At 30.6% G+C, this 115,343-nt stretch carries 106 protein-coding genes, 4 pseudogenes and 1 riboswitch (2 of these 111 only partly in view); of the genes and pseudogenes, 82 read left to right on the top strand and 28 right to left on the bottom strand.

All coding sequences use genetic code 11. From position 1 onward, the window contains the following. The 9 genes and pseudogenes from gabT to BEE63_RS02075 all read left to right on the top strand — a co-directional run. Window positions 1-393, top strand: the final stretch of a protein-coding gene (gene gabT, locus BEE63_RS02115) for a 4-aminobutyrate--2-oxoglutarate transaminase (RefSeq protein ID WP_066019814.1). Its footprint begins 945 nt before the window's first position; only the last 393 of its 1,338 coding nucleotides appear in the window; its start codon lies beyond the left edge, outside the window; the stop codon is at window positions 391-393. A gap of 381 nt (window positions 394-774) precedes the next feature. Continuing rightward, window positions 775-2,250: an aldehyde dehydrogenase family protein gene (locus BEE63_RS02110; protein ID WP_066019813.1), complete on the top strand. Its 1,476-nt coding sequence runs from the start codon at window positions 775-777 to the stop codon at window positions 2,248-2,250. Window positions 2,251-2,283: 33 nt separating this feature from the next. Then, entirely contained in the window at window positions 2,284-3,357 is a 1,074-nt protein-coding gene (locus BEE63_RS02105; RefSeq protein WP_066019812.1) for a polyamine ABC transporter substrate-binding protein, read from the top strand. Between the two features lie 17 nt (window positions 3,358-3,374). Next, entirely contained in the window at window positions 3,375-4,460 is a 1,086-nt protein-coding gene (locus tag BEE63_RS02100) for an ABC transporter ATP-binding protein (protein WP_066019811.1), read from the top strand. Next, window positions 4,460-5,359, top strand: coding sequence for an ABC transporter permease (locus tag BEE63_RS02095; protein WP_066019810.1), 900 nt, complete (start codon window positions 4,460-4,462; stop codon window positions 5,357-5,359). The genes BEE63_RS02100 and BEE63_RS02095 overlap by 1 nt, the downstream gene beginning before the upstream one ends. Window positions 5,360-5,365: 6 nt before the next feature. Then, window positions 5,366-6,148, top strand: a pseudogene (locus BEE63_RS02090) (ABC transporter permease); the annotation flags it as partial. A gap of 28 nt (window positions 6,149-6,176) precedes the next feature. After that, window positions 6,177-7,598 carry a putrescine aminotransferase gene (locus BEE63_RS02085; RefSeq protein WP_066019808.1) on the top strand — a complete coding sequence of 474 codons (1,422 nt, stop codon included), beginning with the start codon at window positions 6,177-6,179 and terminating at the stop codon, window positions 7,596-7,598. 1,015 nt (window positions 7,599-8,613) lie between these two features. Further along, window positions 8,614-9,882 (top strand): deoxyguanosinetriphosphate triphosphohydrolase family protein, encoded by a 1,269-nt coding sequence (locus BEE63_RS02080; RefSeq protein WP_207646928.1) that lies wholly within the window; start codon window positions 8,614-8,616, stop codon window positions 9,880-9,882. A 51-nt stretch (window positions 9,883-9,933) separates the two neighbouring features. After that, window positions 9,934-10,197, top strand: coding sequence for a hypothetical protein (locus BEE63_RS02075; RefSeq protein ID WP_066019806.1), 264 nt, complete (start codon window positions 9,934-9,936; stop codon window positions 10,195-10,197). A gap of 576 nt (window positions 10,198-10,773) precedes the next feature. Here the strand turns inward: BEE63_RS02075 and galE are convergent. Next, window positions 10,774-11,760 (bottom strand): UDP-glucose 4-epimerase GalE, encoded by a 987-nt coding sequence (gene galE, locus BEE63_RS02070; RefSeq protein ID WP_066019805.1) that lies wholly within the window; start codon window positions 11,758-11,760, stop codon window positions 10,774-10,776. 195 nt (window positions 11,761-11,955) lie between these two features. On the opposite strand from galE, the gene BEE63_RS02065 reads away from it, so the two are divergent. Together BEE63_RS02065 and BEE63_RS02060 are read left to right on the top strand one after the other, a co-directional pair. Continuing rightward, on the top strand, window positions 11,956-12,597 hold the full coding sequence (locus BEE63_RS02065; RefSeq protein WP_066019804.1) for an undecaprenyl diphosphate synthase family protein: 642 nt from the start codon (window positions 11,956-11,958) through the stop codon (window positions 12,595-12,597). 351 nt (window positions 12,598-12,948) lie between these two features. Further along, window positions 12,949-13,689, top strand: coding sequence for an HAD hydrolase family protein (locus BEE63_RS02060; protein WP_066019803.1), 741 nt, complete (start codon window positions 12,949-12,951; stop codon window positions 13,687-13,689). Between the two features lie 63 nt (window positions 13,690-13,752). Here BEE63_RS02060 and BEE63_RS02055 read toward each other — a convergent pair whose 3' ends face one another. Next, window positions 13,753-15,666, bottom strand: coding sequence for an LTA synthase family protein (locus BEE63_RS02055; protein ID WP_066019802.1), 1,914 nt, complete (start codon window positions 15,664-15,666; stop codon window positions 13,753-13,755). 192 nt (window positions 15,667-15,858) lie between these two features. Between BEE63_RS02055 and rlmD the strand changes: the two genes are divergently transcribed. Together rlmD and BEE63_RS02045 are read left to right on the top strand one after the other, a co-directional pair. Next, complete coding sequence (rlmD, locus tag BEE63_RS02050) at window positions 15,859-17,220, top strand: 23S rRNA (uracil(1939)-C(5))-methyltransferase RlmD (protein WP_066019801.1); 1,362 nt, start codon at window positions 15,859-15,861, stop codon at window positions 17,218-17,220. Window positions 17,221-17,227: 7 nt separating this feature from the next. Beyond that, window positions 17,228-17,419, top strand: coding sequence for a YwbE family protein (locus BEE63_RS02045; RefSeq protein ID WP_066019800.1), 192 nt, complete (start codon window positions 17,228-17,230; stop codon window positions 17,417-17,419). A 419-nt stretch (window positions 17,420-17,838) separates the two neighbouring features. On the opposite strand, the gene BEE63_RS02040 is transcribed toward BEE63_RS02045, so the two are convergent. Beyond that, window positions 17,839-18,720 carry a LysR family transcriptional regulator gene (locus BEE63_RS02040; RefSeq protein WP_066019799.1) on the bottom strand — a complete coding sequence of 294 codons (882 nt, stop codon included), beginning with the start codon at window positions 18,718-18,720 and terminating at the stop codon, window positions 17,839-17,841. 354 nt (window positions 18,721-19,074) lie between these two features. On the opposite strand from BEE63_RS02040, the gene BEE63_RS02035 reads away from it, so the two are divergent. Further along, the gene (locus tag BEE63_RS02035) at window positions 19,075-20,001 is read left to right on the top strand and encodes an AEC family transporter (RefSeq protein ID WP_066019798.1); all 927 of its coding nucleotides are present in this window, start codon (window positions 19,075-19,077) and stop codon (window positions 19,999-20,001) included. 215 nt (window positions 20,002-20,216) lie between these two features. Here the strand turns inward: BEE63_RS02035 and BEE63_RS02030 are convergent, their stop codons facing one another. Then, window positions 20,217-20,465 carry a hypothetical protein gene (locus BEE63_RS02030; protein ID WP_066019797.1) on the bottom strand — a complete coding sequence of 83 codons (249 nt, stop codon included), beginning with the start codon at window positions 20,463-20,465 and terminating at the stop codon, window positions 20,217-20,219. Window positions 20,466-20,568: 103 nt separating this feature from the next. On the opposite strand from BEE63_RS02030, the pseudogene BEE63_RS21120 reads away from it, so the two are divergent. Further along, window positions 20,569-20,703 (top strand): annotated as a pseudogene (locus tag BEE63_RS21120) (ketopantoate reductase C-terminal domain-containing protein); the annotation flags it as partial. A gap of 51 nt (window positions 20,704-20,754) precedes the next feature. Here BEE63_RS21120 and BEE63_RS02025 read toward each other — a convergent pair. Continuing rightward, a complete protein-coding gene (locus BEE63_RS02025) occupies window positions 20,755-21,498 on the bottom strand; it encodes an IclR family transcriptional regulator (protein ID WP_066019796.1) in 744 nt (247 codons plus the stop codon). A 430-nt stretch (window positions 21,499-21,928) separates the two neighbouring features. Here BEE63_RS02025 and BEE63_RS22420 point away from each other — a divergent pair, with 430 nt between their 5' ends. From BEE63_RS22420 to BEE63_RS01985, 11 genes and pseudogenes are all read left to right on the top strand, one after another. Continuing rightward, a complete protein-coding gene (locus BEE63_RS22420) occupies window positions 21,929-22,087 on the top strand; it encodes a hypothetical protein (protein ID WP_347463709.1) in 159 nt (52 codons plus the stop codon). Beyond that, the gene (locus tag BEE63_RS22415; protein ID WP_347463708.1) at window positions 22,081-22,467 is read left to right on the top strand and encodes a hypothetical protein; all 387 of its coding nucleotides are present in this window, start codon (window positions 22,081-22,083) and stop codon (window positions 22,465-22,467) included. The genes BEE63_RS22420 and BEE63_RS22415 overlap by 7 nt, the downstream gene beginning before the upstream one ends. Window positions 22,468-22,508: 41 nt before the next feature. After that, window positions 22,509-22,700 (top strand): YwbE family protein, encoded by a 192-nt coding sequence (locus tag BEE63_RS02015; protein WP_066019795.1) that lies wholly within the window; start codon window positions 22,509-22,511, stop codon window positions 22,698-22,700. Window positions 22,701-23,203: 503 nt separating this feature from the next. Next, the gene (locus BEE63_RS02010; protein ID WP_066019794.1) at window positions 23,204-24,067 is read left to right on the top strand and encodes a MurR/RpiR family transcriptional regulator; all 864 of its coding nucleotides are present in this window, start codon (window positions 23,204-23,206) and stop codon (window positions 24,065-24,067) included. A 184-nt stretch (window positions 24,068-24,251) separates the two neighbouring features. Then, a complete protein-coding gene (locus tag BEE63_RS02005; protein WP_066019793.1) occupies window positions 24,252-25,640 on the top strand; it encodes a 6-phospho-beta-glucosidase in 1,389 nt (462 codons plus the stop codon). 86 nt (window positions 25,641-25,726) lie between these two features. Next, on the top strand, window positions 25,727-25,876 hold the full coding sequence (locus BEE63_RS21520) for a hypothetical protein (RefSeq protein ID WP_157797087.1): 150 nt from the start codon (window positions 25,727-25,729) through the stop codon (window positions 25,874-25,876). A 16-nt stretch (window positions 25,877-25,892) separates the two neighbouring features. After that, a complete protein-coding gene (locus tag BEE63_RS02000) occupies window positions 25,893-27,065 on the top strand; it encodes a mandelate racemase/muconate lactonizing enzyme family protein (protein WP_066019792.1) in 1,173 nt (390 codons plus the stop codon). A gap of 245 nt (window positions 27,066-27,310) precedes the next feature. Beyond that, window positions 27,311-27,532 (top strand): annotated as a pseudogene (gene tnpA / locus BEE63_RS21115) (IS200/IS605 family transposase); the annotation flags it as partial. 791 nt (window positions 27,533-28,323) lie between these two features. Continuing rightward, window positions 28,324-29,013: a Crp/Fnr family transcriptional regulator gene (locus BEE63_RS01995; protein ID WP_066019791.1), complete on the top strand. Its 690-nt coding sequence runs from the start codon at window positions 28,324-28,326 to the stop codon at window positions 29,011-29,013. A gap of 79 nt (window positions 29,014-29,092) precedes the next feature. After that, window positions 29,093-30,067, top strand: coding sequence for an amidohydrolase family protein (locus BEE63_RS01990; protein ID WP_066019790.1), 975 nt, complete (start codon window positions 29,093-29,095; stop codon window positions 30,065-30,067). A gap of 214 nt (window positions 30,068-30,281) precedes the next feature. Then, the gene (locus BEE63_RS01985) at window positions 30,282-31,277 is read left to right on the top strand and encodes a YdcF family protein (protein WP_066019789.1); all 996 of its coding nucleotides are present in this window, start codon (window positions 30,282-30,284) and stop codon (window positions 31,275-31,277) included. Window positions 31,278-31,314: 37 nt separating this feature from the next. Here the strand turns inward: BEE63_RS01985 and BEE63_RS01980 are convergent, their stop codons facing one another. Next, window positions 31,315-31,863: a nitroreductase family protein gene (locus BEE63_RS01980; protein ID WP_066019788.1), complete on the bottom strand. Its 549-nt coding sequence runs from the start codon at window positions 31,861-31,863 to the stop codon at window positions 31,315-31,317. 125 nt (window positions 31,864-31,988) lie between these two features. Here BEE63_RS01980 and BEE63_RS01975 point away from each other — a divergent pair, with 125 nt between their 5' ends. The 4 genes from BEE63_RS01975 to BEE63_RS01960 all read left to right on the top strand — a co-directional run bounded on the left by BEE63_RS01975 (window position 31,989) and on the right by BEE63_RS01960 (window position 34,930). Beyond that, window positions 31,989-32,303 (top strand): winged helix-turn-helix transcriptional regulator, encoded by a 315-nt coding sequence (locus BEE63_RS01975; RefSeq protein ID WP_066019787.1) that lies wholly within the window; start codon window positions 31,989-31,991, stop codon window positions 32,301-32,303. Window positions 32,304-32,703: 400 nt separating this feature from the next. Further along, window positions 32,704-33,978 (top strand): hypothetical protein, encoded by a 1,275-nt coding sequence (locus BEE63_RS01970; RefSeq protein WP_066019786.1) that lies wholly within the window; start codon window positions 32,704-32,706, stop codon window positions 33,976-33,978. Between the two features lie 84 nt (window positions 33,979-34,062). Further along, a complete protein-coding gene (locus BEE63_RS01965; protein ID WP_066019785.1) occupies window positions 34,063-34,488 on the top strand; it encodes a hypothetical protein in 426 nt (141 codons plus the stop codon). 178 nt (window positions 34,489-34,666) lie between these two features. Continuing rightward, window positions 34,667-34,930 (top strand): PD-(D/E)XK nuclease family protein, encoded by a 264-nt coding sequence (locus BEE63_RS01960; protein WP_066019784.1) that lies wholly within the window; start codon window positions 34,667-34,669, stop codon window positions 34,928-34,930. Here BEE63_RS01960 and BEE63_RS01955 read toward each other — a convergent pair. Genes BEE63_RS01955 through mdcA form a run of 6 tightly spaced genes read right to left on the bottom strand, consistent with a single transcriptional unit; the run spans window position 34,904 to window position 40,890 of the window. Next, window positions 34,904-35,821: an ACP S-malonyltransferase gene (locus BEE63_RS01955; RefSeq protein ID WP_066019783.1), complete on the bottom strand. Its 918-nt coding sequence runs from the start codon at window positions 35,819-35,821 to the stop codon at window positions 34,904-34,906. The two genes, BEE63_RS01960 and BEE63_RS01955, sit on opposite strands and share 27 nt — an antisense overlap. After that, window positions 35,818-36,459, bottom strand: coding sequence for a malonate decarboxylase holo-ACP synthase (locus BEE63_RS01950; protein ID WP_066019782.1), 642 nt, complete (start codon window positions 36,457-36,459; stop codon window positions 35,818-35,820). The genes BEE63_RS01955 and BEE63_RS01950 overlap by 4 nt, the downstream gene beginning before the upstream one ends. Then, complete coding sequence (mdcD, locus tag BEE63_RS01945) at window positions 36,450-38,135, bottom strand: biotin-independent malonate decarboxylase subunit beta (RefSeq protein WP_066019781.1); 1,686 nt, start codon at window positions 38,133-38,135, stop codon at window positions 36,450-36,452. Before mdcD ends, BEE63_RS01950 begins: the two co-directional genes overlap by 10 nt. Continuing rightward, window positions 38,128-38,424: a malonate decarboxylase subunit delta gene (locus BEE63_RS01940; protein ID WP_066019780.1), complete on the bottom strand. Its 297-nt coding sequence runs from the start codon at window positions 38,422-38,424 to the stop codon at window positions 38,128-38,130. The genes mdcD and BEE63_RS01940 overlap by 8 nt, the downstream gene beginning before the upstream one ends. 5 nt (window positions 38,425-38,429) lie before the next feature. Continuing rightward, window positions 38,430-39,254, bottom strand: coding sequence for a triphosphoribosyl-dephospho-CoA synthase (locus BEE63_RS01935; protein ID WP_066019779.1), 825 nt, complete (start codon window positions 39,252-39,254; stop codon window positions 38,430-38,432). 1 nt (window position 39,255) lies between these two features. Beyond that, window positions 39,256-40,890 (bottom strand): malonate decarboxylase subunit alpha, encoded by a 1,635-nt coding sequence (gene mdcA, locus BEE63_RS01930; RefSeq protein ID WP_066019778.1) that lies wholly within the window; start codon window positions 40,888-40,890, stop codon window positions 39,256-39,258. Between the two features lie 148 nt (window positions 40,891-41,038). Here mdcA and BEE63_RS01925 point away from each other — a divergent pair, with 148 nt between their 5' ends. Continuing rightward, complete coding sequence (locus tag BEE63_RS01925) at window positions 41,039-41,923, top strand: LysR family transcriptional regulator (protein WP_066019777.1); 885 nt, start codon at window positions 41,039-41,041, stop codon at window positions 41,921-41,923. 124 nt (window positions 41,924-42,047) lie between these two features. Here the strand turns inward: BEE63_RS01925 and BEE63_RS01920 are convergent, their stop codons facing one another. After that, a complete protein-coding gene (locus BEE63_RS01920) occupies window positions 42,048-42,737 on the bottom strand; it encodes a hypothetical protein (protein WP_066019776.1) in 690 nt (229 codons plus the stop codon). Between the two features lie 185 nt (window positions 42,738-42,922). Between BEE63_RS01920 and BEE63_RS01915 the strand changes: the two genes are divergently transcribed. From BEE63_RS01915 to asrC, 4 genes are all read left to right on the top strand, one after another. Then, complete coding sequence (locus BEE63_RS01915; protein WP_242874647.1) at window positions 42,923-43,612, top strand: Crp/Fnr family transcriptional regulator; 690 nt, start codon at window positions 42,923-42,925, stop codon at window positions 43,610-43,612. A 69-nt stretch (window positions 43,613-43,681) separates the two neighbouring features. Next, entirely contained in the window at window positions 43,682-44,704 is a 1,023-nt protein-coding gene (gene asrA, locus BEE63_RS01910) for an anaerobic sulfite reductase subunit AsrA (RefSeq protein WP_066019775.1), read from the top strand. Further along, window positions 44,691-45,485: an anaerobic sulfite reductase subunit AsrB gene (gene asrB / locus BEE63_RS01905; RefSeq protein ID WP_066019774.1), complete on the top strand. Its 795-nt coding sequence runs from the start codon at window positions 44,691-44,693 to the stop codon at window positions 45,483-45,485. The genes asrA and asrB overlap by 14 nt, the downstream gene beginning before the upstream one ends. Window positions 45,486-45,502: 17 nt before the next feature. Then, the gene (gene asrC / locus BEE63_RS01900; protein WP_066019773.1) at window positions 45,503-46,465 is read left to right on the top strand and encodes a sulfite reductase subunit C; all 963 of its coding nucleotides are present in this window, start codon (window positions 45,503-45,505) and stop codon (window positions 46,463-46,465) included. Between the two features lie 75 nt (window positions 46,466-46,540). Here asrC and BEE63_RS01895 read toward each other — a convergent pair whose 3' ends face one another. Next, complete coding sequence (locus BEE63_RS01895) at window positions 46,541-47,167, bottom strand: class I SAM-dependent methyltransferase (protein ID WP_066019772.1); 627 nt, start codon at window positions 47,165-47,167, stop codon at window positions 46,541-46,543. A 324-nt stretch (window positions 47,168-47,491) separates the two neighbouring features. On the opposite strand from BEE63_RS01895, the gene BEE63_RS01890 reads away from it, so the two are divergent. Continuing rightward, complete coding sequence (locus BEE63_RS01890) at window positions 47,492-48,268, top strand: alpha/beta fold hydrolase (RefSeq protein ID WP_066019771.1); 777 nt, start codon at window positions 47,492-47,494, stop codon at window positions 48,266-48,268. 265 nt (window positions 48,269-48,533) lie between these two features. Here the strand turns inward: BEE63_RS01890 and BEE63_RS01885 are convergent, their stop codons facing one another. Beyond that, complete coding sequence (locus tag BEE63_RS01885; RefSeq protein ID WP_066019770.1) at window positions 48,534-49,163, bottom strand: class I SAM-dependent methyltransferase; 630 nt, start codon at window positions 49,161-49,163, stop codon at window positions 48,534-48,536. Window positions 49,164-49,382: 219 nt separating this feature from the next. On the opposite strand from BEE63_RS01885, the gene BEE63_RS01880 reads away from it, so the two are divergent. Both BEE63_RS01880 and BEE63_RS01875 read left to right on the top strand, forming a co-directional pair. Beyond that, window positions 49,383-50,507: a radical SAM protein gene (locus tag BEE63_RS01880; protein ID WP_066023122.1), complete on the top strand. Its 1,125-nt coding sequence runs from the start codon at window positions 49,383-49,385 to the stop codon at window positions 50,505-50,507. A gap of 239 nt (window positions 50,508-50,746) precedes the next feature. Next, window positions 50,747-51,355, top strand: coding sequence for a hypothetical protein (locus BEE63_RS01875; RefSeq protein WP_066019769.1), 609 nt, complete (start codon window positions 50,747-50,749; stop codon window positions 51,353-51,355). A gap of 101 nt (window positions 51,356-51,456) precedes the next feature. Here BEE63_RS01875 and srtB read toward each other — a convergent pair whose 3' ends face one another. From srtB to BEE63_RS01855, 4 genes are all read right to left on the bottom strand, one after another. Beyond that, the gene (gene srtB, locus BEE63_RS01870; protein ID WP_066019768.1) at window positions 51,457-52,371 is read right to left on the bottom strand and encodes a class B sortase; all 915 of its coding nucleotides are present in this window, start codon (window positions 52,369-52,371) and stop codon (window positions 51,457-51,459) included. A gap of 64 nt (window positions 52,372-52,435) precedes the next feature. Next, on the bottom strand, window positions 52,436-53,674 hold the full coding sequence (locus BEE63_RS01865) for a YibE/F family protein (RefSeq protein WP_081312438.1): 1,239 nt from the start codon (window positions 53,672-53,674) through the stop codon (window positions 52,436-52,438). 309 nt (window positions 53,675-53,983) lie between these two features. After that, window positions 53,984-55,621: a fibronectin type III domain-containing protein gene (locus BEE63_RS01860; protein WP_066019767.1), complete on the bottom strand. Its 1,638-nt coding sequence runs from the start codon at window positions 55,619-55,621 to the stop codon at window positions 53,984-53,986. Window positions 55,622-55,790: 169 nt separating this feature from the next. Next, a complete protein-coding gene (locus tag BEE63_RS01855) occupies window positions 55,791-56,555 on the bottom strand; it encodes a carbohydrate-binding protein (RefSeq protein WP_066019766.1) in 765 nt (254 codons plus the stop codon). A 349-nt stretch (window positions 56,556-56,904) separates the two neighbouring features. Between BEE63_RS01855 and BEE63_RS01850 the strand changes: the two genes are divergently transcribed. The 14 genes from BEE63_RS01850 (at window position 56,905) to BEE63_RS01790 (ending at window position 71,925) form a co-directional block, all read left to right on the top strand. Continuing rightward, entirely contained in the window at window positions 56,905-57,207 is a 303-nt protein-coding gene (locus BEE63_RS01850) for an MTH1187 family thiamine-binding protein (RefSeq protein ID WP_066019765.1), read from the top strand. A gap of 132 nt (window positions 57,208-57,339) precedes the next feature. Continuing rightward, window positions 57,340-59,343 carry a methyl-accepting chemotaxis protein gene (locus BEE63_RS01845; protein WP_347463707.1) on the top strand — a complete coding sequence of 668 codons (2,004 nt, stop codon included), beginning with the start codon at window positions 57,340-57,342 and terminating at the stop codon, window positions 59,341-59,343. A 57-nt stretch (window positions 59,344-59,400) separates the two neighbouring features. Next, a riboswitch (TPP riboswitch) is annotated at window positions 59,401-59,509 on the top strand. A gap of 118 nt (window positions 59,510-59,627) precedes the next feature. Then, window positions 59,628-60,449 carry a hydroxyethylthiazole kinase gene (thiM, locus tag BEE63_RS01840; protein WP_066019764.1) on the top strand — a complete coding sequence of 274 codons (822 nt, stop codon included), beginning with the start codon at window positions 59,628-59,630 and terminating at the stop codon, window positions 60,447-60,449. Continuing rightward, window positions 60,436-61,095, top strand: a complete 660-nt coding sequence (gene thiE / locus BEE63_RS01835) for a thiamine phosphate synthase (RefSeq protein WP_066019763.1) — start codon at window positions 60,436-60,438, stop codon at window positions 61,093-61,095. Before thiM ends, thiE begins: the two co-directional genes overlap by 14 nt. Window positions 61,096-61,689: 594 nt before the next feature. After that, window positions 61,690-62,505: a bifunctional hydroxymethylpyrimidine kinase/phosphomethylpyrimidine kinase gene (gene thiD / locus BEE63_RS01830; protein WP_066019762.1), complete on the top strand. Its 816-nt coding sequence runs from the start codon at window positions 61,690-61,692 to the stop codon at window positions 62,503-62,505. Next, window positions 62,495-63,670 carry a putative hydroxymethylpyrimidine transporter CytX gene (cytX, locus tag BEE63_RS01825; RefSeq protein ID WP_066019761.1) on the top strand — a complete coding sequence of 392 codons (1,176 nt, stop codon included), beginning with the start codon at window positions 62,495-62,497 and terminating at the stop codon, window positions 63,668-63,670. Before thiD ends, cytX begins: the two co-directional genes overlap by 11 nt. Before the next feature lie 318 nt (window positions 63,671-63,988). Then, a complete protein-coding gene (locus tag BEE63_RS01820) occupies window positions 63,989-65,287 on the top strand; it encodes a DUF4145 domain-containing protein (RefSeq protein ID WP_066019760.1) in 1,299 nt (432 codons plus the stop codon). Continuing rightward, a complete protein-coding gene (locus BEE63_RS01815) occupies window positions 65,280-66,143 on the top strand; it encodes a serine/threonine-protein kinase (RefSeq protein WP_066019759.1) in 864 nt (287 codons plus the stop codon). The genes BEE63_RS01820 and BEE63_RS01815 overlap by 8 nt, the downstream gene beginning before the upstream one ends. After that, window positions 66,140-66,274, top strand: coding sequence for a hypothetical protein (locus BEE63_RS22255; protein ID WP_278286400.1), 135 nt, complete (start codon window positions 66,140-66,142; stop codon window positions 66,272-66,274). The genes BEE63_RS01815 and BEE63_RS22255 overlap by 4 nt, the downstream gene beginning before the upstream one ends. Next, window positions 66,258-69,356: an AAA domain-containing protein gene (locus tag BEE63_RS01810; protein ID WP_066019758.1), complete on the top strand. Its 3,099-nt coding sequence runs from the start codon at window positions 66,258-66,260 to the stop codon at window positions 69,354-69,356. The genes BEE63_RS22255 and BEE63_RS01810 overlap by 17 nt, the downstream gene beginning before the upstream one ends. A gap of 15 nt (window positions 69,357-69,371) precedes the next feature. Continuing rightward, complete coding sequence (locus BEE63_RS01805) at window positions 69,372-70,319, top strand: hypothetical protein (RefSeq protein ID WP_066019757.1); 948 nt, start codon at window positions 69,372-69,374, stop codon at window positions 70,317-70,319. Window positions 70,320-70,332: 13 nt separating this feature from the next. Further along, a complete protein-coding gene (locus BEE63_RS01800; protein WP_066019756.1) occupies window positions 70,333-70,812 on the top strand; it encodes a hypothetical protein in 480 nt (159 codons plus the stop codon). Continuing rightward, window positions 70,803-71,219 (top strand): hypothetical protein, encoded by a 417-nt coding sequence (locus tag BEE63_RS01795; RefSeq protein ID WP_066019755.1) that lies wholly within the window; start codon window positions 70,803-70,805, stop codon window positions 71,217-71,219. Before BEE63_RS01800 ends, BEE63_RS01795 begins: the two co-directional genes overlap by 10 nt. 145 nt (window positions 71,220-71,364) lie before the next feature. Further along, window positions 71,365-71,925 carry a DNA-3-methyladenine glycosylase I gene (locus BEE63_RS01790; protein WP_066019754.1) on the top strand — a complete coding sequence of 187 codons (561 nt, stop codon included), beginning with the start codon at window positions 71,365-71,367 and terminating at the stop codon, window positions 71,923-71,925. Window positions 71,926-72,263: 338 nt separating this feature from the next. Here BEE63_RS01790 and BEE63_RS01785 read toward each other — a convergent pair whose 3' ends face one another. Next, window positions 72,264-72,902: a TetR/AcrR family transcriptional regulator gene (locus tag BEE63_RS01785; RefSeq protein WP_347463706.1), complete on the bottom strand. Its 639-nt coding sequence runs from the start codon at window positions 72,900-72,902 to the stop codon at window positions 72,264-72,266. Window positions 72,903-73,077: 175 nt separating this feature from the next. Here BEE63_RS01785 and BEE63_RS01780 point away from each other — a divergent pair, with 175 nt between their 5' ends. Both BEE63_RS01780 and BEE63_RS01775 read left to right on the top strand, forming a co-directional pair. Next, window positions 73,078-74,748, top strand: coding sequence for a DHA2 family efflux MFS transporter permease subunit (locus BEE63_RS01780; RefSeq protein ID WP_066019752.1), 1,671 nt, complete (start codon window positions 73,078-73,080; stop codon window positions 74,746-74,748). A 544-nt stretch (window positions 74,749-75,292) separates the two neighbouring features. Beyond that, window positions 75,293-75,907 (top strand): class I SAM-dependent methyltransferase, encoded by a 615-nt coding sequence (locus tag BEE63_RS01775; RefSeq protein ID WP_066019751.1) that lies wholly within the window; start codon window positions 75,293-75,295, stop codon window positions 75,905-75,907. A 91-nt stretch (window positions 75,908-75,998) separates the two neighbouring features. Here the strand turns inward: BEE63_RS01775 and BEE63_RS01770 are convergent, their stop codons facing one another. The 5 genes from BEE63_RS01770 to BEE63_RS01750 form a co-directional block, all read right to left on the bottom strand. Next, window positions 75,999-77,783, bottom strand: coding sequence for an ABC transporter ATP-binding protein (locus BEE63_RS01770; RefSeq protein WP_066019750.1), 1,785 nt, complete (start codon window positions 77,781-77,783; stop codon window positions 75,999-76,001). After that, window positions 77,734-79,476 (bottom strand): ABC transporter ATP-binding protein, encoded by a 1,743-nt coding sequence (locus BEE63_RS01765; protein WP_066019749.1) that lies wholly within the window; start codon window positions 79,474-79,476, stop codon window positions 77,734-77,736. The genes BEE63_RS01770 and BEE63_RS01765 overlap by 50 nt, the downstream gene beginning before the upstream one ends. Next, window positions 79,473-80,477 carry a LacI family DNA-binding transcriptional regulator gene (locus tag BEE63_RS01760; RefSeq protein WP_066019748.1) on the bottom strand — a complete coding sequence of 335 codons (1,005 nt, stop codon included), beginning with the start codon at window positions 80,475-80,477 and terminating at the stop codon, window positions 79,473-79,475. Before BEE63_RS01760 ends, BEE63_RS01765 begins: the two co-directional genes overlap by 4 nt. Window positions 80,478-80,611: 134 nt before the next feature. After that, window positions 80,612-81,283: a methyltransferase family protein gene (locus BEE63_RS01755; RefSeq protein ID WP_066019747.1), complete on the bottom strand. Its 672-nt coding sequence runs from the start codon at window positions 81,281-81,283 to the stop codon at window positions 80,612-80,614. Beyond that, window positions 81,273-82,106, bottom strand: coding sequence for a MerR family transcriptional regulator (locus BEE63_RS01750; protein WP_066019746.1), 834 nt, complete (start codon window positions 82,104-82,106; stop codon window positions 81,273-81,275). Before BEE63_RS01750 ends, BEE63_RS01755 begins: the two co-directional genes overlap by 11 nt. A 371-nt stretch (window positions 82,107-82,477) precedes the next feature. Between BEE63_RS01750 and dcm the strand changes: the two genes are divergently transcribed. The 11 genes and pseudogenes from dcm to BEE63_RS01710 all read left to right on the top strand — a co-directional run bounded on the left by dcm (window position 82,478) and on the right by BEE63_RS01710 (window position 95,718). Then, a complete protein-coding gene (dcm, locus tag BEE63_RS01745) occupies window positions 82,478-83,836 on the top strand; it encodes a DNA (cytosine-5-)-methyltransferase (protein ID WP_242874645.1) in 1,359 nt (452 codons plus the stop codon). Between the two features lie 226 nt (window positions 83,837-84,062). Then, a complete protein-coding gene (locus BEE63_RS01740; RefSeq protein WP_066019744.1) occupies window positions 84,063-86,747 on the top strand; it encodes a DrmE family protein in 2,685 nt (894 codons plus the stop codon). Window positions 86,748-86,758: 11 nt separating this feature from the next. Further along, on the top strand, window positions 86,759-90,439 hold the full coding sequence (locus BEE63_RS01735) for a helicase-related protein (protein ID WP_066019743.1): 3,681 nt from the start codon (window positions 86,759-86,761) through the stop codon (window positions 90,437-90,439). After that, window positions 90,432-92,282 carry a DUF1998 domain-containing protein gene (gene drmB, locus BEE63_RS01730; RefSeq protein WP_066019742.1) on the top strand — a complete coding sequence of 617 codons (1,851 nt, stop codon included), beginning with the start codon at window positions 90,432-90,434 and terminating at the stop codon, window positions 92,280-92,282. Before BEE63_RS01735 ends, drmB begins: the two co-directional genes overlap by 8 nt. Before the next feature lie 101 nt (window positions 92,283-92,383). Continuing rightward, window positions 92,384-92,476, top strand: a complete 93-nt coding sequence (locus tag BEE63_RS21110; protein ID WP_347463705.1) for a cold shock domain-containing protein — start codon at window positions 92,384-92,386, stop codon at window positions 92,474-92,476. Continuing rightward, window positions 92,460-92,651: a hypothetical protein gene (locus tag BEE63_RS01725; protein ID WP_066019741.1), complete on the top strand. Its 192-nt coding sequence runs from the start codon at window positions 92,460-92,462 to the stop codon at window positions 92,649-92,651. Before BEE63_RS21110 ends, BEE63_RS01725 begins: the two co-directional genes overlap by 17 nt. An 89-nt stretch (window positions 92,652-92,740) precedes the next feature. Further along, the gene (locus tag BEE63_RS22250; RefSeq protein WP_278286399.1) at window positions 92,741-92,863 is read left to right on the top strand and encodes a hypothetical protein; all 123 of its coding nucleotides are present in this window, start codon (window positions 92,741-92,743) and stop codon (window positions 92,861-92,863) included. Window positions 92,864-92,942: 79 nt separating this feature from the next. Next, the gene (locus tag BEE63_RS01720) at window positions 92,943-93,773 is read left to right on the top strand and encodes a PmeII family type II restriction endonuclease (RefSeq protein ID WP_081312435.1); all 831 of its coding nucleotides are present in this window, start codon (window positions 92,943-92,945) and stop codon (window positions 93,771-93,773) included. 8 nt (window positions 93,774-93,781) lie between these two features. Next, window positions 93,782-94,060, top strand: a pseudogene (locus BEE63_RS22020) (hypothetical protein); the annotation flags it as partial. 38 nt (window positions 94,061-94,098) lie between these two features. Further along, the gene (locus tag BEE63_RS01715; RefSeq protein ID WP_066023119.1) at window positions 94,099-94,680 is read left to right on the top strand and encodes an RQC domain-containing protein; all 582 of its coding nucleotides are present in this window, start codon (window positions 94,099-94,101) and stop codon (window positions 94,678-94,680) included. A gap of 666 nt (window positions 94,681-95,346) precedes the next feature. Next, window positions 95,347-95,718, top strand: coding sequence for a VOC family protein (locus tag BEE63_RS01710; RefSeq protein ID WP_066019739.1), 372 nt, complete (start codon window positions 95,347-95,349; stop codon window positions 95,716-95,718). Between the two features lie 14 nt (window positions 95,719-95,732). Here the strand turns inward: BEE63_RS01710 and BEE63_RS21515 are convergent, their stop codons facing one another. After that, the gene (locus BEE63_RS21515; protein ID WP_157797086.1) at window positions 95,733-95,906 is read right to left on the bottom strand and encodes a hypothetical protein; all 174 of its coding nucleotides are present in this window, start codon (window positions 95,904-95,906) and stop codon (window positions 95,733-95,735) included. Window positions 95,907-96,074: 168 nt separating this feature from the next. Between BEE63_RS21515 and BEE63_RS01705 the strand changes: the two genes are divergently transcribed. The 17 genes from BEE63_RS01705 (at window position 96,075) to BEE63_RS01625 (ending at window position 113,779) form a co-directional block, all read left to right on the top strand. After that, on the top strand, window positions 96,075-97,001 hold the full coding sequence (locus BEE63_RS01705) for an AEC family transporter (RefSeq protein ID WP_066019738.1): 927 nt from the start codon (window positions 96,075-96,077) through the stop codon (window positions 96,999-97,001). A 93-nt stretch (window positions 97,002-97,094) separates the two neighbouring features. Beyond that, on the top strand, window positions 97,095-97,322 hold the full coding sequence (tlp, locus tag BEE63_RS01700; RefSeq protein ID WP_066019737.1) for a small acid-soluble spore protein Tlp: 228 nt from the start codon (window positions 97,095-97,097) through the stop codon (window positions 97,320-97,322). A 28-nt stretch (window positions 97,323-97,350) separates the two neighbouring features. Beyond that, entirely contained in the window at window positions 97,351-97,617 is a 267-nt protein-coding gene (locus BEE63_RS01695) for a YkuS family protein (protein ID WP_066019736.1), read from the top strand. 182 nt (window positions 97,618-97,799) lie between these two features. After that, the gene (locus tag BEE63_RS01690; RefSeq protein ID WP_066019735.1) at window positions 97,800-98,993 is read left to right on the top strand and encodes an MFS transporter; all 1,194 of its coding nucleotides are present in this window, start codon (window positions 97,800-97,802) and stop codon (window positions 98,991-98,993) included. A 263-nt stretch (window positions 98,994-99,256) separates the two neighbouring features. Further along, window positions 99,257-101,164 carry an acyl-CoA dehydrogenase family protein gene (locus tag BEE63_RS21095; protein WP_081312434.1) on the top strand — a complete coding sequence of 636 codons (1,908 nt, stop codon included), beginning with the start codon at window positions 99,257-99,259 and terminating at the stop codon, window positions 101,162-101,164. 32 nt (window positions 101,165-101,196) lie between these two features. Further along, window positions 101,197-102,399, top strand: coding sequence for an FprA family A-type flavoprotein (locus BEE63_RS01680; protein WP_066019734.1), 1,203 nt, complete (start codon window positions 101,197-101,199; stop codon window positions 102,397-102,399). Between the two features lie 182 nt (window positions 102,400-102,581). Further along, window positions 102,582-104,081 (top strand): sensor domain-containing diguanylate cyclase, encoded by a 1,500-nt coding sequence (locus BEE63_RS01675; protein WP_066019733.1) that lies wholly within the window; start codon window positions 102,582-102,584, stop codon window positions 104,079-104,081. Window positions 104,082-104,148: 67 nt separating this feature from the next. Continuing rightward, window positions 104,149-104,949, top strand: a complete 801-nt coding sequence (locus tag BEE63_RS01670; RefSeq protein ID WP_066019732.1) for a helix-turn-helix domain-containing protein — start codon at window positions 104,149-104,151, stop codon at window positions 104,947-104,949. A gap of 77 nt (window positions 104,950-105,026) precedes the next feature. Further along, window positions 105,027-105,422, top strand: coding sequence for a YtxH domain-containing protein (locus BEE63_RS01665; protein WP_066019731.1), 396 nt, complete (start codon window positions 105,027-105,029; stop codon window positions 105,420-105,422). A gap of 9 nt (window positions 105,423-105,431) precedes the next feature. Beyond that, entirely contained in the window at window positions 105,432-105,773 is a 342-nt protein-coding gene (locus BEE63_RS01660; RefSeq protein WP_066019730.1) for a hypothetical protein, read from the top strand. 226 nt (window positions 105,774-105,999) lie between these two features. Next, window positions 106,000-107,118, top strand: a complete 1,119-nt coding sequence (locus BEE63_RS01655) for a helix-turn-helix domain-containing protein (RefSeq protein WP_066019729.1) — start codon at window positions 106,000-106,002, stop codon at window positions 107,116-107,118. 2 nt (window positions 107,119-107,120) lie between these two features. Beyond that, the gene (locus BEE63_RS01650; RefSeq protein WP_066019728.1) at window positions 107,121-107,321 is read left to right on the top strand and encodes a PLDc N-terminal domain-containing protein; all 201 of its coding nucleotides are present in this window, start codon (window positions 107,121-107,123) and stop codon (window positions 107,319-107,321) included. Further along, window positions 107,321-108,238 carry an ABC transporter ATP-binding protein gene (locus tag BEE63_RS01645; RefSeq protein ID WP_066019727.1) on the top strand — a complete coding sequence of 306 codons (918 nt, stop codon included), beginning with the start codon at window positions 107,321-107,323 and terminating at the stop codon, window positions 108,236-108,238. The genes BEE63_RS01650 and BEE63_RS01645 overlap by 1 nt, the downstream gene beginning before the upstream one ends. After that, a complete protein-coding gene (locus BEE63_RS01640) occupies window positions 108,235-108,999 on the top strand; it encodes an ABC transporter permease (protein ID WP_066019726.1) in 765 nt (254 codons plus the stop codon). Before BEE63_RS01645 ends, BEE63_RS01640 begins: the two co-directional genes overlap by 4 nt. A 102-nt stretch (window positions 109,000-109,101) precedes the next feature. Next, window positions 109,102-111,711, top strand: coding sequence for a LuxR C-terminal-related transcriptional regulator (locus BEE63_RS01635; RefSeq protein ID WP_066019725.1), 2,610 nt, complete (start codon window positions 109,102-109,104; stop codon window positions 111,709-111,711). Window positions 111,712-111,831: 120 nt separating this feature from the next. After that, entirely contained in the window at window positions 111,832-112,356 is a 525-nt protein-coding gene (locus tag BEE63_RS01630; RefSeq protein WP_066019724.1) for a methyl-accepting chemotaxis protein, read from the top strand. A 10-nt stretch (window positions 112,357-112,366) separates the two neighbouring features. Further along, window positions 112,367-113,779, top strand: a complete 1,413-nt coding sequence (locus BEE63_RS01625; RefSeq protein ID WP_066019723.1) for a phytoene desaturase family protein — start codon at window positions 112,367-112,369, stop codon at window positions 113,777-113,779. A gap of 81 nt (window positions 113,780-113,860) precedes the next feature. Here the strand turns inward: BEE63_RS01625 and BEE63_RS01620 are convergent, their stop codons facing one another. Both BEE63_RS01620 and BEE63_RS01615 read right to left on the bottom strand, forming a co-directional pair. Next, window positions 113,861-114,877 carry a glycosyltransferase family 2 protein gene (locus BEE63_RS01620; RefSeq protein WP_066019722.1) on the bottom strand — a complete coding sequence of 339 codons (1,017 nt, stop codon included), beginning with the start codon at window positions 114,875-114,877 and terminating at the stop codon, window positions 113,861-113,863. Then, window positions 114,878-115,343, bottom strand: the 3' portion of a protein-coding gene (locus tag BEE63_RS01615) for a phosphatase PAP2 family protein (protein ID WP_066019721.1). It continues 206 nt past the right edge of the window; 466 of the gene's 672 nt are visible here — the last part of the coding sequence; the start codon falls outside the window, past its right edge; the stop codon is at window positions 114,878-114,880. It lies immediately after the preceding gene.

Here is a 115,343-nt window from a genome sequence, read left to right as displayed (position 1 = left end):
GGAACTTATGGTGGTAACCCACTTGGCTGTGTTGCTGCATTAAAAGTTATAGAAAAAATCCAAAAGGATAACCTTAATGAGAAATCAGTTGAACTTGGAAAAGCTATAACTGCAAGGCTTAATGATATGAAAGAAAAATACAATGTAATAGGTGATGTAAGAGGTCTTGGAGCAATGATAGGTCTTGAGTTTGTAAAGGATAGAGATACAAAAGAACCTAACAGTGAATTAGTTTCAAAAATATTAGACTACTGTTTTAAACATGGCGTAATGTTCTTAAATGCAGGTCTTTTTGGAAATGTAATTCGTTTCTTACCTCCAATAGTTATGACTGATGAACAGTTAAAATATGGACTAGATACTTTGGAAGCAGGTATAAAAGCTTCATTATAATTTATTTTGTGAAAAATTCAGCACATTTTTGTATAATATAAAAAATAAGCATGTGGTAAAAAATATGATTTTACTGCATGCTTATTTTAAAATTTCTTATTACCATATTTTACATTTTAATACTATAAATTCAATATTACACCTGTTTATAACTTCTAAAGACTATAATACTGTTTCAATGTAATATATTTTTTAAAAATATCATATTCCTACTTGTTATAAATATACAAATAACTTACATTAGAATTGTCCATTTTGCATATAGTACCTTTATTGATAATATGATAAATTATATATAACATATTTAATAATTTAATAATAAATTGAAAATATATTTAACGATTGTGTAATAAAAATGATATTTTGCAAGGAGGATAATAAATGAGCGATGTTTTGAAAATGTATATTGATGGAGAATGGAAAGTTTCTAAAAATGGTAAAACTAGAGAAATTGTAAATCCAGCAGATGGCAAAGTGATAGCTGTGGTTACAGAGGGTGATAGAGAAGATGTAGTTATGGCGGTAAAAGCTGCTAAAAGAGCTTTTTATGAAGATGGCTGGATGGATACACTTGCAGTTGAGAGAGCAAGACTTCTATTTAAAGTTGCAGACATAATAGAATCAAGGGCTGATGAACTTGCTTATCTTGAAACTATGGATAATGGTAAAAGCTTACGTGAAACTCAATATGATTTAAGCGATACAGTAGCTTGTCTTAGATATTATGCTGGTGCTGCCACAAAGCCACATGGAATGACTTATGATGTACCGGATAATGTTCAAGCTATGGTTGTTAGAGAACCAATAGGCGTTTGCGGAATGATAGTTCCATGGAATTACCCACTTTTAATGTCAATATGGAAAATAGCACCTGCTCTCGCCGCTGGAAATACTATAGTATTCAAACCTGCAGAAATAACTCCTCTCTCAGCTATTAAACTTTTTGAAATATTTGAAGAAGTAGGATTCCCTAAAGGAGTAGTTAATCTTGTTTTAGGTGCAGGGGAAACTGTTGGACATGAAATAGCAGTTAATATGGATGTAGATAAGGTTGCATTTACAGGAGGTACATCTACAGGAAGAAGTATAATGCAGGCTGCAAGTTCCAATATAAAAAATATTTCACTTGAACTTGGGGGAAAATCCCCTAATATAGTTTTTGATGATGCTGATTTTGAAACAGCAGTTGATTATGCATTGTTCGCTATATTTTGCAATCAGGGTCAGGTATGTTCAGCTGGTTCAAGGTTGCTTCTTCAGGAAACTATTTATGATAAATTCATAGAAAGGTTGGTAGAAAGAGCTAATAAAATTAAGATAGGCAAAGGGACAGATGAAGGCGTTGAAATGGGACCTTTAATATCTAAAGAGCATATGGAAAAAGTTTTAAGTTATATTGAAGCAGGTAAAAAAGAGGGAGCTAAACTTGTTTGTGGTGGACATAGAATACTTACAGATGAGCTTAAGGATGGATATTTTGTAGAACCTACAATATTTGCTGATACAACTCCTGATATGAAAATTGTAAAGGAAGAAATATTTGGACCTGTTCTGGCAATTCAAAAATTTAAAGATGAAAAAGAAGCAATATATCTTGCTAATAATACACCATATGGTCTTGCCGGAGGAGTTTTCACAAACGATATTGCAAAAGCACACAGAGTTATAAGAAAGCTTAGAGCAGGAATAACATGGATAAATACTTACAATCCAACTTACAATGAAGCTCCATGGGGAGGATACAAACAAAGTGGTATCGGAAGAGAATTAGGAGAATTTGGATATGAGGAGTACACAGAAGTTAAGCAAATAAATATTAATTTGGATGTAAAGCCGCTAGGATGGTTTAAAGAATAAATAAAAAATAAGGTGATAAAGGTGGAATGATAAATGATAGGTAAAAAGGTTAAAAGAATAGCAAGTATATGTCTAGCAACTTTAATTACTGGAGTAATGCTTACAGGCTGCGGAGGTTCAAGTTCTAGCAGCTCAGATTCTACAAGTGGTGGGACTCTTAATGTTTTTAACTGGACAGAATACCTTCCTAAGTCAGTTATTAATGAATTTGAGAAGAAATACAATGTAAAAGTTAATTATACAACTTATTCTTCAAATGAAGAGATGCTGGCAAAGATTCAAGCAAGTTCTGGACAATATGATGTAGCTGTTGCAAGTGACTACATGGTTGATATAATGAGAAAACAAAAACTACTTGAAGAAATAGATACAAGTAAAATAACTAATTTAAAAAATATAGATCCTGCTTACAAAAATTTATCTTATGATCCAGGAAATAAATATAGTGCTCCGTATTTATGTGGAGATGCAGTTGTCGTTGTGAATACTAAGAAGTTTCCTCAAGATATAACAAGCTATTCTGATCTTTGGGACGGTAAGTTTAAAGGCCAAATGGTAGTTCTTGATGATGAAAGAGCTATCATAGGAATGGCACTTAAAAAACTAGGATACTCACTCAATGAAACAGATCCAGCAAAACTTAACCAAGCAAAAGAGGAACTTAAAAAGTTAAGACCAAATATAAAAATATTTGATAGTGATAGTCCTAAAACATCTCTTATAAACGGAGAAGCTTCAGTTGGCTATGTATGGACAGCAGAGGCAGCTTTAGCAGAGAAAGACAATAAGGATTTGAAGACATTCTTCCCTAAGGAAGGTATGTATACTTTTGAGGATAATCTTATAATACCTAAAAATGCAAAGAACAAAAAATTGGCACAGGAATTTATTAATTTTATATTAGAACCAAAAGTAAGTGCTGAAATATCGAAGGCGTACCCTTACACAAATCCAAATGAAGCAGCTCGTAAGTATATTAGTCCGGCGGATTTGAATAACAAGACACTTTATCCAGATAAAGATATTGTGAATAAGAGTGAACATGTAAAGGATGTTGGCGATGCTACAAAACTTTATGATTCTATATGGACTCAATTTAAACAGTGATAAGGAGGGGTTAGCATATGGAATATATGATTAGGCTTTTGAATGTAGTTAAGTCCTTTGGAGGGCAAACTGCAGTTGACAATATAAGTGCAGATGTAAAAAGAGGTGAATTTTTAACATTACTTGGACCAAGTGGTTGCGGAAAGACCACTACTCTTAGAATGATTGCAGGATTTGAAGAACCAACATCAGGTCAAATAATTTTGGATGGCGATGATGTTTCAAATAAAAATCCTTATGAAAGAGATGTAAATACGGTATTTCAAAATTATGCTCTTTTTCCTCACATGAATATTTTTAATAATATAGCTTTTGGACTTAAAATAAGAAAAGCTCCAAAAGAAAAGGTTAAGGAAAAAGTTATGGAAGCCTTAGATTTAGTGCAGCTTAATGGTTTTGAAAAAAGATATCCCAAGCAGTTAAGTGGTGGACAGAAACAAAGAATAGCCATTGCAAGAGCCATTGTAAATAGTCCAAAAGTTCTTCTTTTGGACGAACCCCTTGGGGCTCTGGATTTGAAGCTAAGAAAGCAAATGCAGTTTGAACTTAAACATCTTCAAAGAAAACTTGGAATAACTTTCATATACGTAACTCATGATCAGGAAGAGGCTCTTACCATGTCTGATAGGATAGCGGTTATGAGTAAAGGTAAGATTGAACAGATAGGTACACCGGATGAAATTTATGAAAGACCTAAAACTAAGTTCGTTGCCGATTTCATAGGGGAGACAAATATATTTGAAGGAAAAATTAAAGAAAATAATGGTGTAGAAGCAGAAGCTTTAGTTGGTGGCAGCGAAATCATAAAAGTCATAGACGAGAAAACTATTTTAAGCCAATTCAAAAAGGATAATACAGTTTATGTTGCAGTAAGGCCTGAAAGAATGAAACTTAGCTATGATAAAAATCAAAGTGACAATATTGTAAAAGGAAAAATAAAAGAAAGAGTGTTTGTTGGTTCTATTAATAGAACAATTGTTGTTCTAAATAGCGGAAAAGAAATTATAGTAAATGAACCAGCAGCAGATACCCTTAAGTTAGAAAATGGTAAAGAAAATGTATTTGTTTACTGGAAATCTAAAGATGGGGTGGTGATAAGTTGATGGATAAGGCGATTGTTCAAAGTGATGTTCATTTAAAGAAAAGTAGAAGCAAAGGTAAAAAGAAATATGGACCTATATTTACTGTATTGCCAGTAACACTTTGGATGTTTATTCTAGTAGCAGTTCCACTTATCATAGTAGTGGCAATGGGATTTTTGACAAGAGGGAGCTATGGACAGATAGAATATAAGTTTACACTTGATAATTATAAAACCTTAGCACAGGGTATATATCTTAAAATAATGTTATATTCTCTTTGGATTTCATTTTTGGCTACAGCAATATGTCTTGTTCTAGCATATCCATTTGCATATTTTATAGCGAAGGCTTCATCAAAGCACAAGATAATATTATTTATGCTAATAATGCTGCCGTTTTGGACTAATTCTTTGGTAAGAACCTATGCATGGATAGTTATACTCAGAACTACAGGTGTTTTGAATTCATATCTAATGAAATTTGGCTTAATTCACAATCCTATACAGATGTTATATACAACCGGCTCTGTACTTGTTGGCTTAGTTTATACTTTGTTTCCATTTATGGTGCTGCCGCTTTACACTTCTATAGATAGTTTGGATAAAAGTTATATAGAGGCTGCAAGTGATCTTGGAGCAACACCTATACAAACATTTACTAATATAATTTTACCTCTTACGATGCCTGGCATATCAGCAGGATGCTTACTTGTTTTTATACCGGCTTTAGGATTATTCTTTATTCCAGATCTTCTTGGTGGAAGCAAGGTAATGATGGTGAGCAATCTTATACAAAATCAATTTTTAACTGCTAGAAACTGGCCCTTTGGTTCCGCAATGTCAATATTTTTAATAGGCATAACAGTACTATTTATTATAGTCTATTTCAAAAAAGCTAACAGGAAATCGGAGGTGCTCTAAATGAAAATAAATAAAGTTGGGAAACATGTATTGTCTACTTATTCTTTTCTTATTTACTTGTTTTTGTATGCACCAATAATAATTCTTGTTGTATATTCTTTCAATAATTCTCAAGTAAATGCAGTGTGGAAAGGCTTCACATTAAAATGGTATTCTGCTCTGGCACAGGATGGAGATATACTTACAGCTTTAAAGAATAGCCTTACAATTGCCTTTATGAGTACAATAATATCAACTTTTATAGGAACACTTGCAGCTGTGGGGATGTACAAGTATAAATTTAAAGGAAAGACTGTGCTTGATGGACTGCTATATGTTCCAATAATAATACCTGAAATAGTAATGGGAATTTCACTTTTAGTATTTTTTTCACAGGCAAAGATGACACTTGGTTTAGTGACCTTAGTACTTGCCCATGTAACTTTTAGTATATCCTATGTAGTTGTAGTTGTAAGAGCTAGGCTAAATGGTTTTGATAGATCACTTGAAGATGCAGCAATGGATCTTTATGCAAATGAGTTTCAGACATTTTCAAAAGTTACTTTACCTATTATAGCACCAGGTATAGCAGCAGGTGCACTTATGGCACTTACGCTTTCACTTGATGATGTAATAATAAGTTTCTTTGTTTCAGGAGCAAGCTATGAAACTTTACCTTTAAAAATTTATTCAATGGTAAGAGTTGGTGTTACACCTGAAATAAATGCGTTATCAACTGTAATGATAGTTATTACTTTAAGTTTTGCTATTGTATCAGAATTTATACAATTAAAATTCAGTAAAAATAAAATTTGATAAGATTAAGGAGTGTGGTTTTATGATTAGCAGTAATGCTGAAGTTTTAGACGAAAGTTTTAAGTGTGAATATGGCACAGGGGTGGATGATGAGGAAGCGTCTCTGATTGAGTATACTCATAGAGTACTTGATTTTATATCAAAAGATAAATTAAATGAAGATGACAGAAAATTCATAATGAAAGAAACTGTGGATAATTTCAGGGACTTTGTAAACCCAGGTTTTCTAGAATACAGAAAATCAGTAACTAAAGGCGGTCAGTATGCTGCAGTTGAATGGAGGGATGCAGGTCTTAATAGTTTTCTTGATGTAAATGGAAAAGAATATATAGACTGCCTTGGAGGTTTTGGAATTTATAATGTTGGACATAGAAATCCTAAGGTATTAAAAGCTGTAAATGATCAATTAAGGCATCAAGCTCTTCACAGTCAGGAACTTTTAGATCCATTAAGATCAATACTTGCAAAATTACTTGCAAAAATCACACCTGGTAAACTTCAATACTCATTTTTTGGAAACAGCGGTACTGAAGCTGTAGAAGGAGCTATAAAGCTTGCCAAAATTCATCAAAATAAAAAGGGAAAACATTATTTCATATCAACTGTTGGAGCATTTCATGGAAAAAGTTTAGGATCACTTTCAGCAACATCAAAAGGAATGTTTAGAAAGCCATTTGCACCTCTTGTTTCAGGTTTTAAACACGTATATTATGGGGATATAGATATGATGTATAAAACAGTAAAAGCATCGAATATGGTTGGCGAAGATATTGCCGCGATTATCCTGGAGCCCATACAAGGTGAAGGAGGGGTTATACTTCCTCCTAAGGACTATTTTGCAAAGGTAAAAGAAATATGTGATGAGTTCGGAATTTTACTTATTGCAGATGAGGTACAGACAGGAATGGGGCGTACAGGAAAGATGTTTTGTGTTGATCATTATGGTGTAGAACCTGATATAATGTGTCTTGCAAAGTCTTTAGGCGGAGGAATAATGCCTATTGGAGCAGTTATTGCAACAGAAGATGTATTTTCAGAATTTTTCCCTAATCCATTTATTCATACAACTACATTTGGTGGAAATCCACTTGCATGTTCAGCAGCTATTGCTACAATTAATGTTTTACTTGAGGATAAAATGCCTGAGAGAGCTGCAAAAATGGGAGCTTATTTTCTAAAAGAACTTAGACATGTAACGGATAAATATAAGAGTCTAGTTAAAGAAGTAAGAGGAATGGGTCTTATGATAGGAATGGAATTTGAAGATGATAAAATTGGATATAAAGTATCAAAAGGCTTATTCGATAAAGGAGTTTTAGTAGCAGGCACATTAATAAATGCTAAAACTATAAGAATAGAACCACCACTTACAATAGAAAAAGAGCAGTGTGATTTTGTATGCAGAGCTCTTGATGAAACGCTACGTGAAGTAACAGCATTTTAGAACATTAAATAAAGCTCATAAGACTAAGCCCCAAATAATGAAAATACTAAGAAATTTTAATAACTCGCTGGGAAGAGTACTCAAACAAATTAAAATTTCTAAGTCTTTTCATTATTTGGGGCAAGTCTTATTGAGCTTTATTTAAACAGTTCTTAAAATGCTGTTACTTCGCGTAGAGAGTAAAGGCAAGGAAGATTTTCTTCCGCTGGCGCTGCCGAAAATCTGAATTAAAAGCTTAGATGAGGCAAAGCTTTTAATAATGAAAATACTAATAAATTTTAATAACTTGCTGAGAAGATTGCTCACACAAATTAAAATTACTAAGTCTTTTTATTATTTGAGGCAAAGTCTTATTGAGCTTTATTTAAACAGTTCTTAAAATGCTGTTACTTCGCGTAGAGAGTAAAGGCAAGGAAGATTTTCTTCCGCTGGCGCTGCCGAAAATCTGAATTAAAAGCTTAGATGAGGCAAAGCTTTTAATAATGAAAATACTAATAAATTTTAATAACTTGCTGAGAAGATTGCTCACACAAATTAAAATTACTAAGTCTTTTTATTATTTGAGGCAAAGTCTTATTGAGCTTTATTTAAACAGTTCTTAAAATGCTGTTACTTCATGTAGAGAGTAAAGGCAAGGAAGATTCTCTTCCGCTGCGCTGCGGAAAATCTGAATTAAAAACTTAGATGGGGTAAACTTTTAATGGAAATTTGTTTTTCTGTAAAGTTCGAAAATTCCGTAGGTACGGAGGAATTTTTTCCTTAAACAAATGTTATGGGTAAAATAATAATATTGCAGGGCGGTTTAAATAAAGGTCAATAAATCTTGTAGGGTAATTATTAAAAAACTTAGATGTTTCAGTTTGTCTGAGCCGAGAGGCGAGTTACTGAAACTTCTTAGTTTTTTGATAATTACCCTCTTAGATTTATGATCTTTATTTAATGCCCTGCAATATTATTATTTTACCCATAGTTTCTTTCCAAACATACATTATTATTGTATAATTGTGCTAATAGAATGCAAATAATAAGTGGCATAAAGGGGATGAATATAGTGCAAAATGGTCAGTTTAGAAAAGTAGGTGCTTACGAAGAAAATAAGTTATGGCAGAATTTTGTAAAAAGAGAAGAAGACCTTTATGGAAGACACAAGGACATACGAAGCGAGTTTGAAAAGGATTATGATAGAATATTACAGTGTACTGCATATAGGCGTTTAAAGCATAAAACTCAGGTGTTTTTTGCAACCAATCATGATCATGTATGTACCAGGATAGAACATGTTAATCATGTGGAAAATGTGAGTTATAATATAGCAAAATATTTAGGACTTAATACAGAACTTACTAGAGCAATAGCTATAGGCCACGACTTAGGTCATGCACCCTTTGGGCATACAGGAGAGGGGATATTAAAAAAAATAGTTGAAGATGAAATAGGAGAATCATACTGGCATGAAAAAAATAGTTTAAAGTTTGTTGATTCAATAGAAACGCTTCAAGATCAAAGAGGAGATGAAAAAAACTTAAATCTAACCTATGCTGTAAGAGATGGCATTATAAATCACTGTGGTGAAGTGGACGAAAATGTGATTAAACCTAGAAAGGAATATATAGACCTTAAAACTATTTCAAGACCTAATGAGTATGCACCATATACATGGGAGGGCTGCGTTGTAAAAATATCCGATAAAATATCATATTTAGGGCGTGATATAGAAGATGCAATTACATTAAAAATATTATCACCGGAGAAAATGAAGGAATTAACAGAAATAGTTGGAGAAGCATCTCTTGTTGAAAATGGCGAAATAAATAATACTTTGCTAATGCATAATTTTGTAATAGATTTGTGTGAAAACAGCATTCCAGAAGATGGTCTTAAATTTTCCAAAAATTATATACAATTAATGAATTCAATTAAAAAATTTAATTACGATAATATATATGGGAGCAAGAGACTTGAATTTTTTAGAAATTATGCAGCGCTTATAATAAAATCAATATATAGTGTTTTAATGGGGTTCTATTTTAAAGGAGATATCTTTTCTTCTATGGATAAAGTGGAAAAATGTTATCCTGAATTAGTACGTTCATTTAAGGATTGGATAAAAAAGTATTCATATGGGGAAATGCCAGTAGAACTAAGAAAATCTCAGAACTGGAAGAATAAGAATATATACAATTTAAGTAGCAAACGGGATTATGTTAGAGCAGTAATTGATTACATAACAGGAATGACAGATCAATATGCTATAAAGATATTTAATGAGCTCATAAAATTTTAAAAAACTATGGTCAAAAGAGAATTTATATTTTGAAATACGGAGGTTATGTATATGATAGTTAGAGAATTAGAGGAAAATGAAAATGAAAAATGGGTTGAATTTGCCGAGAAAAGTTTGTCAAAAACAATTTCTGTAGGTGAAACTAAATCAGATTCATGCTTTAAATTGGTTGTGGAAACCCACGATGAAATCATAGGTGGTTTGAATATTGAAGGTGAAAACAAGAATGCAAAATTATATGTCTTACCTCAATATAAGGAAAAAAGATTAGGAGAAATACTTATTAGTGCGGCTAAATACATAGAGTGTCAGTAACTGAAAATTGTTAATGCATTTTTTTATAAAATTACTTAATAAAAAATATTGTGAACTTATAAGTTTGAGGTATTTTTCTGTGAAAAAAGGTTATTGACACCTTTCTTCATTTCTTTTACGGAAAACTTTTAAATTTAGATTTTTAGTATCATAAGCCACAAGCCTTGTGTATGATTTTATTCACAATATATTAAAAGGATGACTAATACATTAATCTATTTAGGGGTTAAATAATATAGATATCAAAGTAAATCATGTATTTAAATTTCGCAAACTGCGTAGAAGCATCGAAAGTTTGCTCGTTTAAATAGTGATTTACTAATTGAATCTATACAGTTCATACCCAAAATTAAAATTCCGTAGGTGCGGAGGAATTTTTTCCTTGCTTTACCCTCTAATCAAAATAACAGTGCTGAAGGAACGATTTAAAAAAATTCTAATAAATATTGATTAAAAAATCGTAAAATGCTTAGAGTTTTGAATTTGTTTGAACGTTAGTGAGTTATTCAAAACTCTTAGTATTTTACGATTTTTAATCTTAGATTTATAGAACTTTTTTAATGTTCCAAAGCACTGTTATTTCGTATAACCATTTGGATGATTTTTATGCCATTTCCAGGCTGTTTCAATTATTGTTTCAAGAGAATTGAATTTAGGTTTCCAGCCTAATTCCTTAATAGCTTTATCAGAAGAAGCTATTAAAGTTCCAGGATCACCAGCACGTCTTGCACCAATTTCGGCTTTTATGTTTATTCCAGTGACCTTTCTAGCTACTTCAACTACTTGTTTTACTGAAAAACCTTTTCCGTTTCCTAAATTATATATTGCACTTTTTTCACCTTTTTGAAGACGCTGTAAAGCTAAAAGATGTGCAGCAGCTAAATCTGAAACATGTACATAATCTCTTACGCATGTACCATCTTCTGTGTTGTAGTCATCTCCAAAAATCATTATTTTATCCCTTTTTCCTGAAGCGGCTTCAAGAATTATTGGGATTAAGTGAGTCTCAGGATTATGATCTTCACCTATACTTCCATTTATATGAGCTCCACAGGCATTAAAATACCTTAAAGCTGTATATTTTATTCCATAAGCGTTATCACACCATTTTAATATTTTTTCTACTGCGAGTTTTGATTCTCCATATGGATTAGTAGGAAAAGTCTTATCTCCTTCTAAAATAGGAATATTTTCAGGCTCGCCGTATGTTGCTGCTGTTGATGAGAATACTATGTATTTTACATCGTGCTTATTCATAGCACCCAAAAGTTTAACGGTAGAATGTATGTTATTGTCAAAGTATTTTAAAGGATTTGAAACGCTTTCACCAACTAAAGAATTTGCAGCAAAATCTATAACTGCATCTATTTTATTTTCTGTAAAAACTTTATCTAAGAAATTTTCGTCTCTTAAATCTCCAACGTAAAGTTTATGTCCAATTGTTGATTCTTTATGTCCGGTAGAAAGATTATCGGCTATTACAACACTATGGCCATTTTCAATAAGATAACGGACCATATGACTTCCTATATAGCCTGCTCCACCACAAACGAGTACATTCATTAAAAGACCTCCCAATTAATATATAAAGTAAATATTTTATTTTATAAGTACATTTTAACACAAATAAAGTGTAAATAAAATTTTTGTTCAGTGAAATTATTATTAAGAGTTTTTAACTATCAATGTAAATAGGTGTATAAATAATTCATAATTAAACAATAATAAAAGTAAATTATGTTTTTGGAGGGATTATTTATGCACTTGCCAGATCATATAGGTATAATTCCAGATGGAAATAGAAGGTGGGCAGTATCAAATGGAATGTCAAAGGAGGAGGGTTATAATCTTGGTATCCTGCCAGGGCTTAAGCTTTTTAGATTATGTAAGGAAGTAGGAATAAAGGAAATTACATACTATGGTTTTACTGTTGACAATACCAAAAGGCCTAAAAATCAAAGGAAGGCATTTACGAAGGCATGTATAAAGGCTGTTGATGTCCTTTCAAAAGAAGATGCAGCACTTCTTGTTGTTGGGAATACTCAATCTGATATGTTTCCAAAGGAGCTTTTGCCATATACTAAAAGAACTGTTTTTGGAAAGGGAAGTATAAAGGTTAATTTTTTAGTTAATTATGGATGGGAATGGGATCTGAATAAATTAAAATCTTCAGAAGACAGAAGTAAAAAAATAGTAAGTTACATTAATTCTTCGGATATATCAAGAGTGGATTTAATAATAAGATGGGGAGGAAGAAGAAGATTAAGCGGATTTCTACCTGTGCAATCTATATATTCTGATTTTTATGTTATAGATGATTATTGGCCTGATTTTAAGCCTGAACATTTTTTTGATGCACTAGATTGGTATAACAAGCAGGATATAACTCTTGGAGGCTGAAACAAAATTTAATGCAATGGCTAAGTGTCAGTTTTTTTATTTAATTAATTTGTCTGGAAGTGAATAAAATTACAGGATATCCTGTCCAATATATAATTTCATTAAATAATATCTTTTAATAAAGGTAACAGACACTTTTAATAATAAATATTAAATTAAACGCTTATTACCAATATTTATAAAAAATTCGATTAAATTTAACAAAAAAATTTTACTGCTTGTAAAAATAATTGTTTACATTTATCAAAAAAAATAGTATTATTAGTGTAAAGAATATATTTAATATTATATAAGATATTTCATAAATATACATAAAATATACAATTTAATAAAACGTGGGGGAATAGGAGTATGTATGAAGGCGTAATAATAGACATAGATTATATATTAAGTACTATGAAAAAGTTGAAGATAAATTTCGACAAAACAATAAAATTGATTAATGTACTTGTTAAAAATAACATACCTGTAGTACTTTACACGGAAAATAGTAGAGAGTGCATTGATGAAGTTAAGGGATACTTAAAGACAAAAGAGCCTGCTATAGTAGCTGAAGGTGCTCAAATATATTCACCATTTGATACTGAGTATGAATCAGTATTTCCTCTAGATATAAATACGGTTTGTAAACTTGGAAATTGGGCATTGAATCAAAATTTAGCAGTTAATATAAATACAGATGAGAAAAATATGAGTTATTTGGAATGGGTTAAAGGTTTAAAGTGTGTTAATTATAGAAATTCTAATAGTAGCTATTCTAAGGTTGTAAATATTGAAATGCATATGGAGAATGATGATAAGCGAATTGAACTTTTAAATTTTATAGGAAAAAATAATTTGGAATGTTATGCACATATGTATTTAAGTCATGTGTCTTGTATAAATTCTATGGTTGATAAGGGAAATACTTTAAGATACCTTGCCAGTAAAAAAAGGTGGAATATTAAAAAGTTTGTTATGGTAGGTGAGTATTTTAAAGATTCATCTATTTTTGATGAAATTGGGTATGGAATGTCGATTTCTGATTTCCACAGAAATATTTTTGGTATGTTCGAAAAAACTTTTGATAATAACTTGGCTAATATTATTTAAATTTAATAAAGCTTTGTTCATAAATAGCCACGGTTTTTTACTTTAAACCGTGGCTATTTTTATCTATTTTTTATTAATGAATTTTTTTATTAAATTATGATTTAAGGCATCATCCGAATATTGAAGCTGCGACAGTGCGTTGTCTTTTTTAGCTTTTAATTCAGCTGTTTCAGGAATTGTATTTCCTGTTTTTATATCATAGTAAGTATTTGTCCATGATACGTAAAATACATTTCCATCAGTAAATGAACCATTTCTAAATATTACATTTCGATTTTTTGAGCCAAATAAGTCAGTTCCGAGCATGTACTTTTGTGGTAAATTGAATATATTTGCAATGGTTGGATATACATCAATTTGACCAGAATACTCTGAGTTTGTACTTTTATATTCATCTTTTGGAAAATGAATTAACATAGGTACTTTTTGAAGCTCATACCAATCTAAATCAGTTGGATTTTGTATGTTCTTAAAGTTATATAAGTCATTTATTTTATCCTTTGGTATAGCATAATGATCTCCATACAGAACAACAATAGAATTGTCCATAATGCCGCTGCTTTCAAGTTTATCGAGAAAAGCACCAAGTTGGGCATCTGTATAATGTATTCCCTTAAAATAATTTCCAAGAAGAGTCCCTTCATAACTTCCTACATTGAAATTTCCATAGCCTTTAGTGTCATCATAAGGGTAGTGACTACTTAAGGTTATAATAAAGGAATAATAAGGCTGACGGAAGCTTTTTAATCTGTTAAAAGTCTGATTTAAAAAGGACTTATCACTTAATCCTAATCCAACTTTTTCATTTATATTAAAACTTTTTTCTCCAAAGAAATCATCAAATTTTTCTGCTTTATACATTACATTTCTATTCCAAAAACCTTCTCTGTAACCATGAAGGACGGCAGTATAGTAATTATTATCATTCATTTCTTTGGCTATAGAACTATAGGTATTTCCAGCATATAAATAGTATGCGGCACCTGAAGAAGCAGGATAAAGAGAATTATTTACTAAAAACTCTGCATCAGATGTATTTCCGGATGAAACTTGATAAAAAAAGTTATCAAAATACATGGATTTATTTACCCACCTATTTAAATTGGGGGTTATTTCTTGATTTTCAATTTTTGAATTAATTACAAATTGTTGAAGTGCCTCAACTTGTATTATTATGAGATTTTTACCCTTGCCAATGCCAGCCATTTGGGAAGCATTATTGGTTTCATTCTTCTTAAGGGCTGTTTTTATATCATTTTCCCTAGCGCTGGAAAGTTTTTTACTGTTTAAAATCTTATTAGATGCAACATTATATAAATCTAGCATGTGAAAATCTATGGCTCCTAAAAATTTATCAATATACACTTTATTGTACATTGTTTTTAAGAGGCCTTTCTGTGAAACAGACATTTTGTATATCGCATTTCCGTTAACATAGCCAGCAGGAATAGCTAGAACTAAAAATAAGACAAATCTTATAAATATATTTATTTTTAATCTAGGAAATTTTCTATAAAGAAATAAAAGTGGAATTAAAATTACAACATCAATTAAATATAAGAAATCGTGAGGATATATTAAACTTGTAACACTAGATTGTACACTTCCAAGCATGATTCCATTTTTTATAACACCTATAGAAAGTATATCCTTAAAATATCTAAAATAAACAGTATCTGCAATTATTAAAATACTGATTATAATATCAAAGGCATATAAAATGTAAGTTCTTATTTTGCCCCTGAAAAGCGTTGATATGCTTAAAATACATACAATCGAAGCTAGTATTGGTTTTATTATTAATTTATAGTGTGTATACTCAGGATAGATAAATCTATCAAATTTGATTAATTTAATGAGTATGATAATTAGAAATAGTATAAGGTCTATATTATCTGATAATAAATCCTTAACAATTTTTATTAGAAATTTTGTGGATTTTTCTAGAAATTTTATATTTGTGGCTAAGCTTTTCATATTTCCTCCGCTGTCCTATTTTTTTCTCTATTTTTATGATATTCCAACCCAAAAACATTGTAAAGTATAATAGCAATTTTTCATAAAGTGTTAATATTATAAATCCATATTTACATAGGAGCTGTATTAGTGCATAATAGTATGGAGAAATTAAAGAGAAGAATAAAGTAAGTATGAGGAGAAATGAATTAGATGAAAAAGAATGAAATAAAAGAGTTTTTAATTGAAGATATAGAGTTCCCTGCTGTTGGAATAACACATTTTAATGATAAAAAGGTTTACATAAAGGGCGCAGTACCAGGCCAAAAGGTTACTGCAAGGATAAGCAAAATAAGAAAGGGCAAAATAGATGCAAAACTCAAGGAAATAATTGAAAATGTTCCTGATGCCATAAAACCAAGCTGTCCTGATTTTGGAGTATGCGGCGGTTGTATACATCAATTTTTAACTTATGAAAAACAGCTTCAATTAAAAGAAAAAGAGGTACTTAAACTTTTTAAAGAAGCTGACATAAAAGATTTTGAATACTTAGGTATAGAAGGCAGCCCGGAACAAACAGAATACAGAAACAAAATGGAATATACCTTTGGAGATTTTGTAAAGGGCGGAGAATTAACCCTCGGAATGCACGCTAAAAATGGAGGATTTTCAATAGTAAATACGGATAATTGTATTATAGTTGATGGAGATTTTAGAATTATCCTTAAAACTGTAGTAGAGTATTTTAGAGGTAAAGAACTTCCTTTTTATAAGGTTATGATGCATAGAGGATACCTCAGGAATTTAGTTGTAAGAAAAGCTAAAAACACAGGAGAAATATTAATTGCACTTGTAACTACATCTCAATTTGATTTTGATTTGTCAGAGCTTACAGAAAGTCTTAAAGGCATAAATTATGCAGGAAAGCTTAAGGGAATACTTCACGTTGTAAATGATGGACTTGCAGATATGGTAAGAGCCGATAAAGTTAATATTTTATACGGAGAAGATTATATAACAGAAAAAATTCTTGATCTAAAGTTTAAAATATCGCCATTTTCTTTCTTCCAAACTAATTCTAAGGGCGCTGAAAAATTATACAGTAGGGTTTTAGAGTTCTTAGGTGATGTTTCAAATAAAACTGTTTTCGATTTGTACTGCGGTACGGGAACTATAGGCCAGCTTGTCTCAAAGAAGGCAGAGAAGGTAATAGGTATAGAGCTTATTGAGGAGGCAGTTGAAGCTGCAAAGGAAAATACAAAGCTCAATGGAATTTCAAACTGCGAATTTATAGCAGGGGACGTGGCAAAAGTTATAAAAGAAGTAAAGGAAAAGCCAGACGTTATAATACTAGACCCACCAAGACCTGGCGTTCATCCAACTGCCATGAAGTATGTAATAGAATTTAATGCAAAAGAAATAGTTTATGTTTCTTGCAATCCAAAGACACTGGTAAATGACCTTAAGGTTTTAACTGCTTATGGGTATGAAGCTAAGAAGGTTAAGATAGTAGATATGTTCCCGATGACTGGGCATGTAGAGACGGTTGTTAAACTTTATAGGAAGGAAGAGTAGTAATATTATGGATGGAACGATACGAAAAGACATCAAAGTAGGAGCGAAAGTCCTTGTTGTTCAAAAGCAAGACCAGCGCTCTGGGAAATTGACTGAAGGTGTTGTGCAAAGAATCCTTACAAACTCAGAAGTTCATCCTCGCGGTATCAAAGTAATGCTTGAGGGTGGAATTGTAGGAAGAGTTAAAGAAATAAAATAATATTTAAATATAAAGCTATTAGAATTCATTTGAACCTGGAGTTCATGGTTTCTAATTTTAGTTTATTTTATATTTTTCTCGAGGAACTTATTTTAAGATATCTTGATTTTATATCATTATATGATATTTTAAAAAAATTTACCTGTGTTGTGTAATTTGTTTGACTAGCAAATTAAGAAGCAATTTGATTTATAGTTAAGTACCGATTACATATACTGTAAAACTATTATGTTTGTATTATAAAATAGAGTAGTTAAATAAATAGTATTGAAGCTGGTTACGATTCGCCTCCACTAAAAAACCCACGAAAATTTAATTTTTGTGGGTTTTTTATTTGATTTTAAAGCAATGAAAATACTCTTAATAATTTTTTGATGCCTAACTGACATGTTAAATGATTTATAATCGAAGTTAAAAAACTAATTATTTTGATGAAAATCTTTAATAATATCTATGAAAGATTTTAAAATATCATCTAAGAATAAATCTTTCCTATATATTAAATTAATTGTCTGCTTAGGTGGATAATCAGAAATAGGAATTGCTTTGAAATCAATTTTATTTACAGATTTTATATAAGAATTTGGCAAAATAGTAATGTTATCAGAATGTTCAATTAACCTTATACAAGAATCTAAATTAGTCGCTTGAATCCTAGGTTTACAAATATGATTTATCATACTAAAGGCATTATCAATGTTTTTTCGTGAGGTGGAATAACTAGGCAATAATACCATATTTTCCTGCACTAAATCTTTCAATGATACAGAGGAATACTTTGTGAGCCTTGAGTTTAATGGCACAACAGCAAGATAAGATTCGATATTTAGGAGTTCAGAATGTATGGAAGAATCTTCTGTGGATTCATAAATTAATCCTAAATCTAGTTTGCCATTTTTTACATTATTAATGATTGTACTGCTGTTATGCTCCTCCATTGTAATTAAAATGTTATTATAAATAGTATTAAATCTTGAACAAGGAATTAATAGTAAGTGAGAGCCAGAAGCTCCTATTTTGATTTGTTCTCTCGATTTTCCTGTATAATTTTTTATGTCTGCTTCTGCTTGCTCAAGATCAAAGAAAATCTTATATACATGCTGTTTTAAAATTTTGCCAGGCTCTGTTAGCACTGTTTTTTTTTGAACATAATCAAAAAGTTTTACATTTAACATGCTTTCTAAAATTTTTATTTGATTGCTTAAGGTAGGTTGTGAAATATTAAGACGCTCCGCAGCCTTTGTATAATGAAGCTCTTCCGAAAGAACTAAAAAATAGTTTAATAATCTTATTTCTAACATAATAATGTGTTGCCTCCTATTCATAGGCGTAAACTATTGTCATCATATTAAATATAGTATTGATAGATAAATCATAAACTAATATAATTACTTTGTAAATGGTATCAACTTTTGATTTAGGATTTGGAACTAAAAGTTAATATCAAAATAGTTAGTGTTTATGTTACACTAAAATAATAGTATATAGCAAAGAAGCTAATTTAAATGGATTAACTCCTTTTTATTTCGAGAAAATTTATTTGTGTGAGTGATCTGAAAAAAATTTATTGCATCAAAAAAATTAAGAATGTGAATAGTTATGCTTTAAAAATATAAATGTTGAAAATGAAAATGTAACAACTTAGGAGAATTTAAATGGATATTATACTTGTATTTAAACAAATGATAATTTTATTTATATTAATGATTACTGGCTATATAGCTAATAAGAGAAATATTATGAATGAAGAAAGTGACAAATTATTTTCAAAATTAATTGTAAATATTACTTGTCCAGCTTTGATTATTTATTCAGTTGCATCTGGAGAAAGATTAAAAGATAAGAGTGTGATTATATATATTTTTGTAGCAGCAATAATATATTATGTGTCTATACCAATTATATCTAAAATTTTAATGAAGATATTAAAAATAAAAAAAAGTGTGCAGGGATTATATGAAAGCATGCTTGTATATTCTAATTTAGGATTTATGGGTATACCAGTTGTAAGCTCTATATTTGGAAATCGTGCTATATTGTATATATCAATATTTATGTCTGTATGTAACATCTCGCTTTATACTTATGGTATATTTTTATTAACTAAGAATAATGGAAATACAGGTAAGCAAACTATTGATATTAAAAAATTCTTTAATGCAGGAACTATTTCAGCGATTATAGCAATTGGACTATATATAATGAATATTTCTTTACCTGAAATTATATTAGAACCTCTTAAATTGGCAGGCAATATAACAACGCCTTTAGCTATGCTTGTCATTGGTTCAACACTTGTGAAATTTTCTTTTAAAGAAATTATAAAAGAAAAATGGATTAGTATATTTGCAATTATAAGACTTTTTGTATTAGCAATAATTGTATGGTACATAGGTCATATCTTTATTAATGACAAGCTTCTACTAGGAGTTTTAGTAATTATTTCTGGAATGCCAGTTGCATCTAATATAGTGATGATGTGCAGTGAATATGGAGGCAATCAAGAATTTATTACAAAGGGTGTATTTATTTCAACATTATTTTCTGTTGTGACAATACCTATTATTGCAATGTTACTTTAATAATATGGATATTAACACCAAAAACTTATTTTTATTGGAGGATTTGTATTAATGTATGAAAAACTTATTTATGAGCAATTAACGTCCCTAGAACAGAGACATTGTTTATAGATGTTTTTTTTATTAGTTGGTTAATTACATTTATGCCATGGCTAAAAGCAACTAGTACTTATATGGTAATTAACATAATTGCAGATGCAACATATCATTTCTTATTAATTATGTTGGCATATACAGCTGCAATAAAATTTAAAACAAATCAATAATACGGAAATACCATTTATAAAGAAAGAAATAATTAACATAGTTCTTCTTACAAAATAATCAGATAAACCAGAAATTAATATCATACCAACGAATCCGCTAAAGCTAGACATAACAAAACCAGCAGTTGCAAGTGATATTCCTCTAACTTGAGTTAAAAACATCATAACGAAGGTTGTAAATACAAGTAACCAAGTCATATAGAAACATCCAACCAATGAGGATAGCTTAACATTTCTATATTTTAAAGCCTAGTATAATAGCAAGAATTAAAAGTGGAAGGCCAACAATAGAGAATATCAATCATATGTGCCTTCCGTAGTGCAAGATATGCTTGCTAAGAGACAAACTGAGGTGGATTTTATTAATGGCGCTGTACTTCGTGAAGCTAAAACGATTGGTATTGATGTATATGTAACAAGAGTTATTATTCATTAATTAAAATTATTCAGGAAAGATATAATGATCAAGTATTTGGTAGCTAATATTTTAATAGCATAGGAAGTTCATGTATTTGTTAGAATATATTAAAGTTTCTTTATTATTAATCATTCTTTCAGATGGTCCTGAAATACTTATTGCTGCAACTGTATGTCCAAGCCTGTCTTTTATGGGAGCTGCAAAACACACTAACCCAATTTCGCATTCCTCTAAATCTTCTCCATAACCTTGTGTTTTAGTTTTTATTAAATCTTCAATTAGATCATCAGGATTTGTAATAGTATATTCAGTTCTCTTTTCAAAAGTAAAAGAATGGACAATTTTATTCAAATCTTCATTTTCAAGACTTGCCAGTAACATTTTCCCCATTCCAGTAAAGTATGCCGGTAAGTTGGCACCTATCTTTGATGACATTTGAACGGTAGAGTTGCTTGATACTTTATCCATGAAAATAATGAAATAGTCTTCATCAAGAATAGATAGATGAGTAGATTCATTATGTTTATCTCTAAGTTTTTCTAAATAAGGTTTAGCAATAGAAAACTTATTTTGATTTTCCAATACAATTGAAACAAAATATTCAAATTTAATTCCTAACTTGTATTTCGCATTAGCTGACTTGTGTACATATTCCTTCTTTTCTAACGTGTACAGCATTCTAAATATACCAACTTTTCCTATATTTAATTCTTTACTTATTTCTACAACACCCAACTCATTATGTTTACTTAATAAATCTAATATATCTAAAGTATTTGATACAGAACTAAGAAGATATTTATCATCATTCATTTTTTATCATCCTTTTGTATATGCAATCATCATTATAATTTATACCATTTCAAGTTGATACTAACATTAAAATAATCATACAGAGAATATAAATTATAAATATTTTGGGAAACAAACTATAAATTTTTGGTGTGCATAGGTTTTCATAAAAAGTCAACTCTTTTATAGCTGATATGTCTGTTTGAGATATATTAACGCTAATTTTGACTTTTCAAAAACTATATTCATATTAAGTTGTTCTGACATTTAAGAAAAATAGTTTCAACTCTCCGCCGAGCTTTTGACAAAGTGTTGCGAAGAAGTTTATCTAAAGTAATTTTGTTCTGATAGTAAGGCGATACCAGAAAAAGCTATCGAAGATGCATTTGTAGAAAGTTACCGTATATTATATTCCGATAACAAAGAAGTACTTGAAGAATTTTTGAAAAGGATGGAAGATAATTTAAATAGTAGTAGTGCTAACAAGAAAATATTCAAAATAGATAAGGAAATAACTACATTAGCGGGAAAGAAAAATAAATTAGTTGACATGAGATTAGAGAATCAATTGATAAAGCTGCCTATGAAACAAAGTATGCTGATTTGGTAGTAAATCAAAAAAACCTAATTGAAGATAGAAAGAAGCTTGTTGAAGCCTCTGAAAATGAAAAAGACATAAAACGTAAACGTCGTTTAAAAGAGTTTAAGAAGACATTAGAACAAAATCAGGTGTTGGATGAATTTTACAGATATGTTTTTGAAAGTGTGGTAGAAAAAGTTATTATAGGTGGTATTGATGAAGACGGAAATAAAGATCCTGCACAAATTACATTTGTCTATAAAACAGGATTTAAGAATAGTTTAAATAGTGATAAATTTAGACCTCAAAGAAAAAATGCTAAAGGAAGACATAGAACTGATGAATTGCATTCGCATCAGAATAACGATGTTGAAAAATTGCATTCTGATAGTAGTTTCGACACATGTTGAAATTGTCGTTAAACTTTATAGGAAGGAAGAGTAGTAATATTATGGATGGAACGATACGAAAAGACATCAAAGTAGGAGCAAAAGTCCTTGTTGTTCAAAAGCAAGACCAGCGTTCTGGAAAATTGACTGAAGGTGTTGTGCAAAGAATCCTTACAAATTCAGCAGTTCATCCTCGTGGCATCAAAGTAATGCTTGAGGGTGGAATTGTAGGAAGAGTTAAAGAAATAAAGTAATATTTAGGCATAATAACTAAGAAAAGGACTATGAGTTATGATACTTTGATTTAGTAACTTCATAGTCTTTTTCTATTTTACAAATAAAAGATATATGAGTGTAGAAAGTCATATATCTGTTGTTTGTAAGTTTAAATAGAATATATCTAATTAGTTTTCAATCATAAAATTTATCCTAATGCTGTACATCTGAATTGATAAATTCATAGAAAGTACCTATAATGAATAATAAGAATAAAATATTTTTACTGATAATAGTCAATAAAGAAATAAGAAAATTAAAAAAGATTGATAGATATAGTTGAGAGTTATACGCAGCTTTTATGAAACAGGAAATAAATAGTAAGCAAATACTTACCGTATTGAAAAAGCAGTTGTTGAGAAACTCCACAAGTTCAAATTTATTTATTACAGATAATCACTGAATTGTTGATTTTACTTGGTGCATAAATGAATACTGGCAAATTTGTTCATTTATAACTTAAATAATTTGGAGGATAAATATGACAATTGAAAATATGATGAAATGTTGTGATAAATTAACCCCGACAGAGGGTACCCTTGCACAATATATTATCAAAAATAAAAATAAAATAAGTACACTATCTATTCAGCAGCTTTCAGATGAAACATTTGTATCTAAATCTGCAATTCACAGGTTTTGCAAAAAAATAGGTATGGATGGATTTAATGAACTTAAGGTGAAAATTACTAAGGACATAGCAGAAGAAAGCAACATAGAAAATGATATTGATGTTAATTTTCCTTTTTTAGAGGGTGATACTCAAGGAATAATTGCACAGAAACTTATAAAATTATATGAAGCAACTATAAGAGATACATATAAATATATTGATGTTGAGGAGCTAAACACATGTGTTAGCATTCTTCATAAAGCTGATATTATAGATATTTATACTCATGCACATAATATTAATGTGGCAGAAAATTTTATGGATAAAATGCGTTCTATTGGAAGAATAGTTAACTGTACAAAATCTTTTTATGATCAGAGATGTAATGCAACTGCATCAAAAGAGAATCACGCAGCATTACTACTATCATATTCAGGAAAGTCTAATTTTATTAAGCCTATTTCAGAGATACTTTATAAAAAAGGCATTGAAACAATTTGGATAGGCAGGGTTGGAAGTTCGAGTGTTCCACAATATATAAAACATCGTTTATATATAAGTGACAGAGAAAATTTTAAAAATAGAATATCTCAGTTTTCATCTCATATTGCAATGCAGTATATGCTTGATCTTATTTATAGCTGTATTTTTAAAAAAGATTATAATCGTAACATAAACTATATTAAGGAAATTGCTAATATAGTTGATAATAGGGATATTACTGAAAAATAAAACTCATCAGAAGAAAATACTGATGAGTTTTTTTAGTTTCAAAAAGTGTCAGAAAAAACAGCTGAAGTAAAGAAGTTTTAGAAAAAAGTATCAGTTTGTATAACTTTTATTGAATGAAAACGTTAAAAGTTATATATTAAGTGCAACAGAAACAAATATATAATTTTTAATGGAGGCATGTGGTATGAAAAAATCTTTAAAAATAGCAACAATAGGTGGTGGAAGCAGCTATACGCCAGAACTTATGGAGGGGTTCATAAAAAGATATAGTGAACTTCCAATAGGAGAGATATGGCTTGTTGACATTGAAGATGGAAGAGAAAAACTTGAAATAGTAGGTGCTTTGGCACAGCGTATGTGGGATGCAACTCCGTATAAGGTAAAGGTGGTAACAACATTAAATAGAAGGGAAGCATTGAAGGATGCAGATTTTGTAACTACACAGTTTAGAGTTGGTCTTTTAGATGCAAGAATTAAAGATGAAAGAATACCATTATCACACGGAATGCTTGGACAAGAAACAAATGGAGCTGGAGGTATGTTTAAAGCTTTTAGAACAATTCCAGTGATGAAAGAAATTATAAAAGACATGAGAGAATTATGTTCTGATGCATGGCTTATTAATTTTACAAATCCAAGTGGAATTATTACAGAAGCAGTTATTAAGCATTTTGGATGGAAAAAGTGTATAGGATTATGTAACGTTCCAGTAATGGCTATGATGAAAGAAGGAGCGACAATTGGAGTTGATGCTTCAAAGTTAAGTTATCAGTTTGCAGGGCTAAATCATTTTCACTGGCATAGAGTGTTTGATGAAAGCGGAAATGAAGTTACAGAGCAGATAATAGATCATATTAATGATAAAGAAAGTGGCTTGCCAAAGAATATTTTTTCAGCAGATTTTTCATTAGATTTGCTTCATACTATGAAAGTGCTTCCTTGTGGTTACCATCGTTATTATTACTGTGAAAAGGAAATGCTCAATCATTCCATAGATGAATTTAATCATGAAGGCACACGTGCGGAACAGGTCAAGGAAGTTGAAGCAGCTTTATTTAAATTATATAAAAATAAAGATTTAACTACAAAGCCAGAAGAATTATCAAAACGTGGTGGAACATATTACAGTGATGCTGCATGTGAATGCATAAGCGCAATTTATAATAATAAAGGAATTCATATGGTTGTAAGTACTCAGAATAATGGTGCTATTCCATGTCTTGATAGTGATTCAATTGTTGAAGTATCAAGTCTAATCTCTTCCAGAGGAGCAGAGCCTATAGCGTGGGGTGAAATGGATTCCTTTGAAAAAGGTTATATTCAGCTTATGAAGGCAATGGAAGAATGTACAATTAAGGCCGCTTTGACTGGAGATTATGGAACTGCTTTAGAAGCATTTTCTATAAATCCATTAGTTCAGCATGGCAATGAAGCAAGAGTTGTATTAAATGAACTTCTTGTTGCTCATGAAAAATATCTTCCACAGTTTAAAAATAAAATTGAAGAGTTAAAAAGAGATGGGGTTCACTCAAAAGATTCTGTTGTTGAGGATTTAATGGTAAATGGACACTAAGATATAATAAAGACCTAATATTTAAGAGGTATATGTTATAAGAAAAAATTAGAGAAATAATAAAGCAAATACTTACAGGTGATTGATTGGTTGATATCGATCTAGATTTTGTAAAAGAAAATGGATATGACACTAGTGTTATTGTTGTAGTGTTAAATTCATCAAAAGAAGATATTAAAGTGATGGAAAAAGATCAATTATCTGCAAATGATAAATTTTTGCAGATAACTAATTAAAAGGAGGAGTTAATATATGAAAATCACAAGTGTTGAAATATTTTGTGCAGATTATGATAAGAATGCACCCAATGAACCAGTCCTTGTAAGAATAAATACTGATGAAGGTATTAGTGGATTTGGAGAAGCAGGTGTGGCTTATGGAAATTCTAAGATGGCAGCAATTGGACAAGTTCAAGATTTTGCTAAATTAATTATTGGACAGAATCCAATGAATATAGAAAAAATATGGAATAAGCTTCAGAAGGAAACATTCTGGGGATTAGGAGGAGGAACAGTAATTTTTTCTGCTATCAGTGCAATTGATATAGCACTATGGGACATAAAAGGAAAGCTACTAGGAGTACCAGTATATGAGTTGTTAGGTGGAAAAGTACGTGATAGTGTAAGAGCATATGCTAGTCAAATTCAGTTCGATTGGGATAAAGATTCACATCCATTAGGTGGAATTAAAGAATATGGGGAAGCAGCAAGAAAGGCTAAAGCAGATGGATATACAGCACTTAAAGTTGATCCATTACAGCGAGATGAGTTTGGAAAGAAGAATTTGCGTAATGATGGATTGCTAACAAGTTATAAATTAAACTTGTGTAAAGATAGATTAGTAGAAATTAGAAATGCTGTTGGAAATGAAATGGACATTATTTTAGAACTTCATGGAAAGACAGATTTTAATGCTGCATTGCAGATAAGTAAACTTGCTGAAGAATTGAATATTTTTTATTTAGAAGAACCATGTGGACCATTAAACCCACAGTTGATGTTATTACTGAAAGAAAAAACAAATATTCCTTTGGCTTCTGGGGAGCGAATTTATTCAAGATATGGATTTCTTCCATTTTTACAAAAACGATCTTTAGATGTAATTCAGCCAGATGTGGCTAATTGTGGTGGAATTTCAGAGGCAAAAAAAATATGTGATATGGCACAAGTTTATGATGTATTAGTTCAAACACATGTTTGCGGAGGACCAATTTCTAATGCAGCTGCACTTCAAATAGAGGCAGTTATTCCAAACTTCTGTATTCATGAATATCATGTTGGTAATATGTCGGATTTTACTAGAAGCTTAGGGATATATGATGATACGCCAATAGATGGTTATATTACTATACCTGATCGCCCTGGGATTGGACAAGATATTCCTGAAAAAATTCTTGATAAATGTACAAAAATTATAGTAGATTAGTAGATAAATAATATATATTTTGAGCATTGTAATAACAAAGTTTGAAATTAAATAAATGTATACTAAAAAGTTTTGCAAGTAAACAAAAACGATGAGCTATTATGATTCATCGTTTTTGTTGTATCTAGAATACCACAGGTTTTACCTGTGATTACGGAAGGCTTATAGCTATGAGTAGAAAAAAGAAAAACTCCAATATAAAATAGAAGTGGGTTTGCCAATCATAACTAAGATATATTGGAGGTATGTCCAAAGTGGATAATAGAAGTTTAGCACATAGCAAGTAGAATTGTAAATATCATATAGATTTTGCACCGAAGTATAGAAGACAAATAATATATGGAAAGATAAAAGTTGATATAAGAATAATACTGAGAAAATTATGTGAGCAAAAAGGTGTAGAAATTATTGAGACAAATGCATGTAAAGGCCATATACATATGATTTTAAGTATACCACCTAAATTATATGAATAGACAGGCTTAAAAGAGTATATTGACCTGTTTACTGATGAGGTAATAAAAAAATGGGAAAAATAAACACATTTTAGGTGTAGATTGTAAGAACATGCAGTTGGCAGACTGTTCAGTGTGCGAGCAGTACTGCCAATAACATACCATTATAGGGCTAGAGCAAACTACCTGTTTTATGAAGTTGTCAAACTAAAGTAGACAAATATAAAAACCACCATTATCGAAATCTATTTTTTACTTTATAGTGAAATTAACTTAAGTATTCTAATGCATATGCTGACCTTTCGTTGTTGAAATATTAAACATATTTATTCGGAAAATTAGGAAAGTTTCTTCTTTCTTCTTTTATATAATCTGAATATAGCTCTGACTTAATCCATTTATTAAATGACTCAATTATAGGATTATTTATTAGAGTTGTTACTCGTGACATTGAATGAATTATTTTATAACTTTTACGAGATTTACTGAAGGTTATTGAGGGATAGACTTATCCTTGGTTTGTGTGTAAAATTACTGGATCTTTCTGTTCCTGTACTTTTATTTTACAACTTCATTTAGCTGATGGCTACTTATTGATTTTACTAGATTTAATAAGGCTTTTATTTTAACATACTACCCCAAATATACTTATTTGCTAATTACTTCAGTACAATACTATTAAGGCACATCTGTAAGATGACTTTTCATTACTCATTCATAAAATAGCAGCTATCACCATAGATAATTATAGTCCAAGTTTATCTAAAGAGGGACATACGTAACTATATTAAGGAGGGAATATTTTGAGTAATAATGAAATTTATTTTCCCAAATATAGAATAAATTTTGAAGCAAATGAGTTAAGAGGATGGAAGAGAATATTTAGCGATAGGAATTGCAGAAAATATCCTAAAAAATCTGTTATTGTTAATCAGGGGCAAAGTGTAAATTATCTATACTTTATTGTTAAAGGACTAATTGAATACACAGGTATTAATGAAGAGGGTACAGAAGAATTAGTGGATGTTCTAGGAGATCAAAATCTTTTCGGTTTGCAGGCTATATTCGGAAATGATCATTCAGCTGGATTTTTTATTGCATTAGAAGATTCAATAATATCAGCTATAAGTATTTCCGAGCTAAAAAAATACCTTAGTACAGATAACAATTTAATTAAGGAACTTTTAGGGGAATTATCTAAAGTAACTAATGGATTAACAAGACAAATTTTTGAGCAAAGACTTAGCGCAGAAGAGAGAGTTCAGGAAACTATTTACTGCTTAGCTGAGTACTATGTAAAGCGAGGAAGTGATTGTGAAAAGCAAATATTTATTCCACTTTCACAAACCGAACTGGCCAGAATATCTAGAACTACTAGGGTTACAGTAACAAAAGTTTTAAGTAAATTAAAAAAATCAAAATTAATTCATACTGCATATGCAGGGCTTATCATTTATAATTTCAATAAAATAAAAAAACAAAAAAGTCATTAAATTTGTATCCTACTTAGCAGAGTTTTAAAAATATATATTATAAAATGGCATTAAGAAATAAATCTTAATGGAGGTAAATATGAAAGGAAAGATAGGTTTAGAAGAACACTTTGCCATTCCAGAAACTCTAGGGGATTCAGAAAGATATTTTAATAAGGATGTTTGGCCAAAATTTTCAAAAAAAATTATTGATTTAAATAAAAATCGTATTGATGAAATGGATCATTATGGTATGGAAATGATGATTCTTTCCTTAAATTCACCAGCAGTTCAAGCAATTTATGATAAAAATAAAGCCATTGAAATTGCAAGAAAATCAAATGACATAATGTCTGAAGCAGTTCAAAGAAATCCTAAACGTTTTAGAGGACTTGCTGCACTACCAATGCAAGATCCAGATGCTGCGATTATAGAAATGCAAAGGGCAGTTGAGGATTTGGGATGTGTAGGAGTTTTAGTTAATGGTTATTCACAAATTGATACAGCAGATAATTATAAATTTCTAGACGATCCGATTTATTTGCCATTTTGGGAGGAATTAGAAAAACTAAATGTACCATTCTATATACATCCACGTGAACCTATGCCCTGTAATATGCAAATATATAAAGGACATCCTTGGCTTGAAGGCGCATCATGGGCTTTTGGAGTTGAAACAGCTACTCATGTGTTAAGGTTAATGTGTAGTGGAATTTTTGATAAATATCCTAAATTAAAATTAGTATTAGGACATTTAGGTGAAGCGTTACCATTTTGCATTTGGAGAACACAAAATAGAATAAACAAAACGGATAGGGGAATTCCAGCAAAGAAGCCATTAAATTATTATATGAGTAAAAACATATGGTTTACAACTAGTGGGCAATTTAGGACATCTGCTTTATGGGATACTATAATGGAATTTGGTTCAGATCATATATTATTTGCTACTGATTTCCCATTTGAAGAAGTTAGTGATGCCTGTGAATGGTTTGATACTTGTTCTATAAGTGAGGCTGATAAATATAAAATTGGGCGACAAAATACTATCGATCTATTTAATTTAGATATATAAGAATGTACTAAAATAATTGATTGTGATTTTTATTTAGTACGGAAGTTTCATTGATATAACTAAATGGATAATATATAATTTAAACTAAAGATAAACCTTATAATAAGTGAGGTTACGAAAGGGGAAATTGTGGCTACTATTCTGAAAGATATTTAATTGCATAAAAAACATTGCTGCTAAATAATTTTCACACAGTAGTCTCAAGGAGAATGTAATGATTTTTTGTTATATAGGAATAATATTCTTAATTTTATTTGCAATTTCTTTTATAAGAGAAAAAAGGCGTTTTAGAAATGCAGTATATTTATTATGTGCTATTCTAAATATGGGTTTTTACATTGTAATACTCATGATTGGAACTAAAAATACAATACTAAATTTAGTTGTTGTAGTTTTAGCCCTTTGTGTTATGCCAATTTGTATTATAGTTACCTCGATTTTGTTTATTGCTGCTGGAATTATAACAATTAAACGAGAGGGATTCAGAATTACTAATTTATTAGCACTTGTTTTTGGAATTGGAATTTGGACACCACTTATTTTGTTTTGTTTACTTGAAATAAGCCATTTGATGTCCAAGTGGTTTATGGGAATTACTTATTTTAGTATGCTTGTTGTGCTATATATAGGTTTTACTTTTATTGCGCTGCTTATTTATTCTTCTATATATTGCATTTTGCCTAAGGGAAAAAATTATGATTATATTATAATTCATGGAGCGGGTCTTTTGAGTGGTGAAAGGGTTTCTCCATTATTGGCAAAAAGAATTGATAAAGGTATTGAGGCTTTTAAAAAATTTGATGGAAAAGCCAAAATAATTGTCTCAGGCGGCAAGGGCAGTGATGAAAAAATATCTGAAGCAGAAGCTATGAAAAGGTATCTTTTACAAAAAAATATTGGTGAGGAAAATGTAATTTGTGAAGATAAATCTACAACAACCTTTGAAAATCTACAGTATTCAAAGAAGATAATGGATGATGAAAAAGAAAATTATAAGTGTATATTTGTTACTAATAATTATCATGTTTTTAGAACTGGACTTTTTGCTAAAAAAATCAAGTTAAAAGCAGAAGGTTTAGGGTGTAAAACAGCAATGTATTACTTACCAAGTGCTTTTATTAGAGAGTATATAGCGATAATGTGGTATATGAAATGGTACTCTATATTTATTTTAGGGATTCCACTGCTTGCTATAATTTTAAATATGTGAATAGATTTGTGTAAAACTAAATCTACTCACACTTTTTTTATCTACAATAAGTTACATTATTCTTTTCTTCTCTTTCATGAGCAAAACTGTCGTCACTAGAGTATCCAAGTAATACACCACAGAGAGGAACGTAGTTTTCTGGCATATCAATTTTTTTTAATAAATCAGGACTTGAAAATGCCATTATTGGTCCCATGACAAAACAAGAACCAAGATCAAAATCTGTTGCTGCAATAAGCATATTTTCAGCAGAACAAGAAACGTTAGCCATATTAAATCCATTATTATCATTTCTATTAGGTGCAGATAATACAATCATAACTGGTGCTCCATACAATGGATTATAACCTGGTGTAGATGCTCGTTTTATTAAAAAATCATTGCCAGAGTTTTTCATCATGTTTAATGTTATATCATTAACTTCTTTTAATAAGCTTGGATTTTCAATAACTGTGATGTGTATTTGTCCAAAAATAGGTGCTATGTTTCCTGCCTTTACAATAGCCTCTATCTTTTCCTCTTCTACAGCTTTTGTGTCATAAACACGAATGCTTTTTCTTGATTCGATTGCTTTCAATAAATTCATTTATAAAACCACCTTTACTTTTTTATTTATTATAATTATAATTTTACTAAGTAGGTAATATAAAGACAAGTACGGAAAATAATATTAGTAGGTAATAAAAATATAAGTAAAGGGGGATGTGCCTAATGAATGGATGTCCTGTGAAATATGCTTTAGATATACTAAACGGAAAATGGAAACTTCAAGTAGTATGGGAATTAAACCAACAAGATACCATACGATTCAATGAATTACAACGAAGACTAAAAGGTATTTCGAGTTTTATGTTATCAAAAACACTTGAAGAACTGGATAAAAATAAAATTATAAATAGAAAACAATATAATGAGATTCCACCTCGTGTGGAATATTCATTGACTGAGTTAGGAAAAGCAATAGGACCAGCTCTTGAGATGCTGGGGAACTGGGGTATAAGGGCATTTGATGAAATGAATAGTTAAATTATATTATAATAACTTATTACAGGTTAACAAGGCAATCTCTTGGAGAATTAAAGAAGAAATATGAGGTATAACTTAACGATAACGGAGCGGGGACACTTAACAAATTACGTAAACATAAAATTGTTGAAAAAACTGCTAATAGTATTGTCCTTAAAAAGTAATAAATAAACTATAATTTTTTTATGTAGAAACAGTAGGAAGCTTTCACCTTCTGTTTTTTATTTTTTAAAAGAAGAGATATGGGAGTTTTGGAAGATATGAATTGTAACAAATACTTGTAACATGAAGGCAGTATTTGAGGAAAAACTAAAAGTTGCATTAGATTTATTATGGATATTAATTTATAATGACTGTAATAAATGAATTATTTATGCGCAGATAAAAGGTGATGATACAGTTGTTAAGTAAAATGTTTGGAAAAAATAAAATAGATATAATTCCAATAAAAAAATTAGAGAAAGATAAGAATCACTGGGGTGGAGATAGTATTGTTTTTTATATTAAAAATGGAAAAGGCATACTCAGGCAAAAATATGGGAGTATTGATACTGAGGGGCTATCTTGTCTAGTTTATGATAATATTCCACTAAGTAAATTTCATGGAGATGAGTATTTTTGTCCAACCTGTGAAAAATTAATTTCTGCTGGATATGGGTTAGATAAAACTAATGATAAGACCATATCAAAATTAAGAGAAACTTTAAATCAACCCTTTGTTTCATTAGAGCAAGCATTAAAGAATTTAGAACCGCTTCTAGGTCTTTTGCCATCAGGATATTATGCTTTAGCAGATTTGGAACTATTTCCGACAGATGGAGATGGAAAATTCTTTTGGGCTATAGAAAATAAGCCTGCACTTAATAAAGCATCATGTCCAGTATATGATGATGGCAATTGGAGTGAAGATGTACCTAAATATATATTACCAACTCAACCGCCAAGGCTTTTTAATAATGATACAGCAGAATTTTATAGAAAGAATGAAAATTATAGAGCCATAGCATATTATCTAGGTGGGTATTTATGTGCATTACTTGATGGACATCATAAAGCGGTTGCTGCTGCTCTCAAGAAAAGACCAGTAAAAACTTTAGTTATTTTACCTACAACAGGAGTATTTTCATCTAATGATAGTAAAAGTATTGAAGGTGGTGTAGTTATATCAGGAGAAACAATTTATAAAAATGAATTGCTAAGCAGTTTAAAAAAAGTTGAAGATTCTTTTTCAGGCAATAGAATGTCAAAAAGTGAGATGGAAAATTATCTAAGCTTAAAGGATGAAAGTTTTGAAACATATAATTGGTCAGAAGATATTTTAAAAACGAGTGACTATTTTCCTAGTGCTTTTACAGCAGCTTGTATTGAATGGGCAGGGGATTTATCTGATTCAAGACTTAATAAAATTGTTACATATGAGGAAGCATGTGACGACAGAACGTTATATTATATTGTTAAAGCATTATTTGAACTAAAAAGCCCAAGATTTAAGCAATTAGCGTTTTTTATTGGGAAAAATCAATCTTATGTTTCCATATGGAATGAGGTATATTCTTTAATTGCAAAAGTCAAAGATGAAGAAGTTGAAGATTTCTTTGTAGAATTCTTAATAAATGATGAAAAATTAAGACCAGATATAACTAAAATAGTAGATGATTATTTTAAAGCACAATAAAATTGAATGATGGTAGTATCCATGAAGTGGGAGCAAGTACTTTGTCATAGCATTATTTTATGTTAATTAGGAGGAGAGGACAAGATGCTAGAAGAATGTATTAATACATTACGTGAGAAAGCTAAAGAATATAATTACGATATAAAGGAATTAGAACATGCAGAACTGGTAAGGTTTTTTAGAAGGGACATGGAATCAGGAAATGCCAAGGTTTACAGTATAGTAGGATACAAGCCAGATTATGATATCAGAGATGACTATGGGTGTAAGTATATATGGGATCAATACAGAGTTCTAAATAAGATAATAGAAGAATGCTATGGAATTATTGGCGAGCATCATAATAGCCCTTCACCAAGCAGTGAATGGGGCGAGTTTTTTGAGAAGTGGAAGGTTCAAGATGTAACTATTTTAAATTATTTATATGGACATCCAAGGGAGGGGTATTATCATACAGTGCTTCTTGTTAAGGAAGGGGATATTAAAAAGAAGAAACCATATTATAAATAATAAATGAAATTGATGCTAGGAGGCTTGTGTTAGAATAAAACATATGAAGCTAGTAAATGGATGCGAACTATATAAGATAACCGACACTGAATATGGCTATTACTATAGCAGCAAAGAAAATCTGGTATGGGAAAGTGGTATTATATTAGATTAAATAATGTAAGCGTATCGGATGAGGATGCTGAATGCAAAACTAAATATTTTTAATCCATTTAAGGTATTAAAAATTGATACATTTGAAATAAGAAATTCAAATGTAATTTCATGGTTATTAAGTCCTAATGGAAATCATGGTTTGGAAGATAAGGTCTTAAAAAAGGTTTTAAGTGAGATAATATTAAAAAGCGAGAATGTTGATATTAAAAAATCTGCAATGGAAACAAGTTTTTTTCCTAAAATAACTTTCTATCTCACTTTAAATATATCTCTTATAAAGAATTAATGCGGATTCTATATCAGTATGAGCCATGGATATGGAGCGGCATTCTGGAAATAATCTGCTGCTTATGTTAGTAAGAACTTGACCAGGGCTTAATTCTATAAATAGTTTAGTACCAAGTTCGTACATTAGAGTGCAGGAATCATACCATAAAACCGGATTAGATACTCCTTTGTAAAGCTCTTCTAATACTTGTGATTTATTTAAAAGTACTCTTGAAGTATAGTTTCCAACGTAAGGTATAGATGGGCGGTTTATATTTACATTGTTAAGTTCTTTATAAAGTTCATTTGAAACCTTATTTAAAAGCTCACAGTGAGAAGGAACACTTACTTTTAGGATTTTTGTACTTTCACAGCCTATAGATTTTGCCATATCAAAGGCAATTTTAATTCCTGAAATACTACCAGTTAATACAATCTGATTATTGGTATTTATGTTTGCAATATATACTTTTTGAGAGGGAATCTTTTTTATGATATCAGAAACCCGTGTTTCACTTAAACCAAGAATAACTCCCATTCCATATCCACTTGGATAAGCATTTTCCATAAGTTTTCCCCTTAAGTTTACAAGCTTTAGAGCATCGGAAAAATTAAGCGCATTTGATAAAACGGCAGCACTAAAACTTCCTATGGAATGACCAGCTGTTATATCGGGGAAAACGCCATTGCTTTTTAAAAAGCGCGAAAAGGCAGTTCCATATATGAGCAAAGCAAGTTGAACGCAGCGTGTATATGAAAGCTTTGCGTCAGTATCAAAGGTTAAAACATCTTCTTTTAAAATTTCAGAGGCTTCACAGATGGTATCTGAAATCATTTTGTCATCAGGTAAATTATGCAGCATACCTACTTCTTGTGAGCCTTGACCGGGAAACAAAAAAGCTGTGTTCATAGAATCACTCCTAACTTTTCTCTATTTATAAGCTTTGGACCGTTTATTGTTCTAATTAAAATTGGATTAGTTTCTGAAGCATATTCAGCTAAAGCTACAGATCCTTTTGGGGTTTCAATTTGAACATCGGTTTTAACTTTTACCTCAAATAATTTTTTGTATATTTCTTTAGCAGAAGCAGCAGAAAAAGAATCATCTGCTGTTTCAATTTTAATCATGATGTCTAAATCACTGTTTTCTGTAACTGTGGGTATTTTAGTTATTAGTTCAAAGCCGGTACTGCCGCATATTCCCCATTTTAAGTTGTATTCCTTAAATATTTTGTAAATAGCTTCTATACAGGAATATATATTAGTATTTTTTATATGAGAATTTTCAAGCCACAGCTTTTTTTCAATAATACATGTAGGACTCAAAATACTATCTATATCTGAAAAAGGTAAAAGAGCGGCTAATCTTTGAGATCTTAAGCTTCCACGTATGCCAATGGGTATAAGTTTATCTAAAATCGGTGCACGGCGCACTACAACAAAGGGGGACTTTTTTAGTGACTCTAATGCCCAGCCATAGTTTGAAAAATCAATATTAAGGTTTTTGTAATCTTTTATCTTTATCAAATCATGTGGGTTTAGTTCCATTCTTCTTTTAACCTCTTACGTACTTTTATTGAACAAGCTCTTCCAACAGCAGCTTTCTCTGATTTAAGTCTATTACCTAAACTAGTAGTGTTGCTTTTTGCAGATTTAACAGCATCTATCAAAATAGAATTAACTTTTTCAATATCATCTTTAGAAGGAGTATCTGCATTTATTCCTTTTACTAATTCATAAAGTGAACCTAAAGTTGAATATGAACCTATGTCGTATGCAATTGATGGTACTTTTTTAGCGGATTCTTCAAGTTCATGTATACTTCTTTTTGTAACTCTTGCAGCGGATTCCTTTGACATAGCGTGAATTAAAACTTTAGGATCATCAAAAGCAATAAGTTTATTTGCTTGGTAACCATGAGCCAAGAAAGCACCAGATATTGCAGGACCAACTATTAGAGATATAACAGGGTGACCACTTAATCTTGCAGAAACGTAGGCATCAACTGAAGCGGCACAGGATTCAAATATGCCAAGAAGCTCTTCTTTGTAGCCGTAAGCTTGACTTGGAACATCTACAACTGCAATTATAGGGCGCTTAATTACTTTGTTTTCATCTTCTTTTATAGCCTCACGTATATATTTAGCTATGGTAAAGCCTTCTTCAAGACCAACTTCACCATGCCTTGCGCGTGGGAAACGGGCATTTGGGTTAGGGACAACTGAGATAAATCTAGCAGTTTCATCGCCAAGAACTTTATCTGCACATAATATTGAAGGAGCGTATCCTTTTTTTGTGCCGTCTTTACCAGTTAAAGCTTCAAACCATATTCTTCCTCTACTCATTACTTTTTCTATACAAGGTTTTTGCTCTGCAATTTCTTTCTTGTCAAAGCTTTCTTCATTCCAAAGTTTGCGAATTTCAGTTGGAGTAATAGGCTTAGATGGATCTATTTTACTAAGACGTGCAAGATAAGTATCTATTTGCTCACTTCTAAATTTAGTGGCTTCTTTTTTACATAGAGAAATTTTAATTGCATTTACTATGGAATCTACATCATCTTCTACAAGAATGTCTGCGAAGCCAGCAGCATGACGTTGAATTCCACCTATGGTATTCCATATAAGTCTTTTATCACTGGAATCAAATTCAGCTATGCCAGCTTCCTGTTCTATAACTTCTGGTCCGTTTAAGGTTAATCTACCTTCAGGTGTCATTATGAGAGTGCTAAATAAACCAGCAGTCATGGACATTCCGCCAAAGCATCCTATTTTTCCTGGAATAACTCCGATTACAGGTACAAAATGTCTTAAAGCTACAACTGCCGCCTGAATTTCTGAAATAGCAAGTAATCCGTAATTTGCCTCTTGAAGCCTTACACCACCGGTATCAAATAGTACAACAGGATAAGTTTTAATTCCATTTTGGTTGTCTTTAAGGGCAAGTTCAAGTGCACCAGCAAATTTGGCACCAGAAACTTCACCAATACCTCCACCTTGAAATGCACCTTCCATTGATATTACAACAGCTCTTTTGCCATCTATAAAACCTTTAGCTATGACCATTCCATCATCGCTTTGAGGTACTATATCTTGAAGTGGGAGATGGGGTGATTCAAATTTTTCAAATGGATCTATAAGTTCTTTAAAAGTTCCTTTATCTAATACTTCTTTTGCACGTTCCCTTGAATTCAACTCTATAAAACTGTTTTTTAATTTATTCATTTTCGCTCACCTCCAAAGCTTGAAAAAGTCTCATGGATACCATACCAGGAGTTGCACCAAAATCATTAATTTCAAAGGATGCAGCTACAGCATTTGTAGAGAAGAATTCATCCAAAATGTTTTTCCATATCTCCTTATATCCATCAAATCTTGTTCTAATTACAACTGTGGCAAAGTTATCATTTGAGGGTTCCATAAGTACTTCCAAATCTCCAGATCCAACAACGCCAACATGAGCACGATTGGAAATTTTCTTTGTTGCAGCATATTTAAAGTTTAAAGTTTCCATAGTTATTACCTCCTATTTTTTATACTGTCTAAAAATAAGGTTGAAGCAAGAAGATCAGCACTTCCACCTGGAGAAACATTCATTTTCATTAAAGTTTTATCAAGTTTTATCAAAGAGTTAAAGCCATTTCGTGTGCTTGTTCCTCCATTATCGATTACTTCTTTAGCACCTTTTTTTGTTATTATTAAAGCATTCATTCCACCACGATGAAGGATACATGTATCATCAACTGTTGCAATGAGTGCCATAAGTGCATTTAATCTTGAATTGTGCTCTGAAGCATTCTGTTTTCTAGAAGCATACAGAGAGGGTAGAGCAAAGTTAATAACATGAGGAAAAGCATCTTTAGCTTCACCTCTAGCACCCGTTACTCCGTAATTTTCACATGCACAAAATCCATTTGATACTTTCATATTTTCCGATATATGATTGTAACAGGCAATTTTTGATGCTAAAGTAGTTATATTTTTTGTATCAGAATATTCACTTGCCATTGCAGCACCGCAAACTAGAAGTCCCAGTGCCCATATCGCACCCTTATGAGTATTAATTCCGCCAGTTTCTTTAAACATTGTCTCTTCACCTTTTAGACCAATTTGAGATAGCTTTTTCCAAAGGCCTTTTGTTGGAAGCTGTGAAGAGGATGCTTCTGCTATTTGCCAAAAAGTTTCATATAATGCATTTGCAGAGCGGAGCATTAAATTTAAATTTAAATCTTTATGAGCACCAGAGTTATTTTTATCAACTAATCCAGGTTTTGGTGTAAGCATAGCTTCGTCTATAAGTGCCTTTACTGCATGTTCTGCAAGAAAATCAGGTTTATTAGCCATTTTACCAATTCTTAAATTTTGCTGGTGGCTCGTATAGCCCGTCTGACCAATTTACAAGATCTTCTATGTTTTTTGCGGCAAGAAGTGATCTTCTGGCGTCCGTGCGTTTTATATCAAGATCACAAGGCAGAGCAACAATACCTTTAGCTCTTAATTTATTTACTTTGTCCTTTTTTATGCTTAAACCAATAGGTGTAACTCCTGCAATTGCAGCTAAAGCATCACGTCTTTCATCGATGTTTTGAGCTTTGTATAAATAAGCTATTCCTTCTTCTGTGACAACATGTGTGACATCATCACCATATATCATAACTGGAGCTAAATCCAAATTAGCGTCTTTACCTACTTTAATGGCATCTAGAGATTCAACAAATACAGGATCATTACCTGATTTAAAGGTCTCTACCATTTGTACCACAAGTTTTCTTCCACGTATTATGTCACTATCACCAGTTGCCATATCGAGCCAGGCTTTTGATGAATGCCTTCGACCGTGAGGATCACTTCCCATGTTAGGAGCACCACCAAATCCTGCAAGTCTTCCAGAAGTTACTGTAGAAGAATTTGCAAGAGGGTCCATTTGAAGTGTAGAGCCTATAAATAAATCTACAGCATATTGACCAGCAACCTGACAGTATGCACGATTTGATCTAAGACTTCCATCTGAACCTGTGAAGAATATGTCTGGCCTTGCGGCGATGTATTTTTCCATTCCAAGTTCACCACCAAAGCAGTGAACACTTTCAACCCAACCGCTTTCTATTGCTGGAATAAGAGTAGGATGAGGATTTAGTGCCCAGTTTCTGCAAATTTTGCCCTTTAAACCTAGACTTTCTCCGTAAGTTGGAAGAAGAAGTTCTATGGCAGCTGTGTTAAAACCTATTCCATGGTTTAAGGAGGTTACATTGTGACGTGCATAGATTCCCTTTATAACCATCATAGCCATAAGTATATGAATTTCTTTTATATTTCTAGGGTCTCTTGTAAATAGAGGCTCTATCTGATATGGTTTATCAGCTTCTACTATAAAATCAACCCAGGAACCTGGTATATCAACTCTTGGAAGTTCATCTACAATTTCGTTTACTTGTACAATTACTATGCCATCATGAAAAGCTGCTGCCTCAACAATGGTAGGTGTCTCCTCTGTATTTGCACCAGTATATAAATTTCCATCCTTATCTGCTTTATCTGCGGCTACTAGTACGACATTGGGTATTAAATCAACAAAAAGTCTTGCATATAGTTCAAGATAAGTATTAATAGATCCAATGACCATTCTATTATCTTCTATCATTTGTGCTGTTCTTAAACTTTGAGAGCCTGCATAGGAAAAGTCCAGCTTTCTAGCAATGCCTTTTTCAAAAATATTGAGGTGTTCTGGCATTGATATACTTGATATTATCATGTTCAAGTTATTTACTTTATCTGGGTTAACCTTATCAAGTGCTTTTGAAAGAAAGGAAGCTTGCTTCTGGTTATCACCTTCAAGAACAACTTTATCATATGGAGTTATAAGTGTCTCAAGGGCTTCTACAATTTTGTCTGTGGGTATTATTTTATCATTAACAATGTGACTTAATTTGCTTATTTTAAGCTCTTTTTCATCACGGTGTTTGGTCCATGAATTATTCATTATTAGTTTTCCTCCTGTTAATTTAAGTGGTGCATTTGAGTTTCCATAGGTCAATTATATTATTGGACTGTTTATGCTGTCTAATATATAATTATTTATAGTATCTATATACTTATTGGAATATATGAACTGTATTGGGGGTAATGTTTTGGATTTATTACAGTTGAAATATTTTAAAACGGTGGCTAAGTTTGAAAATGTTACAAAGGCGGCAAATGAACTTTATATAGCTCAACCTGCACTTAGTAAGACTATTTCTCATCTTGAAAAGGAATTAGGCGTCCGTTTATTTGATAGAAGAGGAAAATACATACATCTTAATAAGTACGGAAGGACATTTCTTGAAAAGGTTAATATTGCACTTGCTGCACTTGAGGATGGTAGAAGAGAAATTAAAGATTTACAGGGTAAGGAATTTGGTGATATACGGCTTGTGTTTCTTGCTGCATCAACTATAATTCCAGAGCTAATAAGTGAATTTTGCAAACTGCATCCACATATTAGTTTTCAGCTTTTTCAGCATTTTTTAAGAGATGCAAATAATTCTGATTTTGACTTATGTATATCGTCTTCCTATGAAGATAAAGAAAAGAACAATAGTATGGCGTTATTAACAGAAGAAATATATCTTGCTGTTCCATTAAATCATTCATTGGCAAAGAAAAAGAGTATAAGCTTAACAGAAGTTTCTAATGAAAATTTTATAAGTCTTAAACAAGGAAAAGAACTTAGGAAAATAACAGATGGGTTTTGTAAAAAAGCTCATTTCAGTCCAAAAGTTATTTTTGAAAGTGATGATCCAGCAACGGTGAGAGGTCTTATAAAGGCAGGGCAGGGAGTTGCTTTTATACCGCAAGTATCATGGGGAGGTTCAGTAGGTTCTTCTATGGCTTTTTTGCATATAAAGGAACCTGAATGTAAAAGAACAATATTTATATCATGGGATAAAAAACGTTATTTAAGTAAAGCCTCACTTCTTTTTAGAAAATTTGCTGTTGATTATTTTAAAAAGCTGCATGATGACGTTAAATGATGTAATATAATTTTATTGATAAGAACTTGTGATTCGTATAAATCTTCATGACTAAGATTTGAACTTAATATATAATAGCAGCTTTGTATTGTAAAATGAAAACCATACAAGCTGCTATAATATTTTACTTATTCTTGTCCTTGGAGTTAACTTTGGTGTCCTTTCCCTGCAATTCATCAAATCTCTTCATAATTTCAGTATGTGTATCATTGCAAATTTGAGGAAGATCACTAGTCGTTGCTCTTTTAAAATCCACGCCTGCTTGAGCAAAGCCTTTTTCTACGGCATCTCTCATTTGTTGAAGCTTTTCCTTATCATCTCCAGCTAAAGCTTTTGCCATAGTCATAATACGATCTGATACTGCTTCTACAGAATAAGCACCGCCTTTTGATATTGCTTTTTTTGCATCTTCTGGTGTTGTTTCTATAGGAGGATATGCCTTTTCTAAAGAGCCAAATATCTTAGTAAGTAGGTCTGAGGTTGTTTTTGATATTTCAGGCTGTGCATTTTCAGTTGATCTTCCGAGTAGTGTATTTTGAGTATATATAGTATCCTTTATAAATTTTTCTATAAAATCTGCTTTAGAATTATTCTCAGCATCCTTTAGTTCCTGAACTTCCTTTGCTGAAAGCTTCTTTTTTACAGGTTCGTAAGTTGAAGGCTCTGAATTATCCTCTGTAGATTTGACAAAGGTATCTGCCCCTGAGTATTTAGTTTCAACGTCTTCAGTATTGGTCTTATCGTTTGTTTTCTTTGTGCTTGTTTCACTATGATAATTTTGTACGCTTGTGTTCTGTATTCTTGTAACATCCATGTTAAAAATACCTCCTTGTTTACTATTTCTAGTTATTTATCGGATAATTAGTGGCATTAGTAAATAGCATCTCAATAAATATAATTTATTATAAAAAGTCTAAATTACGTAACATATGGACTTTCTATTTTTTATATAACATGGTAAATTGTAAATAAGAAAATGGGATTCAAAGGGGGATATATATGATAGGTTTAGAGGAGGCTTTTAAAGCTGTAGAAGTACTTCAAAATGTAAATGAAGGTTCTTTTGACGCTTTAAAAACTTGTGGAAAAATAAAAAGGATAGCAAAAGGTGAGCAGCTTTTTAGGGATAAGGAATATGTACCACATATTTATATTTTAATCAGTGGCTTGGCTGCTTTATATAAAATTAACAGCATGGGAGAAAAAAAGGTTATATTCGTGTTTGGAAAGGGCAAAATGCTTAATGAAGTTACATTTGAGCATATGAATTCTTCTGTAAGTTGTGAAATATTGGAGGAGGCACTTATACTGTATTTTCCTCAGAATAAATTAATAGATATTATGAAAGAAGATTTTGAGCTGACAAAAGCGATTATGGATTCTACAGCTATTAAAGTAAGAAGACTATACCGACAATTAAAAAATACATCTAATTCAATAAGGGGTGACAAAAAGATAGCGGCTAAACTTTGGAAGCTGTCGGGTGATTACGGAGTACCTTGTAAGGATGGAATTCAAATTGATATGGAGCTAAGTATTACTTATTTAGCGGATATGCTTGGCTCAAAAAGAGAAACTGTATCTAGGCAGTTAAAATTGCTGACAGAAAAAAATTTAGTTATTGTAAAAAGAAATGAGTTTATTATTACAGAACGTGAAGAACTTAGAAAATATTTTAAGCAACCGTGATAAAAATCACGGCAATTTTTTTTGTTTTTTGTTATATTTTTAACAAGAAATAAAAAAGGAGGCAAGTTTATGGGTTATCGTTTAACAACTGAAAATTTAAATGATTTGCTTAAGGAATGGAAGAAAAAGTATTTGATATATGCACCAAAGTTATTTAAGGGTAAGGGGGCTTTTTCTGATACAGATAGGATTCGTTATGGAGAGGTCACTGAAGCAGAAGAAATCGTATTCGATTGCAAATCACATTATTCTTTTAAAGAAGTTTTACTTCCTATTTCACAAACTTTGTTCTTTTTTACTGAAGAAAATATAAAGGAAGCAGATATGCCGAAAAAAGGAGCAATTATTTTTCTTAGAAGCTGCGATCTCCATGCTGTAAAGCGCTTAGATGAAATGTATTTAAAAAATGGTTTTGAAGATTATTATTATAAACGTCTTCGTGAAAAAGTTAAATTTGTTTTAATGCCGTGTGAAAGTGCTTTTGAAAGCTGTTTCTGCGTTGATATGGGAACAAATAAAAATGATAATTACGATGCAAGCATAGAACTAAAGGATAGACAGTTTTACATAGATAGTCGTGAGGAAAATTGGAATAAGTTCCTTATAAATAGTGGGTGTGAAAAGCTTGAGGTTATTCCTTCCTATGTAAAGGAAACTAAGACAAGAGTAAATGTGCCTGAGGGGCTTTCAACTAAAATATTCAATTCAAAAATGTGGGATGAGTATGACAGCAGATGCATTAACTGTGGACGCTGTAATTTTGTTTGTCCAACATGTACATGCTTTACAATGCAGGATATATTTTATACTGATAATGGAAAAGTTGGAGAGCGTAGAAGAGTATGGGCATCTTGTATGGTGGATGGTTTTACAAATGTTGCTGGTGGAGGCTCCTATCGCAAAAAGAATGGACAAAGAATGAGATTCAAAGTAATGCATAAGGTTTATGATTACAAAAAGAGAAATGGCTATAACATGTGTGTAGGCTGTGGAAGGTGCGATGATATTTGTCCTGAATATATTTCCTTTTCAAATTGTATTAACAAGTTAGAAGGAGCAGTTAAGGAGGTAAATTACAATGAATCAAAATGAGTATGTACCTTTTCTTTCAGAAATTAAAGAGGTAATTAAGTATACCAATATAGAGTATACTTTTAGGATGTCCTATAAAGGAGAAGTAAAGCCAGGACAATTTTTTGAAGTTTCTATACCTAAATATGGAGAAGCTCCGATTTCAGTAAGCGGCATAAGTGAAGATACTGTGGATTTAACCATAAGGCGTGTTGGAAAAGTTACAAATGAAGTTTTTGAGCATTATAAAGGGGATAAGCTGTTTTTAAGAGGACCATATGGAAATGGTTTTGATATAGAAAATTATAAAGGTAAAGAAATTGTAATAATAGCTGGTGGTACTGGTGTTTCTCCAGTTAGAGGTGTTGTAGATTACTTTTCTAAGCATATAGATGAAACTAAAGGAGTTACTTTGATAACAGGTTTTAAGACTCCCAAGGATATATTATTTTTAAAAGATTTTAAAGAATGGAAAAAGAATATAAATGTTATATTAACTGTTGACTCTGTCGATGGGGACAATAACTATCCGGAGGGACTTGTTACTAAATACATTCCAGAATTAAAATTAAAAAATGTAAGTGAAGCAGTTTCTATTGTTGTTGGACCTCCAGCTATGATGAGGTTTAGTACAAATGGACTCTTAGATATAGGTTTTAAAGAAGAAAACATATGGATTTCCCAGGAGAGAAAAATGTGCTGTGGACTTGGAAAATGCGGTCACTGTAAAATTGATGATGTGTATGTTTGTCTTGATGGCCCTGTTTTTAATTTTACAAAGGGTAAAAAATTAATAGATTAAGTGAGGAGGGGAAAAGGATGGATATAAACACAAAGAAGTTAAAGAAAAATGCTTTCCGTGTTACTAAAAAAAGGGGTTTTGCTGCTTCAAGGATACGTGTTCCAGGAGGGTATTTAGATGCTAAATTTCTTTCTATGATTGAAAATATATCAAAAACTTATGGAAATGGTACAGTAAATATTACTACACGTCAAGGTTTTGAAATTCCAGGGATAAAGTTTGAAGATATGCCTAAGGTTAATGAACTTTTGCAGCCAATTATTGAAGGCTTAAATATAAATCAGAAGGTTAAAGGAACAGGCTACAGTGCATCAGGAACAAGAAATGTTACAGCTTGCGTAGGAAATCGTGTGTGTCCATATGCTTGTTATGATACTACAGCTTTTGCACAGAAAATAGAGAAAGCTATATTCCCTAATGATTTGCACTTTAAGATTGCATTAACTGGATGTCCAAATGACTGTGCAAAGGTTAGACTGCATGATTTTGGCATTATGGGAATGACCAAACCGGAATATGAAAAGGATATGTGTGTTAACTGTGGTGCCTGCATTAGAGTGTGCAAAAAGAAATCTGTAGGAGTACTAAAAGAGGTTAATTATAAAGTCCAAAGAAATCATGAAAAGTGCATTGGCTGCGGCGAGTGTGTTTTAAATTGCCCTATGGGTGCATGGGCAAGAAGTGAACAGAAGTATTATCGTCTTACACTCCTTGGAAGAACAGGGAAGAAAAATCCACGTATGGGAGAAGATTTTATAAAATGGGCAGATGAAGAGAGTATTATAAAAATTATTTTAAATACTTATGATTATGTAGAACATTATATAGATCGCAGTGCTCCAGGTGGAAAAGAACATATTGGATACATTGTTGATCGTACAGGCTTTGAAGAATTTAAGAAATGGGCACTTAAGGATGTTAAATTGCCTGAAATAGCTGAGGTTTACACACCTATGTATTGGAAAGGGATAAAGTATTAAAGATAAGGGAAGATGCTCATTGTGATTAAGCGATGGGCATTTTTTTAACATAACAAAACGAAATAATTGTTTGGATTAATTTTTCCTTCCTGTACTAATAAACCTCATTTTCCCAATTTTTTCGAGACGTTCAATTTTGAATCCTACATTTTGGTATAATTTCTCTACTTCTTTGAGTCCATAAAAATGAACATCTCCGGTATTCATTAATTTAAGAATAATATGATTTTCAATCCATCGTCCTAGTGTAGGGAGTGTCATATCAAGAATAATCATACGTCCACCTGGTTTTAAAACACCATATGCACTTTCAAAAAAGTTATTTACCTTTGGATAATGATGAAAGCTTTCCTTACAGATAATTACATCAAATTTGTTTTTTTCAAAGGGTAGATTTTCTGCATCTCCTACCAGAAAGTTCACACCTTTAAGTTCTTTATTACGGGCAACTTGTATCATATTTTCTGCAAGGTCAATTCCCGTATAGCTTCGTTTTGAATTTTCTCTATAAAGTTTCTCAATAGAATTACCAGTACCACAGCCTATATCAAGCAATGAATGAAACTCTTCTTTCTTTATTTCTTCTAGCAAGGGGCCATAGCTTTCCTGGCACATTTTATAAATGTCTGTACTTTTTGCATGATCGAATTTTTTTGCTTCTCTGTTAAATTCATTTTTAGATAATTCCTTATAATTTTTCATATATGATTAAGTCTCCTCTCATATAATATAACCATATTATATCATATTTTATAAATTAATAATTATATGTACATTAAATGAAAAATAATACTATCTTACTCAAAAGTAAGTTATTTGGAAAAAACTTATGGAATAAATTAAGATGTATCCTTGTATATGCTTTCTGATGATCCTAAAGGAATGCTTGCGTATAAGTGATGCTTATCATAAATTGATTTGAAGATTTTACTGGAAAATGTTAAAATACAATTGAATATGATTATCAGTATCAATATATAACGCATATAGATTAATTTATAAATTTATAGATAAGGGGAATAGAATATGAAATTTTATGAATTTGGTAATATAAATAATCCGGTTATTATTCTACTTCCAGGGACATGCTGTCATTGGAAAAATAATTATGATCACGTTTTAGATTTGTTGACAAAGTCATTTTATGTGGTATGCGTCTCATATGATGGCTTTGATGAAACTGAACAAACAGAATTTTGTGATATGATTACAGAAACTGAAAAAATAGAAGATTATATAAAGGAAAAATTTAATGGAAAAGTTCATGCTGCATATGGATGTTCGCTTGGTGGATCATTTGTGGGGTTACTTATACAAAGAAAACAAATTCATATGAATCATGGAATTCTGGGTAGTTCTGATCTGGATCAAGAAGATAAATGGAAGGCAAAAATACAAACAAAAATATTTGTACCAATTGTATATCATATTATTCATAAAGGAAAAATTAATAGGCTAATTTCTTGGTATATGAAAAAGCATACCAATGAACAATACATGAAAGAATTTATGCATATTATGCTAGGAGTAGGAGGACAAAAGCTGGATTTTGTGACAAAACGAAGTGTAGAAAATCAGTTTTATTCTGATCTTATAACGAAAATGGAAGATGGAATAGATGTTAATGGCACTAATATACATTGTTTATATGCATCAAAAATGGGAGAAATGTATTTAAAAAGATATAAGCAGCATTTTAAAAATCCTCATATTGTTAAGCATGATCTTGAGCATGAAGAACTGCTAGCATGTAGACCAAATGAATGGGTGGAAGTAATTAAGAAATGTATAAGCTTAGAATAATAAATTAAAGATCGTGCCTTAGATATAAAATATGTAAAGAAAATATGGCATAAGGTAAAATTTAGAAAAATCATTAATGCCGGACATGGAGAATATTGCTTGAGATTTCCAGATGAATTTGCGGTAGATATGTTTCAGATGTTAGAAGAGAGAAGTAACAATGTTGAAGCAACGATTAAAAGTTCTAATAAATCTTGACTCCAAAATTGTAAAATGCTTAGATTTATAGGAATTTTTTAACGCCACGAAGCATTGTTACTTTTAATTATTTATAGCATATGCAGCATAGCCAATTTTTTTCTTCTATTGAGTCTATAGATATATTATTAAATCCAGCATCCTTTAATAAGTTTTTTAGTTCATCAGGAGTATATAAATTCATATTTGATGCAGCTATAAGTTCATCATTTCTTTCCTTAAACTTTTCACTAGAATACATTTCACATATTATAGCAAAGACTCCGTTTGGCTTTAGAATTCTATTTACCTCTTTAAAATTTTCAAGTATATTTGGCCAAAAATAAATTGTTTCTACGGCTGTTATAATATCGAATTTATCATTTTCAAAGGGCATTTTTTCTACACTACCATGAAGAATTTCGACTTTATTATTAGTTACAAATTTTTTATTGTAATCTTTGGACCAGTTTACACAGTCTAAGGAATAGTCTATTCCAAAAACTTTACCATCTTTTGCTATAGAGGCCATTCTATTTACAGTCCTGCCACCGCCGCAGCCTATATCAAGTATGGTATCATCATTTTTAATATTTACCTTTTTTAGTCCCCAATCAGTTAATTCAAAATGTCTTAAATTCATATCATCAACTATAATTTTACCTAATTCACCAGTTGGTTTTTTGCATTGATTTAATCTTTTAGCAATTTCACTCATAAAAATTTAACCTCCATTTAATGATAATGATAATCAATGGTGCTATGTTGTACATTATATAACCTTTTTTATGATATAGCAATTATCATTTTTTTATTTAACTAAGTATGATTGTAACCAATGGTAATGACTTTAATTTCAATATTGAAAAAAGTAATAAAGTTTGTTAAAAAAATTGCTGAAAATGGTATAATAAGAGTAAACAGAGGAGGAGATATTATGAAAATCTCAAAAAAAGATGCACTAGCGTGGTTTGAATTTTTTGCAATGCTGCCTGAGGGCGAAGAAGTTATGACAAAACAGCAAGAAATAATTTACGCTGTATTTGCACAAATTGAGGCAGCAATTGATAATAGAAATGATAAGTTAATGTCGGAAATTAAAGGTTTGAAAACTTTAAAGGATAGAACTTTTTTTGTAGGAAATGAAAATAAATTTCCAAAGGGATGCGTTTCTTGCTTGATGGGTACTGGATTAGGTGCAATCAGGAAAACAAATAAATGTAATGCAGCCTGTAAGTTTTGCTACGATTATGGACAATTAGAAGATCTTCCTCCAATAGGTGAAGGTATGTGGGAAATTGGAGGTACAAGATTTTATGATAAGGATATTGATTTACTTCTTTCTATACATAAGAAGCCCACTGGTGTTGCCTACGTTTATTTAGAGCCATTTATGGAAATTGAAAAGTATTATTCAGTAATAAAGAAGTTCAGTACTGCTGGTGTACATCAACATTTATATACAAATGGAATTTTAGCTACAGAAGAGAACTTGAAAGCATTAGGAGAAGCTGGACTTGATGAGATACGTTTCAATCTTGGAGCTTCTAATTGCTCGGACAAGGTTATTGAAAATATTAAAATTGCAAAGAAATATATTAAACAAGTAGGAATCGAAACCCCAATGACTCCTGAGCTCTTTGAAGGTTTCTTTAAGAAAAAGCAGGCAATTTTAGATACAAAGCTAGACTTTATAAATTGTGCAGAATTGCATTTAAATGAGAATAACATAGGTAATTATGAAGGAGAAAATATGTACATTGCTAGACATGGTTATATTTCTCCAACGTGGAGCAGGGAATTAGCTTTGAAATTCATGAAAATAGCAGATGAAGAAAAGTGGGACCTAGTAGTTCATGATTGTTCAAACTATACAAAATTCGCACGAGATTTAAACCTTAGCAGTAAAGATGGAAAATGGTTTGGAGCTAGCAGTTATGGCTGTGAATTTCAAAGAATTCCATACGAAGTATTTTTGCCAATACTGCGTGATGAAAGTTTCAAATTTTTAAGTGAAGAGGAATTGCCTAAAGGCTACAAGCCGGGGGAGTTAATTTATTAAATAGTTTTGTAATTTTATCTTTAGAAAATAAAATGTCGTCAAAGACTATTAAGTCTAGGCGGCATTATTTTTGTCTAAAAATAAAGTACTATTGACAAGTTTATTGTTATTTTTTATATAAAAAACTTTAACTTTTAATGTAAGAATATTATAATTTGGTAATAGGAATGTTTTATGTAAAAATATATTTGTTATGGTAATTATAAAGCTTAATGAACAAATATGGGGGGATACAATAGATGAAAAGAAACAAATTTTTAACAATACTTAGTTTAGCATTATGCTTAATTTTCATATTAGGAGAAACAGTTTTTGCAAAAGGATTTCATTCAGGGAGTTTTAGAAGTTCACATTCAAGTTTTAGTAATAGTTCATATAGTAGCTCTAGTTCTAATTCTCAGAATAGTTCTGTGTCTCATTCTAGTTCAACAAATGGGAGTAGTGTACCGAAAAGTGGATTTCATTCTGGAAGTTTTAGCAGTAAATCTTCAAGTGATAAAAGTTTTAAATCTGGCAGTTTTAAGAATAGTAAACTAAGTAGCAGCGTAAGCAAATCAAAAACAATAAGTGCAAAATTGAAAAAAGTAAAAACTATAGTTAAGTATAAAGCTGCAAAAAAAATTAAACATAAAATAGTTCATGCAAAAAAAAATGCAAAGATATATAATACCAATGCAAAGATATATAATACAAATGTAATTAATCATCATACAGCATCCAGTCACCATTCAGCCAAGCCAGTATATAAGAATAATCATTATACGGCAGAAAAGTCACACTTTAGTATCATACCAATTGCTATTGGTGGTATAATCTTATTGATGGTAGGAAAACATTTTAGAAAATAATTATTTAGAGATATTTTAAGTTGATTTATTAAGCTTTTAGATAGCAAAATATAATAATTTACGAGACTTAGCAGTTTCAATTCTAGCTAAGTCTTTATATTTTACTTATCCATAGATCTCATAGGAGAAAGAGCATTCTCATTTCTTGTAGCTGGCTCTACAGCTGTGCTTTCATGTGGTCGAACTTTTCGAGCCATAACAACGAAACGTGCATTATTGGAGCTGTAATAACAGGTTGAGAGTGTTAGAATGTTATCACCAGGAACTACATCTATAGAGGGAGTGTTTATTAGAGAACGTGCTCTCACTTCTTTAATAAAACTGTTAAAAGTATCGTCTGAAGGAAAATTGGTAACAAGATAGTTGAAAACATAACCATCCTTTGGATCAGCATTTGTGATAAAGGCAGCAAATACCTTCCATGAACAATGACCATATATTGTGTTAAAGGTTATAACGGGTGAAGTTTTATAGAAGTCAGTTTGCTGATAATTAACTATGGAAGTAAGCATCTGACCGTCCTTCATATTGTGACCATATATTATCATATTTTGAGATTGAGGGCTTATATTATTTCTGTAATCAAGAAAAAGTGAGCCGTAGGGGTCAGCTGTTTTATTGAAATTATTATGAAGGTAGTAGTCATTATCTGTAGATTGTACCACTGGATAATTAATTACTGTATTAGGAATTGAAAGCCAGCCTTTAATATCGTGATTAGTATCATATAATTTATAGAACTCTGAAAGCATGTGAGCAGGGTAATGGCTATTCTGTACATTAGAAGAATGGTGCTTATATTTTTGTACAATTTTTTTGTTCAAATTTATATTGCGATTTTTGTTTATATAATGTAGTGAAAATCCAATGATTGATACAATAAATATCATTGAAGCAGCTATAATACCAATGCGAATATTTATATTAGTAGAGATAAACCAATCTAAAATTTGAAGCAGTTTATCTCTAAAATTATGCAGTTTTAACATTATAGATTTTGATAATTTTTTTAACATAATTGAACCATTTCCTTTTATAATATTGTGTTATATCATCATGGGTACTAATATATCATTGAAGTCAAGTTTGATTTACTGAATTCTTATCTGTATTGTTTTGTATAGGTATTTCTACATTTATGTTTTTAGCATTGCCACCAGAAAACAAAGGTAAGAGTGTTGCTGAAATAAAAGATACAAGTGGTACTGTAAATATTACAGCGAAACTACCAGAGATAGCCTGTATAATTTCAATAGTGATAGTATTTGAATTGAAAATTTGATAGTAATTCATATTGTAAGAGTAAATAAGAATAAGCATGTTTAGGGAAGTACCTGTAAAGGCAAGAATTAAAGTATTTGCCATTGTTCCCATCATGTCACGTCCAACATTAATCCCAGATTTAAAAAGCATTTTTGAAGTTAAATTATGATTTGCAGCATATATTTCCTGAATGGAGGAGGCAATAGAAATTGCAATATCCATTACTGCACCCAGCGATGAAATAATAATTGCTGCAAATAGAAGTTCATCCACGTGTAGACCAGTATGAGTGGAAAGTGCCATAAGTGAATCATATTCAGGCATGTTATAGCCAGATAAAGAAGTTAAATGCTCAAAAATCAGTAAAATTAATGATGAAAGTACAACACCAACTGCAGTTCCCAGGATAGCTGAAAAAGTTTTTATTTCAAATCCAGTGGTTAGTATAAGAGTTACACATGCAGTAAATATTGCCATAAGTAAAGAGGCTGAAATGGGAGAAAAACCATTGTATATTAGAGGAACAAAAATAAAAATAACACTTGTAATAGTAAAAACTATACCAATAACGGACTTTAATCCACGTTTCCCTCCAATTAAACATAAGGCTATAACGAATAAGCCAATAAGTACGTAAAGCCAAGGTTGCCTGTAAGGACCATATACAAAGACATTAACATTCTTATTTTTTGAATTTCCAGCAGTATTTATTGAAACAACTATGTTATCCCCAGCTTTAAGTAGATAATTTGTATCATAATTGAGTCCATTTGTAATTTTCATTTCTTTATCTTTATATTCACCAGTCAATATGTGAATTGTAATTTGCTGTGACCCTATAAGCAAATTTCTATAATGCTTGTCTGGTTCAACATTTTGTGAATCAATAGATACAACCCGAGCTCTTTCATATGAAATCTTGTCACCATTTCCAAGACCATATATATTATAATAAGCTTGATGCCTGCTGAAAGTATAGGCACATATGACGTATACTGATAACGCAAATATTAAAATTATTGTTTTAGTTATATTATTCATTTTATTTTTTAACATAAGCAGCTCCTATAAAATTATTTGTTATTAAATGATATTGATTTTGAATATTGAATAAAGCTAATAAATCTAAGATTTACTCTAAAATTCCGTAGGTACGGAGGAATTTTTACATTGTATCACCTGTAAGAGAAGTAACAATGCTGAAGGAACGATTTAAAAAAAATTTAATAAATCTTGGGTTACAAATCGCAAAATACTTAGATGTTTCAATTTGTTTGAACGCTAGTGAGTTATTGAAACATCTAAGTATTTTACGATTTGTAAGCCTTAGATTTATAAAGTTTTTTTAACGTTTCTTCAGTATTGTTACTTCTCTATTTCTTTCTTTTTATAAATTATTGTGCCTACGAATGCAAGAACAGCAATTCCTGAAATTCCAGCTAAAGAGGCTAAAGCAAAATTACTGGAACTGTTATCACCAGTTTTGGGATTGCTAATTTGACTGCCACTTGCACTATTGTTTGCTGATGTATTAGCTGGTGTATTAGTTGATGCACTACTTGTATTATTAGTAGCAGTTCCTTGCGATGAAGTAGTAGATGAAGATGTTTTAGTAATTGTATAGTTATCGATTGAAGCTCCCGTGTCGGTACGAACAGTGTTTATGGTGAATTTAGAATCATTCATTGTAACATATGAATAAGTAGGTACATATTGCTGCCAGAATACACTACTGAAGGTATGATCTGACGCACTATTAAAATCATAATATTTACTTCCACTTCCAGAATCAAGTGTAAAGTATACGGTTCCTTTTGGATTTGTTACGGCGTTAGTTTTATTAGTATCAACAGGAGTACCATTATACATTTGGAAAGTTCTTGTGTATTCATGGTCATGGCCTTGAAGAACAATGTCAACGCCATATTTGTCCATTAATTTAGGCCAGGTTTTACGTATTGTCATAATTGGATCGTCGGCAGAATTACTATTAGAGTGGTTTGCTTCACTATAAGCAGATTGATGCCAAGCTACAACTTTCCACTTTGCATTAGGATTAGCTGCAATTGCTTCCTGCATAAATTGATCGTGAGCTGCTGTATCAAGAGCATCGTTTGCATTCAGTACCATAAAGAGTACGTTTCCATAAGTAAACCAGTAATCACCATCATTGTTGTTAACATTACTGTTTGATGTTTGACCTAAAGGTGAAAGATTAGGATGATTATAGTGGAAACTGTAATAGGTACCCATTTGATGGTCGTGGTTACCTTCGAAGGCAACAAGAGGATAGCTCTGGAAAAAGTTTTTATTTGTATCGGGATTGAAAAAAGATTTGTATTGATCCTGCTGCTTTGATAGAGCACTATAATCATTTACTTGATCACCAAGTGAAAATAAGAAGTCAACAGGGTTTGAAGTAACTTCCTTAAGAGTATTAGCCCAAGCATTTTGGTCATCTGTTAAACTGCTGTGTGGAAGAGATGAGTGTTTATTGCTATCAAAAGCACCGATTTGTGGATCTCCAAAAACTGCAAAATTGAAACCATTACTTGGATTACCAGTAGTAAAAGAGTAAGTTGGACTCCAGGTTGTTCCATCACCAACACGATAAACATATTTTGTTGAAGGAGTTAATCCACTAGCAGAAGCTCTATTAGCAAACTCGTTTTTACCAGTTGAAGCATCTACAGCTGGCTCATTTGGGTTCCCGGGGTTGTTTTCAACACTTTGGGTAGCAGTTGCTTGACTAGTTGTTCCGTTAATTATAGAATTTGAAGGAAATTGACCATTTTGTACATCACTTGCTTTTGCAATTTGAAGTTCAGAACCATTATTATAATTACTGAACCAATTGAAACGCATTTCAGATGAATTACCTCCCATTTGAAAGTTGATATTGTACGGTGTGTTACTTACGGTGTCAGCATTTACAATGTTTTTTGGAAGTCCAATTATTAGAGTAGATACAAGTCCAAATAATAGTAATTTGTTTCTTTTCATAAAATTTTCCCCCTAAATTTATATTACATTCCATATGCTATAATATAAAAAGGTTATTAAGGAAAAATTATCAATGGGTTAAATATAGGTTAAGAAACTGCAAAAAATTATTGACTCGCCAGTACCCTAAAGAGGGCATGACGATATCAAACAAGTATATATTTAATAATTATTTAAGTTTTAAATTATAGTTATCTCCAAAGTTGTTATCCCAATATTCTATTCCGTTTACTGTGTAACATACTGCAAATGATACTTGTTTTGCTGATGGATTTGATGGAATATTATAGGACCAGTAGTCTGCAGAGTTATCCTGAGAAGTGTTAACATAAGTGGCGTTAGTTTCTGAGAATGTTGCCCAGTTATCATAGCTATATCTTACTTTTACTACTTTGGGATTGCCTATGTTGTTTAAAGTTATATCCCCACCGACATGACTTCCATCATACCAATATGATACACCTGTATAGAGCTGACTTTTACCAAAGACACTTGTATTGGTTGGACTAAGAAAATAGTTTTTTCCTTGATTATTATCCCAATAAGTTATACCGTTACATTCATATTTTATAGCAAATTGTACTGATACAGGACTAGAAAGGTTGTCCAAATTAAATTTCCATAATTCACATCCATCACTAGGGTTATCTTTAACATAAGTTGCATTTATATCTTTCCAATTTGCACCATTATCTGTGGAATAATGTACAGTAATGTTTTTTGAAGAAGAAGATTTTTGCACAGCTATATATCCAGTAGAAGAATATTCATAACAAGATCCATCCCATATGGCTGTTTGCAAGTATTGTCCGTAATATAATTGTACAGGCGGTTGAGTGTCAGCTTTTACATTATTAGTAAATGTAGTGCCCATTAGAAGGAAGGAAACAAGAAGCGATAGGAATAAACTCAAAAATTTTTTGTTTGTGTTCATAATATTACCCCCTAGAATTTATATACTTTTACAGAAAATGATAATACTTAAAATTATAAAAATCAAACCGAAATTTATTTGAGAAAACCCAATTTTATTTAGAAAATGCTAAAGTAAACGGATACAAGTATAAAATTCCACCCTTTAACTAAATTTTACATAAATTCCACTATATTTAAGCGTAGGAGATGAATTGTCGATAGCCTAATCTTATAATTTTTTGAATTATTCTGACTATTGCTGTATAATTTCAGTGTAACTAACAGGGAAGTTTTTATATACAATATTTATTAATAAAAATGTTAATGGAATAATTAACAAATAAAATTGAAAAAAGGAATGATAGAATATGGCAATTGCAGAAGCAACAATATTTCCAGTTGGGACAGAATCAACAAGCTTAAGTAGTTATGTTGCAGCTTGTGAAAAAGTGTTACAAGATGAAACTAGAATAAAATATCAGCTTACCCCTATGGGAACAATTTTTGAGGGAGATCTTGATGTGATTTTAGAAGTTATAAGAAAGATGCATGAGGTTCCTTTTGAGAATGGAGCTAAAAGAGTAGAAACTTATATAAAAATTGACGATAGAAGAGATAAAAAAGCAACCATGGATCAAAAAATAAATTCTGTGAAGGAAAAATTAAAATAAGAACAATATGTAATTTATCAAAGGATTTTTTCACCCTTTCTGTAACAAAATATGACAGAAAGTGATATAATATATTATACTACGACATTTGGCACAATGTTGTAATTAATTACTGAGAAGGGTGAGAAAATCATGAAAAGTATAAAAAATATAAAAACAAAATTAATATTATCTATGGGATTTTTAGCATTAGTTATATGTGTGGGGTTAGGTTTGGTTTCGTTTGTAAACGGTTCAAATGCATTAGAGAAAACGTTATACAAAACACTTCCTAAAATTGCTGAACAAACAGCGGGAAATATTGAAGGAAGGGTTAAAGGTAATCTAGATTCACTACAATCTATTGCTGCAAGAAGTGAAATTAGAGATCCTAATATTTCATGGGAAAATAAAAAGTCAGTTCTTTTAGATGAAACTAAAAGAACTGGATCTATTAGAATAAGTATTGTAGACAAAAATGGAAACTGCAGTAATCCAGATGGAACATCTTCAGATGTATCGAATAGAGAATATTTTAAAAAAGCTTTATCTGGTCAAAGTAATGTTTCTGATCCTATTATAAGTAAAACTAATGGGCAATTAATAGTTGTATATGCAGTACCTATTAAAAATAATAATGAAATTGTAGGAGTGCTACTTGAAACAGTTGATGGCAATAATTTAAGTGAGCTGACTAATCAGGTTAAGGTTGGTACAACAGGTAGTGCATTTATGATATCAAAGGATGGAACAACTATTGCAAGTGCAGATAAAAGTAAGGTTTTAAAAATGGATAATGTATTTAATGATGTAAAAAAGGATTCTGAACTTCAGGGGCTGGCAAATATTCAAAAGAACATGACGGAAGGTCAAAAAGGTTTAGGCGAATATACATATAATGGAACCGACAAATATGTGGCATATTCTCCAGTTAAGGGAACCCAATGGTCTGTGGCAATTGCTGTGCCTAAAAGTGAAATATTATCAGAGTTAGATAGTCTTAAAGTTTATATTGTAGTATTCTCTGTAATATTTATGTTGATAGGGTTAGTGGTTGTTACTATAGTTGGAAACATTTTGTCTAACGCAATGAAAGTAACTTCAAAACATTTGGAACTATTAGCCCAAGGAGATTTATCAAAGGAAGTTTCACCAAAATATTTGCAGTTAGAAGATGAAGTTGGTGATATGGCTCGATCAATGAAAATTATGCAGGAATCATTAAAAAAGATGATTTTCAAAATAAAAGCAAATTCTTCAGATGTTAATGTACAGTCAGAGAATTTATCTTCTGTTTCAGATGAGATAGCTAGTTCTGCACAAAATGTAACAGAAGGTATAACTGAAATTGCAAAAGGTACAAGCTCACAGGCTGAGGATTTAGTAAATGTAACGGATATACTTAATGAATTTAGCGGTAAACTATCTAAGATAATTAATGAAATACAGGATATAGATTCACAGTCTAGAGAAATTGGATCAATGGCAAAAGACAGCAGCAGTCAAATGGACGAATTAGACACGTCAGTTAGTAAAGTAAGCGGATTATCTATGGCATTTGGCGGGAAGATTAGTGTACTTGGTAAAGATGTAAATAAAATAAATGAAATTATAAATATTATAAATAGTATTGCAACGCAAACAAATTTATTAGCGCTTAATGCAGCCATTGAGGCGGCAAGAGCAGGAGAGGCAGGAAAAGGATTTGCTGTAGTTGCCGAGGAAATAAGGAAACTTGCTGAACAGTCTCAAAAATCAGCAGAAGAAATAAGTAATTTAATTAGTGGAATATCTAAAAGTACAAGTGTTATAGTCAAGGATTCTTCTGAAATGGGCAATGAAATTAAAAGTCAAGTTAAGATTATAGGTATGTCAATAATGTCCTTTGAAGAGATTATAGAGGGCATAAATGGTATAATTCCTAAAATTGAAACAGTTAAAAATTCAGCTGATGAGGTGGGTAAGGATAAAGAAACTATTTTAAGTAGAGTAAATGATATATCATCAGTTTCAACTGAAGTGTCAGCATCTTCAGAGGAAATTTCAGCATCTTCAGAGGAAATGAGTGCATCTACAGAAGAGGTAGCAGCATCAGCTTTAGCACTTAACAATGCGACTAATGAAATGATTGTTGAAGTTAATAAATTTAAAATATAGTGAAATAATAGTTATGTATGAAAACTTGATTTTTAAGTTGACTATAGTATAATTATTATCGAATACAAAGGGGAGCTCATGAAAAGTGAGCTGAGAGTAAGCCGTTTGCTTAGACCCATAACCTGATTTGGATAATGCCAACGTAGGGATATATTTTGCAGAACTACTGCATATGTACTTTCATTGGTATATATGCAGTTTTTTTATTTAATAAATTACAATTTTTATTCTGCATGGTATGGTGTTGACAAGCCTTTCGGTTTGTATTTGTGAAGGGAGATATTATGCTTAGTAAATGTATTGAAAATGTTCGAAGCAGTATGCCGCTAGTACACAATATTACAAATTATGTGACAGTTAATGATGTTGCAAACGTTCTTCTTGCATGCGGAGGAAGTCCTATTATGTCAGATGATGCAGATGATGTAGAGGATATCACATCAATATGCGGAGGACTGAATATAAATATAGGAACTTTAAATAAGAGAACAATTCCTTCTATGCTTTTAGCTGGTAAAAAATCTAATGAGCTTGGTCATAAAGTTTTGCTTGATCCTGTAGGAGCAGGTGCAAGTAAGCTTAGAACGGATACAGCCATAAAGCTAATGAAAGAAATAAAATTTGATGTAATTAGAGGAAACATATCCGAAATTAAAACACTTGCCCTAGGCAGTGGAAGCACAAAGGGAGTAGATGCCGACGTATCAGATGCTGTTACAGAGAACAATCTTAATAGTGCAGTTAAATTTGTAAAAGATTTTGCTAAAAAAACCGGAAGTATTATAGCGGTGACTGGTGTAATTGATTTAATTGCGGACAAAGATAAATGCTATGTAACTAGAAACGGGAGACATGAAATGAGCAGAATTACAGGTACAGGTTGTCAGCTTTCAGGCATGATGACAGCTTTTCTTGTGGCAAACCCAGATAATGAGCTTGAGGCTGCTGCTGCAGCTGTTTGCACAATGGGATTAGCTGGTGAAATAGGATGGAGCAATATGCAGCCATCAGATGGCAATGCAACTTACCGCAATAGAATTATTGACGCTATTTACAATATGAATGGACAAACATTGGAAAGAGGCGCAAAATATGAAATTCGATAAAAAGGACTTATTGCTGTACGCTGTGACTGACAGAGCATGGCTCCATGATGAAACTTTGTATAGTCAGGTTAAAAAGACATTGGAGGGTGGAGTAACCTTTGTACAGCTAAGGGAAAAAGAACTTGAGTATGAAAAGTTTCTTGAAGAGGCAGTTCAAATAAAGGAACTCTGCAGGGAGTATAATGTGCCTTTTGTAATTGATGATAACGTGGATATTGCCATAAAAGTAAACGCTGATGGAGTACACGTTGGACAGAGCGATATGGAAGCAGGGAATGTGCGTAAACTAATAGGAGGGGACAAAATTCTTGGAGTTTCTGCACATACTGTTCATGAAGCCGTACTGGCCGAAAAACGAGGGGCAGATTATCTTGGAGTAGGTGCAGTTTTTCCTACAAGCTCTAAGGCTGATGCTATTGACGTAAGTTATGATGAACTTAAGGCAATATGCGAAGCTGTAAATATCCCTGTTGTTGCCATAGGAGGAATTACAAAAGAAAATGTAACAAAGCTTAAAGGAACAGGCATATGTGGTATATCTGTAATAAGTGCGCTATTTGCACAGAAGGATATAAAAAATGCAGCGGTTACATTGAAAAATATTACAGAGAAGACGTTGCAAAGTAACAATGCTTTGAAACATTAAAAAAATTCTATAAATCTTATCATAACTGGGGTTTTGGTCGTATTGTATTACTGATAATAGTTAATATATGACTGTAAATATAAAGATATATTATATCTTGTAAAGAAGGATAATGGGATTTCACCCAAACCCCAAGAATGATAATTATCCTTCTTTATAAGATACAGGCTATCTTAATATCTACGACTAACAGCTTAGATTTAAAGGCTTATCTAAAGCTTTTATAATATAGAAATTGCCTATATTAAGTAACGAAGGATAATGGGCTTCACCCAAACCTCGTGTATGATAACATTTATTAGAAGTTTTTAAATCGTTTCTTCAGCATTATTACTTTGTTTCTAGGATTAGTACAAGGAAAAAATTCCTCCGTACCTACGGAATTTCAGACGTGAATTTTTATAATATATAATGATTATTTTTTGTAGTGGAACGGAGAAAAAGTTACCATGTTTTTCTCTCAAGCGAAGTAATAGTGTTTTATTTAATGTTCCTAAAATACTATTGCGGCAGATTGGGGGCACCACCTTCTGTCGCTATATAAAATTAATGCAATTTATTGCCGCAGAGAATGCGGAAGAATGGAGGAAATATATGAAAACAGCATTAACAATCGCAGGCAGTGATTCCTGCGGAGGCGCCGGAATTCAAGCAGATATTAAGACTATGCTCACTAATGGTGTGTATGCCATGAGTGCAATAACAGCACTTACTGCACAGAATACTACCGGCGTTACTGGAATTATGGATGTAACTTCTGAATTTTTAGGGAAACAGCTTGAGGCTGTGTTTAGCGATATCTACCCGGATGCGGTGAAAATAGGTATGGTATCCTCAAGTGAACTTATAAAGACCATATCCCAAAAACTCAAGAAATTTGAAGCAAAAAATATTGTAATTGATCCTGTTATGGTTGCAACTAGTGGGGCAAAGCTCATCAGCGATGATGCTATAGACACTCTTAAAGAGTATTTATTGCCAATTGCTGATGTACTTACACCGAATATTCCGGAAACAGAAGTCCTGTCAGGAATACCAGTTAAAACAGCTGATGATATGATAAAGGCAGCTAAAAGCATAAGCGATACATATAATTGTGCAGTGCTGTGTAAGGGAGGACATCAGTTAAATGATGCAAATGACCTTCTGTATCGAAGGGGAAGTTTCAAATGGTTTAATGGAAAACGAATTAACAATCCAAACACTCATGGAACAGGATGTACTTTGTCAAGTGCTATAGCATCAAATCTGGCAAAAGGTTATGATCTTGATACTGCAATTGAAAAAGCAAAACTATATATATCAGGTGCTCTCAGTGCAATGCTTGACCTTGGCAGCGGCAGTGGTCCTATGAATCATGCTTTTGACATTAAAGGTGAGTATTTAGGAGGCCCAATACATGAAAAATAAAAAAACTTCTGTGCTAAATAATGGATTAATATGGTTTGGTGCCGGAGTTTCTATTGCCGAAATACTTACAGGCACATATTTTGCACCCCTTGGATTAAAAAAAGGTATTGAAGCTATAATAATAGGTCACATTATAGGATGCAGTATGCTTTTTCTCGCAGGATTTATTGGAGGCAGAACAAGGAAAAGCGCCATGGAAACTGTTAAGATGAGCTTTGGACAGAAGGGCAGTATATTGTTTTCACTGCTAAATGTTGTGCAGTTAGCGGGTTGGACGGCAATTATGATATATGATGGAGCTATTGCAGCAAAAGGGATTATGGGTTCCACAACCTGGATATGGGATATTGTTATTGGAATTCTCATTATCTTATGGATACGGATTGGCGTAAATAATCTTGAAAAATTAAATTATGCTGCTATAACTGCTTTATTTATATTAACGCTTTGGCTGTGTAAAGGGATTTTTTTTGGAAATTCTGCTCCAATAATACCTAAAGGTACTCTTACTTTTGGTGCGGCTGTAGAGCTTGCGGTAGCAATGCCTTTATCGTGGCTGCCGCTTATAAGTGATTATACGAGGGAAGCAGAAAAGCCAGTTAAAGCAACTTCGGTTAGTGTAATAGTGTATGGTATAGTGAGCTCATGGATGTATATCATAGGAATGGGAGCCGTACTTTATGCAGGTAAAGGTGATATTGCAGAGATAATGGTTAAAGCAGGACCGGGTATTGCTGGACTCTTAATAATTATACTTTCTACAGTAACTACTACATTTATGGATGCATTTTCTGCAGGTGTTTCTCTGGAAGCTATATCAAATAAGGTAAGCAGCAAATATGCAGGAATAATTATAACAATTATAGGAACTATTGCAGCCATTATTTATCCAATGGATAATATTACTGATTTTTTGTACCTAATAGGCTCCGTATTTGCACCAATGATTGCGGTACAAATAGCTGATTATTTTATACTGAAAAAGGATTGCTTTGAACTGAAATTTAATGTTAAAAATCTTATTATATGGCTGCTAGGGTTTATATTGTATAGGATACTTATGCATGTGGATACTGCTATTGGAAGTACTCTGCCTGATATGTTGATAACAACATTTGTGTGTGTAGTATTTAGCAAGATAACAGATGTAATTAAGAAAAATTAGGACATGCTTAAAAGGTTGTTGAAATTAGCGTTTATTTAAAATATATACTGAAATTAAAGTTTTATGTTCCCCAAGTTTATGGCTTGGGGAATTTTGTCTTGTATGGGAATAAAAATGGATGAATTACTGTGACAAAAATAAAGGAAAATAATGATATTCTGTAGTATTATATATAAATGAATTTGTATATATAATTGTTTTGATATATCTGTAGTACAAAATCATGCCAATTGATATTTGAAAATTTTTAGCTTATCTCAACCAGAAATGCAAGCTTATAAAGAATAAAAAATTTAATAAGTGGGGGAAGTGAAATATATGTATTTTGATATATTGCAGGATGTAAAAACTTATGATAAGGATAATTTATATAAATTATGTAGAGATGCAGAGATTGCTTCAAGGGTTAGCCCAAATGAAAGTGCAATTAACTGTAGAAAGGCAATTGAAATTCTAGCAATCTCGGTTTTAGCTGATCATAAAATATTTCTTAATGATATGAATAAAAGGCTATTAAAATTAGATAATTTGATTGGAAAAATAGATTACTGCTTTGAAAAAAGTTTTATTAGCAGCAAAGCTAAGGATTTATTACATTCCATAAGAAGAGAAGCAAATTCTATAGTACATATCGGAACAAAAAAAGATGGAGAATACATAATTGTTAAGGATGCATCAGTAGGGCAAGCTACAAAACTTGTTAAAAACCTTTATGAAGCTGCAAGTGATATATTTATGGGAAAAGTTAAGGCTAAGAAACTAGATATTGATGAACTGCCAATAAGTACTTGTGAGGTTGTTAAGAAAATTGAAAGGAAGAGCTTTGAGGCTTCAGATGGAAGGTATAATTACATTTGCATGGAAAAAAACAACAATAAATACAATTGGTATTATGTAAGATGTTTTAAAAAAGATTCCAATGCATTTAAGACGAGGGATAATGTCATTATGGATGAATTATGGTATGGAATGCATGATAGTCCGAGGGGAATAATAAGAGGAGAAATAGAAAACACATCTAGAGAGTGTGAATTTTATTATATCAAATACTGTATTCATGAAAATGCTGTATCCTTAAGAGACAGGGAAAAGTTAAACTTAAGCAGCAAAGATGCATTATATATTGTAATAAAGCTTATTGAAGGATTAATATCAATTCAAAATGTTGTGGATGATACAAAGATACACCATAGAAGAATAAGACCTGAATACATATTTGTTTTGAAAAAGAAGACTTCATATGATGTAAAACTTGGATGCTTTGAAACTTCTAAAATAATAAAAGAAGATGAAGATGTTCCTACTGTTAATACTGAATTATTTGATACAAGTGAATTTAATGCATTTGCTCCAATTGAGATAAGACAAAATTTGATAGAGGACATAAATGAAGTAGATTGGGAAAAAGTTGATGTCTATTCTGTTGGGGTACTTCTTATTTGGATGAACATGGGAGATTTCAGTACTGCTAGTTTGGATACAGATATTTTAGAAGATAAATACAGTGATGATTATTTGGATTTTTTAGAAGGATTATATGAAAATAGTTTAGCGGAAAAGCCTTCATTAGAAGAATTTTTAGAAGCTTCCAAAGAGGAGATGGAGAACCTTGCCTAAGACACTTACGTTTCGAAATAATAAGACATATGTAATTATAAGTACAATTTATAATCAGGAAAAGAATAATACAGTATTCTATAAAGCTCTTGATGTTAATTTAGATAGAATAGTGGGGATAAAAATAATTGGCTATAATAATGATACAAAAAAATCCCTTATAAATGAATGCAGGGCGCTTATTAAAGTAGAAGCAGTGGCTGATAATGTTCCTTCACTTTACGATTATTACGATGATTTTAGAGAAAAAAAGCTTGTTATGGTTATGCAGTATATTGAAGGCGTAACTTTGAATGAAATCATAAAAGACAATGAAGGTAAATATGAAGATTACAGTGTAATTAACGGCAATATAAAACTATTAATACAGATAAGCAGAACCTTAGGACAGATACACAAAGTACCATATCTTCAGCATAAGGATTTGAAGCCGCAAAATATTATTGTAAAAAATTATGGAAGTACAAGCCAAAGTGTATATATTATTGACTTTGGAATTTCAGCTAAAGCAACCACAAGGGGAATAGGGACACCGGGATATGAGGCTCCAGAGCAAATGTACGGAAAGCTTGGTACAAATTATGATAGAATAGATATTTTTGCTATGGGACTTATTGCTTTTGAGATGTTAACAGGAAAAAGGATTAGGATCGGAACTGATTTAAGACAAACCTCAAAAGATGTAGAATGGAAAACTGTACCTGAATTTAAGGCTTACAATAAAAATATGAGCGATGAAATAATCAAGGTACTAAAGAAATGTTTATGTCGCCAGCCTAAGAATAGATATAGAAATGGTGAGGAACTTGAAAGAGCTCTTTTTTATGCTTTAAAGAGCAGAAGGAGAAATAAATGAAGATAGAAGAGGTTCTTGATGAAACAGACAAAGAAAATCTTAGTGAACTTTTAGGGGATTTTAAAGAAAAATTTTATAATCTGCCTTTAGAAATTCAAAAGAGTGAGGATAAAGATGCAGAACACAATTAATTTATATTCTAATGAATGGTTTGATGTGGAGGAAACTCTAAAAATATTCATTGGTGATAGAGTCAGGGTGAAAAATTTAGAGATTATTGAAGCAGTAATTGAAGAATTAGTGAACTCAGAAGCACTTGTAATGGGTCTTTTTGAAAAGTCAGATAATGATTATAAATTTGTATTATTAATGAAAAAATATCTCTTAGTATGTATGAGAAGCGAGAGAAATTCTTTTCATGTGATTGCAGTGATGAATGAATATGACATTAAAAAGAAACATATTAAGGAGTATATTTATAACAAACCTATATTAAATTTAGTTCCAAGAAATAAAGTCATGGTAATTCTTCAAACAGTATATGAAGATGAAAAAACATATTTCGAATATCCAGATTCAATGAGTGATGAAGATTGGGAAATGCCACAGGATTACTTTGAATTCATGGATAGAAATATTAGGGAGTATTTTGAAAACAGCGGCAGCGAAGATGAAAACTCTTATGAAATTGGAAGGTCCTTCAGAAAGAATATTTTAGATCCAATTAGGGACTATACACATTATGAGGATGAAGCTGAAAAAGTTGAAATTATTTCAGGGGATTCTCTTGTTTATGTGGGCAAAAGGTCAACTACAACAGGAGCTTCTTTAAATAACACCACATATGTTTTCAATTGTGTTGTCTATGATGAAAAAATATTTAGACCCGATGTGAGAATTAGTGTTGAAACTGTGAATTTTGGGGAAGATGGAGAAAGAAAATTATTAAATGGTGTAATTGTAAGTGTAATGTCTGAAGAGGAAAATACTTTAGTTGAAATTAGCTTTTCATCTGAATTTAATGACTCAGAGATACCAGACAGCGGTAGAATATATCTTCAGTACAATACAGTTCAGAGAAGGGTTAGGGAAAAAGTATTAAGTGATATAGAGAGATTCAAAATAAAATCAAAATACATGTACAAAACCTTTAATAAATTTGAAACAGAAGGCTACGAGGAGAATGTACCTTACTTAGAGGAGTTTAAAGATAAGCTTCAGCATCCTAAGGAAGGGGAGTTTGCTCCAAATGTTTTTCAGATGGAGGCAATTGAAAAGGGCATCAAAACCAAAGATATCCAGTTAGTATTAGGTCCGCCTGGAACGGGGAAGACAACGGTTATTGTGGCATGGATAGATTATTATACAAAAATAGGGAAGAGGGTTCTTGTATCCTCTCAAAATAATAAGGCTGTAGACAACGTTCTAGAAAGAATAGCCCAGAACAAAAATATAGGAATAATCCGCATTGGCAATGAAAAGATGATTCAGGATAATGTAAAGGAATTTATGCCAGAAAATCAGAGTGAGAAACTATATTTAAGCTATAAGAAAACTTTCAGTGAAAATCAGGACAAATATAAAGTGGATCTTGAAAAGCTTAGGTGTCTCATAGAACTTTCAGAAGTTGATTATAGACTGCTAGAGGGTTATAAGAGTATTGCTGATGAGATTTCCTATTGTTATAAAAATTTAAATAATTATTTAATGGATTTAAGTGTTTTATTTGAAAATATTAATGAGTGTAAAAAAGATATAGAAATATTGATGGATGCAAGAGCAAAGAAATATATATACATTTCTGAAACAAAGAAGAAAAATATATTCATTAGATTTTTAAGAATTCCAATTTCTTTAGGAGTTAAAAAGGATATTTCAAAGTTAAATTCAGATATAAAAGAACAAAACAAAAAATACGATTATTCGGTGGAAGAGTACAATAGAATATCTTTTGAATTTCAGAAAAAATTAAAGGATGAGGAATTTATTAAGTATAAGAATGAGCTAGTTGAAATTAAGGACAAGATAAGGTGTAATGGGACTTTGAGTATGGAATATACCCTTCCATATGATAGTTTTAACTGTAATTTTAAATTTGAAAATATAACGCAGTGTATGGAAGATGTAAAAAATTTTAAAAATAGGTGCCTTGAGTCTGTAGAAAACATAAGTAAATTAAAAAGTGCAATTAGTGAATGGGACATGGCATTGGAGGAAAAAAGAAATGAAATAATGACTAATATCTTAATTGAAGGTGCTGATGTTGTAGGAGCTACTTGTATAGGAATAAATAGTAACAGAAAGTTTTCAGAAGTGGAATTTGATGTTTCAATAATAGACGAGGCAGGGCAGATTCAAATTCATAATATTATTGTCCCAATGACAAGAGCAAAGAAAAATCTTCTGCTGGGAGATTACCTGCAAATTCCACCTATTGTAAATGATGAGGTGGCTAAGCTTTGTAAAATTGATGGAGTTTCTATGGAACTATTAAAGGAAAGTTTTTTTGAATATTTGTATAAAAATGAAGCACTACCTAAGGAAAATAAGACTCTCTTAGGAATACAGTTCAGGATGCCCTCTGAAATTGCAAGTATTATTTCACATAAGTTTTATGAGGATAATTATGAATCCGTTGCAAGCAAGGAAAATATGAAATCCATATGTGGTGAAATATTTGATAGACCATTAGTTGTAATAAGTACAAGTGATGGTGATAAAGAAAAAAGATGTGAAAAGCCTGCTGCAGGTGGTGGATACATAAATGATTATGAAAGTGACTTAATAGGCAATATTATTTTTAGGATAATTACCTCAGGAGCATTAAGTTCCTCTGAGATTGGTATAATTGCTCCGTATAGTAAGCAGGTAGCTAACATACGGAAGGTTCTTAGAAGAAAGGTTTATTCATTAACAGATGAAGAAATTGTAAGTATGGCTGCAACCTTGGACAGCTATCAAGGTCAAGAAAGAAAGCTCATTATATATAGTTCAACGAGAAGTGATTATAAAAAAGAAAGTAAGCAGCCTAGAATTGGTTTTATGAAGGAGCTTAGAAGATTAAATGTTGCCTTTACAAGATGTAAGAACCAGATGATAGTAATAGGAGATATGGATTTTTTAACCACCTGTGAATATGAGGTATTAGATGAAAAGGGTAAAAAAGTTCCAAACCAAAGTGAAAAGGGTTATGCAAAGTTTATGGGCTATTTTGTAAGTGAAGTTAAGAATGGAAAGGGGCAGTTTGTGCTGTCAAAGGAAATTTTAAATTAGAAGGGATAGAAGAATATGAATCAGGAAGATTACAAAAAAGAAGATTTAATTAATTTTCAGAATAGCTGTCCTGAGCTGTTTAAGGCAGGAAAGCTAAAATATATGAGTTTATTCTACTGTCCTATTTCTATAGCAAATGTTGAAGCTTTAGAGTATACCAGAGCAGAATTTGAATCAATAGAATTACTTATATTAAAGCTTTATGATGCGGGGCTTCATACAGCAGAGGCTATAAATGAAGTTACGGCGTTAGATAAAAAGCTTGTTAGAAAAATGCTTACTCTTGAGGAAAATGCTTATAAGCACATAAAAGACGGAAAGCTTACAGAACTTGGACAAATATCTTTAAAGGAAAGAATTAATCATGTTATTTATGAGGTGGTTAAGGAAATTGAATTTGACGCTGTAACAGGGTCAATAATAAGACATGAACTGGAGCAGAGAAAGGACAAACTTTTTAAGGGAGCTAACTTCAAAGGTGACACAGCAGTTCCTCAAAAAATAATAGAGGTAGATGAAAAGGTTAAAAATGAAATTACAAATAGATTAGATGAGTACAAGCATGCTGAAATTGGTGTCTTAGATAAGAATATAAAGGAAATCATAGATGTAAAAACTTCAACACTTCGTTATACTAGAGCTTATGCAGTTGAATTTGAAAATCTTATAGACCCAATGATTATACTAAAAGGGCGTATTTTCAATAAAGAAAAAAAGGTACCTACTATTATATGGAAGCCAATATCAATTTCTCTTAGTAATTGTAATTATTTGAAATCAATTAACTGTGATACAACTTATTATATTGTAAGAGATGATGCTCACTTTGAATACTTAAAGCATGTAATAAGTAGATTTAATCTGGATTATGAAGTGAATGAGGAAGATGAGTACACAGAAGAAATTGAATTACGAGATGACATTGATAAGTATGCATTAAGTTTAAGCGATGAATTAAGTTAAAGGAATTGATATTATGTGGGAATGTAAAAAGTGTGGTAATAAGAATCCATTTACAAGCTTTGAGTGTTTAAATTGTAGTGAACCCTTAAGCAAAGATAAAATTAATGAAATAGTTAATGAGGAAATTGAGTTTCAAAAAAAGAAATATAGAAGATTTATTATAAATAATGCGGATCTTTTTATAAAAAAGAGTAAGCAGGTAAATATTGCTTTACTTGTGGTTGTTATCTTGATTATTGGAGGTTCTATATACGTAGACAGAGCCTATTATAAATCTCAGGGATACATAGCTTCTACGTTTACGAAACTAAATATACCTAAAAAAGTATCAAGTATTCAATTTGAAAAATTAAAAAAAGGAAATGAACTCATTGAAGCCAGAAAAAAGTTAGTAGGGCGTTTAAGAGTTATAATAACTAAAAAGAATTTTCAAGAGAAATCTATAATTATTAAAAAGAAGATAAGAGAAGCGGAGGAAAAGCTATGGGATTAACTTTGAGGAATATATTATGCATAATAGCAAATATTTTGTCCTGCATTAGCATTATATTAAGTATAGTAATTTTATATAAGTCGGTAAAATTTGAAGGTAAACTGACAGATGAATACATAAAGCAAATAAAAAAGTTTTATAATTTTTCCATTGGAATAGTTGTGTTTATATGGCTTGTCACAGTAAATAAAATAACTAATTTAGGGAAAAGTGTACTGTATATTAATGCTGTAGGTTGGCTTGCACTATTTATAATTGCAGGGGTGCTTATGCTTATACTGAATTTAACAAAAAGTAAATCATTTAGTAATGCTAATGAAGCAGTAAAAGGTATAAACCAAAGTATTCCTTTATTTTTAAGAAATGCTGTGATTTCAATATTTTTAGCTTGGTTTATTGGAATATAAAAATAGTAAAATAGCAGATCAAAAACTGCAATAGTTTGATATTATATTTATTTTGCAATTTTGAAATTGTTTATTTAAATATGACATACAGTTGTCAAAGTAAAATGCTATAATAATCGTACTTAAAATTGTTTGGAGTGATTATATGGATAATTGTATATGGCCTGGTAGAAATGAAATAATGCAAAGATATCATGATAGGGAATGGTGCGTACCAAGTTATGATGATACATATATATTTGAGATGCTTTCTCTTGAAGGAGCGCAGGCAGGATTATCCTGGAATACTGTGCTTTCGAAACGCGAGGAGTATAAAAAGGCTTTTAATAATTTTGATATTTTGTATTGCTCAAAGTTAAGCGATGAGGAACTTGAGGAGATAAGGCAGAAATACAATGTAATTAAAAACAGATTAAAGCTTAAATCTGTAAGAAATAATGCAGTAGAAGTATTAAAAATACAAGACGAGTTTGGAAGTTTCTCTAATTATTTGTGGAAGTATGTAGATTTTAAACCTACTATAAATAGCTGGAAAAGTGAATCTGAAGTCCCAGCAGAAAATGAACTGTCACAGAAAATTAGTAAGGATTTGAAAAAAAGAAACTTTAAATTTGTTGGACCTCTTATAATTTACTCATTCATGCAGGCAATTGGGATGATTGATGATCACATAATATCATGTCAGTATCATTCTTTTAATAAGTAAAGTTGCGAACTAACATTGATTTGTAACATTAAAAAAATTCTATAAATCTAAGGTTGAAAATCATAAAATCCTAAGAGTTTTCAATAACTCACTAGCGTTCAGACGAATTGAAAACTCTAAGTATTTTATGATTTTTCAACCAAGATTTATTAGAGTTTTTTTAAAATGTTACTTCATCAATAATTTTTGCCACAGGCAACCCCCTTATCTAGTAACGAGCGAAGCAAAGTTAATACCACGTACTTCGGCTTTGCAGATTATAACTTTTTTCGTCTCATTAGATGACGAAAAACCCCAAACTTTCTTGGCAATATTTTTATTTAGTGAGACATCCTCATTTAAATATCTGCCGTATTTTTTAACAAAGTACACAGCATTTCTACAGCCTGTTCTATATACAAATCTGTATTTTTAATAGAATTATCATAGAGAATTTGATGGCAAACATCATCTATTAAAACATTACAATAGTGAATAAATATATCAAAAGTTTCCTTGTTCTTAAAAGGGATAGATAGTGTGTTAAGTATATTTTTTGTCCTATCTATACGTTCTTTAGAATTTTCTTTATCTAACAAGGCAATGTCTTTATCTAGAAGTTTTAGAGCTGTCATGTCATCATGAAAAAGCTTTGAGAAGTTGTGATGATTCATCATGTCCTTGATAAAAATATTGAAAATCTTTTTCACATTTTTAATATCTTTAAAGTCTAACTTTTTATTTTCTTCCCAAAAACTTTTAGTAGGTTCAAATATATTTTTACTTATTCTATTTGAAACTTCAATATAAATATCTTTTTTATCTTTGAAATATGTATATACAGAGCCAGTAGCAATGTTGGCTTCTTTAGCAATATCCGTAGTAGTGGTATTAAAATATCCCTTTTCATTAAAAAGCTTAAAAGCGGCTTCAATGATTTTTTCATATTTTTCAAGAGATCTTTTTTGAGTTGGCTTTTTTATTTTCTTATCCATCATGTTTTATTCCTTTCATAAAAATAGAAACTTATTTTTATTGTATAACCTAGATAAATTTAAATCAAGCATATTGACTTAGTTAAAGCGTAATGATAGTATATAAACTGAAGTTGAATTCAACTTCAACTTTTTTAAAAATAATTATAACACATATAAGAAAGGAATTGATTTAATCATGAAAAAATCACAGAAGATTTTAGCTTTCATATCAATAGCTATAGCATGTTTTTTAACTGTGTTAGATAGTACTATAGTAAATGTTTCGCTCCCAAGCATGGCAGTTTATTTTAATACAAATACAACAGGTATATCCTGGATCAGTACTGCTTACTTAATTGCTTTTTCTTCGCTTCTTATTAATTTTTCTAAAATAGCAGATATATATGGGAGAAAAAAGTTATTTTTAATAGGCCTTATTTTATTTGGAGCAGCATCAGTACTTTGTGGGCTTGCGGATTCTTTAAATATGTTAATAATATTTAGAATAATTCAAGGAGTAGGTGCTGCTATATTAACACCACTTTCTATACCACTAGGAATTGAGATTTTTGGGAAAAAGGCTATGGGCAAATTGGCGGTTATTGTCGGCATGACAATATCAATTTCTGCAGCTTCAGGTCCTGTTATTGGTGGTATTTTAAATGAATACTTTAATTATAAAGCTATATTTTATGTAAATACACCTTTTGTTATTATTGCATTTATACTTGGAGCACTGTATATAAAAGAATGTTATGATGAAACTATAGAAAAGAAAATAGATTTTTTAGGCTGTATTCTTTTAGCAGTGGGACTAGGTGCTTTAACTTTTGCACTTGTAAAAGGAAATGACTATGGCTGGAGCAGTACTAAAATAATTCTCATGTTTACAGTTTCAGTGGCAGCCATAATTGCTTTTGTAATATATGAAATTAAAATAAAAAATCCAATGATTGAATTTAGTATATTTAAAGTTAAAAGCTTTACAGCTTCAATAATTTTAATAGCAGTATTTTTCTTTGCCTACATGCCTGTATCTTATTTACTCAATTTCTATTTTGAAAATACCCTTGGATATTCAGTTCTAAAGGCAGGGCTGATGATGGGAATTCCAAGTGTGGCAGCACTTATATCTGCACCTCTTCTTCCTCTTATAGCTAAGAATATTTCAGATAGGGTGGTATCCTTTGTGTCCATAGTTATAGTAGCAGTGGGAAACCTTATGTTTGCTTTTATGGACAGGGAAAACCACATGACAATAATTATTACTTCATTTATATTACTTGGTATTGGCGTTAGAATTACAACATCACTTTATCAAACTGCTTATGAAGAAATATCAAAGGATAAGAATGCCATGGCATCAGGGATACAAAATAGTTTAAGACAGTTATGTGCCTGCATTGCAATAGCTTTAGTGTCAACGCTTAGCAGTAATTTTACCACAACTGCGGTTCAAAATACAAAGAGTAGGATATCGGCAGAAATAAACAGAAGTACAGTTCTTGAAGTACAGGTAAAAACTTCTTTTAATGATAAAATAAAAACTTCCGGCAGCAAAGATTCCAGCGGTTTTTCAAAATCAGCTGTCCACAATATATTTATTAAGAGGGAAGACGCGATATTAAAAACTGTGCCTTATAAGATGAAAGAAACTGTAATTGAAAATTTTAAGACTCAGGAAAAAGAAGTAGACAGAATAGTTGATGATGCATCAAAAATAAAGGAAGAGGAGAGCTATAAAGTTTATAATAAATGTTTTCTAATAACGGGAATTATAGCAATGATTGGCTTGCTAGCTGTACCTTTTAATAAAAAGAAGGAACATGCTGAGACTGTTAGTGGAACAGAGGCTGTGAATTTATAAAAAAATGCAAAGTGACAATGCTTCGTCGTGTTAAAAAAATTCTATAAATCTTATCATACGTGGGGTTTGGGTCAAGGACCCATTATCCTTCTTTATAAAATACAGACTATCTTAATGTTTACGGCTAACAACTTTCAATAACTTGCATATGATAAGAGTGCTTTTATGTGATTAAGAAGGATAATGGGCTAAAGCCCAAACCTCGTGTATGATAATATTCAGACAATTGAAATATTTAAGTGTTTTATGATTTTTGAACCAAGATTTATTGGGATTTTTTTAAATCACTCCTTCAGCATTGTTACTTTACTTACACGGTAATGTAATGAAAAAATCCCTCCGTTGCTACGAAATTTTAGTCATGAATTTTTGCAACCAATTAAATTTTTATACTATATAATATTACTATTAATAATTAAATATCTTTAGTTAAACAATTAGGAGAAAAATGTAAAATATATGACTTGTGTTTGGAAATTTGTATAACTTAAGGTATAATTATATGAGTTTTAAGTAAAAAGTAATAATAGGAAGAAGTGGTTTTATGAAATTTATATTTAGACAACCTCAGTTGTATAGATTTTTAAACATGTGTAATGAAGAAGGCTTAGAGAAAACCGTATTAGATTGTGGAGCTGGAGGAAAAATGCCGCCGCTTTCAGTTTTTTTAGAAAATGGATACAAGACTTCTGGCATTGAAATAAGTGATAAGCAAATAGAAAGGGCTGAAGTTTTTTCAAAAGAGCATAAAGTTAACCTTAATATCTCTAAAGGTGATATGAGAAAACTTCCTTTTGAAAATGATTCTTTTGATTATGTTTATTCTTATAATAGTATTTTTCATATGAAAAAAGCTGATATTAAAAAAGCTGTAAGTGAAATAAAAAGAGTATTAAAACCAGGTGGTCTTTGCCTTGTAAATTTTCTTTCTGTAAATGATGAGGATTATGGAAAGGGTGAAAGGGCAGGGGATAGTGAATTCTTCAGAATCGAAGATGGTGAAAAAATTCTTCATTCCTACTATGATATTAATGAAGCAGAAGAATATTTTAAAGATATGAAAATATTATTTAAAGAAAATAGAATTTTAGAAAAAATATATGAAGGACAAAAAATAAAGCAGGGATATGTAGATTATATATTAAGGAAGAGTTTATGATTAAAAAGGTGTAGAATTAAGCCTAAATATTTAATATATGAGGCTGCTGCATTAAAAGCAAAAGCCTCATAAAATTTTAGGGTTGGTTTTATTAACTAGCTTTAGTGCTTTCACAAACTAATTTTTTGTAGTATCCTTCTTCTTTCATAAGCGTATTGTGATTTCCTATTTCTAAAATTTTTCCGTGCTTTAAAACTATTATTTTGTCCGCGTTTCTTATGGTTGAAAGCCTGTGGGCTATTACTAAAGTTGTTTTCTCTTTTGTAATATTTTCTATAGCTTTTTGAATTAGCTTTTCTGTATGCGTATCTATGTTTGCAGTAGCTTCGTCTAAAACAAATATAGAAGGATTATGAGCTATAGCTCTTGCAAAAGATAGAAGTTGTCTTTGACCTGCAGAAAAAGTACTTCCTCTTTCCATAACAGGTTCATGAATTTTATTAGGCATTGTTTCTATAAATTTAGATGTATATGAGTTTTTTACAGCTTTTTCAATTAAATCATCATTTATTTCATCGTTTAAAGTGATGTTTTTTTCAATGTCTCCAGAGAATAAGAAGACATCCTGAAGTACTACAGCAACATTTCTTCTTAAATCCGCAGGTTTTACAGTATTAATATTTATTCCATCAATTAATATTTCGCCCTTTTGAATCTTATAAAAACCGCTGATGAGACTTATTATAGTTGTTTTACCAGCTCCGGTTTCACCGACAAAGGCAGCAGTTTCACCCTTATTTATAGTAAAGCTTAAATCTTTAAGTATCCAATCTTTATTGTTGTATGAAAACCATACATTTTTAAATTCCACTTTTCCCTCCATGTGTTTCATTGGAATTCCATAGTGAAGTTTTTCAAGAATAGGCTTTTGGTCTAAGAGTTCAAAAATCCTGTCAGCGGATACCATGGCTGATTGTATTGAGGTGTAGCTATCTGCAAGATCTGATACAGGGTCGAAGAACTGTCTTATATAAGTTGTAAAAGCATATAAAACTCCAATTTGAAGTGCTCCATTTGCAATTTTGCCCATTCCATACCAGATTATAATGGCAATTGAAAGATTTTGAAATACATTCGAAGCGGGTTTTAAAAAGCTGTTAAGAAAAGCTTGAAATAAAGTTGCATCATAATATTCTTTATTAAGCCCTAAGAATTCTTTCTTTTTTTCTTTTTCACCTCTAAAAATTTGAACAAGTCGCATTCCAGATATATTTTCAGCCATAAACCCATTTATCTTCCCAATTAATTTTTTCATGATTTTAAAATTTTTCTTTACTTTGGTTCTTAAAGCGAAAATTATAAAGAGCATAACGGGTATTACTGAAAAGGATACTAGTGATAATTTTACATTCATTGAAAGCATTGCGTATACAATTCCTATTAGGAGAAATACATCTTGAAATAGACTTATTATTACATCTGTATACAGTTCACTCAAAGCCTCTACATCATTTGTCGCTCTTGTTATAAGCCGCCCAGAAGAAGTTTTATCAATATAAGATAGGGGGAGAAGCTGGATAGTTTGAAAGACACTTCCCCTTAAAGTTTTCATAATCATCTGTCCAGCTTTGTTTATTAGGTTTGCTTCACTTATGGCAAAAAATCCACCGAAAGCCACTATTAAAAAATATAAAATTCCCATTGAAGTTATAGAGTATAGTCCAGTTTGAGGTTTCTTAGCCACAAGAAAATCATCTATTACGATTTTTAATATGTAGGGCTTAATTAGTTCGGCAGTATTTACTAAAAGTACGCAGATAGCAGCAAGTATAATTTTTTTCATGTGAGGTAGTGTAAGTTTTAGAAGTCTTTTTAAACTTTTTGATTTAGCAGGCTTCTGAGTTTTCATCTTTGAACTGTTCTCTGTAGATTTCATAGTATATACCTCCTTTTTTTAGAAGTTCATCATGGGTACCTTTTTCGGCTATACGTCCTTTGTCTAAAACTATTATTTCATCTGCATCCTTAACAGCGGAAAGTCTGTGAGCTATTATAATTGCTGTTTTATTTTTTCTTACATCCTTTAGATTGTTTAGTATATTTGTTTCGGTTACAGCATCTACAGCAGATAGAGAATCATCTAATATTAAAAGAGATGGATTTTTTATTATGGCTCTTGCAATAGATATTCTCTGCTTTTGACCTCCAGAAATATTTACTCCTCTTTCTCCAAGAACTGTATTGAAGCCATTTGGAAAATCCAATATACTTTCGTATATGCATGCTGCTTTAGCTGAAGCTTCAATTTCATCATCGCTGTATATGTCTTTAAAAAAGCCTATATTTTCTTTTATACTTGCAGAAAATAAAAAATTGTCTTGAGGAACATAGCCAATGTTGTCTCTTATGGAACTGAGCTTGTAATCATTTATATCATTTCCATCAAAAAGTATTGTCCCATCATCTACATTGTAAAGTTTTAAAAGCAAATTTGTTAAAGTGGTTTTCCCAGAACCTGTTTTGCCAATTATTCCGATGGTTGAGCCTTTTTTTATAGTTAAGTTTATATTATTTAAAGCATTTTTATCGGAGCCAGGATAAGAAAATGACAGATTTTTTAATTCAATATTTCCTTCGATGTTTTTCTCAAGCATGGCCTTCCCATCAGTTACCGCAGGTTTTACTTTAAATATTTTGTTTAATCTTTTCAGAGAGGCCATTCCTCTTTGAAGAACAACAATTACACGTCCAATAGATATTACAGGAGTCATAATCATGGCTATGTATGTATTAAAAGCAACAAAATCTCCAAGGGAAGCCTGACCTTTTAAAACCATGTTTCCACCTATAATTAAATTGAAAACAAAGCTTACACTGAAGCAAAGTTCAATTATTGGTGAGAGGGCAGAAGATATCTTAACTAGTTTTAAATTTGAATCCATCATTTTATCGTTAAGCTTTTTGAAATTTTCAACTTCTGATTCTTCTTGAACGTATGCTTTTATAACTCTTATTCCATTTATATTTTCCTGTACTCTATCTGATATTTCTGCAAAATTTTCTTGAACCTTCCTAAATCTATGCTGAACTATTTGACCTATTTTAAACATTACAATTATTATAAAAGGTATAGGTACAAGGCACATTATGGTCAGCTTAAAGCTTATACCGGTTATCATAGAATAAATTGAAGAAATACATATTACAAGACCATTTATTGACATAGCGGCAGCCGGACCAAAGGTCATTCTTACAGCAGAAATATCATTTATTGCATAAGCTATAAGATTGCCGGTTTTTTCATTATTATAAAACTCCGGTGATAATGTTTGAAAGTGGTCAAAAAGCTTTTCTCTTATGGTGTTTTCAAGTTTTCTTCCACCACCCATAACCATGTTTCTCCATACAAAAGTGCATACAAAGGTTGAAAAGGCTATTATAACCATGTAAAGAATATTGGATTTTACGAGAGCACTTTTAAAGTGACTGTTTTTTAAAATATCTATAGTATCACCAAGAACTTTTGGAAATAAAGTTTGTATGTAAGATGAAGCAATCATAAAAATTAAGCCTATGGTATATCTGAGTTTGTTATGTTTAAAGAAATTAACTATTATATTTTCTCTCATATAAGACCTCCATTTGTGAGCTTTTTAACGGAATCTCTTTCTACTAAGAAGCCATTTATAGTTATATTTTCATATGGCTTTTTTGGATTATTAATTCTATTTATAATTAAATCTATAATGCTTTTGCATGAATATTCTATATTGATATCTATGGTTGTAAGAGCTGGAATGGATATGGCACATACTTCCTGATTGCCTTTTCCTATTATTGAAACATCGTCTGGAACTTTAAAGTTATTTTCATGCAGCAGTTTTATTATTTTCATCGCAGTCAAATCACCCTGACATATAATTGCAGTGGGTTTATTTTTTAGGCTTAACATCTTTAATAAATTTTTTTCTAGGTCATTAGATTTGCTGTTTACAAAGAAATTTTTATTTACTTTAAGTCCATATTCATCCATAGCAGCCTGCATTCCAAGAATTTTTTCATTTAATGTGTAAAATGATAAGTTGCCTGCAAAGCCTATGTTTTTATGACCGTTAAGAAGTAAGTACTTACACTGCTTATAGCCGAGATTTACAGCATTGAACCTTACAGTATCACATTCAAGTGAGGGTAAATAATTTCCGTATAAGACCTGACATTCAACTTTGGATTTTAAAAAGTTCATGTAATCTATATTAAATCTTCCAATGAATAGTATTCCATCAAAAACATTTCCCTTTAAAATTTTGCAGGGAATTTCCTTTCTATTTTGTTTATCCTTTGGTATAAATTCTATGCTGTATTCAGCACCTCTTTTTTGAAGTTCTGTTTCCATGCATTGGAGAGTAAGATTGAAGTTTGGGTTATCCTGCAAATTAGTCTTTTCGTGAAGAATCAAAATATTAACGTTATTTTTTGGCTTATGATAACCTAAAGTTTTAGCTTTGTAAATTATTTTATCTCTCAGTTCTTTACTTACACCATCTTCACCTCTGAGGGCTCTACTAACAGTAATTGATGATACGTTCATTGATTTTGCTATGTCTGAAATGGTTGTTTTTTTGTATTTCAATATAATACGTACCTCCTTTAGTTAAAATTATAAATTTATTATAGATATTTTTACATAAAAAATCAACGTTATAAAGTTCTAAAATATAACGTTGATTTATGCTAAGTTATAAATTTTAAGTGTCCTATTTATGTTTACCATATTAAAGGAATAAGTCTATATGGCGTTTTTAAACAGTAATCGCTGTAACCCTGAAGTTCATATAAAAGAGTTTTTTCTTCATTTTTTATTCTAAATACAAGTATAGGTATTATTAAAAGTGCAGGTATAAGTGAGTAATAAGATCCAAGTGCCAGAGGCATAAAGAGAGACATTAACACCATTCCGGAATACATTGGATGTCTAACTATGGAGTAGAAGCCTGTTGTAATAACCTTTTGTTTATTTTCTACCTGTATAACTGTTGAAGCATAAGCATTCTGCTTAAAAACGAAGAAAATAAAGATGTATCCTGCAAAGAATATGAGATTTGATATAATTACAAGCCATACTGGTTCCTTAGACCAATTAAAGTAAAAATCTATACCAGGAAGAATAAAACTTATAAAATATAGTTTGAAAAATGTTGGAGTTTTTGCTGTTTCTTTTTCCTTAGTTTTCGATCTCCTAGCTAGAAACTCGGGATTTTTTTTAGTAAAATAAACTGCAATAAAAAGCGTTATCAAGGAAAAACCTGACCACAAAATCCATGCCTGCCAGAATTTAATTGTGCCCGCAGGTAGAAACAGAATAACCCACAGAATAATCATAAGAATTATTGGAAATGCATAAATCTTGGCATTTGATTTATTTGTATCACTTTTCATTAGTAGTACCTCCCTCGTAGTTTAAATATTTTTGTATAAGTTCCCTATGTTTCTTTTGAGAAGGTGAAAGATAATCGTCTGTTAGTTCATTAAGTAAATTTTCATATGTCATTTCAAAGCCAGTTTGATTGCATAGCTTTTCTTTAAGAAGTGGTATGTTTTTTATAAAATCAGCGCCTTCTCTTGCCAGAGCTTCAACCTCTGGATCATCCTCGGACAGTTCTTTTAGTTTAGCAAGGCGTTTACCAAATTCTAAAGCTATTTTATATTTTTCCGGATGCAGCTTAAAATATTCCGCTATTCCTATAAAATTATTTTTATAATCTTTACCCCATTTAAAATCTTCTATAATACCAAAAATATTACGCTGCTGTTCAAAAAGTTTAGTATAGCCGTGAATTTGTTTTTGGGCTTCAGTAGTTTCTAACATATTTGTAACTGTTTTAAAGGCTTCAGATTCAAAGGGAGTCTTTTCAAGGGTAACTATGGGGCTCTTTAATAATGTTTGTATTTTTGATAATTGATCTTCGATTCGCTTTTTTTCTTTTAAAAGGCCAGTTTGCAGTGCTTTTAGAACTTCATTTAAATTAGTTTCATCATTTGCATCTTTTAATATTTCTTTTATCTGTTTTAAACTTAAGCCTAAGTTTTTTAAGTGCTTAATCATTCTCATACGTGAAAGTTCTTCTGCTCCGTATAGACGATAACCGCTATCTGATCGCTTTGGCTCCTTAAGCAAACCAATTTTATGATAGTATAAAACGGTTTTTAAAGTGCTGCCGGTTAACTTAACGAAATCACTGATTTTAATTTGATTAGCCATTTTTACCACCCTTTCTTTGTTACATTATAAACTCAACCCTTGGGGTGGAGTCAAAGGAAAATGTAGGTATAATACTTGGAATAAATATGTAAAAAATTAAGGGAAATATACAATTCAAATTTATATATTAAAAAGAGACATATTATAAAATGAAAATAAGGTAGAAAAAATAAATAGTAATTATTAAACATTAGAGTTTTGGTTATAATTGAGAGTATGAATAAAGAGGTAATACAAAGAGGTAATACAATGATAAGAAGTATTTATATTGATAATTTTAATATAATTTATGGTAATAAATATATTTTTTAATTTACAATACCCTGAAAATATGTTAACATATTTTCGTAACATTTAAGGAGGGTTTTATTGTGGATAAGTTAATAATAAGCAAGAGTAAGTTGAATAAAGAGATGCACAAGAAAAACATTAAAACTCAAACTGAACTTGCAAAAATGATGAATATAACTAAAAATCAATTATCTGTAATTTTGTCAGACAAATTTGATCCTATAAAAAGCAATGTGGAAAAATTATGTAATGTACTAGAGGTTAATTTTGAAGATATAGCAGAAAAGAAATGTGAAAATCAACACATAAAGAAGCCTGATATTGATAATAGTGCTTCTATACATAGCAAAGATGTAAAAAAAGAACTTGATGTAGATAGTGAATATATAGATGTTAGTAAAGTTATACCTAATAGAAAATACAATGTAGTGGAATTATTTGCTGGTGCCGGTGGATTAGCTTTAGGATTAGAAAAAGCAGGATTTCAAGAAATTGGATTGGTTGAAATAGATCATAATCCATGTAATACGTTAAGAAAAAATAGACCTAATTGGAATGTAATTGAGGGGGACATTATAAAAATAGCAGAGGAAGGGATAAAAAAGTATTTACCAGAAAATGTTGAAATAGATCTAATTTCTGGTGGGTATCCTTGTCAATCATTTAGTTATGCAGGGCATAGAATGGGTTTAGATGATGTTAGAGGTACAATGTTTTATTACTATTCAAAGATATTGAAAGAATTAAAACCTAAAATGTTTCTTGCTGAAAATGTAAGAGGATTAGTAACACATGATAATGGAAAAACTCTTCAAACAATGATAGAAGTATTCAGTGATATTGGATATAGGGTTACATGGAAAGTTTTAAAAGCGTTAGATTACAATGTAGCACAGAAAAGAGAAAGAATAGTTATAATAGGAATTAGAAACGATATTGATAGTTCTATAGTATTTAAGTATCCTAAACCTTATGAGTATAAACCAGTTTTAAGAGATGCTTTGAAAGGGGTACCGCCATCACAAGGAGCAAAATATCCACCTAAAAAGGCAAAAGTATTAGAGCTTGTTCCTGCTGGTGGGTGTTGGGTCAATTTACCAGATAAAGTAGCAAAAGAATACATGGGAAGCAGTTATTATTCTGGCGGTGGTAGAAGGGGAATGGCAAGGAGAATAAGCTGGAATGAACCTTGTTTGACTTTAACATGTGCTCCTGCTCAAAAACAGACAGAACGCTGTCATCCAGATGAAACAAGACCATTTACTACAAGAGAATATGCAAGAATACAGAGTTTTCCAGATGAATGGCAGTTTGAGGGCTCAATGTCAAGTGTGTATAAGCAGATTGGAAATGCTGTTCCTGTAGAATTGGCTAAAGCTGTAGGAAAGGCTATTATTGCAACATTAAATAAGATAAATCAAAAAAGAGAAGGCTGTTAAATGCCTTCTCTTTTTGATAGTTTAAATAAGTTTTGTATAATTTTTATGCATAGTCAAGTAAATGTTTATCTAAAATTAGATTTAAATAAGGTATAAATTAAAATATATTTTATTAGTACTAGTTAGATATTAATATTATGAAGTAAAATGTCAAAATTTAAAATTATTGTAGTATAATGAAAATATAAATGTATTAAGTATTTTATAGAAAGGGTGAATTAAAATTTTGAATTTAAATGTAAGATTAGATGGAAAAATCTTAATTAAAGATTCAGAAGTAAATTTTAATAAGTATATATCTGAAATTGTAGGTATATTATTAAGCACTTTTAAAGAAAAATACAAAATGGATTTGTTTTTAACTACTGATGAAAATATGATTAAAAGTATATTTATTGTTGTTATTGGAATACGTTCATATTTAAATAATTTACTTTCTTGTGATTGTAGAGATGAAATTAATGATATAGAAATTGGGGATATAGTGTATTACAATAATTGTAAGTGCAAGTACATTGGAATTGAAAAAATATATGGAAACACCAAAATAAAATTAGAATATAAACCACGAAAAGTAGGTAACCTTCAGCTTCATGATTATACTTATGTAGATATAAAAAATAAAAATCAAATATCCAAATATTATGGGGATTCAGATAAAATAAATAAAATGACTGGGATTAGAAATAAAAAAAATAATAGTGGAAAGGCTTTATTAGCAAAACTATTAGATTTAGATCCTGAAAAATTTTGTAGAGTAGTAAAAAGACAAGTAGTTTTTGTTTTTGAAAGTAAAAAAGAAATGGAATATATTTTGAATAATATAAAAATTAGAATTGAAAAAAAACAGTACAACTTATGTGAAATTTTACCATGTAAATATTATTCTGATATAGATAATGGTACCTATTTAACAGGAAATTTATATAAAGAAAAACCGGTTTTATTATTTACATCAAGACTAGATATTGCAAAAGAATTAATAATTCACAATAAGGAGTGTAAATCATTAATTCTACTGGGAGCAGATACATACAAAAATTATATTGATGTTATTTTCGAAAATATAATGCGAAAATTGGATCATAAAAAATTTGAAAAGTTGATTGTCTATAATTCATTTAGTGATGTACAGGATGTGGATAGGGTTTTAGATTACAAACTAGATGTTTATTCTTGGAATAAAGGTACTCTAATTAACAAAATAAAAAATAAAACATATCCAAGTGATAATAAAGAATTAATGAAATATTTAGATACAAATATAAACTGCAGTATTATAGATGATAAAGATATAAACGTAATTATGACTAATGTAAGAAAAGGACTTGTTGAATTAATAAAAACTAATGAACAAATTATTGATAAGAAGAATTTTATAAGGATAGGTTTTAAGATATATAATGTATTAAAAACAATTATATTTCCAGTTAAAGAATATAAGAACTCAAATTACATGGAAACTTGCTTTGATGATTGGTTCAACAAATTAAAAAATATTTTAAATGAGAATGATTTATATATTGAAAATATAAGTTTGTTGCAGCCGGTTTTTCACGGGTTAAAAAAGTTTTATGAGATCTTATATTATGAAAATCCTAAAGTGAAATGCTTAAAACAAAAATTTAATTATAAAGCTACAGTTGTTTGCAATGATTTATTTGAAAAGAATCTTTTAATAAAAAACATAGGAATAAATGAAGATAAAATTATAACTTTAAATCAAGTAAATTCAAGTTTAAAAAATAAAAATTTAATATTCTTATCTTTCTATAATAAGTCAAAGGAATATCAAATAGGAAATTATTTAAATAATGATATTTCAAATATTCTTTATGCTTCTGAAGTTTTTGAGTATAATTCAAAAATTAGAAGTTTTAATAAAATGATGGGACAAATAGCTAAAAATAACTTATTATGTGATAATAAATATAGTGAGATTGATTATTTAAATGAAATTAAGATTGACTTCGATTTTCTAAAAAGTGAAATAAAAAAATATAAAGATAATGATAATCCAAGTAAAAATAATGAATCTATTGATGAAGATGAATACATAAAAGATGAAAATACAATAGAACGATATAATAGAGATAATATTGAACAAGAGTATTTTTCAGATGTAAATTATAATATAAATCAATTATTTCAAGTTAGGAATAGAAGCAGTAACAATCAAGAAAGCATCAATGCTCAAGGATTAGGGATAGTTAAAAAGAAAGTAATATTTGAGGACAACAGATACTGTTATTTAACATCAGATTACCTTGCATTGTGTATTGATAAGGGTAAAGAGTTAGAGAAAAGTATAGATTTATTGAAGCAAGGAGATCAAATAGTTTTTATAGAAGAAATTTCAGCTGATGAACCAGAAGTATTATTCGATAAAATAATAAATTCAAGTATTTTCAAGGAAAAGTATAAAAGACATTATGAAAACATGAGGTATTGGAAAAAAGCTTTAAAAGAGTATAGAAATTTATATAATATGGATTACAATTCCTTATCCAACGAGCTAAGAATATATAATGTGAATAAGAGCAATGTTGCAATAAGGCAATGGATAGAAACAAGCGATAATGTAATAATTGGTCCCAGGGAACCAGAAGTTTATGAAGCCATAGCAGATATAACACTGGACAACAAAATGAAAGAGCATTGGAAAGATATATATGAATCTAATAATATTATACGAGATTTTAGAACAAGATTTAAAAAGACCTTTAAGAGTATAGTAAAAGACTTTGCTTTAAATAAAGAGCAAAATAATAATGAAATTGAAAAGCTTGTTAAGAATGTTTTTGGAAATTTAAATCAATATGTAAATATAGTAAAAATACAAGAAATAGAGGATGTATCCCAAAATATGAAATACGTAAAAACTAATTCGTTAATAGATAGTGATAAATAGGGGTGAGATTTTTGGATAATGATTTTGCAAAGGAATGTGAAGAAGCAAGAAAATTAATTTATGAAAATGTGAGAAAAGAATTATTAGGACCTGGTTCAGAAGATATAGGTTCTGATGTTGAGCATGAGTTTATAACTGATCCACCTATATCAAGATATTCAACAGGAATATTGTTTCCACAAGATTTAAATATGGGACAAGAGGTAAAAGGAAATGTTGATTTAGAAGATGATAGCAATAATTATCAGGAAGAACAGGAACATCAAAAAGGTTTAAATGCAAATGGAAAAATTGAATTTCAATTATATGAAAATGACAATGTAGAGGCTCAAGAATTTGAAGAAAAAATAAGCATGACAAATGAAAAAAAGCCTTCTTCAATGGGATTTACTTTCTTTGCAAAAGGAGATGTTAAAGAGTTAGTAGTAAGATTAAAAGGTGCTAAATATAGGAAATGTAAATTAGAAGACTGCTGCGTTAGGTACAGTGGTGAAGATTATTTTGAACATAATGGATTAAAGGAATATATAGAGAGAAAAGAAGAAAATTTAATAATAAAAAAAGAATTCCCAACAAATATTATAGATGAATATAAAGATGATGAAAAATATAAAGAAGATGATGAATATAAGAGCTTTATAACAGTTTTATATGCACTAAGTAGACAGATTAATTGTATAAAAAACGGAAAGGGATACGTTAGAGAACCTATAAGTTTTTCAGACGTTTTAAATATAAAATTAAATCAAAATGGTAACTATACAGTTCATGATGTTATGCCTAAAAAGTTTTTAAGTAGCAATGGAGAAGAAATGGAAATGGATTTGCAGGTTTCTATATATACTAAAGAATATCAAAATAGTATTAGAAGCTATACTGTGATACTAGTAAATAATGAAAAATTTAAACATTATGGAAGAGATCTGAAATCAATTTTTCAGCCAGAAATTAGAATATTAAGCGAAGATAATAAGCAAATGACATTTATCCACAATAGAAATAATTCTATTGTGGATTTTAATAAGGACTTGGATGAGGAAGAGCAATTGCTAGAAGTACTTTATAGTAAAAAAAAGAATTATGCAGTTGGACATGGTGTGTCTGTAATGGAGGAAATGGATAGCTTTGGTAGCTTAAAAGAATTAAAAACAACATATATACCTACTTATAAAGTAAAAGGAATAAAATTTGATATGGAAGGTATAAGTAAAGATCAATCAAATATAATACTTTCAATGAAAAACTTAAGTGATTATTCTAACTTAAGCAAAAATGAGGTGATTTTGAATTTAGAAACTATAGTTAAACTTTACAATAATTGGATTTATAATTTAGAAAAAGAAATAACAAGTTTTAAAGATGAATATAAGAAATTTACCCATATAGCAAGGTGTCAAATAGAAGAATGTAAAATATGTTCTGAAAGAATAGAAAAAGGAATTAATATATTATCAGAAAACGAACAAGCGTATTTTGCATTTCAACTTATGAATAGAGCATTGATGATGCAAAGGGTACAGGGAAAGAGTTCACAAAAAGAAAGATATCCAGATGATGATGAAATAAAATATCCAAACGTTGATTTTAAAAAAGTATCTCCTGATGAGGCTATATGGAGACCATTTCAATTAGCTTATATTTTAATGTGCTTAGAATCAATAGTGGATCCAAAGTGCAGTGACAGAAACTTAGTTGATTTAATTTGGGTCCCTACAGGAGGAGGAAAAACAGAAGCTTATTTAGGACTTACAGCATTTACTATTTTCTTAAGGAGATTAAAAGATAAAAATAATGGTGGAACAACTGTTATTATGAGATATACATTAAGGTTATTGGCAGCACAGCAATTTACAAGAGCTAGTATATTAATATGTGCTTGTGAACTTATAAGAAGAGAAATGAAAGGCAAATTAGGAAAAGAAAAAATCACTATAGGATTGTGGATTGGTTCTAATCAAACGCCCAATAAGAAAAGTGATGCAAAAAATGATTGTAAAGAATTAAGATATTCAACTAGAAGTGCAGATGTTTTGAATCGTAACAAAGCCCAATATAATAAGTTTCAGGTACTAAAATGCCCATGGTGTGGCACAAAACTGGAAAGAGATATTAAATATAATGATAAAATTAAAAAATATGATTCGCCAAAAGGAGATTGGGGATATGAATTTACAGGAAAGGTAAATAAGATTTTTTGTCCTGAAGATGAATGCATATTTAACAGTGCACTACCAATAGAAGTAGTAGATGAATGTATTTATGAAAAGCCACCAACTCTTTTATTTGGAACTGTGGATAAATTTGCTATGATAACGTGGAACGAAGGGTCAGGTAGCTTGTTTGGCATAGGTAGTAAAAATAATAAATCACCAGAACTTATTATACAAGATGAGTTACATTTAATTTCAGGACCGCTTGGAACATTGGTTGGTGAATATGAAACAGCGGTGGATATATTATGCAGTCAAAATGAAAATAATATAAAACCTAAAATAATAGCATCTACGGCTACAATTAGAAATGCTAAAGAACAATGCAGACAGCTTTATGCTAGGGATGTTAAGCAATTCCCTCCATCTGGTTTATATGAGGATGATTCATTTTTTACGAAAGAAGATAAGACAAGCTTTGGAAGGCAATATGTTGGTATAATGCCAAGTGGAAAAACATTGACGACAACACAAGTTAGGCTAATGTCTGTATTAACTAATAAAGTTAATGTGATGAATTTATCCGATAAAGTTAAAAGTAAATATTGGACATTAGTAGGTTATTTTAATACTATAAAAGAATTAGGTATGACAAGGAGCTTGATAAATGCTGATATTCAAAATAATATAAATGCAGTTTCTACTAGAATATTAAAATACAATAAAGCAAGAAGATTATATTATATAGCTGAGTTAACCAGCAGAGTATCTTCTAATACTATAAATAACACATTAAAGAACTTGGAAGTGGAGTATAGTAAAGAAAATAAAGATGATAAAAAGTATGCTATTGATGTTTTATTAGCTTCTAATATGATATCAGTTGGTGTTGATGTATCGAGATTAAATCTGATGATGGTATTGGAGCAACCAAAGTTGACATCAGAATATATACAAGCAACAAGTAGAGTTGGAAGAGAAAACCCAGGAATCATTTTTACTTTGTATAATCCAACAAGATCAAGGGATAAATCCTACTATGAGATGTTTCACGATTATCATCAATCATTTTATAAATATGTAGAGCCAACAAGTGTTACACCATTTTCAGAGCCAGCGCGAGAAAGAATGTTGCATTCAGTTTTTATTGCATTAATAAGACACGCAGTAGGATTAAGTTCTGAGGTAGCGGCAGGTAGCTTTGATAGTATAGATAATTCTGTAATTGATAAATGCAGGAATAAAATAATTGAAAGGGCAGAAAAAATATTAAATCTTTCTGAATCAGATGAGGAAATACAAAATATTAAAGAAGAAATAAATTTATTTTGCAAGGAATGGAAAGAAAAAATAGATAAATATGATGGGAGGATTAAATATTCAAAAAATAGATCAGCAAATAATGAGGATAATTATGGATATTTGATAAGACCATTTGGGAAAAAAGTGAAAACTGAAAAACCTACATTACAATCAATGAGAAATGTTGATAAGCAAGGAACAGTAGAAATTTTGCAGTTTGGAGATGATGCAGATGAGTAGTGAAAAAAGAATCCAATTGGATAAAAATAAGTATGATGTAAGATTATCTCAGATAATAACTACATTTGGACCAGGTGGAATAATGGATTTCATTGACCAACCATTAATGACTGCTTCACAGAAGTATTGGGGAAGTCCAATTAAAATTAGTGAGGAAAGGTTAGCTAAAAAACTTAATGTTAGTAACTTTATAGCTCCTCAAGATGCTGATTCAAAATACAATGTACCGTTTGTTAGGTTCCCTAGTTGGTATTATTGTCCTGAATGTAATAAACTTAAGCAAATAAAAGATTGGGAAAAAGAGTATTTAAAGGCACATAGAAGCGATGATAAAATTAAATATATGAAAAAACCAGTGTGTACAAATCATAAAAATGAAGTACAATTAGTTGCACCATCAATTTTAGTAGCATGTAAAAGAGGACATATTGATGATTTTCCATGGAGTAAGTGGGCACATAAAAATGTAGCTGGGGAATGTAGCAATCCTGAACTTGAATTAATCTCAAGTTCAGGAAGTCTAGGTCTTGATAATATAAAAGTTAGATGTACTAATTGTAATGCTGAAAATAGTCTTAAATTAGCTAGTTCAAAGAATGGATTGAAAAATTTTACATGTAAAGGTGAATTTCAATGGAAAAATGAACGTGAAAAATGCGAAGAAAAGGTTCAAATGGTATTAAGAAATGCATCGAACATATATTTTCCTAAAATTGAATCTTCACTTTCAATTCCTCCATATTCTGATGATATTAATACAATGATAAATGACAGCAGTGAATTTGAATCACTTAAAAGTGCAATGAATAAAAAAGAGAAAAAGGGTAAATTAAAAGAATTTATAAAAGATGACTTAGAAGATTATATAGAAGAAATTTCAAAAGAAATAAATATGAAAGATAAAGTTGAATTAGTAGATAAGATAGTGTGTCGAGAATTGTTTGATAAAGAAAATGCTAGTGAGAAAACGAAGAATGATTATAGATATGAAGAATATAATGCCCTAACTGGAATTTCTATTCCAGATGAGTATACTAGTAGAGACTTTAAAATTGAGAAAAAAGATCTTAAAGATTATGGAATAGAAGAACTTTCTAAAGTGATTTTAGTTAAAAGATTAAGAGAAGTTAGGGCTTTAGTAGGTTTTTCTAGAATTAATATGTATGATAATTTTATTATGGGAACCAAATCAAATAATGATGAGGTAAAAATTATAGATATTAAAGATAAAGAAAGTAAAGCCTATCCAGCATATGAGGTTAGAGGAGAGGGAATATTTATTGAGTTAAATTTGAAATTAATAGATAGCTGGGTAAAAGAAAATAACGAGATTAGTAAAAGAGCTCAGAAATTAAATGATAGATATAGTAAAGTAAATAAGGGAAGTTATAGAGAAATAACACCAAAGTTTATATTGTTACATACGTTGGCTCATTTACTAATTAAAGAGTTGAGTTTTGAATGTGGTTATTCTTCAACATCTTTAAGAGAAAGAATATATTGTGATGTGCCATCAGACAATTATAATATGAGTGGAATATTGATATATACTGCAGATAGTGATTCAGAAGGAAGTTTAGGAGGATTAGTAAAACAGGGTGAGCCGAATATATTACCAAGAATATTAAAAAAGGCCATAAAAAAAGCAGTATGGTGTTCATATGATCCTATATGTATAAATAGCACAGGACAAGGATTTAAGAATTTAAATCTTTCGGCTTGTTATAGTTGTGCCTTATTACCAGAAACAAGTTGTGAAGAATTTAATACATTATTGGATAGAGTTGCGATAGTAGGAACATTAGACAATAGGAATATGGGCTTTTTTAGTAAATATATATAACTACAAAAGATATTAATGGAGGATTTCAATTGATAGAAAGAGTAAAAAATATGAAATAAAAAAAGGGATATGGATTCATTATAGGTCAAGATGGAAAAGAAGTGCTTGTACATTTTAGTAATATACAAATGAATGAATTTAAGAAGCTAGAAATAGGAGAAGTTGTTAAATATTATATTGGAGAATATTATTAATCCAGAAAAGAAGGAAAATCCTAAAGCTATAGATTTAAATTTATATGCTGATTTAAAAACTCAAAAAACTACATTTTTTACGGCAATGAAAAAATATCAATGTGATCCACAATATACAGTTACATTTAATTATAAAGATTATGAATACTATAAAAAAATTATCCAGATGCAATAATATATTGGTGGGTAAATTGGAGACAATTAAAATTTAAATCTTATGAAGTAAAGCCATTATACGGTGCGTGGGAAACAAGCTTTAAAAGTATGAAAGAAAAAATTCAAAATAAACAAGTACCATTACATTTGTATGATTATAGAATTGGTGATAAAGTTAATGCAACTAGAAGTTATTTATTTAATGTAAAAGATTTTGAACAAATACTTTAAATAGCACAAATAACACTATATAATGATTATTGAATATACTAAATCATTGTGTTGATATTGTTTTTATAATAATTAAGGGATGTATATAAGTAAAAATGAAGTAAGAATTTATAATAAGGCTATTAAAAATAATAGTATTAAAACTATAACAACTTTAACTGAAAAACGAGGGGGAGTAACTTTGGATGAAAAAGAAAAGAAGAAAATATTAGAAAAAGCTAAAAAATTTTTTAGAGATACAATCGCAGAAAGCCATAAAAAAAATACGAAAAAACTAGTTAAATTAAGTGAATTTAAAATTAATCCATTTTTAATAACTTATTTGTCTAATTATTTAACTGGTAATAATGAACCTATAAGTATTGCTAAAGCTCTTATATATCCTCGAGTTTTAGGAACTTCTATAAATACTTCTTTTGGAAGTAGAATCCAAGAATTTTGTCATAGTGTATTAGAGGGATTTGCGTCAACTACTTCGGGAATTGATATAGAATTTATAGATGCAACAGATGGTAGAAGAAAGTATTGTCAAATAAAAGCAGGACCTAATACTATAAACAAAGATGATGTTGAAACAATAGCAGAGCATTTTAAAAGTGTAAAAAATTTAGCTAGGACTAATGGGCTAAAACTTCAATTTGATGATTTAATTGTAGGTGTTCTTTATGGCAATAAGAATCAACTAAGCGCACATTATAAAAGGATAGAAAATGATTACCAGTACAATGTAATAATTGGACAAGAATTTTGGTATAGGATTACTGGAGATGAAAGCTTTTATGGAGATCTTATAAATGCATTTGGTCAAGTTGCTGAAGAAGCGGATTCAACTAAGTTATTGAATGATACTATAAAATCATTAGCTGAGAACATTAAAAATAGTGATGAATTTGGACATTTATTTAAATAAGATATTTTGTATCAGACGAAATAATAGAGTATTTTAATATTAAAGAAGGTAATTTTGATTCAGTAGGGTTATGTAAATATACTGTACCAAGTTTTCAAGCAATAGGCAAAGAGTATCAAAGGTTAATAATAGATGTAAGTTCAGAGCAAGATAATATAGTAGATGTGTTATATTCAGTATTTGAATCCTTTATAAGTGATGAAATTTCAGATTTCAATTCTTCAGTATATTATAGTACACCGCAGTATTTAAAATATTCTTACCTAGAGGGAAAGTTACTAGCATAGGCTTGAAAACATAGATGTATATAGAAAGGTTAATTAACATGAGTAGAAAACCTAGAGTTCGCTATACTTTAAGTGATTTAAAAGATCAAACAGCACCATCGAATGAGGATATAGAAAAAATTCTTAGGGCTGCAGATGAAATTATTTTTACTGCAGGGAGGTCAATGCTTGCCAAAATACTAAAAGGATCTAAAGATAAGAAACTTCTAGAAAATCATCTTGACAGTTGTCCAAGTTATGGATATTACAAAGATTTAACTCTTGAAAAAATCACTAAAGTTGTAGATTGGATGCTTGCCAATGATTATTTAGACATTAATTATAATGGAAGATTTCCTATGATAATTTTTTCACAGAGAGGTTGGGAAACTTATAAACCTGTTTATGTAGAGGAACTATACAATTGTATTTCAAATGCGAATATAGATGAAGCTAAGCAAGATGAACTTGTAGAAAGACTTAAGGGAACTAATAGAGAAGTAATTAAGCGTTTGCTATTAAAAATCGGAGAAAGCAAAAACATTGGGGTTATAAACTTTTTAAGAAAATGGGAAAGCAGTGAGGTTAAAAAAGTTCGACATATGATAAGTGATTCTATTTCAAAATTAGAAAATAGTTAAATTAGTATTTTAGATATTTGTGCAAGTTGTTTATTAGGGTATAATATAATAAAAATACTATTTACTGGAGGCAGTAAATATATGGAAAAACGAAATGAATGAAAAAGTTTATATAAACAATTTTTACACTATTCATATGATGATTTAAAATTAGAGCTCTAAATGGCGGACATGGGATTTCAGAAGATGCTATAGAAAGAAGATATTATGAATCATTAGGGAATTTAAAAGAATTATTAAAAATATGTAATGAAATAAATATATATGATAATACCAACAGATTTAAGCATATAGCGTATATAAGAAATGGAATAATTATATGGAAAAAAGATATAATCCCTGAGTGGAGTAATAAAATCTTAAAATAATGTAGTTTTGGTATTATAAAAATTGAATGAAGATGATATTTAAGTTTGTAGAAAATACAGAGTATTAATTCTGCATTTTTTATTTACGATATAATCGCATTGAAAGGTAGAAATGTGAAATATATTACATTTAGGAGGAATGCCCAATGTCAAACTATTTAAAATGTAAATTTACAACATGGATGAAAAAACAGAAAAAAGCAATGGAGATTTATATAAGCACAATACAATAAAATCAGATTTTACTTGTTTTACATTTAAGCTTTAATGTAAAAATCAATTTTGGAGATGACAAGCAATGAGAATAAAGAAAGTTTTGAGCCGTTTTTATGTATATGATATTGATAAAGCAGTAGAATTTTATGAGAAAATCTTTGATGAAAAATGCAGCATGAAATTTGACTATCCTGAAATGAATCTAAAATTGGCAAGCGTGGGAAATGTTTTAATTATATCTGGCTGTGATGAAGCTTTGAAGCAGTTTAAAGATACTAAGGCAACATTTTTAGTTGATTCTGTTGCTCAATTTAGAACTTTTTTATTAAATAATGGTGCAGAGATTATTAGAGATTTAAAGGAGGTGCCATCTGGAAGAAATATGACGGTAAAACATCTTGATGGCACAATAGTAGAATATGTTGAACATAGTTTTTCACATTATTCTATATAAATGTATCAGTTCACTTATTTTCCTAGGTCTTCCCTAACTCTTTTTTCTGATGCATTTTCTTCTTTTACACGATTTAATCCCAAATTGGTAGATCCATAAGCCAGCATGGTATTTAATTCTCTTATCTCTTCATCGGGTTCCTTTGGGGACTTTGCCCATTTTCTATCTAAATTTATATGTTTAGGCATGGTAGTATCACTCCAGACAAATTTATTTTTATAAATATAATTTACCCAATTGTGCTTGCGAAAATGCAATTTTTATCGTAAGAGTAGATAGACTATGCTAAAATATATTAGTACACATTTAATTAAGGTTTACTAATGGAAAACTAGTTAGTTTAGAAAGGGAAAATTATGAGTATCAAAATTATATTTGAACAGATGTTGGTTCTATTTTTTATGATGGTGACGGGTTTTGTTTGTTATAAGAAACACTTTGTGGACGATAATGGATATAAAAGTATGTCTTCAATAATTGTAAATATATTAAATCCGCTGCTTATTATTTCTGGAGTATTAAATAAAAAGGTTGGATATTCGGGGAAAATTATAGGAGAAAATATTTTGCTTGTTTTCATTCTTTTTTTAACATTAATTATAGTAAGTTTGATTTATATTAAAATAGCAAGAACTTCAAAAGAAGAAGTTTCAAGTTATAGATTAATGATAATGTTTTCAAATCTTGGGTTTATGGGAATACCTTTAGTTTCAGAGGTTTATGGCACAAAGGCAATTATTTTCGTTGCTTTTTACATACTCGGTTATAATATTTTAATTTATACATATGGAATTTATCTAGCAGCAAAAGATAATACGGGTACAAGCACTAAATTTGAGTTAAAGAATATGTTTAATCCGGGTGTTGCAGCCTGCATAATAGCTATAATTTTATTTGTTTTTAAAATTACTGTGCCAAGATTTGTAGGTTCTTTTGTGAGCTATATGGGAAATGCCTCTGTTCCATTTTCAATGATGGCAATAGGAATTTCTCTTGCGGGTACAAATCTTAAAGAGGTATTTATGAATGCTAGACTCATTTCTTTTTCTGTGGCAAAAATGCTAATTATACCTATTGTATGTATTTTAATAATGAAAAATTTTGGCTTCGATAGTGAAGCTCTTGGTATATTTGCACTTATGATTTCTATGCCTGTTGGAAGTATTGTAACTTTAATAGAAACTGAATATGGTGGTAAAGATAGCAGTATATGTTCAAGTGGAATAGCATTAACTACAGTTTTTTCTATAATTACAATTCCAATAGTTTCCTTATTTGCGTAGTTTTATAGTGAATTTATAAATGGAATAATCCTCATGTCTCTTGAACATAATAAGCATTGTATGAAACTAATTTAACAAAGGAGATGCTTATTTATGAGAAGTAAACCAGATGATAGAAGTGACAATGTTGATAGGCTTCAAGAACATATAGACAATACTAATCAAAATATTCGTTTGACAAATGAAATGATTGAAAAGACAGATAATAAAAAGGAAAAAGAAGATTTAAAGGCTAAAAATTGCAGAAGAGAAGAAGCACTTAACGGATTTAAAGCGGAAATTAAAGATGAGGCACTAGATAAAGAAAAAGGATATAAATAATCGTGTAATTAAAAAGGGGTGATATCATATGAAAAGGATTGGTGTAGAAGAAGGATTATCCAATGTTGCTGATTATTTAAAGACACAAGGATATTCAATAGAAACCTTAGGTGGCAATCTTCAAAATAATGCTTGCAAATGCAAAAATTTAGATGCTATTGTTACATCAGATATAAATACAGATATGATGGGTATTAGTGATGTTTCGACTGAAATTCCTGTTATTAATGCTAGTGGATTAACTGCAGAAGAAGTAAAAGATATGATTGAACAGAAATTTAATAGGTTAAAATAAGTTATTGTAATATGCGTGTTGAGGCAAATTATGCAGATCATAGGACTAAGAATTAAGTTTCTTTAGTCCTATTTTTATTATGTACTTTTTAATGAAAATAGGAATATATGTGTTAATTTTACATAACAAAGAGTATAATGAAAATTGATAAATTTTGTTAAGAGTTTAGAGGAAGTGAGTTCATGGAAAAAAGTGTTTTTTCTAGGTATGAAATTAATTTTGTTGTAAGTTTAGCAGTTGCAATGGCTTTAAGACAGCTTGCTATGGTTATGATTCTCCCATTTATGTCGGTATATGGTAAGACACTTTTATATAGTACACCTGCACTCGTAGGTATAGCTATAGGAATATACGGTTTGATTCAAGGAATTATGCAGATGCCTTTTGGAAGCTTAAGTGACAGAATTGGAAGAAAAAATGTTATTACCATTGGTTCTCTATTTCTTGCATTAGGACTAGCTTTGGCAGCAATGGCCACTAATATTTACCTGCTTATATTAGCAAGAGCACTACAGGGAATAGGTGCCGTAGCTGCTGTTTGTTTTTCCTGGATTGGTGATAATATTGAAGAGAAAAAAAGAAATCAAGCAATGGGGATTGTTGGGATTTTTAGTGGAGCAGCAGGAGTAATAGGTTTTGTTGGAGGACCTTTCTTATATAACTTAATTTCAGTGCTTAAATTATTTTTATGCTGTTCCATTTTGGTATTTTTATCATGGCTTTATATAGTTATATTCCTTAAAAAGGACGATAATAATAAAACAAATAAAAAAGCAAAAAAAGTTGATTATAAGGGATTAATAAAAAACAAACTATTTGTTAAATTATCTATCTCTGGTTTTATTATAAGTTATGCTATGGTTAGTATATTTTATATTGTTCCTATAGTATTAGAAAAAAGTGTTGGAACAGCTTCAATGTGGAAAGTATTTTTGCCAGCAACTTTAATTGGTATTGTTATTATGATTGTTTCTTCAAAAATAGCAGATAGAGGAAAGTCAGGAGTGATGGCATTTCTTTCGTTTGCATGTGTATTATTTGGTGGAGCAAGCCTATTTTTTAATAATTTTTATGTTATACTTTTGGGAACAACCTTTTTTATGGCAGGCTACATGAATCTTAGTGCGATACTTCCTGGAAGTGTAACAAAACTTTCTACAAAAGATACTAGGGGAACCATTACCGGTATCTATAATACAGTTCAATTTATTGGTTCCTTTGCTGGCGGAGCTTTAACAGGATTATTATGGGGGATAAATAATCATTTGCCACCAGTATTTATTGTATTAGTTAGTGTACTTGGATGTATTCTTGTTAGAAGGTTAGAAAACTCGGATAATTATAAAGTTGATAATAAAGTAAAAGTACATGAATAAAATAGTATTTATAAAAAGAATTAAGGAAAGAAGGATAATGGATATATCAATTATCCTTCTTAACTTAAGCAGGAACGCGTTTAAAATCACCGCTTAGATTTATTAGCTTTATTTAATATTCATAATTAATATTAATTCGTTAATAATATTAATTATGTTGAAAACTATACCATTTAGGTATATAATAAATGTATACGATTTAGGTATACATTCCATAGAATGATTATTTTAGTAAATCGTATTAGTTAAAGGGAGGTGTATTTATGTTTTTTAAAACTACGGAGCAGCATGAAAATTTAAGAGAAAAAATTAGAAAGTTTGCAGAGGAAGAAGTTAAACCTATAGCATTTATGCTGGATCAAGAAAACAAATTTCCATCGGAGATAGTTTCTAAATTAGCAGATATGGATATGATGGGAATTCCATATGCTAAAAAGTATGGTGGAGCAGGGCTTGATGTAATAAGTTATGCAATTGCCGTTGAGGAATTATCAAGGGTAGATGGCGGTACAGGAGTAATTCTTTCTGCGCATACCTCACTAGGAACGTATCCAATTGCAGCTTATGGTACAGAACAGCAGAAACAAAAATACCTAGTTCCATTAGCTAAAGGAGAAAAGCTTGGTGCATTCGGACTTACAGAGGAGAATGCAGGAAGTGATGCTGGGGGTACAGAAACAACTGCCGTTTTAGAAGGCGATTATTATATTTTAAATGGTGAAAAGATATTTATTACTAATGGCGGTGAAGCAGATATATATGTTATTTTTGCAGTTACAACGCCTAATATTGGCACTCATGGTATCAGTGCTTTTATTGTTGAAAAAGGCTTTGAAGGTTTTACCTTTGGAAAGCATTATGACAAGATGGGAATTAGATCTTCTGCTACATCAGAACTAATTTTTAATAATGTAAAAGTACCTAAGGAAAATTTACTGGGAAAAGAAGGACAGGGCTTTAAAATTGCTATGGCTACTTTAGATGGAGGACGTATAGGTATTGCATCTCAGGCACTTGGAATTGCTCAAGGTGCTTATGAAAATGCACTAGAGTATTCAAAGGAAAGAGTTCAGTTTGGAAAGCCTATCTGTCAGCAGCAGAGCATTGCTTTTAAATTAGCGGATATGGCAACAAAGCTTAGAGCAGCAAGACTTCTCATTTATAGTGCAGCAGAATTAAAAACAAATCATGAAAGTTACAGCATGGAAGCTGCTATGGCAAAACAGTATGCTTCAGATGTTTGCCTTGAAATTGTAAATGATGCACTCCAAATATTTGGAGGAAGTGGATATTTAAAAGGTATGGAAGTTGAACGTGCTTATAGAGATGCTAAGATTTGTACAATATATGAAGGAACTAATGAAATTCAGAGAGTGGTTATCGCTGCACATATTATTGGTAAGATGGCAAAGAGCAGTAATTCTAATAGAAGCCATAAGGCAGAACCTGCTACGGGTTATAGAAAGAAAGTAATGTTTAAGGAAGGAACTTCTAAGGAAAAGGTTGATTCACTTGTAGAAGCTCTAAAAAAAGATGGTTATGACTTTACAGTTGGGATACCTATAGACACGCCTATAGCTAAAGCTGAAAGGGTGGTTAGTGCTGGTGTTGGAATAGGTGAAAAAGAGAATATGAAACTTATAGAGGCTTTGGCAGTTCAAGCTGGTGCAGCTGTAGGTTCTTCACGTCCAGTAGCTGAAACTCTTAAATATGTACCACTTAATCGTTATGTTGGTATGTCTGGCCAAAAATTCAACGGAAATTTATACATTGCCTGCGGTATTTCTGGTGCAGGACAGCATTTAAAGGGAATAAAAAATGCAGCTACTATTGTCGCCATAAATAATAATCCTAATGCTAAAATTTTCAAAAATGCTGATTATGGAATTGTTGGTGATTTAAAAGATATACTTCCACTTTTAACTGAGGCGCTTGATAATGGACAGCCAAAGAAGGAGGCTCCTCCAATGAAAAAAATGAAGAGAGCAGTTCCAAAGAAAGTTGTTCCAACATGGAAACATTATGTTTGCAATGGCTGCGGTTATGAATATGATCCTGGCATAGGTGATCCAGAGGCAGAAATAGCTGAAGGTACACTTTTTGAAAATTTACCAGAAGAATGGAATTGTCCTATTTGTGGTGAGGAAAAAGACATGTTCATAGAAGTATAATAATATGCTTTTAGCGTAAAGGAGGATTAGTCATGTATTGTGTTAGAAAAATAACTGAAGATCTTTATTGGATTGGTGGAAATGATCACCGCCTTGCTCTATTTGAAAATATTCATCCTATTCCATATGGGGTTTCATATAATTCATATTTACTTTTAGACGATAAAACAGTATTGTTTGATACAGTAGATTGGTCAATTTGCCGTCAGTTTATTGAAAATATTGAAAAAGTTTTGGATGGTAAAACCCTAGATTATATGGTAATAAATCATGTTGAGCCGGATCATGCAGCATGCGTTGAGGAAATTGTACTGCGCTATCCTAATGTGAAAATTGTGTGCACAGAAAAGGCATTTATGTTCATGCATCAATTTGGGTTCAACATTGGTGAAGAAGTAATAAAAGTTAAAGAGGGGGACACAATGTCTTTTGGTAAGCATGTGATTGCTTTTGTATCTGCTCCAATGGTACATTGGCCAGAAGCTATGGTTTCTTATGATACTACTAATGGTGTATTATTTTCTGCTGATGCCTTTGGCTCATTTAGGGCTTTGGATGGAAAGCTATTTAATGATGAAGTGAATTTTGATCGTGATTGGATTGATGAAGCTAGAAGGTATTATACCAATATTGTAGGTAAGTATGGTCCTCATGTTCAAGCTCTTTTGAAAAAAGCAGGTACTCTTGATATTAAATATATTTGCCCACTGCACGGTTTGGTATGGCGCAATAATTTTGGATATCTACTGGATAAATATAATAAGTGGAGCAGCTATGAACCAGAAGAAAAGGGAGTAATGATTGTATATGCCACAATGTATGGTGATACAGAAGCTGCTGCCAGTGATTTAGCAGTAAGGTTAGTTAAAAAAGGAATGACAAATGTTGTTATGTATGATGTTTCTAAGACTAATGTTTCATATTTGATTTCTGAAACATTTAAATACAGCCATATAGTTCTTGCATCGGTTACTTATAACCTGAAGATTTATCCACCAATGCTTAATTATATAATGGATATGAAAGCTTTAAATCTTCAAAAACGTACATTTGCACTTATAGAAAATGGTTCATGGGCACCTCAGTCTGGAAAGTTAATGCATGAGCTTTTAGGTGAAATGAAGGAAATGACTATTTTGGACAGCGATATTACAGTAAGTTCAGCTATGAAGGAAGATGATGCTGAATCAATGGACAATATTGCTGATAGTATTATTGCTTCTATGGATAAATAAAATTTATAAATATTTATATAATAGGATTAAGAAATAAATTTTCTTGATCCTATTTTTTTATATATTATTTAATAATTAATGTGATGATTCATATGTATAAGAGTTAATCTAGTAAGTCATATGTGTATTGTGATATAATAAAATCTATATTAGAAAGTAAAACTAAAGATAGGGCTGATTAAATGAAATTTTTATATAAATTTACATTGATTTTAGGCGCTGTAGTTGCTTTTTGTTGTATTATTCAATTTTGGGTGTTTAATAGATTTTTTGTTTCTAATAATAATTCATTGTTATTAAGTATTAATGAAAGGGAATCAGAAAATATTAATATGCAGCTTTCAGAAAACTTTCGCAAAATAGAAAACTCCTTAAAGATAGTTGCAGCAAATGATGAAGTTAGAAACAGTCAGGAACTTATAGATAAATTTAATAGTACTGCACCTGAAATAGATGTAATAACTATTCTTGATTCAAAAGGAAACATTTTACATGTATCTGGTAATAAATATAATCCAACGGTTTCAAATTTAGCTTACAGGGATTATTTTAAAAAAGCTATTACTGGTAAAACCTATATAAGTGATATTTTTACAACGCAAAGGGGCTCTAAAGTAGTTACAATATCAGTTCCAGTTGTAAATGAAAATAGAATTGATGGGGTAGTTGTTGGGACTGTCAAATTACAAGGTACTTCATTAGCATCAATGTTTGATAATAAAAAGTTTGGAAAAAATGGATATATTTCCATTCTCGATAGCAAGGGTTATATTGTCTATCATCCTGATAAAAAAAGGATTGGAAAGAAGTCTGTAATTTTTAGCAAGTTAAATGGAAAATCAGGTTCAAAAATTGAAAAAGATTTTTCGGGAAAGGATCAATTTATTGGCTATAGTAAAATACCAAATTTAAATTGGAGTGTGATTGTTAGTACACCAACTGCAGAGGTAATGAAAAGTAGAAATATTGTAAATTATGAGACACTGTTAATGTCAATTATACTAGGCGTTTTAATTACTTTACTTGGGGCGTATACAGTAAGACGTTATACTAAACCTTTAGATCAGCTAATTTTTTCATTTAATTCTTTGAAGGATGGAAAGTACAAAAAAATTGATTCGAGTAATTATAAAGAAGAGTTTCATGAAATGGTTAAGGTTTATAATAATACAATTGCAAGATTAGAAGAGGAATATAGTGAACTTGAAGAGGCTGCAAATATAGATTCATTAACAGGAGCTCTTAATAGGCGAGCTTTTGATAATCTTTTGAGTGATGTTAGGCATGAAATAAATATTTGTAGTTTAGAGAGTTTAGGAATTATTCTACTAGATGTTGATCATTTTAAGGGTTTAAATGATACGTGCGGACATTTGGCTGGTGATAAAGTACTTAAGAGGCTCGCTGAAATAATGAAGTCTGCTGCAGGAAAGAAATCTGTATTTAGATTTGGCGGAGATGAATTTGTGATTGTACTTAGAAACATTTCAGATGAAAAACTGGTATCTATTGCAGAAGAGATTCGATTAAGTGGTGAAGTGTTTTTAGCCGGTTGTACTGTGAGTATTGGTGTTTCTAGATTTCCTAAAGATACTCATTCTGTAGATGAATTACTAGAGTTTGCGGATAAGGCTCTTTATGCAAGTAAGAAAAGCAAAAATAAAGTAACAATGTACTCTTGATTTACTTTGAATAATTTTTATGGTGGAATTAGCCACAAAATATAAGTTGTGTTGGAGGAAACACATTATGGATAATTATTTTTCAGTGCAAGTTCCTTTGGCAGAAAACAAAAAAATCAAAGATAAATTTAAATATGAAGAGGTACTAGCAACGTCTGAATTGGCGGATACTGTATGCTGCTATTGGAATTTTTCTTCATATGATTTTAGTGACTCAGATATTATATTAATGCCAGATCCATGCATTAATGTAATTGTAGATCTTAATAATATGAAAAACATATACATATTAGGCCCTCTTGATAAGCCATTTAAGTATAAATTTACTAAGACGTCTAGGTTTTTTGGAATAAAGTTTCTTCCGGGAAGATTTTCTACATTTTCAGCTATTCCTATTAAAAGTATTAAAAACAGGTTTATTCCATTTGATAGTAAGTTTTATGATTTAAGTAAACTTTCCACATCTAGATTAATGAAAAGTGATATTAATAGTTTGCAAAATTATGCAAATGAAGAAATTTTAAATTCTAAAGAATACAACATTATAAAAAACTCAAGGCTAAATATATTTGATTCTGTAGAACAGATATATATAAGAAAAGGAAATATATGTATATCAGATTTAGCACAAATAAGCAACTGTAGCATAAGGACACTTTCTAGAAAATATGATGCTATGATTGGAATGAATCCAAAATTCATGTGTAGAATTATAAGGTTTCAGTACACTCTTTTTTGCTATTATAATAATTTGGAAGCTAACTTGACAGACTTAGCTATAATGAGTGGCTATTATGATCAATCTCACTTTTATAAGGATTTTAAAGAATTTATTGGCATTTCTCCATCTAAATTAATTTTTTATTAAATTTTGTCCATTTTTTACAATACACCAAATTAGAAATATGATATAATTTTCTAATATTAACAAACGAGGTGATTAAAATGCTAAGAGAAATACTACACGAGAGAAAGATGAAGAAAATCAAAGAACAAAAAAGAAAAGAAGCTAAAAAGATTGCCATAGGGACTTTTAGTGGTATAGCAGCTGGAGTAGCTAGTGGACTATTATTTGCTCCTAAGTCTGGAAAAGAAGCACGTAAGGAAATAGCCGAAAAAACTTCAGAGGTAAATTCTAAAATCAAGGGAAATGCAGTTAATGTAAAAAATAACATTAAAGATAAGAACGATGAGTTGAAATCAAATATTGCTGAAGCAAGAGAAAAGATTTCAACATACCTTGCAAAGAAGAAATCAAAAGCTGCAAAAGATGAAACTTCAATGGAAGAGGCTTCTAATGATGAAGAAAATCTACAAGGAGATAGTTCTGAAGATAAATAGGGGTGCGCTATGTATATTAAATTATCAACTTTAGGTTTTATTTGTCTTGGAATGCTAATTGCAGTAGCTTTAATATATTTAATTATTCTTATTCATAAATTATCTCAAACTGTTTCAAAAGTGAATTTAATTATTGATAAAAACGAAAAAAATATCTCAGAGGTTATTGATAGCCTTCCTGAAATTTGTGAAAATATATCAGATATAGGTGAAAATGCAAGGCTGGTAACTGAAGTTGTAACGGAAGCAACAGCATCTGCGGTGGAAGCTAAGAATAATATTTCTGAGTATCTAGTAATTATTAAGGATATTATAGGTATGATTAGGGCGATTTTTAAAAAAGATAAATAGGATAGCGTATGCTGTCTTATTTATCTTTTTTGTTTCTTATTAGTTGACTTTTTTAACTAAAATCAACCACAAGTCCATTGAGTGGTTGATTTTTTTTGCATACAATATAGATATACCAAGTTTAACTATCGAAATTAATGTGCACTATAATATCTAAAAGATAGCATTTTGGTACAAATGAATCTCGAGTTTCATAGTGGTATATTTTATAAGGAGGAGAGATCCTATGAAAGAAATAAATTTAGCAAAGGTGCTTGTAAATAAAAGAAGAGAAAAGGGAATAACACAGGAGGAACTTGCAAATTATATAGGTGTCTCAAAGGCATCAGTCTCAAAGTGGGAGACAGGTTTAAGCTACCCTGATATTGTTTTTTTGCCACAGCTTGCAGCATATTTTAACATTAGTGTTGATGAGCTAATTGGATATGAACCTCAAATGACAAAAGAGGATATAAAAAGGCTTTATCATAAACTAGCTGCAGATTTTGCGGAAAAACCATTTGATGAGGTTAAAGGACACTGCCATAAAATTATAAAAAAATATTATTCATGTTTTCCACTGCTGCTTCAAATGGGAATTCTTCTACTCAATCATAGTTTGCTTTTAAAAGATAGAGATGAGCAAATAGCTTTATTAGATGAGGCAAAGGAGCTTTTCATAAGAGTAAAGTTGGAAAGTGAGGATGTAGAATTAGCGAGACAGGCATTGAATTTAGAAGCTGCATGCTGCTTATATAATGCTGATCCCAAAGGTGCACTTGAACTATTAGATGATTCAAACAATAGGATAATGATGCCTAATGAAACCATAATAGCAACGGCATATCAAATGCTTGGCAAAAATGAAAATGCCAAAGAAATCTTGCAAATTAGTATGTATCAGTATATTTTGAGTTTAATTGATGCATTTAGCCTCTACAGTACTTTTTATATTGATGATAAAGAAAAATATGAAGAAATATTCCATAGAGTTTTTACAATTACAAAAGCTTTTAATATGGAAAAACTTCATCCAACATTTTTGTTAAAGGTATATATATGTGCAGCACAAGGTTATGCAAGCTTAGGAGAGCAGGATAGAGCTTTAGATATATTAAATAAATACACAGAAATCTCAATAGGCGATATTTATCCAATTAAGCTGCATGGAGATGATTTCTTTGACTTATTAGATGACTGGCTATTACAGCTTGATCTTGGAATAAAGCCTGTAACTGATGAAAAAACTATAAAACAAAACATGCTTAATTCCGTAATAGGTAATCCAAATTTTGCAGTGCTTAAAGATAATTCTCGCTTTAAAAGTATAGTAGAAAAGCTAAAAAATAATTGCGAGGAGGCATAAACATGAGTGAATTTTCAGAGTATTTACCTTTTTTAATTCCACTTGCTATTATAGAAATTGTTCTGGCAGTTACAGCTCTTATTCATGTATTAAGGCATCCTAATTACCGCTTTGGAAATAAAATAATGTGGATAATAGTAGTGCTGATTTTTGAATTTATAGGTCCTATTGTTTATTTTACAATAGGTAGAGGTGATGACTAATGAATGCTCTAGAGATTGATGGACTTTATAAAAGTTTTGGAAACAATACAGTAATAAATGATTTACATTTAGTAATCCCAGAACATTCAATATTTGGTTTCATGGGACAAAATGGAGCAGGAAAGACAACTACAATGAAGATGGTACTTGGGCTATTAAAGCCTAACAGTGGAAATATTTATGTGTGCGGTGAAAAGGTAACTTATGGAGAAACTAAAACTAATCGTAATATAGGATATCTTCCAGATGTTCCTGAATTTTATGGATATATGAAACCTACAGAGTATCTTAAACTTTGTGGTGAAATTACTGGACTTACAAAAAATAAAATTAAAGAAAGAAGCGAAAAGCTCCTTTCTTTAGTTGGAATTTCAAATGTAAATAAAAAAATTGGAGGTTTTTCTCGAGGTATGAAGCAGAGGCTTGGAATTGCGCAGGCACTTTTAAATGAGCCCAAACTACTAATTTGCGACGAGCCAACTTCGGCACTTGATCCAATTGGTAGAAAGGAAATTCTTGATATTTTACTGTCTGTAAAGGGAAAAACTACGGTTATATTTTCAACACATATTCTTTCTGATGTTGAACGCATTTGTGATCATGTTGCTATTTTAAATAAGGGGAAAATTGCACTTTCAGGTACTTTATCTGAGATAAAAGAGCATTACAGAAGAGACTCTTTTATTATAGATTTTATAAGTAAAGAAGATGCAGCTCATTTTTATGAATGTGAAGAATTGAAAACTTCAAAAGTACAGCTAAAAAAAGATGAATATGAGGTTATAGTTAAAGCTTCAGATATAAAAGATGGTGGTCAGTTTATAATTGACTTATTATCAAAAAAGCAAATTGTGCCAGTTAAATTTGAATTAACGGAGCCAACACTAGAAAGTTTGTTCATGGAGGTAGTAAAATGACAAATTATATTGCATTTTTAAAAAAAGAACTTCTTGAAAGTGTGAGGACATATAAATTTTTTATTATCCTAGCTGTTTTTTTTGCATTCGGAATGATGAGTCCTCTTGCAGCAAAACTAATGCCAAAGCTTATTTCTTATGCACAAAAGGACGGAATGAAGATATCGATGCCAGAGCCAGCTGCAATTGATTCTTGGAAGCAGTTTTTTAAAAATATTTCGGGAATGGGATTAATTTCTATTGTTTTAGTGTTTAGTGGGATTTTAACAAGTGAACTGTCTAAAGGGACTTTAGTAAATATGCTTACTAAGGGCTTAAATAGAAGTACGGTTATATTATCAAAGTTTACAGCTATGATAATTATTTGGACGATAAGTTATGCTTTGGCTTTTGTAATGGCTTTTATATATACAGCATATTTATTTAAAAATCATCAAATGAATAATTTGTTGTTTTCAATATTTTGTTTATGGCTTTTCGGAGTGCTTTTATTAGCAGTAATTTTATTAGGAGGAGTTCTTGTAAAAAGTGGTTATGGGTGCCTTTTTGTAACAGGAATAGTTGCTGCATTTTTAATGTTCCTTAATGTGTTTCCTAAACTTCAAAAATTCAATCCTTTTTCTCTTACATCTTACAATGTAGGACTGCTTACGAATTCTGTAAAGGTATCAGAGCTAAAATATGTCATTTTTATTTCATGTACACTAATAATAGCTTGCGTTATAGGTTCTATTACAATATTTGATAAGAAGCAAATTTAATACTTTTGTTAGTTTTTAATTTTAGAAAAACCTTTACATTTACGCTAAATAATTTTTGTAGTAAAATTAATCACAAGAGATATAGTAGAAAAGAGATTTTTTATGTATAAAGAAAGTCAATTAATTGCAACTAAATTTAATATTCCAGTTTTAGGTTCAAAAATGATTAAGAGAACAAGGCTGCTTAAAAAACTAGATACATGTTTTGAGTATAGGCTTACATTAGTTATTGCTCCAGCTGGATATGGTAAAACAACACTTGTGACTTCATGGCTTCCCAGAAAGCAAAAAAGGAAACTAATCACAACCTGGTTGTCGTTAGATGAAGATGATAATGATCCGGAATACTTTTGGAGCTATTTTTTTATGTCCTTGTATAAGAAAATGCCAGATATAACTGACATTAAAAGTGAAGGAACAAGGTTTAATAAACTGCACATTTCTCATTTTATAAATACTGTTTGTAAATTTGATGGTGAAATACTTATGGTTATTGATGATTTTAATGTCATAACAAATGATATTATACTTAAAAATATGAAGTATTTAATAATGAATATGTCTTTAAATATGCATATTTTGATTCTTAGCAGAACTTTTCCTAAATTTACACTTGCCAGGCTTAGAGCAGCAGATAGTATTTTGGAAATTAATCAGTATGACTTACAGTTTACCTATGAAGAAACCTCTCAGTTTTTTTGTAAAGTATTAGGTAGCAAATTGATCTGTGATAAATGTAGTGAAGTATGGAAAGAAACAGAAGGCTGGGCTGCAGGAATTCAAATGATGATGCTTGCTATTAAAAATTTTGGTGAAAAAAGTTTAAACAACAATTTTGTGTTTGAATATATGATGGAAGAGGTATTTTTTAATTTAAACGAAAATACAAAAAAATTTTTAATATACACGTCTATTGTTGATCAGTTTTCTGTTGAACTTGGTAATTACTTACTTTGTATTAATAATAGTAGCGATATTATTAATGAAGTTGAAATGTTAAACTTATTTTTAATAAGCCTTGATGGTGAGAGAAAAGGGTTCCGTTATCATAATTTATTTAGAAGTTTTTTGAAGAAGCAGCTGAATAAATTAGATATTGATATCATACATAAACTATATAACAGAGCAGCTGAGTGGTATGAGACTAATAAACAAGTAAATAAAGCAGTATATAACTATACAAAAGGAGAGAATTTTGAAAAAGCTGTAGAGCTTATTGAAAAAGTTAGTAGTGAAGTACTTTGCAGTGGACGGGCTAAGTTGCTTGGTAAATGGAGTAAAATGATTCCTAAAGATATTGTAATAACTAATTCTAGATTGCTTATGAATAGTGCGTGGGCAGCATCAGCAGATGGAAAGGCAAGTGAAGTTTCTGATTATATCATGATGGTTCAAAACTGCAAAAGTATACATAGTGAAATAAAAGCTGAAATAGCAGCATTAGTTTCTACAAATATGGCAGAGCTAGATGATATAGATGAGGTAATAGAAGAGTGTAAGAATGTACTTAAAGATTTAAAACCGAATGGATTTTTAACCCAGCTTATAACTTTTAATATAGCAAAAGCATATTTAATTAAAGCTGAGGTTGTAAAAGCAGAAGAGTATTTTGAAAAGTGTTTGAAAATGGCAATGAAAACTAATGAATGGTATATTGAGATAATGGCCAGTAAAGTATTACTTAGGCGGCAAAAGCTTAGTAGTAAATATAGACAGGCTGAAAAGAAATGCATAGAGTTAATTTCAAAGCTTAAAATAGATGGAGATATTGTACTGCCTATTGCGGGTGTTTTATATGCAGAATTGTCAGATGTTTATTATGGATGGAATAAACTTGAAAAGTCTATAAAAGCGGCAAAGGAAGGTTTGAATTTAGGTCTTGCTGGAGAAGATACATGGACAACAGCAGAAAACTATTTTATGCTTGCTAAAAATTATAATGCTATGGGATTGCATAAAGAATATGTAGGAACTATGGACAAACTTGAACAATGCTTTAATGGTGGCAGATTCTTTGATATGAAGCTAAGAATAGAAAGTTATGGAGCAGAAAGTAAACTTAAAAAAGGTGATGTAATAAAAGTTTCAGAATGGATGATTAATATAGAATCCGAAATGAAGAATGATATGGTAATAATTTATCCTGAGTTTTATATTGTTAAGATAAAGTTGTATATTTATGAAGGAGAAATAGATAAAGCAAGGAAAATATTAGGAACACTTGAGGAAGATGCTGAAAAGTATAAAGCTTGTGCCTTATTAGTAAAAGTTAGGATTTTAAATTCAATGATTTATGAAAAAAGTGGAGATATGAGCATGGCTATAAGCGAACTTAAAAAAGCGCTGGATTTAGATGAAGAACAAAATATGGTAAGAACATTTTTAAATGAAGGTAAATGGATGAAAAATATGCTTATTAAACTTAAAGAAAGTATAAAAAGTTATGATATGAGTACATATATTGATGTGTTATTAATAGGTTTTAAGCCAAGTTTTAAATCAGGTACTGATAATATAGAGAATATACTGAGTAAAAGAGAAATAGAAATTATTAAACTTATATGCGATGGAGCTACAAATGTAGAGATATCCCAAAAACTTTTTGTTTCAGTAAATACAGTTAAAACACATCTTTTGAATATATATACAAAGCTTGATGTTCACAGCAGGACAAGAGCAGTAGTTAAGGCAAAAAAATTAAAATTAATATAATAGTTATGATAAAGGGTGATTTTAATAATCATCCTTTTTTTCACCCTTTTGGGTGATGTATATATTATTTTTAGTATGTAAAATAAAGATATTTGATACTAATAATTGGAGGGAATAAATATGGATTTGACTGAACTACGAGAAAAAGATATTTGTGAAATAACAAGTAATTTAAAAAAGTTTACAGAACAATTAACTGTATCTGCAAGAGAAATGGCAAGTTCAGCAGAAAAATTAGCAGAAAATAGTCATAGTATAGGTGAACTTGCAAATAAGTCTTCAAATGGACTCAATAAGATGGACGATATCATAAAATACATAAAAGGAGTTTCTAAGACAACGAATATGTTAGGAATAAATGCCGCTATAGAATCAGCAAGAGCAGGGGAGAAGGGTAAGGGATTTGCTGTTGTTTCACAGGAAATACGTAATCTTGCTGCTCAAAGCAAGGCCTCAGCTGCTGATATTGGTAATAATTTAGACAAAATAAAAAATGATATGAATGGTATATTAGAGGTTATAAATACATTTACAAATGCAAGTGAAAGTCAAGTAACTCAAGCAGATCGACTAATAGAAAGCAGTGAAAGTATTAATGAGATAGCTCAAGAATTGCTGCAGTTTATCGAAAAATTAAAAATATGAGGTGAGTAATTTGAAGAAAAAGATTATTATTATTGGGGCTGGAATTAGTGGACTTTCAGCAGGTTGCTATGGTCAAATGAATGGATATGAAACAGAAATATTTGAAATGCAAAATACACCAGGAGGCTTGTGTACTTCCTGGAATAGAAATGGATATTTAATAGATGGATGCATTGACTGGCTTATAGGACTTAATCCAGATGATTTTATATATGATTTTTGGAAGGAACTTGGAGTATTTGATAATACGGAGTTTATACATCATGATTATATGATGCAGGTTGAAGGTATGGGAAAACATCTTGTTTTATACAGTGATGCTGACAAACTCCAAAAGCATTTGCTTGAATTATCTCCAGATGATTCATCATTAATTAAAGAATTTACAGAAGCTATAAAAGATAGCGCATTTTTTAGCAAAACTACTAAACCTATATTTAATAAGAAATTTGCATGTATGACGATGTATGATTTCATTAATCAGTTTAAAGATCCTTTTTTAAGAGAAGCGTTAGGTGTTTGCTTGTTACCATTAGATTCAAGAGAATACTGTGTTGGCGGACTTATTTTTAGACTTTCTTTTTATAATAGAAAAGATGCAGGCTGGCCTGTTGGTGGTTCTCTTGAATTTGCAAAAAAGATTGAGAATAAATATAAAGTTTTAGGTGGCAAGGTGAATTATAGAGCAGAAGTTAGCGAAATTATTGTAAATGAAAATAAGGCAGTAGGAGTGAAGTTAAAAGACGGTTCAGAGCATTATGCAGATTGTGTTATATCAGCGATAGATACTCATAGAGTACTATTTGATTTACTAAAAGGTAAATATGTGAATAATGAAATAAAAAATCTTTATAATAATGAAAAGGCGTTACACACATCAATGCAGGTATCGGTTGGAATTAATTGTGATTTGTCTTGTGAACCACATAGTCTGGCAATAAAATTAGAAGATCCTATTACTATTGGAGATACAGTTAATGAATACTTGTATTTAAAACATTTTTGCTTTGATAAAATAATATCTAATAAAAGCAAATCAGTTATAACATCAATTATTAAAACTGATTATGAATATTGGAGCAAATTATACAAAAAACCATGTGAGTATAAGGCAGAAAAAGAAAGAATTTGTAGGGAATTTATAATTGTAATTGAAAAAAGATTTCCAGAGATAAAGGGAAAAATTGAAGTTACTGATGTTGTTACGCCTGTGACTTACAATCGTTATGCAGGTGTTTGGCGCGGTTCATATCTAGGCTGGAGTGGAAGTGGAATAAAGGCAATAGATTTATCAGTAGTTCATGAACTTAAAAACTTTTATATGGCAGGACAATGGATCAAGCCGAGTGGAGGAGTTTCAGCAGCAATGATGGCTGGAAGAGAATGCATTTCTAAAATGTGTATGCAAATTAATGGTGCATAAATTTTTTATTATGTTTCAAATTAATCAACAAAAAAGTCATAAAACCAATAAGCATTTTATGACTTTTTTACATTGTTTATATTAATTAAATCCAAATACTTTTCTTGATATTGAATAACCTGCTAATATAAGCTTTCTGCCCAGAAGCCCTTTCAGTTTCATGCATAATCCAAGAATATATTTATTAACCTGCCTATATAATACTTTGTTTTTTAAATACAAGTAATTCCAAAGTTCTTTTTTCTTATTTAAACTTTCCTCTGTATTATCTCTCAGTAAAAGTACCGTACTAACTGTCATCATCATAATTAGATATTTAATCATATACTTACGTAGTTTTTTACATTCTATAAGCATAGGGTTATAACAGTCGATAATTATTTTTGTTACTTTAATTTGTTGATCAATACGTTTAATCATTACTTGCTCATTAACGGACTGATCTTCTCTTCCAATAAAGTATCTATAAAGGTCAACATTTATATAATACATTGTTTTTACATAAGGCAGAGGTTTATACACAAAAATATTGTCCACGTAGAATGTATGTTTAGGAAGATCTAAATTGCAATTTCTTAAAACTTCTGTTCTGTAAATAACAGAATGCATTAATATGTTTTGACTGCTTCTAAGATGGCCTAAATCATTCCACGTAAATATTTTTCCCTGTGGCATTGCATTTTTGTAATTGATGCTTTTAGATTTGTGAATATTCATATTTTCATATACATAATTTGCAATAAACATATCTACTGATTTGGAAGTCTCAATCATGTCTTTTAATGTACTGAGTACTTTTTTTAGACTACTCTTGTCAAACCAGTCATCGCTGTCTAAAACTTTAAAATATATTCCTGTTGAATGTTTAAGACCTGTGTTTATTGCATCACCATGTCCACCATTTTCTTTGTGTATTGCTTGTATTATATTTGGATATTTTTTTGCATATTCATCAGCAATTTTTGCAGTATCATCCATTGAACCATCATCTATAATTAAAATTTCCAAATACTCGCTTTCAATCAGCAGAGATTCTATAGCTCTCTCCATATATTCTGCTGAATTGTAACAAGGTATTACTACAGTAAGAACTTTCATTTATACCTCCTGATTGATAAATTTAAGTGTTTTGTAAAGTTGCAAGCGTAAGGATAATTGCCATGTTAATTCAGCTAGAGCTATACCTCCTACAACATCAACTATAACATGCTGCTTTGTTACAAGTGTTGAGATACATATCATTACTGCAATAAATAGCGAAAAATAGCGGTACCATGATGGAACAGATTTACAATTTCTCACGCCAACGAAACAATACCAACTGACTAAACAGTGAATTGATGGAAAGAGATTATCTGCTGCATCTACGCTATATATGAATTTAAGCATGTCCATAAAAACACCTGAAGTAGTAAGGTCAGGTCTTATATTAGTTGTAGGAAATGTTATATACAGTATGCCACATACTAATTTTCCTAATAAATCAGCCATTATAAGACGATAACATTGATGTTTATTTACTCTACTAATTAGTATATAATTAGCAATCCAGAAAAGATAACTT

Origin of the sequence: Clostridium pasteurianum (genome assembly GCF_001705235.1) — a bacterium.
Classification (GTDB): Bacteria; Bacillota; Clostridia; order Clostridiales; family Clostridiaceae; genus Clostridium_S; species Clostridium_S pasteurianum_A.
This window is presented reverse-complemented; position numbering and strand designations above follow the sequence as displayed.

Coding starts and splice junctions, on each gene's coding strand:
- BEE63_RS02110 (WP_066019813.1), top strand. CDS start 775: ATGAGCGATGTTTTGAAAATGTATATTGATGGAGAATGGAAAGTTTCT.
- BEE63_RS02105 (WP_066019812.1), top strand. CDS start 2,284: ATGATAGGTAAAAAGGTTAAAAGAATAGCAAGTATATGTCTAGCAACT.
- BEE63_RS02100 (WP_066019811.1), top strand. CDS start 3,375: ATGGAATATATGATTAGGCTTTTGAATGTAGTTAAGTCCTTTGGAGGG.
- BEE63_RS02095 (WP_066019810.1), top strand. CDS start 4,460: ATGGATAAGGCGATTGTTCAAAGTGATGTTCATTTAAAGAAAAGTAGA.
- BEE63_RS02085 (WP_066019808.1), top strand. CDS start 6,177: ATGATTAGCAGTAATGCTGAAGTTTTAGACGAAAGTTTTAAGTGTGAA.
- BEE63_RS02080 (WP_207646928.1), top strand. CDS start 8,614: ATGCAAATAATAAGTGGCATAAAGGGGATGAATATAGTGCAAAATGGT.
- BEE63_RS02075 (WP_066019806.1), top strand. CDS start 9,934: ATGATAGTTAGAGAATTAGAGGAAAATGAAAATGAAAAATGGGTTGAA.
- galE (WP_066019805.1), bottom strand. CDS start 11,760: ATGAATGTACTCGTTTGTGGTGGAGCAGGCTATATAGGAAGTCATATG.
- BEE63_RS02065 (WP_066019804.1), top strand. CDS start 11,956: ATGCACTTGCCAGATCATATAGGTATAATTCCAGATGGAAATAGAAGG.
- BEE63_RS02060 (WP_066019803.1), top strand. CDS start 12,949: ATGTATGAAGGCGTAATAATAGACATAGATTATATATTAAGTACTATG.
- BEE63_RS02055 (WP_066019802.1), bottom strand. CDS start 15,666: ATGAAAAGCTTAGCCACAAATATAAAATTTCTAGAAAAATCCACAAAA.
- rlmD (WP_066019801.1), top strand. CDS start 15,859: ATGAAAAAGAATGAAATAAAAGAGTTTTTAATTGAAGATATAGAGTTC.
- BEE63_RS02045 (WP_066019800.1), top strand. CDS start 17,228: ATGGATGGAACGATACGAAAAGACATCAAAGTAGGAGCGAAAGTCCTT.
- BEE63_RS02040 (WP_066019799.1), bottom strand. CDS start 18,720: ATGTTAGAAATAAGATTATTAAACTATTTTTTAGTTCTTTCGGAAGAG.
- BEE63_RS02035 (WP_066019798.1), top strand. CDS start 19,075: ATGGATATTATACTTGTATTTAAACAAATGATAATTTTATTTATATTA.
- BEE63_RS02030 (WP_066019797.1), bottom strand. CDS start 20,465: ATGACTTGGTTACTTGTATTTACAACCTTCGTTATGATGTTTTTAACT.
- BEE63_RS02025 (WP_066019796.1), bottom strand. CDS start 21,498: ATGAATGATGATAAATATCTTCTTAGTTCTGTATCAAATACTTTAGAT.
- BEE63_RS22420 (WP_347463709.1), top strand. CDS start 21,929: ATGGAAGATAATTTAAATAGTAGTAGTGCTAACAAGAAAATATTCAAA.
- BEE63_RS02015 (WP_066019795.1), top strand. CDS start 22,509: ATGGATGGAACGATACGAAAAGACATCAAAGTAGGAGCAAAAGTCCTT.
- BEE63_RS02010 (WP_066019794.1), top strand. CDS start 23,204: ATGACAATTGAAAATATGATGAAATGTTGTGATAAATTAACCCCGACA.
- BEE63_RS02005 (WP_066019793.1), top strand. CDS start 24,252: ATGAAAAAATCTTTAAAAATAGCAACAATAGGTGGTGGAAGCAGCTAT.
- BEE63_RS02000 (WP_066019792.1), top strand. CDS start 25,893: ATGAAAATCACAAGTGTTGAAATATTTTGTGCAGATTATGATAAGAAT.
- BEE63_RS01990 (WP_066019790.1), top strand. CDS start 29,093: ATGAAAGGAAAGATAGGTTTAGAAGAACACTTTGCCATTCCAGAAACT.
- BEE63_RS01985 (WP_066019789.1), top strand. CDS start 30,282: ATGATTTTTTGTTATATAGGAATAATATTCTTAATTTTATTTGCAATT.
- BEE63_RS01980 (WP_066019788.1), bottom strand. CDS start 31,863: ATGAATTTATTGAAAGCAATCGAATCAAGAAAAAGCATTCGTGTTTAT.
- BEE63_RS01975 (WP_066019787.1), top strand. CDS start 31,989: ATGAATGGATGTCCTGTGAAATATGCTTTAGATATACTAAACGGAAAA.
- BEE63_RS01965 (WP_066019785.1), top strand. CDS start 34,063: ATGCTAGAAGAATGTATTAATACATTACGTGAGAAAGCTAAAGAATAT.
- BEE63_RS01960 (WP_066019784.1), top strand. CDS start 34,667: ATGCTGAATGCAAAACTAAATATTTTTAATCCATTTAAGGTATTAAAA.
- BEE63_RS01955 (WP_066019783.1), bottom strand. CDS start 35,821: ATGAACACAGCTTTTTTGTTTCCCGGTCAAGGCTCACAAGAAGTAGGT.
- BEE63_RS01950 (WP_066019782.1), bottom strand. CDS start 36,459: ATGGAACTAAACCCACATGATTTGATAAAGATAAAAGATTACAAAAAC.
- mdcD (WP_066019781.1), bottom strand. CDS start 38,135: ATGAATAAATTAAAAAACAGTTTTATAGAGTTGAATTCAAGGGAACGT.
- BEE63_RS01940 (WP_066019780.1), bottom strand. CDS start 38,424: ATGGAAACTTTAAACTTTAAATATGCTGCAACAAAGAAAATTTCCAAT.
- BEE63_RS01935 (WP_066019779.1), bottom strand. CDS start 39,254: ATGGCTAATAAACCTGATTTTCTTGCAGAACATGCAGTAAAGGCACTT.
- mdcA (WP_066019778.1), bottom strand. CDS start 40,890: ATGAATAATTCATGGACCAAACACCGTGATGAAAAAGAGCTTAAAATA.
- BEE63_RS01920 (WP_066019776.1), bottom strand. CDS start 42,737: ATGGATGTTACAAGAATACAGAACACAAGCGTACAAAATTATCATAGT.
- BEE63_RS01915 (WP_242874647.1), top strand. CDS start 42,923: ATGATAGGTTTAGAGGAGGCTTTTAAAGCTGTAGAAGTACTTCAAAAT.
- asrA (WP_066019775.1), top strand. CDS start 43,682: ATGGGTTATCGTTTAACAACTGAAAATTTAAATGATTTGCTTAAGGAA.
- asrB (WP_066019774.1), top strand. CDS start 44,691: ATGAATCAAAATGAGTATGTACCTTTTCTTTCAGAAATTAAAGAGGTA.
- asrC (WP_066019773.1), top strand. CDS start 45,503: ATGGATATAAACACAAAGAAGTTAAAGAAAAATGCTTTCCGTGTTACT.
- BEE63_RS01895 (WP_066019772.1), bottom strand. CDS start 47,167: ATGAAAAATTATAAGGAATTATCTAAAAATGAATTTAACAGAGAAGCA.
- BEE63_RS01890 (WP_066019771.1), top strand. CDS start 47,492: ATGAAATTTTATGAATTTGGTAATATAAATAATCCGGTTATTATTCTA.
- BEE63_RS01885 (WP_066019770.1), bottom strand. CDS start 49,163: ATGAGTGAAATTGCTAAAAGATTAAATCAATGCAAAAAACCAACTGGT.
- BEE63_RS01880 (WP_066023122.1), top strand. CDS start 49,383: ATGAAAATCTCAAAAAAAGATGCACTAGCGTGGTTTGAATTTTTTGCA.
- BEE63_RS01875 (WP_066019769.1), top strand. CDS start 50,747: ATGAAAAGAAACAAATTTTTAACAATACTTAGTTTAGCATTATGCTTA.
- srtB (WP_066019768.1), bottom strand. CDS start 52,371: ATGTTAAAAAAATTATCAAAATCTATAATGTTAAAACTGCATAATTTT.
- BEE63_RS01865 (WP_081312438.1), bottom strand. CDS start 53,674: ATGTTAAAAAATAAAATGAATAATATAACTAAAACAATAATTTTAATA.
- BEE63_RS01860 (WP_066019767.1), bottom strand. CDS start 55,621: ATGAAAAGAAACAAATTACTATTATTTGGACTTGTATCTACTCTAATA.
- BEE63_RS01855 (WP_066019766.1), bottom strand. CDS start 56,555: ATGAACACAAACAAAAAATTTTTGAGTTTATTCCTATCGCTTCTTGTT.
- BEE63_RS01850 (WP_066019765.1), top strand. CDS start 56,905: ATGGCAATTGCAGAAGCAACAATATTTCCAGTTGGGACAGAATCAACA.
- BEE63_RS01845 (WP_347463707.1), top strand. CDS start 57,340: ATGAAAAGTATAAAAAATATAAAAACAAAATTAATATTATCTATGGGA.
- thiM (WP_066019764.1), top strand. CDS start 59,628: ATGCTTAGTAAATGTATTGAAAATGTTCGAAGCAGTATGCCGCTAGTA.
- thiE (WP_066019763.1), top strand. CDS start 60,436: ATGAAATTCGATAAAAAGGACTTATTGCTGTACGCTGTGACTGACAGA.
- thiD (WP_066019762.1), top strand. CDS start 61,690: ATGAAAACAGCATTAACAATCGCAGGCAGTGATTCCTGCGGAGGCGCC.
- cytX (WP_066019761.1), top strand. CDS start 62,495: ATGAAAAATAAAAAAACTTCTGTGCTAAATAATGGATTAATATGGTTT.
- BEE63_RS01820 (WP_066019760.1), top strand. CDS start 63,989: ATGTATTTTGATATATTGCAGGATGTAAAAACTTATGATAAGGATAAT.
- BEE63_RS22255 (WP_278286400.1), top strand. CDS start 66,140: ATGAAGATAGAAGAGGTTCTTGATGAAACAGACAAAGAAAATCTTAGT.
- BEE63_RS01810 (WP_066019758.1), top strand. CDS start 66,258: ATGCAGAACACAATTAATTTATATTCTAATGAATGGTTTGATGTGGAG.
- BEE63_RS01805 (WP_066019757.1), top strand. CDS start 69,372: ATGAATCAGGAAGATTACAAAAAAGAAGATTTAATTAATTTTCAGAAT.
- BEE63_RS01800 (WP_066019756.1), top strand. CDS start 70,333: ATGTGGGAATGTAAAAAGTGTGGTAATAAGAATCCATTTACAAGCTTT.
- BEE63_RS01795 (WP_066019755.1), top strand. CDS start 70,803: ATGGGATTAACTTTGAGGAATATATTATGCATAATAGCAAATATTTTG.
- BEE63_RS01790 (WP_066019754.1), top strand. CDS start 71,365: ATGGATAATTGTATATGGCCTGGTAGAAATGAAATAATGCAAAGATAT.
- BEE63_RS01785 (WP_347463706.1), bottom strand. CDS start 72,902: ATGATGGATAAGAAAATAAAAAAGCCAACTCAAAAAAGATCTCTTGAA.
- BEE63_RS01780 (WP_066019752.1), top strand. CDS start 73,078: ATGAAAAAATCACAGAAGATTTTAGCTTTCATATCAATAGCTATAGCA.
- BEE63_RS01775 (WP_066019751.1), top strand. CDS start 75,293: ATGAAATTTATATTTAGACAACCTCAGTTGTATAGATTTTTAAACATG.
- BEE63_RS01770 (WP_066019750.1), bottom strand. CDS start 77,783: ATGAAATCTACAGAGAACAGTTCAAAGATGAAAACTCAGAAGCCTGCT.
- BEE63_RS01765 (WP_066019749.1), bottom strand. CDS start 79,476: ATGAGAGAAAATATAATAGTTAATTTCTTTAAACATAACAAACTCAGA.
- BEE63_RS01755 (WP_066019747.1), bottom strand. CDS start 81,283: ATGAAAAGTGATACAAATAAATCAAATGCCAAGATTTATGCATTTCCA.
- BEE63_RS01750 (WP_066019746.1), bottom strand. CDS start 82,106: ATGGCTAATCAAATTAAAATCAGTGATTTCGTTAAGTTAACCGGCAGC.
- drmB (WP_066019742.1), top strand. CDS start 90,432: ATGAGTAGTGAAAAAAGAATCCAATTGGATAAAAATAAGTATGATGTA.
- BEE63_RS22250 (WP_278286399.1), top strand. CDS start 92,741: ATGAAAGAAAAAATTCAAAATAAACAAGTACCATTACATTTGTATGAT.
- BEE63_RS01720 (WP_081312435.1), top strand. CDS start 92,943: ATGTATATAAGTAAAAATGAAGTAAGAATTTATAATAAGGCTATTAAA.
- BEE63_RS01715 (WP_066023119.1), top strand. CDS start 94,099: ATGAGTAGAAAACCTAGAGTTCGCTATACTTTAAGTGATTTAAAAGAT.
- BEE63_RS01710 (WP_066019739.1), top strand. CDS start 95,347: ATGAGAATAAAGAAAGTTTTGAGCCGTTTTTATGTATATGATATTGAT.
- BEE63_RS21515 (WP_157797086.1), bottom strand. CDS start 95,906: ATGCCTAAACATATAAATTTAGATAGAAAATGGGCAAAGTCCCCAAAG.
- BEE63_RS01705 (WP_066019738.1), top strand. CDS start 96,075: ATGAGTATCAAAATTATATTTGAACAGATGTTGGTTCTATTTTTTATG.
- tlp (WP_066019737.1), top strand. CDS start 97,095: ATGAGAAGTAAACCAGATGATAGAAGTGACAATGTTGATAGGCTTCAA.
- BEE63_RS01695 (WP_066019736.1), top strand. CDS start 97,351: ATGAAAAGGATTGGTGTAGAAGAAGGATTATCCAATGTTGCTGATTAT.
- BEE63_RS01690 (WP_066019735.1), top strand. CDS start 97,800: ATGGAAAAAAGTGTTTTTTCTAGGTATGAAATTAATTTTGTTGTAAGT.
- BEE63_RS21095 (WP_081312434.1), top strand. CDS start 99,257: ATGTTTTTTAAAACTACGGAGCAGCATGAAAATTTAAGAGAAAAAATT.
- BEE63_RS01680 (WP_066019734.1), top strand. CDS start 101,197: ATGTATTGTGTTAGAAAAATAACTGAAGATCTTTATTGGATTGGTGGA.
- BEE63_RS01675 (WP_066019733.1), top strand. CDS start 102,582: ATGAAATTTTTATATAAATTTACATTGATTTTAGGCGCTGTAGTTGCT.
- BEE63_RS01670 (WP_066019732.1), top strand. CDS start 104,149: ATGGATAATTATTTTTCAGTGCAAGTTCCTTTGGCAGAAAACAAAAAA.
- BEE63_RS01665 (WP_066019731.1), top strand. CDS start 105,027: ATGCTAAGAGAAATACTACACGAGAGAAAGATGAAGAAAATCAAAGAA.
- BEE63_RS01660 (WP_066019730.1), top strand. CDS start 105,432: ATGTATATTAAATTATCAACTTTAGGTTTTATTTGTCTTGGAATGCTA.
- BEE63_RS01655 (WP_066019729.1), top strand. CDS start 106,000: ATGAAAGAAATAAATTTAGCAAAGGTGCTTGTAAATAAAAGAAGAGAA.
- BEE63_RS01650 (WP_066019728.1), top strand. CDS start 107,121: ATGAGTGAATTTTCAGAGTATTTACCTTTTTTAATTCCACTTGCTATT.
- BEE63_RS01645 (WP_066019727.1), top strand. CDS start 107,321: ATGAATGCTCTAGAGATTGATGGACTTTATAAAAGTTTTGGAAACAAT.
- BEE63_RS01640 (WP_066019726.1), top strand. CDS start 108,235: ATGACAAATTATATTGCATTTTTAAAAAAAGAACTTCTTGAAAGTGTG.
- BEE63_RS01635 (WP_066019725.1), top strand. CDS start 109,102: ATGTATAAAGAAAGTCAATTAATTGCAACTAAATTTAATATTCCAGTT.
- BEE63_RS01630 (WP_066019724.1), top strand. CDS start 111,832: ATGGATTTGACTGAACTACGAGAAAAAGATATTTGTGAAATAACAAGT.
- BEE63_RS01620 (WP_066019722.1), bottom strand. CDS start 114,877: ATGAAAGTTCTTACTGTAGTAATACCTTGTTACAATTCAGCAGAATAT.